At 72.6% G+C, this 115343-nt stretch carries 97 protein-coding genes and 1 pseudogene (1 of these 98 running past the window's edge); 39 read left to right on the forward strand and 59 right to left on the reverse strand.

What is annotated here, in order from left to right; all coding sequences use genetic code 11:
- The coding region (locus ACFY0I_RS17820; RefSeq protein ID WP_388896246.1) for a hypothetical protein at positions 1-203 on the reverse strand (203 nt) is incomplete at its 3' end.
- Positions 204-477: 274 nt separating this feature from the next.
- On the opposite strand from ACFY0I_RS17820, the gene ACFY0I_RS17825 reads away from it, so the two are divergent.
- Together ACFY0I_RS17825 and ACFY0I_RS17830 are read left to right on the forward strand one after the other, a co-directional pair.
- Positions 478-1410: a PPK2 family polyphosphate kinase gene (locus tag ACFY0I_RS17825; protein WP_388896249.1), complete on the forward strand. Its 933-nt coding sequence runs from the start codon at positions 478-480 to the stop codon at positions 1408-1410.
- Positions 1411-1427: 17 nt separating this feature from the next.
- Positions 1428-2336, forward strand: a complete 909-nt coding sequence (locus ACFY0I_RS17830; RefSeq protein ID WP_388896252.1) for a polysaccharide deacetylase family protein — start codon at positions 1428-1430, stop codon at positions 2334-2336.
- Between the two features lie 21 nt (positions 2337-2357).
- Here the strand turns inward: ACFY0I_RS17830 and ACFY0I_RS17835 are convergent, their stop codons facing one another.
- The gene (locus tag ACFY0I_RS17835) at positions 2358-2552 is read right to left on the reverse strand and encodes a hypothetical protein (RefSeq protein ID WP_388896255.1); all 195 of its coding nucleotides are present in this window, start codon (positions 2550-2552) and stop codon (positions 2358-2360) included.
- A gap of 45 nt (positions 2553-2597) precedes the next feature.
- The gene (locus tag ACFY0I_RS17840) at positions 2598-3272 is read right to left on the reverse strand and encodes an AIM24 family protein (protein ID WP_388896258.1); all 675 of its coding nucleotides are present in this window, start codon (positions 3270-3272) and stop codon (positions 2598-2600) included.
- 71 nt (positions 3273-3343) lie between these two features.
- On the opposite strand from ACFY0I_RS17840, the gene ACFY0I_RS17845 reads away from it, so the two are divergent.
- From ACFY0I_RS17845 to ACFY0I_RS17865, 5 genes are all read left to right on the forward strand, one after another.
- On the forward strand, positions 3344-4153 hold the full coding sequence (locus ACFY0I_RS17845; RefSeq protein ID WP_388896260.1) for a peptidyl-tRNA hydrolase: 810 nt from the start codon (positions 3344-3346) through the stop codon (positions 4151-4153).
- A 122-nt stretch (positions 4154-4275) separates the two neighbouring features.
- Positions 4276-5658 (forward strand): DUF692 family multinuclear iron-containing protein, encoded by a 1383-nt coding sequence (locus tag ACFY0I_RS17850; protein WP_388896263.1) that lies wholly within the window; start codon positions 4276-4278, stop codon positions 5656-5658.
- The gene (locus tag ACFY0I_RS17855) at positions 5655-6698 is read left to right on the forward strand and encodes a TIGR04222 domain-containing membrane protein (RefSeq protein WP_388896266.1); all 1044 of its coding nucleotides are present in this window, start codon (positions 5655-5657) and stop codon (positions 6696-6698) included. The genes ACFY0I_RS17850 and ACFY0I_RS17855 overlap by 4 nt, the downstream gene beginning before the upstream one ends.
- Before the next feature lie 82 nt (positions 6699-6780).
- Positions 6781-7521 carry a TIGR04222 domain-containing membrane protein gene (locus tag ACFY0I_RS17860; protein WP_388896269.1) on the forward strand — a complete coding sequence of 247 codons (741 nt, stop codon included), beginning with the start codon at positions 6781-6783 and terminating at the stop codon, positions 7519-7521.
- A gap of 198 nt (positions 7522-7719) precedes the next feature.
- Entirely contained in the window at positions 7720-9459 is a 1740-nt protein-coding gene (locus ACFY0I_RS17865; RefSeq protein ID WP_388896272.1) for an alpha/beta hydrolase, read from the forward strand.
- A 98-nt stretch (positions 9460-9557) separates the two neighbouring features.
- Here the strand turns inward: ACFY0I_RS17865 and hemQ are convergent, their stop codons facing one another.
- Together hemQ and hemG are read right to left on the reverse strand one after the other, a co-directional pair.
- Positions 9558-10271, reverse strand: a complete 714-nt coding sequence (gene hemQ, locus ACFY0I_RS17870) for a hydrogen peroxide-dependent heme synthase (protein WP_281211066.1) — start codon at positions 10269-10271, stop codon at positions 9558-9560.
- A gap of 23 nt (positions 10272-10294) precedes the next feature.
- Positions 10295-11743 (reverse strand): protoporphyrinogen oxidase, encoded by a 1449-nt coding sequence (gene hemG, locus ACFY0I_RS17875; protein WP_388896275.1) that lies wholly within the window; start codon positions 11741-11743, stop codon positions 10295-10297.
- Positions 11744-11882: 139 nt separating this feature from the next.
- Between hemG and ACFY0I_RS17880 the strand changes: the two genes are divergently transcribed.
- Both ACFY0I_RS17880 and ACFY0I_RS17885 read left to right on the forward strand, forming a co-directional pair.
- Entirely contained in the window at positions 11883-12962 is a 1080-nt protein-coding gene (locus ACFY0I_RS17880; protein WP_388896278.1) for a DUF4349 domain-containing protein, read from the forward strand.
- Positions 12963-13023: 61 nt separating this feature from the next.
- Entirely contained in the window at positions 13024-14403 is a 1380-nt protein-coding gene (locus ACFY0I_RS17885; RefSeq protein ID WP_388896281.1) for an FAD-dependent oxidoreductase, read from the forward strand.
- Positions 14404-14494: 91 nt separating this feature from the next.
- Here ACFY0I_RS17885 and hemE read toward each other — a convergent pair whose 3' ends face one another.
- A complete protein-coding gene (hemE, locus tag ACFY0I_RS17890; protein WP_388896283.1) occupies positions 14495-15559 on the reverse strand; it encodes a uroporphyrinogen decarboxylase in 1065 nt (354 codons plus the stop codon).
- Between the two features lie 91 nt (positions 15560-15650).
- Between hemE and ACFY0I_RS17895 the strand changes: the two genes are divergently transcribed.
- From ACFY0I_RS17895 to ACFY0I_RS17920, 6 genes are all read left to right on the forward strand, one after another.
- Positions 15651-16307 (forward strand): DUF3000 domain-containing protein, encoded by a 657-nt coding sequence (locus tag ACFY0I_RS17895; protein WP_388896286.1) that lies wholly within the window; start codon positions 15651-15653, stop codon positions 16305-16307.
- 276 nt (positions 16308-16583) lie between these two features.
- The gene (locus tag ACFY0I_RS17900) at positions 16584-17246 is read left to right on the forward strand and encodes a response regulator transcription factor (protein WP_007267191.1); all 663 of its coding nucleotides are present in this window, start codon (positions 16584-16586) and stop codon (positions 17244-17246) included.
- A gap of 90 nt (positions 17247-17336) precedes the next feature.
- Positions 17337-18617: an HRDC domain-containing protein gene (locus ACFY0I_RS17905; protein ID WP_388896289.1), complete on the forward strand. Its 1281-nt coding sequence runs from the start codon at positions 17337-17339 to the stop codon at positions 18615-18617.
- Between the two features lie 111 nt (positions 18618-18728).
- Positions 18729-19487 carry a ferritin-like domain-containing protein gene (locus ACFY0I_RS17910; protein ID WP_388896291.1) on the forward strand — a complete coding sequence of 253 codons (759 nt, stop codon included), beginning with the start codon at positions 18729-18731 and terminating at the stop codon, positions 19485-19487.
- A gap of 137 nt (positions 19488-19624) precedes the next feature.
- The gene (locus tag ACFY0I_RS17915) at positions 19625-20851 is read left to right on the forward strand and encodes a thiolase family protein (RefSeq protein ID WP_388896294.1); all 1227 of its coding nucleotides are present in this window, start codon (positions 19625-19627) and stop codon (positions 20849-20851) included.
- On the forward strand, positions 20848-22977 hold the full coding sequence (locus ACFY0I_RS17920) for a 3-hydroxyacyl-CoA dehydrogenase NAD-binding domain-containing protein (protein ID WP_388896297.1): 2130 nt from the start codon (positions 20848-20850) through the stop codon (positions 22975-22977). The genes ACFY0I_RS17915 and ACFY0I_RS17920 overlap by 4 nt, the downstream gene beginning before the upstream one ends.
- Before the next feature lie 70 nt (positions 22978-23047).
- Here ACFY0I_RS17920 and ACFY0I_RS17925 read toward each other — a convergent pair whose 3' ends face one another.
- Together ACFY0I_RS17925 and ACFY0I_RS17930 are read right to left on the reverse strand one after the other, a co-directional pair.
- A complete protein-coding gene (locus ACFY0I_RS17925; protein ID WP_388896299.1) occupies positions 23048-24787 on the reverse strand; it encodes a polysialyltransferase family glycosyltransferase in 1740 nt (579 codons plus the stop codon).
- A complete protein-coding gene (locus ACFY0I_RS17930) occupies positions 24784-25761 on the reverse strand; it encodes a glycosyltransferase family 2 protein (protein ID WP_388896302.1) in 978 nt (325 codons plus the stop codon). Before ACFY0I_RS17930 ends, ACFY0I_RS17925 begins: the two co-directional genes overlap by 4 nt.
- A gap of 309 nt (positions 25762-26070) precedes the next feature.
- Between ACFY0I_RS17930 and ACFY0I_RS17935 the strand changes: the two genes are divergently transcribed.
- The 4 genes from ACFY0I_RS17935 to ACFY0I_RS17950 all read left to right on the forward strand — a co-directional run bounded on the left by ACFY0I_RS17935 (position 26071) and on the right by ACFY0I_RS17950 (position 30234).
- Positions 26071-27345: a DUF6716 putative glycosyltransferase gene (locus ACFY0I_RS17935; protein ID WP_388896305.1), complete on the forward strand. Its 1275-nt coding sequence runs from the start codon at positions 26071-26073 to the stop codon at positions 27343-27345.
- A gap of 112 nt (positions 27346-27457) precedes the next feature.
- Positions 27458-28252, forward strand: a complete 795-nt coding sequence (locus ACFY0I_RS17940) for a cytidylyltransferase domain-containing protein (protein WP_388896307.1) — start codon at positions 27458-27460, stop codon at positions 28250-28252.
- Between the two features lie 3 nt (positions 28253-28255).
- Positions 28256-29176, forward strand: a complete 921-nt coding sequence (locus ACFY0I_RS17945; protein WP_388896310.1) for an N-acetylneuraminate synthase family protein — start codon at positions 28256-28258, stop codon at positions 29174-29176.
- Positions 29173-30234, forward strand: coding sequence for a hypothetical protein (locus tag ACFY0I_RS17950; RefSeq protein ID WP_388896312.1), 1062 nt, complete (start codon positions 29173-29175; stop codon positions 30232-30234). The genes ACFY0I_RS17945 and ACFY0I_RS17950 overlap by 4 nt, the downstream gene beginning before the upstream one ends.
- Here ACFY0I_RS17950 and ACFY0I_RS17955 read toward each other — a convergent pair.
- Entirely contained in the window at positions 30208-31365 is a 1158-nt protein-coding gene (locus tag ACFY0I_RS17955) for a hypothetical protein (RefSeq protein WP_388896315.1), read from the reverse strand. The two genes, ACFY0I_RS17950 and ACFY0I_RS17955, sit on opposite strands and share 27 nt — an antisense overlap.
- Before the next feature lie 157 nt (positions 31366-31522).
- On the opposite strand from ACFY0I_RS17955, the gene ACFY0I_RS17960 reads away from it, so the two are divergent.
- Entirely contained in the window at positions 31523-32665 is a 1143-nt protein-coding gene (locus ACFY0I_RS17960; protein WP_388896318.1) for an LCP family protein, read from the forward strand.
- A gap of 40 nt (positions 32666-32705) precedes the next feature.
- Here ACFY0I_RS17960 and ACFY0I_RS17965 read toward each other — a convergent pair whose 3' ends face one another.
- From ACFY0I_RS17965 to ACFY0I_RS17990, 6 genes are all read right to left on the reverse strand, one after another.
- On the reverse strand, positions 32706-34208 hold the full coding sequence (locus ACFY0I_RS17965) for an amino acid permease (RefSeq protein ID WP_388896320.1): 1503 nt from the start codon (positions 34206-34208) through the stop codon (positions 32706-32708).
- Between the two features lie 130 nt (positions 34209-34338).
- Positions 34339-36255, reverse strand: coding sequence for a 1-deoxy-D-xylulose-5-phosphate synthase (gene dxs / locus ACFY0I_RS17970; protein WP_388896322.1), 1917 nt, complete (start codon positions 36253-36255; stop codon positions 34339-34341).
- A gap of 252 nt (positions 36256-36507) precedes the next feature.
- Positions 36508-37788, reverse strand: a complete 1281-nt coding sequence (locus ACFY0I_RS17975) for a sugar ABC transporter permease (RefSeq protein ID WP_388896876.1) — start codon at positions 37786-37788, stop codon at positions 36508-36510.
- A gap of 26 nt (positions 37789-37814) precedes the next feature.
- Positions 37815-38603 carry an ATP-binding cassette domain-containing protein gene (locus ACFY0I_RS17980; RefSeq protein ID WP_388896325.1) on the reverse strand — a complete coding sequence of 263 codons (789 nt, stop codon included), beginning with the start codon at positions 38601-38603 and terminating at the stop codon, positions 37815-37817.
- A gap of 222 nt (positions 38604-38825) precedes the next feature.
- Entirely contained in the window at positions 38826-39935 is a 1110-nt protein-coding gene (locus tag ACFY0I_RS17985) for a sugar ABC transporter substrate-binding protein (RefSeq protein WP_281206070.1), read from the reverse strand.
- Positions 39936-40053: 118 nt separating this feature from the next.
- A complete protein-coding gene (locus ACFY0I_RS17990) occupies positions 40054-41268 on the reverse strand; it encodes an ROK family protein (protein WP_388896328.1) in 1215 nt (404 codons plus the stop codon).
- 591 nt (positions 41269-41859) lie between these two features.
- Here ACFY0I_RS17990 and mgtA point away from each other — a divergent pair.
- A complete protein-coding gene (mgtA, locus tag ACFY0I_RS17995) occupies positions 41860-44580 on the forward strand; it encodes a magnesium-translocating P-type ATPase (RefSeq protein ID WP_388896331.1) in 2721 nt (906 codons plus the stop codon).
- A gap of 48 nt (positions 44581-44628) precedes the next feature.
- Entirely contained in the window at positions 44629-45360 is a 732-nt protein-coding gene (locus ACFY0I_RS18000; protein WP_388896334.1) for an MgtC/SapB family protein, read from the forward strand.
- 25 nt (positions 45361-45385) lie between these two features.
- On the opposite strand, the gene ACFY0I_RS18005 is transcribed toward ACFY0I_RS18000, so the two are convergent.
- From ACFY0I_RS18005 to ACFY0I_RS18025, 5 genes are all read right to left on the reverse strand, one after another.
- Entirely contained in the window at positions 45386-46312 is a 927-nt protein-coding gene (locus ACFY0I_RS18005) for a carbohydrate ABC transporter permease (protein WP_388896336.1), read from the reverse strand.
- A gap of 12 nt (positions 46313-46324) precedes the next feature.
- Positions 46325-47269, reverse strand: coding sequence for a carbohydrate ABC transporter permease (locus ACFY0I_RS18010; protein ID WP_388896339.1), 945 nt, complete (start codon positions 47267-47269; stop codon positions 46325-46327).
- Positions 47270-47312: 43 nt separating this feature from the next.
- A complete protein-coding gene (gene ngcE, locus ACFY0I_RS18015) occupies positions 47313-48764 on the reverse strand; it encodes an N-acetylglucosamine/diacetylchitobiose ABC transporter substrate-binding protein (protein ID WP_388896341.1) in 1452 nt (483 codons plus the stop codon).
- A 331-nt stretch (positions 48765-49095) separates the two neighbouring features.
- Entirely contained in the window at positions 49096-51810 is a 2715-nt protein-coding gene (gene acnA, locus ACFY0I_RS18020; protein WP_388896344.1) for an aconitate hydratase AcnA, read from the reverse strand.
- A 154-nt stretch (positions 51811-51964) separates the two neighbouring features.
- Positions 51965-52966: a LacI family DNA-binding transcriptional regulator gene (locus ACFY0I_RS18025; protein WP_388896346.1), complete on the reverse strand. Its 1002-nt coding sequence runs from the start codon at positions 52964-52966 to the stop codon at positions 51965-51967.
- Between the two features lie 191 nt (positions 52967-53157).
- Here ACFY0I_RS18025 and ACFY0I_RS18030 point away from each other — a divergent pair, with 191 nt between their 5' ends.
- From ACFY0I_RS18030 to ACFY0I_RS18055, 6 genes are all read left to right on the forward strand, one after another.
- Positions 53158-55170 carry an amidohydrolase gene (locus ACFY0I_RS18030; RefSeq protein ID WP_388896349.1) on the forward strand — a complete coding sequence of 671 codons (2013 nt, stop codon included), beginning with the start codon at positions 53158-53160 and terminating at the stop codon, positions 55168-55170.
- A 264-nt stretch (positions 55171-55434) separates the two neighbouring features.
- Positions 55435-56964: a helix-turn-helix domain-containing protein gene (locus ACFY0I_RS18035; protein WP_388896352.1), complete on the forward strand. Its 1530-nt coding sequence runs from the start codon at positions 55435-55437 to the stop codon at positions 56962-56964.
- A gap of 477 nt (positions 56965-57441) precedes the next feature.
- On the forward strand, positions 57442-58563 hold the full coding sequence (locus ACFY0I_RS18040) for an excalibur calcium-binding domain-containing protein (protein WP_388896355.1): 1122 nt from the start codon (positions 57442-57444) through the stop codon (positions 58561-58563).
- Between the two features lie 168 nt (positions 58564-58731).
- On the forward strand, positions 58732-59223 hold the full coding sequence (locus tag ACFY0I_RS18045) for an NUDIX domain-containing protein (RefSeq protein WP_388896358.1): 492 nt from the start codon (positions 58732-58734) through the stop codon (positions 59221-59223).
- Positions 59224-59368: 145 nt separating this feature from the next.
- The gene (locus ACFY0I_RS18050) at positions 59369-60043 is read left to right on the forward strand and encodes an excalibur calcium-binding domain-containing protein (protein ID WP_388896361.1); all 675 of its coding nucleotides are present in this window, start codon (positions 59369-59371) and stop codon (positions 60041-60043) included.
- Positions 60044-60243: 200 nt separating this feature from the next.
- On the forward strand, positions 60244-61623 hold the full coding sequence (locus ACFY0I_RS18055) for a cytochrome P450 (protein ID WP_388896364.1): 1380 nt from the start codon (positions 60244-60246) through the stop codon (positions 61621-61623).
- Between the two features lie 132 nt (positions 61624-61755).
- Here ACFY0I_RS18055 and ACFY0I_RS18060 read toward each other — a convergent pair whose 3' ends face one another.
- Together ACFY0I_RS18060 and ACFY0I_RS18065 are read right to left on the reverse strand one after the other, a co-directional pair.
- On the reverse strand, positions 61756-62292 hold the full coding sequence (locus ACFY0I_RS18060) for a hypothetical protein (protein WP_388896367.1): 537 nt from the start codon (positions 62290-62292) through the stop codon (positions 61756-61758).
- A 75-nt stretch (positions 62293-62367) separates the two neighbouring features.
- A complete protein-coding gene (locus tag ACFY0I_RS18065) occupies positions 62368-63834 on the reverse strand; it encodes an MFS transporter (protein WP_388896878.1) in 1467 nt (488 codons plus the stop codon).
- A 197-nt stretch (positions 63835-64031) separates the two neighbouring features.
- Between ACFY0I_RS18065 and ACFY0I_RS18070 the strand changes: the two genes are divergently transcribed.
- Positions 64032-66080, forward strand: a complete 2049-nt coding sequence (locus tag ACFY0I_RS18070) for a prolyl oligopeptidase family serine peptidase (RefSeq protein ID WP_388896370.1) — start codon at positions 64032-64034, stop codon at positions 66078-66080.
- An 89-nt stretch (positions 66081-66169) separates the two neighbouring features.
- Here the strand turns inward: ACFY0I_RS18070 and ACFY0I_RS18075 are convergent, their stop codons facing one another.
- The 15 genes from ACFY0I_RS18075 to ACFY0I_RS18145 form a co-directional block, all read right to left on the reverse strand.
- Positions 66170-67171, reverse strand: coding sequence for an ABC transporter ATP-binding protein (locus ACFY0I_RS18075; protein WP_388896373.1), 1002 nt, complete (start codon positions 67169-67171; stop codon positions 66170-66172).
- Positions 67168-68184, reverse strand: coding sequence for an ABC transporter ATP-binding protein (locus ACFY0I_RS18080; protein WP_388896376.1), 1017 nt, complete (start codon positions 68182-68184; stop codon positions 67168-67170). Before ACFY0I_RS18080 ends, ACFY0I_RS18075 begins: the two co-directional genes overlap by 4 nt.
- Positions 68184-69170, reverse strand: coding sequence for an ABC transporter permease (locus ACFY0I_RS18085; protein WP_388896378.1), 987 nt, complete (start codon positions 69168-69170; stop codon positions 68184-68186). The genes ACFY0I_RS18080 and ACFY0I_RS18085 overlap by 1 nt, the downstream gene beginning before the upstream one ends.
- On the reverse strand, positions 69167-70177 hold the full coding sequence (locus tag ACFY0I_RS18090; protein ID WP_388896381.1) for an ABC transporter permease: 1011 nt from the start codon (positions 70175-70177) through the stop codon (positions 69167-69169). Before ACFY0I_RS18090 ends, ACFY0I_RS18085 begins: the two co-directional genes overlap by 4 nt.
- A gap of 22 nt (positions 70178-70199) precedes the next feature.
- Positions 70200-71945: an ABC transporter substrate-binding protein gene (locus ACFY0I_RS18095; RefSeq protein ID WP_388896384.1), complete on the reverse strand. Its 1746-nt coding sequence runs from the start codon at positions 71943-71945 to the stop codon at positions 70200-70202.
- A gap of 286 nt (positions 71946-72231) precedes the next feature.
- Positions 72232-72840 carry a hypothetical protein gene (locus ACFY0I_RS18100; protein ID WP_388896386.1) on the reverse strand — a complete coding sequence of 203 codons (609 nt, stop codon included), beginning with the start codon at positions 72838-72840 and terminating at the stop codon, positions 72232-72234.
- A 136-nt stretch (positions 72841-72976) separates the two neighbouring features.
- Positions 72977-73699, reverse strand: coding sequence for a GntR family transcriptional regulator (locus ACFY0I_RS18105; protein ID WP_388896389.1), 723 nt, complete (start codon positions 73697-73699; stop codon positions 72977-72979).
- Between the two features lie 65 nt (positions 73700-73764).
- Positions 73765-74685 (reverse strand): ornithine cyclodeaminase family protein, encoded by a 921-nt coding sequence (locus ACFY0I_RS18110; protein WP_388896881.1) that lies wholly within the window; start codon positions 74683-74685, stop codon positions 73765-73767.
- A gap of 143 nt (positions 74686-74828) precedes the next feature.
- Positions 74829-75848 (reverse strand): proline racemase family protein, encoded by a 1020-nt coding sequence (locus tag ACFY0I_RS18115; protein ID WP_388896392.1) that lies wholly within the window; start codon positions 75846-75848, stop codon positions 74829-74831.
- Complete coding sequence (locus ACFY0I_RS18120; protein WP_388896395.1) at positions 75845-76849, reverse strand: proline racemase family protein; 1005 nt, start codon at positions 76847-76849, stop codon at positions 75845-75847. The genes ACFY0I_RS18115 and ACFY0I_RS18120 overlap by 4 nt, the downstream gene beginning before the upstream one ends.
- A gap of 100 nt (positions 76850-76949) precedes the next feature.
- Positions 76950-77876: a dihydrodipicolinate synthase family protein gene (locus tag ACFY0I_RS18125; RefSeq protein WP_388896398.1), complete on the reverse strand. Its 927-nt coding sequence runs from the start codon at positions 77874-77876 to the stop codon at positions 76950-76952.
- A gap of 90 nt (positions 77877-77966) precedes the next feature.
- Positions 77967-79508, reverse strand: coding sequence for an NAD(P)/FAD-dependent oxidoreductase (locus tag ACFY0I_RS18130; RefSeq protein ID WP_388896401.1), 1542 nt, complete (start codon positions 79506-79508; stop codon positions 77967-77969).
- A complete protein-coding gene (locus tag ACFY0I_RS18135; RefSeq protein WP_388896883.1) occupies positions 79489-79803 on the reverse strand; it encodes a (2Fe-2S)-binding protein in 315 nt (104 codons plus the stop codon). The genes ACFY0I_RS18130 and ACFY0I_RS18135 overlap by 20 nt, the downstream gene beginning before the upstream one ends.
- 288 nt (positions 79804-80091) lie before the next feature.
- On the reverse strand, positions 80092-81228 hold the full coding sequence (locus tag ACFY0I_RS18140; RefSeq protein WP_388896404.1) for an NAD(P)/FAD-dependent oxidoreductase: 1137 nt from the start codon (positions 81226-81228) through the stop codon (positions 80092-80094).
- A gap of 91 nt (positions 81229-81319) precedes the next feature.
- On the reverse strand, positions 81320-83737 hold the full coding sequence (locus tag ACFY0I_RS18145; protein WP_388896406.1) for a collagenase: 2418 nt from the start codon (positions 83735-83737) through the stop codon (positions 81320-81322).
- Positions 83738-83909: 172 nt separating this feature from the next.
- On the opposite strand from ACFY0I_RS18145, the gene ACFY0I_RS18150 reads away from it, so the two are divergent.
- Positions 83910-85280, forward strand: coding sequence for an aminopeptidase P family protein (locus tag ACFY0I_RS18150; protein WP_388896409.1), 1371 nt, complete (start codon positions 83910-83912; stop codon positions 85278-85280).
- Between the two features lie 24 nt (positions 85281-85304).
- On the opposite strand, the gene ACFY0I_RS18155 is transcribed toward ACFY0I_RS18150, so the two are convergent.
- Positions 85305-85703: a RidA family protein gene (locus ACFY0I_RS18155; RefSeq protein ID WP_388896413.1), complete on the reverse strand. Its 399-nt coding sequence runs from the start codon at positions 85701-85703 to the stop codon at positions 85305-85307.
- Entirely contained in the window at positions 85700-86824 is a 1125-nt protein-coding gene (locus ACFY0I_RS18160; protein ID WP_388896416.1) for an acyl-CoA dehydrogenase family protein, read from the reverse strand. The genes ACFY0I_RS18155 and ACFY0I_RS18160 overlap by 4 nt, the downstream gene beginning before the upstream one ends.
- Positions 86825-86951: 127 nt before the next feature.
- On the opposite strand from ACFY0I_RS18160, the gene ACFY0I_RS18165 reads away from it, so the two are divergent.
- The 3 genes from ACFY0I_RS18165 to ACFY0I_RS18175 all read left to right on the forward strand — a co-directional run bounded on the left by ACFY0I_RS18165 (position 86952) and on the right by ACFY0I_RS18175 (position 90344).
- Positions 86952-88562 (forward strand): AMP-binding protein, encoded by a 1611-nt coding sequence (locus tag ACFY0I_RS18165; RefSeq protein ID WP_388896419.1) that lies wholly within the window; start codon positions 86952-86954, stop codon positions 88560-88562.
- 4 nt (positions 88563-88566) lie between these two features.
- On the forward strand, positions 88567-89367 hold the full coding sequence (locus tag ACFY0I_RS18170) for a PaaX family transcriptional regulator C-terminal domain-containing protein (RefSeq protein ID WP_388896422.1): 801 nt from the start codon (positions 88567-88569) through the stop codon (positions 89365-89367).
- Between the two features lie 137 nt (positions 89368-89504).
- The gene (locus tag ACFY0I_RS18175; RefSeq protein ID WP_388896425.1) at positions 89505-90344 is read left to right on the forward strand and encodes a GNAT family N-acetyltransferase; all 840 of its coding nucleotides are present in this window, start codon (positions 89505-89507) and stop codon (positions 90342-90344) included.
- 70 nt (positions 90345-90414) lie between these two features.
- On the opposite strand, the gene ACFY0I_RS18180 is transcribed toward ACFY0I_RS18175, so the two are convergent.
- Together ACFY0I_RS18180 and ACFY0I_RS18185 are read right to left on the reverse strand one after the other, a co-directional pair.
- Positions 90415-92766 (reverse strand): bifunctional salicylyl-CoA 5-hydroxylase/oxidoreductase, encoded by a 2352-nt coding sequence (locus ACFY0I_RS18180; RefSeq protein ID WP_388896428.1) that lies wholly within the window; start codon positions 92764-92766, stop codon positions 90415-90417.
- Between the two features lie 4 nt (positions 92767-92770).
- A complete protein-coding gene (locus tag ACFY0I_RS18185; RefSeq protein WP_388896431.1) occupies positions 92771-93598 on the reverse strand; it encodes an enoyl-CoA hydratase family protein in 828 nt (275 codons plus the stop codon).
- A gap of 312 nt (positions 93599-93910) precedes the next feature.
- On the opposite strand from ACFY0I_RS18185, the gene ACFY0I_RS18190 reads away from it, so the two are divergent.
- Complete coding sequence (locus tag ACFY0I_RS18190; RefSeq protein ID WP_388896433.1) at positions 93911-94360, forward strand: ATP-binding protein; 450 nt, start codon at positions 93911-93913, stop codon at positions 94358-94360.
- Here ACFY0I_RS18190 and argF read toward each other — a convergent pair whose 3' ends face one another.
- The 6 genes and pseudogenes from argF to ACFY0I_RS18220 all read right to left on the reverse strand — a co-directional run bounded on the left by argF (position 94361) and on the right by ACFY0I_RS18220 (position 99639).
- Complete coding sequence (gene argF, locus ACFY0I_RS18195) at positions 94361-95371, reverse strand: ornithine carbamoyltransferase (RefSeq protein ID WP_388896436.1); 1011 nt, start codon at positions 95369-95371, stop codon at positions 94361-94363.
- A gap of 104 nt (positions 95372-95475) precedes the next feature.
- Complete coding sequence (locus ACFY0I_RS18200) at positions 95476-96702, reverse strand: arginine deiminase (RefSeq protein ID WP_388896439.1); 1227 nt, start codon at positions 96700-96702, stop codon at positions 95476-95478.
- A 55-nt stretch (positions 96703-96757) separates the two neighbouring features.
- Positions 96758-97255 carry a hypothetical protein gene (locus tag ACFY0I_RS18205; RefSeq protein ID WP_388896442.1) on the reverse strand — a complete coding sequence of 166 codons (498 nt, stop codon included), beginning with the start codon at positions 97253-97255 and terminating at the stop codon, positions 96758-96760.
- Positions 97256-97465: 210 nt separating this feature from the next.
- Positions 97466-97740, reverse strand: a pseudogene (locus ACFY0I_RS18210) (polynucleotide kinase-phosphatase); the annotation flags it as partial.
- Positions 97741-97753: 13 nt separating this feature from the next.
- Positions 97754-98695 (reverse strand): homocysteine S-methyltransferase, encoded by a 942-nt coding sequence (gene mmuM / locus ACFY0I_RS18215; RefSeq protein ID WP_388896445.1) that lies wholly within the window; start codon positions 98693-98695, stop codon positions 97754-97756.
- Between the two features lie 20 nt (positions 98696-98715).
- A complete protein-coding gene (locus ACFY0I_RS18220; RefSeq protein ID WP_388896447.1) occupies positions 98716-99639 on the reverse strand; it encodes an LLM class F420-dependent oxidoreductase in 924 nt (307 codons plus the stop codon).
- 207 nt (positions 99640-99846) lie between these two features.
- On the opposite strand from ACFY0I_RS18220, the gene ACFY0I_RS18225 reads away from it, so the two are divergent.
- Entirely contained in the window at positions 99847-100092 is a 246-nt protein-coding gene (locus tag ACFY0I_RS18225; RefSeq protein ID WP_388896449.1) for a hypothetical protein, read from the forward strand.
- Between the two features lie 76 nt (positions 100093-100168).
- Here the strand turns inward: ACFY0I_RS18225 and ACFY0I_RS18230 are convergent, their stop codons facing one another.
- The 4 genes from ACFY0I_RS18230 to ACFY0I_RS18245 all read right to left on the reverse strand — a co-directional run bounded on the left by ACFY0I_RS18230 (position 100169) and on the right by ACFY0I_RS18245 (position 103223).
- Positions 100169-100654, reverse strand: coding sequence for a DUF6099 family protein (locus tag ACFY0I_RS18230; RefSeq protein ID WP_281209119.1), 486 nt, complete (start codon positions 100652-100654; stop codon positions 100169-100171).
- Between the two features lie 122 nt (positions 100655-100776).
- Entirely contained in the window at positions 100777-101265 is a 489-nt protein-coding gene (locus ACFY0I_RS18235; RefSeq protein ID WP_388896452.1) for a nucleotide pyrophosphohydrolase, read from the reverse strand.
- Entirely contained in the window at positions 101262-102761 is a 1500-nt protein-coding gene (locus tag ACFY0I_RS18240) for an ATP-binding protein (RefSeq protein ID WP_388896455.1), read from the reverse strand. Before ACFY0I_RS18240 ends, ACFY0I_RS18235 begins: the two co-directional genes overlap by 4 nt.
- A gap of 66 nt (positions 102762-102827) precedes the next feature.
- A complete protein-coding gene (locus ACFY0I_RS18245; protein ID WP_362878053.1) occupies positions 102828-103223 on the reverse strand; it encodes a cell division protein SepF in 396 nt (131 codons plus the stop codon).
- A gap of 98 nt (positions 103224-103321) precedes the next feature.
- Between ACFY0I_RS18245 and ACFY0I_RS18250 the strand changes: the two genes are divergently transcribed.
- The 3 genes from ACFY0I_RS18250 to ACFY0I_RS18260 all read left to right on the forward strand — a co-directional run bounded on the left by ACFY0I_RS18250 (position 103322) and on the right by ACFY0I_RS18260 (position 105762).
- Positions 103322-103993: a TetR/AcrR family transcriptional regulator gene (locus ACFY0I_RS18250; protein WP_388896458.1), complete on the forward strand. Its 672-nt coding sequence runs from the start codon at positions 103322-103324 to the stop codon at positions 103991-103993.
- Positions 103994-104033: 40 nt separating this feature from the next.
- On the forward strand, positions 104034-104771 hold the full coding sequence (locus tag ACFY0I_RS18255) for a DUF2470 domain-containing protein (RefSeq protein WP_388896460.1): 738 nt from the start codon (positions 104034-104036) through the stop codon (positions 104769-104771).
- Positions 104772-104841: 70 nt separating this feature from the next.
- Positions 104842-105762: an NADP-dependent oxidoreductase gene (locus ACFY0I_RS18260; RefSeq protein WP_388896463.1), complete on the forward strand. Its 921-nt coding sequence runs from the start codon at positions 104842-104844 to the stop codon at positions 105760-105762.
- Positions 105763-105844: 82 nt separating this feature from the next.
- Here ACFY0I_RS18260 and ACFY0I_RS18265 read toward each other — a convergent pair whose 3' ends face one another.
- The 8 genes from ACFY0I_RS18265 to ACFY0I_RS18300 all read right to left on the reverse strand — a co-directional run bounded on the left by ACFY0I_RS18265 (position 105845) and on the right by ACFY0I_RS18300 (position 113928).
- A complete protein-coding gene (locus tag ACFY0I_RS18265; protein WP_388896465.1) occupies positions 105845-106198 on the reverse strand; it encodes a 4Fe-4S binding protein in 354 nt (117 codons plus the stop codon).
- Positions 106195-107784, reverse strand: a complete 1590-nt coding sequence (locus tag ACFY0I_RS18270) for an FAD-dependent oxidoreductase (RefSeq protein WP_388896468.1) — start codon at positions 107782-107784, stop codon at positions 106195-106197. Before ACFY0I_RS18270 ends, ACFY0I_RS18265 begins: the two co-directional genes overlap by 4 nt.
- The gene (locus ACFY0I_RS18275; protein WP_388896471.1) at positions 107781-109112 is read right to left on the reverse strand and encodes an LLM class flavin-dependent oxidoreductase; all 1332 of its coding nucleotides are present in this window, start codon (positions 109110-109112) and stop codon (positions 107781-107783) included. The genes ACFY0I_RS18270 and ACFY0I_RS18275 overlap by 4 nt, the downstream gene beginning before the upstream one ends.
- 251 nt (positions 109113-109363) lie before the next feature.
- On the reverse strand, positions 109364-110419 hold the full coding sequence (locus tag ACFY0I_RS18280; RefSeq protein WP_388896474.1) for an ABC transporter permease: 1056 nt from the start codon (positions 110417-110419) through the stop codon (positions 109364-109366).
- The gene (locus ACFY0I_RS18285) at positions 110416-111237 is read right to left on the reverse strand and encodes an ABC transporter ATP-binding protein (RefSeq protein ID WP_388896477.1); all 822 of its coding nucleotides are present in this window, start codon (positions 111235-111237) and stop codon (positions 110416-110418) included. Before ACFY0I_RS18285 ends, ACFY0I_RS18280 begins: the two co-directional genes overlap by 4 nt.
- 10 nt (positions 111238-111247) lie before the next feature.
- Positions 111248-112285 (reverse strand): ABC transporter substrate-binding protein, encoded by a 1038-nt coding sequence (locus tag ACFY0I_RS18290; RefSeq protein WP_388896480.1) that lies wholly within the window; start codon positions 112283-112285, stop codon positions 111248-111250.
- Between the two features lie 41 nt (positions 112286-112326).
- Positions 112327-112884, reverse strand: coding sequence for an NADPH-dependent FMN reductase (ssuE, locus tag ACFY0I_RS18295; protein WP_388896483.1), 558 nt, complete (start codon positions 112882-112884; stop codon positions 112327-112329).
- A gap of 48 nt (positions 112885-112932) precedes the next feature.
- Entirely contained in the window at positions 112933-113928 is a 996-nt protein-coding gene (locus ACFY0I_RS18300) for a TauD/TfdA dioxygenase family protein (RefSeq protein WP_388896486.1), read from the reverse strand.
- 966 nt (positions 113929-114894) lie between these two features.
- On the opposite strand from ACFY0I_RS18300, the gene ACFY0I_RS18305 reads away from it, so the two are divergent.
- A protein-coding gene (locus tag ACFY0I_RS18305; protein WP_388896488.1) for an ROK family protein crosses the window boundary here: on the forward strand, positions 114895-115343 show its 5' end (the start). It continues 748 nt past the right edge of the window; the window shows 449 of its 1197 coding nt (coding positions 1-449); it begins with the start codon at positions 114895-114897; its stop codon lies off the right edge, out of view.

Raw genomic sequence — 115343 nt, forward strand, 5'->3', positions numbered from 1 at the left:
GGCTTCGTCGTCGCGAACAACTGCGCCGCCTCCGGCGCCGTGTAGAACGCCGACAGACCCTGGAACTCGGCATCCACGTTCGACCCGGCATCACGAAACGTCCCCGCCGCCGAATCCAACTTCGCCCGGTCCGACTCCAACGCGGCCAGGTCACCCGTGAACTGCGGGATCGTGCACGGATTGATCGGTACGTGATCCGTCACTTCTGACCCGCCCCCGGGGAGTTCGTGTTCGGCCGCCACTGCTTCGCAGGTGCATCGTGCAATGACCCACCTGTCTACCCAATCAGAGTTTCGATTTCAAACCCGGCGTCCCCGCAACGGCGTTGTGGCGCGTTCCAGGGCTCGGGCGCCCGCACGGGAGGGCCGTGCCGGTCCGGGAACCGGCGGGAGTGGTTCAGCATCGGCCCCTTCCATGTCGCGAACCTGTTCGACCTGCCGGAAGATCGGACGGAACCGATCGAATGGGGTGTTGGCAGTGGCCAAGAAGGACAAGGAAGCCGGCGGGAACAGGAAGCGAAAGGAAGACGAACCAAAGAGCCGAGGGCGCGAGAGCGGCGGCCGCCCCGGCGGGCCGGCGCTCGGGCCGGTGCTCCGGGTTCCCGTCGGGGAGCGGGTGGATCTGGCCGCCCTGGACCCGGCGGGGAAGCCCGCGGGTCCCGCGGACAAGGCGTCCGGGTTGGCCGCGACGGCCCTGATGGCCGAACGGCTCGCCTCCCTCCAGGACCGGCTGTACGCGGCGAGCACCGCGGGCGACCGCCGCCGGGTCCTGCTGGTCCTCCAGGGCATGGACACCAGCGGCAAGGGCGGCACGGTCAAGCACGTGATCGGGCTGTTCAACCCGTCCGGCTGCCGGATCAGGTCCTTCAAGGCGCCCACGCCCGAGGAACTGGACCACCCGTTCCTGTGGCGCGTCACGAACGCCCTCCCGCTGCCGGGGGAGATCGGCATCTTCGACCGTTCGCACTACGAGGACGTCCTCGTCGCCCGGGTGCGCGAGCTGGTGTCGCGCAGCGTGCTGAAACGCCGATACGCCGAGATCAACCGGTTCGAGAAGGACCTCGCGGACGACGGGGTGACCGTCGTCAAGGTCTTCCTGCACCTCGGCTACGAGGAGCAGCGCCGGCGTCTGCTGGCGCGGCTGGACGATCCGGACAAGCACTGGAAGTTCAGTCCGGACGACATCGAGGCGCGGGCCGCGTGGCCCGCCTACCAGCGGGCGTACGAGCTGGCGCTGGAGCGCTGCTCGACACCGGAGGCGCCTTGGTACGTCGTGCCCGCGGACCGGAAGTGGTACCGGAACTGGGCGGTCGGCCGGCTCCTGCTGGAGCACCTGGAGGAGCTGGCTCCGGCGTACCCGCCGGGTGACTTCGACGTGGAGGAGTGCCGCACCCGCCTGATTGCCACATAGTCATATATTTTGCCTACGTGACCACTTCTGTGCGCAAAGCGGCCGTCGTGGCCGTCCTCGGTGCTGCCCTGGGTGCCGCCCTCGCGGGATGCGGGGGCGGCACCGCTCCGTCCCGGGGCGACGGCCAGGCCCGTATGGGGAGCCCCGCGGCCTCCGCCCCGGGTGCCCCGCAGTCCGTCTCCCCCGCCCCCTCCGGCGCCTCCCCGCAGGCCGGCCCGCCGGGCCGGGCACCGACCATGGCCCCCGGCCCGAACGGCCTGACCCCGGTCTTCGAGCGGGCGCGCCAGCGCAGCGACAAGACCGTCGCCCTGACGTTCGACGCCGACATGACCTCCGACCAGGGGCCGCGCGCCGCCTCGGGGGAACGTTTCGACAACCCCGAGCTGATCTCCACCCTGCGCCGGCTCCAGGTGCCCTCGACGATCTTCATGACCGGTCGATGGGCCGAGGAGTACCCGGACCAGGCCAAGTCCATCGGCACCGATCCGAACTTCGAGATCGCGAACCACTCGTACAGCCACCACGCCTTCAAGGCGCCCTGCTACGGGCTCCCCACCCTCGACGACGAGGCCGCGCGGGCCGACGTCGACCGGGCCTTCGCGGCGTTCCGGACGGCCGGCGCCGTCAACACCGTGCCGTACTTCCGCTTCCCCGGAGGCTGCTACGACGACCGGGCGCTGCACTCCCTCCGCGAGGCGAAGGTCACCGCCGTGCAGTGGGACGTGGTCAGCGGGGACGCCTTCGCGCAGGACCCCGACGCGGTGGCCGAGCAGGTGCTCGCCGGGGTGAAGCCCGGCTCGGTGGTGGTCATGCACTGCACGCGCAGCGCGGCCCCGGTCACCGAGGAGGCCATCCGGAAGATCGTCCCGGAACTCCGGGCGCGCGGGTACCGCTTCGTGAAGGTGTCCGACCTGATCGGCAAGTAACCCGGGCGGCGCGCCGCCCGGTCAGCCGGAGCAGGCGGTGCGCTGCGCCTCCTGCCACTCGCAGACCGGGCACAGCACGATGCCCGGGGTCGCGACCCCGTACTCGGTGGGTTTGCCGCACTCCAGGCAGTCGGCGTACGGCGGCCCGGGCACCCGCCCGGCGGGTGCGGCCGGGGCGGGGCAGTACGACGCGTCGTTCTCCTGCGGTCGGTCCATGCGTACGAGCCTACCCACCCCGGCCCCCGGCCGGCCGGGGGCCGTTCAGTGCGAGGCCGCCGCCTCGGTGACCTCGCTGGGGCGGACGATGACGAAGCCCTCGCCGCTCAGCTTCAGCTGGACGGCCTCCCCGGACCCGCCCCGGATCATGGAGCCGACGGACTGCGAGCGGTGCAGGCCGGTCTCCAGCCGGGCGCTCCAGCCCACGACCGCGTCGGTGTCGACGAAGACCGGCTCCTGCGGGGTGACGGGGATGATGATGGGGCTGCCGTCGCACACGACGGCGAGCTTGCCGGTGCCGGTGAAGTGGCTGTTGAAGAGGCCGCCGCCGGTCATGCCGGCGCCCTTGACCATCTTGATCTCGTAGGAGAGCGTCGGGTCGAAGCACAGGACGTTGCGGCCGTTGACGGTCAGCGCGTCGCCGGGTTCGAAGTCGACGATGAAGCAGTTGCCGCCCTGGTGCGCGAACCAGGCCTCGCCCTGGCCGCGTACGGACATCAGCGCGAGCCCCTCGCCGGTCACGGCACGCTTGAGCATGCCGCCTATGCCCTGCCCCTTCCGCTCGAACTGCAGGTTCCCCCGGAAGGCGACCATCGCGCCCTGCCGGGCGAGCACCTCTCCGTTGACGGTGTACTTGACGGACTTGGCGTTCTGCAGGGTCATGCCGGGCGCGGCGGCCGGCTGGGCCAAGTTCTCGGACGCGAAAAGGTCGCTCTTCATGGCTCCGATCCTCGCGCGGGGAGGGGACCCGGAGCATCCTCCTCAGGTCGGAGGCCGGCATCCTTGGCAGGATGAGCAGCCGGCACACGAACGAGACCACAGACGTACCCGCGGGCGGACGCGCGCCGGTATCCGCGGGCGGCCCCGCCGACGCCCCCGCCGTCGTTCCCGCCGTCGGGGCGGACAGCCCCTTCCGCCTGGAACGCGTACCGCGCGACGAGGCCCCGCAGTTCGTCCTGCCGCTGGTCGTACGGATCGAGAAGGCCGAGCCGCCCGCCCGGACGGACGCCCTGGAGACGGCGGCCCGCGCGGTGCTGGTCCTGCTGACGGACGAGCGCGCGCACGGCGAGGGCGAGTGGGCGGAGGCCGTCCGCGACTGGCAGGACGCCCGGATCCGCAAGGTGGTCCGGCGGGCGCGCGGGGCGGAGTGGCGCAAGGCGGAGACCCTGCCGGGCATCACCGTCAGCGGCGCCGCGTCCCGGGTACGGGTCTTCCCGCCGGTGCCGCTGGACGGCTGGCCCAAGGAACTGGCGAAGCTCCAGGTCTCCGGCACCGACCTGGACGACCCCGAACCGGTCCCCCCGGCCGCCGCCGGCCTCCCGGTGCTGTGGCTCAACCCGGACCTCGGCATGTCGGCCGGCAAGGCGATGGCGCAGGTCGGGCACGCGGCGCAGCTGGCCTGGTGGGAGCTGTCCCCGGCCGAGCGGACGGCGTGGCGGGACTCCGGTTTCCGACTGGCCGTGCGCACGGCCCCGCGCGAGCGGTGGTCCGAGCTCGGCGGGAGCGGGCTCCCGGTGGTGCGGGACGCCGGTTTCACGGAGATCGCCCCGGGGTCCTGCACGGTCGTCGCGGACCATCCGGCCCTGCGGGCACGACTTTGAGGCTCCGGCGGGAACCTCAAATCATGCTCTGAACGTCCCCCCACGCGGGTTGGCCGGGCTCCGACAGGGTCATCACACCGGCACACGGTCCGACGGACCGAAGACAAGAGGGGGGCGGCGACATGAAGCCCATGACGCGCCTGGGGGTGGGCATCGGCTGGCGGCCGGAGATCGCGGACGCGGTCGAACGGCTGCCGGGCCTGGACTGGGTCGAGGTGGTGGCGGAGAACGCCTGCCCCGGCCACCTGCACCCCGGACTGCTGAGGTTGCGCGAGCGCGGCGTCCACGTCGTCCCGCACGGGGTTTCGCTGGGCCTCGGCGGAGCCGACCGGCCCGACGCCGGGAAGCTGGCCGCGCTCGCGGAGCGGGCGGTGGCGCTGGGGGCGCCGCTGGTCACCGAGCACATCGCCTTCGTACGGACCACCTCGCCCGCGCTGGAGGCCGGCCACCTGCTGCCCGTGCCCCGCACCCGCGACGCGCTGGCCGTGCTGTGCGAGAACGTCCGGATCGCGCAGGACGCGCTGCCCGTGCCGCTGGCCCTGGAGAACATCGCCGCGCTGCTCGCCTGGCCCGGGGAGGAGCTGACGGAGGGGCAGTTCCTGACGGAGCTGGTCGAGCGGACCGGCGTACGGCTCCTCATCGACGTCGCCAACCTGCACACCAACCGGGTCAACCGCGGCGAGGACCCGGCGACCGTCCTCGACGGAATCCCGCTGGAGGCGCTCGCGTACGTGCACGTCGCCGGTGGCGTGGAGCGCGACGGCGTCTGGCACGACACGCACGCGCACCCGGTGCCGCCGGTGGTGCTCGACGTCCTCGCGCAGCTGCGCGAGCGGGTGGACCCGCCGGGGGTGCTGCTGGAGCGGGACGACGACTTCCCGCCGGAGGCCGAGCTGGCCGGGGAACTGGAGCGGATCCGGGCCGTGGTCGGCGCCGCCCCCGGCGCCCGACGACCGGACCGGACGGGGCCGGCCGCCCTGCCGGACGCGGCGCCCGGTGAAGGCACCGCCCGGGACACCCGCGCCACGGCGCCCGACGGGCGCGCCGCCCCGGCCGCCCGCGCCGCCGCGCCCGACGACGACGCCCCCGACACCGGGGCGGCCCGCACCCGGCTCGGGCTCGGGCAGGCCGCCCTGTTGTCGGCGCTGGTCGCCGGAACCCCGGTGCCCGAGGGCTTCGACCGGCAGCGGATCCGCGTCCAGGCCCGGGCGCTGGCCGCCAAGCGGGCCTCCGTCGTGGCCAAGGTCGCGCCCGAGCTGCCCGACCTGCTCGGCGGCCCCGCCGCCTACCGCACCGCCTTCCTCGCCTACGCCCGCCAACGCCCCATGACGGCCGGCTACCGCCGCGACGCCCTGGACTTCGCCGAGCACCTGCTCATCCAGGACCTGCCCGCCGACCCGGCCGCCCGGCGCCGCCTCACCACCTGGTGGCGGGACCGGGCCGGCGCCCGACCGCCCCGCCGGATCGTCCGTTGGGCCCGCGCCCTGGTGGGGAGAGCCGCGTGAGCATCCTGATCGCCCTCGTGTGGATCGCCGTCGTCACCTCCACCACCCTGCTCCTGATCTCCCTGCGCCGCGCCCGGCCCCCGGTGGCCGGACCCGCGCCGCGGCTGCACGACCTGTCCGAGGCCGCCTTCATGGCGGGCGGCCCCGGGGCCGTCGTCGATGCCGCGCTCGTCTCCCTCCTGGGCGACGGCCGCCTGGCGATCGGCGGGCCGGGCATCATCCACGTACGGTCCGGGGCCCGGGCCGGCGACCCCGCCGAGCGGGCCGTGCTGCTGGCCGGCCGGGAGGCGCCGTCCGGTTGGCTCTACCGGATCCGCTACGCCGCCATGCTCGACCCGGCGGTGCAGGAGATCGGTGACGCGCTGGCCGCCCGCGGCCTCGTCGCCGCACCCGGGTCCGGGCGCGGCCGGCGGCGCTGGGGCATGCTCCAGGCCCTGCTGTGCGCGCTCCTGGCCTTCGCCTCGATCCCGATCACCATCGTCACCCTCGCGCTGGCCGCCGGTCCCCGGGTCCCGTTCGCCCTCGCGGTGCTGCCCGCCCTCATCGGCGGCCTCGTGATGGGCATCGTCTGCGCGAAGCGCGCCGGTCGGCGGATCACCGCGGCCGGGCAGGCCGCGCTCCGGGAGATCCGGGCGCAGCACCTGGGAAACCCGGCACCGCACGTGCAGACCGCCCTGTTCGGGCTGCGCGGTCTTCAGGACCCGTACCTGCGCTCGCACCTGGTGCCGGCGGCCCGCGAGGCCCGGCTCGCCGCCGCCCAGGCCCGGGCGGCCGGGCACCGGCCGCACCGGATGCACTCCTCGTCCGGGTCGTCCGGTTCCGACGAGTTCATGGTCCCGGTCGTCTGGTGCGCGTCCTCCGACGGCGGGGGCGGTGGCGCAGGCGGGTCCGGCTGCGGTTCGGGGCCGGGATGCGGATCGTCGGGCGGCAGCTGCGGTGGGGGCGGAGGCTCCAGTTGCTCGTCGTCCGGTTCCAGTTGCGGTTCCTCAAGTTCCAGTTGCGGGAGCAGCAGCTCCAGCTGTGGCAGCAGCAGTTCCTGAACGTCCGTCATCACAGGTCACGAGGTGCTCACATGTGCGCGGCGCCCTGACCACCGGCTCCGACAACGGGTAGGAATCAGGCATGTTCTGGGTCCTGTTCCTCCTGCTGGCGTGGGCCGGCGTGCTGCTGGCCTGCGTCCGGCTCCTGCGCGCCACGACCGAGGCCGCCGGCTCCGCCGAGAGCTTCACCATCGAACACCGGCTGAGCCTGTACGAGGCCGCGTACCTGGCCGGCGGCCCGGACCGGGTCGCCGTGGTGACGCTGCTGTCCATGGAGCGCGGCCGGCGGCTGCTCCTCGCCCACACCGGCTGGGCCACCGTCGTCGACCCCGTCGGGCGGGACCCTCACGAGCGGGCCCTGCTGGAGGCGTTCGACCCGCAGGGGCAGTCCCCGGTCCGGGACCTGCGGACCGCGACCGCCGCTCACCCGGCCGTACGGGAACTCGCGGACCGGCTGGGAGCGGCCGGACTCACCGTCCCCGAGGCGGTACGGGGTGATCTCGCGGAGGGCCTGCGCGCGGTCCGCCGGGCCACCTGGCTGGTGCTCGCCATGGCGGCGGCCTCGCTGGCGGCGGCCCCCTCCGACAGGGGCATCACGGTGACCGTGCTGTGGTGGTTCTCGCTGCCGCTGCTGCTCACCCTGAGCTGCCAGGCCGTCGCCCGCTTCGAGGGCCACCGCCACTCCCCCTGGGCGTCCCCCTCGGGCCGGCGGCTGTTGCTGGAGCTGCAACGCGAGGGCGGCACCCCGGACCCCCTCACCGCGGTGGCCGTGCACGGGGTGCGGGCCGTGGCCGATCCGGAGCTGCGGGCGGCGCTCGCCTGACGGCCCCTCACGGCGGCGGACCCCCGTCACCCCGCCGGGACTTCGACGCGGCGCAGGCCGTGCGGGGGCCGTCCGCAGGCCGTCCGGGGGCCGATCGGGCGGTAACGGCGGCCGGGCCCGGGGCCTGCGGCGATGCGCCTGTACAGGGCGGCGGACCTGGCATCTCATCGGACCAGCCGATGAGACGAAGGAGCCGCCATGCGGATGCCGACGCCCGCCCGCCGCCGCACGACGCCCACCCGCCGCGCCGCCGCCCTGGCGGCACTGTCGCTCGCCCTGTGCCTACCCTCCCCGGCCGCCGCCGAGGACACCGGGAGCGCCGGAACCGCCGCCGACGCCGGAACCGCCACTGCCGACGCCCGGACCGCCGCCGAGGACGCCGGGGCCGTCCGCGTCGCCCTTCGCGCCGCCCTCGCGGCCCGAGGCGGAGCCGGCGGTGGGGCCGGCGGTGGGGCCGGCGGTGGGCTCGTCTTCGGCCGCTGCCCCGTCGTCGAGGCGCTGCCCGACCCGGTGCGGTGCGCCGCCCTGCGCGTCCCGCTCGACTACGCCCGCCCCGACGGCCCGCAGATCTCGCTGACCGTCAGCCGGGTCCCGGCCACCGGCCGCGGGGGCGCCGCACGGCAGGGCGCGCTGGTCCACAACCCGGGCGGTCCGGGCGCCTCCGGCATGTACTTCCCGCTGTTCGCCGGGCTCCCCGCCTGGCGCGGCGTCGCCGCCGCCTACGACCTCGTCGGCTACGCCCCGCGCGGCGTCGGCCGCTCCGCCCCGCTCTCCTGCCGGGACCCGGCCGCGCCGCCGCAGGCCGGCCCGACCCGGGTCCCCGCCGAGCCTTCCGCCGCGTACAAGCGGGAGCGGATCGAGGCGGCCCGGACGTACGCCCTCGGCTGTGCGCGGCACGCCGGCGAGGCCCTGGCGCACCACACGACCCTGGACAACGTCCGCGACCTGCACGTGCTCCGCGCCGCGCTCGGCGAGGACCGGCTGACCTTCATGGGGGCCTCGTACGGCACGTACCTGGGGGCGGTGTACGCCACCCGGTACCCGGGGCACGTACGGCGCATGGTGTTCGACTCGGCCGTGGACCCGGACCCGCGCCGCATCTGGTACCGCAACAACCTCGACCAGGCCCCCGGCTTCGAGCGGCGCTGGTCCGACTTCCGGACCTGGGCGGCCCGCCACCACGCCACGTACGGGCTCGGCACCACCGCGCGGGCCGTACAGGCGAGTTACGAGCGGGTCCGGGAGGCCGTGTCCCGGGATCCGGCGGACGGGGTCGTCGGGACGGGCGAACTGCACGCGGCGTTCCTCCAGACCGCCTACTACGACGACGTCTGGCCGGAGCGGGCCGCGGCGCTGGCGGCGTTCCTGCGGGGCGATCCGGGGCCGCTGGTCGAACAGGCGGGACCGCGACCGGGGGACGCGGCCGAGGCGGCGAACGCGACGGCCGTCTACACGGCGGTGCTGTGCAACGACGCCCCTTGGCCGACCGACTGGGAGACCTGGGACCGGGACAACACCGAGTTGGCGCGCCGGGCGCCCTTCGAGACCTGGGCGAACGCGTTCCTGAACCTGCCCTGCGCGTTCTGGCCGGTGGAGCGGCGGCAACGGCCGGTGGCCGTGGGGGCGGGCCCGACGCGCCTGCCCCCGACGCTGATCGTGGCGGCGGAACGGGACGGGGCGACGCCCCATCGGGGTGCGCTGGAGCTGCAACGGCGGCTCGGCCCGCTGGCGGCACTGGTCACCGAGGAGGGGGCGGGCAACCACGGGGTGGCCGGCGGACGCAACGCGTGCGTGGACCGGCGGGTGGAGCGGTACTTGCTGACGGGCGCCACTCCGGGGTGGCGCACCGCGTGTGCGCCGCATCCGGAGCCCGCACCGGTGTCGCTGGACGACCGGGCAGTGGGCGCTCCCAGGGCGCTGCTGCCGCCAGTCGTCTGAACTTCCGGGCGGGGTCTCCGGCTGCGTCGATTCGGGGGCAGGGCCTCCCGATCCCCGGAGGAGGTCGAGTCCTCCGGTCCTTCCCCCCAGGGGAGGTATCAGGCGAGTCCGGCCACCAGATCGGCGACGGACTTGCGGCGCCCGGTGTAGAAGGGCACCTCTTCACGGACGTGCATGCGGGCCTCGGAGGCGCGCAGGTGACGCATGAGGTCGACGATGCGGTACAGCTCGTCGGCCTCGAAGGCCAGCATCCACTCGTAGTCGCCGAGCGAGAAGGAGGCGACGGTGTTGGCGCGGACGTCCGGGTAGCCGCGAGCCATCATGCCGTGGTCCTTGAGCATGCGGCGACGGTCCTCGTCGGGCAGCAGGTACCAGTCGTAGCTGCGCACGAAGGGGTAGACGCTGACGTACTCGCGGGCGACCTCGTCGGCGAGGAAGGCCGGGATGTGCGACTTGTTGAACTCGGCGGGGCGGTGCAGCGCCATGTTCGACCAGACCGGCTCCAGGGCGCGGCCCAGCTTGGTGCGGCGGAACAGGTTGTAGGCGCTCTGCAGCTCGTCCGCGGTCTCGGCGTGCCACCAGATCATGACGTCCGCGTCGGCGCGCAGGCCGGAGACGTCGTAGGCGCCGCGGACGGTGATGTCCTTGGCGGCCAGCTGGTCGAACAGCTCCTGGACCTCGTCGGCGAAGCCGGTACGGTCCTCGGGCAGGACGTCCTTCAGCTTGAAGACGGACCACAGGGTGTAGCGGATGACCTCGTTGAGGTCCTTCGCCTTCTTCCCCGCGTTGGGAATCTTCTCCGGTGCAGTCATGTGTCCATTGTCCCGTGTGCTGATCAGTGGTCTGCGCCAGGGGTGGCCAACGAGGCGATGACCACATCGGCGGCCTTCCCCGCGCTCGCGACGCAGGCCGGGATGCCGACGCCGTCGTAGAGGGCGCCGCACACGGCGAGGCCGGGCAGGGCCGCGACGGCGTCGCGGATCCGGGCGACCCGGGCGAGGTGGCCGACGGGGTACTGGGGCAGGCCGCGGTCCCAGCGGGTGACCGTGGAGGCCACGGGTCGGGCGGCGAGGCCGACGGCCTCGGCGAGGTCGGCGAGCGAGACGTCGACGAGTTCCGCGTCCTCCCGCTCGAGGTCCTGTTCGTCGCCGTGCCGGCCGACGGAGGTGCGCAGCAGGAAGAGGTCCGGATCGACCCCGGACCAGGCCCACTTGTTGCTGGAGAAGGTGGAGGCCTTGATCGTGCGGCCGTCGACGGGCGGTACGAGGAACCCGCTGGCGCCGCCGTCGGCGATCGAGTGCGGCAGGTCGGAGCGTCGGAAGGCCATGGTGACCAGGGCCATGGAGGCGTACTCGGCCGCGCGCAGTTCGGCGGCGGCCGCGGGGGCGGGGCCGGCCAGCAGGTCGGCGGCGGGGCCCGCCGGGGTGGCCAGCACCACGGCGTCGGCGTCGATGACCTCGGAGCCGGTGACGACGCGCCAGCCGCTCGCGGTCCGCAGGACCTCGCGGACGGGGGCTGCGGTGCGCAGGTCGGCGCCCGCGGCCCGGCAGGCCTCGGCGACGGCCAGGGGCAGCCGGCCGATGCCGCCGTCGATGCCGGCGAAGACGGGTCCGGTGGCCTGCGGCTGTCGGGCGGCGCGGTCCTGGAGGTCCCGTACGGCCTCGCCGAGCATCGGGTGGGAGCGGGCCGCGTCGAAGAGCTGGGGCACGGCGGCGCGCATCGAGATGCGGTAGGCGTTGCCCGCGTACACCCCGCCGAGGAGGGGTTCGACGAGCCGGTCGACGACCTCGTGGCCGAGGCGGGCGGCGACGTACTCGCCGACGGCGACGTCCTCGCCGATCTCGACGGGCGGCAGGTCTCGTTCGGCCTCGATGCGGGCCAGTCCCTCGGCGGAGAGCACGCCCGAGGCGGCGAGCGGGCCGGGTTCGGCCGGGACGCCCATGACGTGGCCGCGCGGCATGGGGCGCAGGGCGCCGCGGGTCCACAGGTGGGCGGTGGCGGTGGCGGGCGGCTGGAGGGCGTCGGCGAGGCCGACGGCGCGGGCCAGGTCGACCCCCTCGGGGCGGCGGGCGAGCACGGATTCGGCGCCCAGGTCCACGGGGAGGCCCGCGAGTTCGCCCGCGTGCAGTTTGCCGCCGAGGCGCGGTCCGGCCTCCAGCAGGGTGACGCGGACGCCGGCGGCCAGCAGCCGGTGGGCCGCGGCGAGACCCGCGATGCCGCCGCCGATGACGACGGCGTGCCCCGGGGTTCCCGGGCGGTCCGTACGGGTGTCCGCTTCATCCATGGACACATCGTCTCAGACCGCCCGCCGAGGCCGGACCGTGACCTCATCGCTACCGGTCCGGGACCGGGCGTGCGAAACCGGGGCAGGGGCGCCGCACGTCGAACGGGCGACATTCGACGGATCCTCGGGGGTACTCACGATGCGCACGCTCCACAGACACCGCACGGCGGCCGCCGTCGCGGCCCTCTCCCTGGCCGGGGCCCTCGCGCTGACCGGCTGCGGGGCCGACGGCTCCGACTCCTCGGCCGACCGGGGCGCGGTCGCCGCCCCGAGGGGCCCGGAGGCGGGCAGGGCCGGGGCGGAGGCGGTCGCCCCGCCGGCCGCGGCCGACGCCAAGGCCCCGAACGCCTCTCAGGCCCCCACCGTGGTCCGCCCGCACGTGATCCGCACCGGGGCGCTCGGCATCGAGACGGCCGAGCCGCAGAAGGTCCTGGCGGCGGCCCGTACGGCGGCGGAGGGCGCGGGCGGGTACGTCGGCAACGAGTCCACCCAGCGCGGCAAGGACGGTCGGATGACCTCGACGCTGACCCTGCGGGTGCCCGGCGAACGCTTCGACGCGGTGATCGGCGCCCTGGAGGGCAGCGGCAAGCTCCTGAACCGCAAGGTGGAGGCGCAGGACGTCACCGAGAAGGTCGCCGACGTCGACAGCCGGGTCAAGTCCCAGCAGGCCAGCGTGGCCCGGGTGCGGGAGATGATGGACAAGGCCACGGCGCTGGGTGACGTGGTCATGTTGGAGGGCGAACTGAGTCGGCGCCAGTCCGACCTGGAGTCGCTGCTGGCGCAGCAGACCGCGCTGAAGGACCGGACCTCCCTGGGCACCGTCACGCTGTCCGTCTCGGAGCCCTCACCGGCGACGACGGAGGAGAAGGAGGAGGAGACGGGCTTCGGTGACGCGCTGGCCGCCGGCTGGTCGGTGTTCACCACGGTGGTCCGCTACCTCCTCCTCGCCCTCGCGGCGGTCCTGCCGTTCGCGGTGGCCGCGGCCCTGTTCGCGCTCGGGTTCCGGGCCTACCGCAAGCTCCGGCCGGCGAAGCCGAAGCCCGCCGCCGAACCCACCTGGGTCCCGCGCCAGGAGCGGGTGGCCCAGGCGCCCGCCGCGCCCGGCCCCGACGCGCCCGGTCCCGACGCTCAGGCACCTGCCGCCCCGGCCTCCGGTACCGCCTCCGGCCCGGCCCCCGGCCGGGGCGCCGGTGGACCGGGAGCGGACCGGGAGGGCTGAGCGCGCGGGACGCCCGTACGGTGGCCCCGTAGGACGACGGCGGCACGGAACGGGGCGGACGATGGCGACGGAACGACTGGTGGTGGTCGGAGGTGACGCGGCGGGGATGTCCGCGGCGTCACAGGCCCGGCGGATGAAGGGCCCCGCGGAGCTGGAGATCGTCGCCTTCGAGCGCGGCCACTTCACCTCGTACTCCGCGTGCGGGATCCCGTACTGGATCGGCGGCCTGGTGGCCGAGCGGGACGACCTGATCGCCCGGACCCCGCAGGAGCACCGGGAGCGGGACATCGACCTGCGCACGCGCACGGAGGTCGTCGAGCTGGACCTGGCCGGGCGCCGGGTCCGCGCCCGCGACCTGGACTCCGGGGCCGAATCGTGGACCGCGTACGACAAGTTGGTCCTGGCGACGGGCGCCCGCCCGGTGCGCCCCCGACTGCCCGGCATCGGCGCGCACGGTGTGCACGGCGTCCAGTCCCTGGACGACGGTCAGCGCCTGATGACGTCCCTGGAACGCGCGCGTGGCCGCCGGGCGGTCGTCGTCGGCGCGGGGTACATCGGCGTGGAGATGGCCGAGGCGCTGGTCGGTCGGGGCTTCGAGGTCACCGTCCTGCACCGCGGCGAGCAGCCCATGGCCACGCTCGACCCCGACATGGGCGGCCTGGTGCACAGCGCGATGAACCGGATGGGCATCCGTACGGTGTCCCGCGCGGAGGTGACGGCCGTCCTCACCGACGAGGAGGGCCGGGCCCGCGCCGTGACGACGGCGACCGGCGAGGAGTACCCGGCGGACGTGGTGGTGCTCGGCATGGGCGTCGAACCGCGCACGGCCCTGGCCCGCGCGGCGGGACTGCCGCTGGGCACCTCGGGCGGCATCCTGACGGACCTCTCGATGCGGGTGCGCGGTCACGAGGACGTGTGGGCGGGCGGTGACTGCGTGGAGGTCCTGGACCTGGTGGCGGGCCGCACCCGGCACATCCCGCTGGGCACGCACGCCAACAAGCACGGCCAGGTCATCGGCGCCGGCGCGGGGGGCGGCTACGCCACCTTCCCCGGGGTGGTGGGCACCGCGGTGAGCAAGGTGTGCGACCTGGAGATCGCCCGCACCGGACTGCGCGAGCGGGACGCGCTGGAGGCGGGCCTGCGCTTCGTGACGGCCACCATCACCTCCACCAACACGGCGGGTTACTACCCGGGCGCCACGGAGATGACGGTCAAGATGCTGGCCGAGCGCCGCACGGGCCGCCTGCTGGGCGTGCAGATCGTCGGCGGCGCGGGCTCCGCGAAGCGGGTCGACGTCGCCGCCGTCGCCCTGACGGCGGGCATGACGGTGGAGCAGGTCGTCGCCCTGGACCTGGGCTACGCCCCGCCCTTCTCCCCGGTGTGGGACCCCGTCCTGGTGGCGGCCCGCAAGGCCGTCTCGGCGGTCCGGGCGGCCGTGTAGGTCCCGCCCCGCCGGCCCCGGAAACGCCGACGCGCCGCAGGCGGTGTCCTGCGGCGCGTCGCTGCCGCTCCGGCGGGGAGCGGCGGGGGGATCAGCGGGCGGTGCGGGTGTGGACGTGTTCCACGAGGCGGGTCAGCGCGTCCGGGTTCGTGGTGGGCAGCACGCCGTGACCGAGGTTGAAGATGTGGCCCTCCAGGCCGGCGGCGGCGGCGAGGACCTCGTCGGTCTTGGCCTCCACGGCCTCCGTGGTGGAGAAGAGCACGGCCGGGTCCAGGTTGCCCTGGAGCGCCTTGCCGGGGCCGACGCGCCGGACGGCCTCGTCGAGCGGGACCCGGTAGTCGACGCCCATGACGTCCGCGCCGGCCTCGCCCATCAGGTCGAGCAGCTCGCCGGTGCCCACGCCGAAGTGGATGCGCGGGACCCCGTACGAGGCCACGGACTCCAGGACCTTCGCCGACGCCGGCATCACCGAGCGGCGGTAGTCCGCGGGGGCGAGCGCGCCGACCCAGGAGTCGAAGAGCTGGACCGCCGAGGCGCCGGCCTCGATCTGCACCTTGAGGAAGGCCGAGGTGATCTCCGCGAGCCGGTCCAGCAGCTCCGCCCACAGCTGCGGGTCCCCGTACATCAGGGCCTTGGTGTGCTCGTGGTTCTTGGACGGCCCGCCCTCGACGAGGTAGCTCGCGAGGGTGAAGGGCGCGCCTGCGAAACCGATCAACGGCGTGGAGCCCAGTTCACTCGTGAGCATGCCGATCGCCTCGGTGACGTACGAGACGTCCTCCGGGGTGAGGTCGCGCAGCTGTGCGAGGTCCTCGCGGCGGCGGATCGGCTGGGCGACGACGGGGCCGACGCCCGGCTTGATGTCGAGGTCGATGCCGATGGCCTTCAGCGGGACGACGATGTCGGAGAAGAAGATCGCCGCGTCCACTCGGTGGCGCCGCACCGGCTGCATCGTGATCTCGGTGACCAGGTCGGGGCGCATGCAGGACTCCAGCATGGCCGTGCCCTCGCGCACCTTGCGGTATTCCGGGAGCGAGCGCCCCGCCTGCCGCATGAACCACACCGGGGTGTGCGGAACCGGCTCCCGCCGGCACGCCTTCAGGAAGGCGGAATCGTACGTCTGGCTCGGCTGGCCCGTGGGGCGTTCGTTGGCACTCACGACCCAAATCCTCGCACGTATGAAGAAGTGCCCGGCCCGGTGCGGGTGTCCCTGCGCCGCAGGGGCGCTCGTTCCGCCTAGTCTTCCCGGCATGGCTGCGGCTCAGGGACGATTTTCAGATGGCGCTGACGGTGTGGACAGCGCGAAGGAGAGCTCGGTCCCGCTCCCGTTCCGGCGGGCGGTCGACGGCTTGAGGATGGCGCGGCTGCGCCCCGGGATCGAGATCGACCCGACGAAGCCGCCGCAGAGATTGGCGCCGTACGCCTACGCGCTGGAGGCGGCGGTCGTCGACGGCGAGGACGACCTGGCCGACGGCCGGCTGATCCTGCTCCACGACCCGTCCGGGCACGACGCCTGGCACGGGACCTTCCGTCTGGTGACGCTCGTACGGGCGGAACTGGAGCCGGAGATGGCCGCGGACCCGCTCCTCCCGGAGGTGTGCTGGTCCTGGCTGACCGGGGCGCTGGACGCGCGCGGGCTCACGTACGGGGAGCCGAGCGGCACCGTGACGATGGCGAGCTCCCATTACTTCGGGGGACTCGCGGAGCGGCGTCCCGCGACGCAGATCGAGATCCGGGCCTCCTGGACGCCGCGGGAGGGGGCGGGAGGGGTGCCGGAGACATCGGCGCACCTCGCCGCCTGGTGCGAGTTGCTGTGCCAGATCGCCGGGCTGCCCCCGGCGGGGCCGACGGACACCGCCACCGGCGTGGTGTCCCTGCCACAGCGACGCGGTCCGCACCACCCGTAGCCGAGGGGCCCCGCGGGGCCGTCCGGTCGCACGTGCGCGGCGCGAACGACCGATCGGGTCCGTCACGGAGTGTCAGAACAGCGCATCCGTTGCGGGCTTCTGATCATCCCCTGATCGATCGTGCGTCCGAATTGCCCGAATTGTTACTCACTAAATCGTGATCATTCCCTAAAGCCGGGCGGGTGACGTGCCGAAGGAGTCAGTGACCATCCGCACGGTTCGCACCGGCTTCCTTCCCCCCGCCGGCTCGTCCCGCCACTCCCCCAGGAGGCCTAGGTGTCCGTTCTTCTCGAGCAGCCCGCAAGCCTGGTCGCCTACCGCCCGAACAAGCCGACCGCCATGGTCGTCGTGGCCGACCCGCGCGTCCGCTCCACCGTGACCCGTCACCTGTGGGCGCTCGGAGTCCGTGACGTCATCGAGGCGTCGTCCATCGCGGAGGCCCGCCCCCGCGTCGGCAGCCCGCGCGACATCTGCGTGGCCGACGTACACCTGCCCGACGGTTCCGGTCTCACCCTGCTCTCCGAGACCCGGGCCGCCGGTTGGCCGAACGGCCTGGCCCTGTCCGCCGCCGACGACATCGGCGCCGTGCGCAACGCCCTCGCGGGCGGCGTGAAGGGCTACGTCGTCACCGGTACGCGTACCAACATCGGGCTCCCCACCAGGCCCGGCGCCGCCCCCATCGGTGCCGCCGCCGCCCGTATGCACCGCCGCCCCCCGGGTGCCCCGAGCCACCCGGGCGGCTACCGCGAGCTCTCCGGCCGCGAGGTCGAGGTCCTGCGCCTCGTCGCGGAGGGCCAGTCCAACAAGGCCATCGGCGTCTCGATGGGCCTGTCCGCCCTGACCGTCAAGTCCCACCTCGCCCGGATCGCCCGCAAGCTGGGCACCGGCGACCGGGCCGGGATGGTCGCCGTCGCCCTGCGGACCGGGATCATCCACTAGGACCCGGAGATCGTCCGCCTTTTCCCCCTCGCGCCCGTCGACGGAACGTTCCGGCGACGGGCGCGTCACATCCACGGATACCCTTGACCGGTGACCGACGCCCAAGAGACCGCAGCAGACCTGCGCACCACCACCGGGGGCGGCCCCCCGGACGACACGGTTTCGTCCGATGGGCCGCCGATCCCCTTGCTGGAGCCCCGCGAGGGCATCCCGCCGGTCGTGGCCGACGCCGACGCCCTCGCCCGGGTGGTCGCGGCCTTCGCGGCCGGGACCGGACCCGTCGCGGTCGACGCCGAACGGGCCTCCGGATACCGCTACGGCCAGCGCGCCTACCTGGTGCAACTGCGTCGCGAGGGGGCCGGCTCCGCGCTGATCGACCCGGTGGGCTGCCCCGACCTCTCCGCCCTCGGCGAGGCCCTGAACGGCACCGAGTGGATCCTGCACGCCGCCACCCAGGACCTGCCGTGCCTGCGCGAAATAGGCATGACACCCACCTCCCTGTTCGACACCGAGCTCGCGGGGCGGCTCGCCGGTTTCCCCCGGGTCGGACTCGGTGCCATGGTCGAGAGCGTGCTCGGCTACGTACTGGAGAAGGGCCACTCCGCCGTCGACTGGTCCACCCGACCGCTCCCCGAGCCCTGGCTGCGCTACGCCGCCCTGGACGTGGAGCTGCTGGTGGACCTGCGGGACGCGCTGGAGAAGGAGCTGGACCGGCAGGGCAAGCTGGAGTGGGCCCACCAGGAGTTCGACGCCATCGCCTCCGCCCCGCCCGCGCCGCCGCGCAAGGACCCGTGGCGCCGCACCTCGGGCATGCACAAGGTGCGCCGCCGCCGGCAGATGGCCGTCGTACGGGAGCTGTGGGAGTCCCGCGACAAGATCGCCCAGCGTCGGGACGTGTCGCCCGGCAAGGTGCTGGGCGACGCCGCGATCGTCGAGGCCGCCCTGGCCCTGCCGGCGAACGCGCACGCGCTGTCGGCCCTGCCCGGATACGGGCAGCGGATGGGTCGGCGTCAGCTGGACCAGTGGATGGCCGCCGTGGACCGGGCGAAGGCCCTGCCCGAGAACGAGCTGCCGCAGCCCGGTGCCAGTACGGCGGGCCCGCCGCCGCCGCGTTCCTGGGCGGACAAGGACCCGGCCGCCGCGGCCCGGCTGTCGGCCGCCCGCACGGCCGTCTCCGCGCTCGCCGAGGGGCTGAACCTGCCCCAGGAGAACCTGATCACCCCGGACACCGTCCGCCGGCTGTGCTGGGAGCCGCCGCAACGGCTGGACGCCGGCACGGTGACCGAGGCCCTCGCGGCCCACGGCGCCCGCCCCTGGCAGATCGAGCAGGTCACCGCGGCCCTCGTCACCGCCCTCGCGGCGACCGACTGAGTCCGTTCCTCCACCACGAAAGCCCCCGGCCGACGGCCGGGGGCTTTTTGTTACGCGGCCATGACACCCCGCACCTTTTGAACACGCTCAACAATCGCTAGTTTCTTGAACATGATCAAAACGGGGAACGCGAACGACACCACTTATGCGGCATGGGTCGAGGAGTTCGAGGCCGAACGCCGACGCCGCGCGGCTCTGGGGGACCCCGATTGGGGGCTCGGGGCCCGACTGCCCGTCGAGATCGTCCGCAGCGTCCAGAAGTTCCAGGTGGGCGAGGACGGCGACGGCTCCGCCCTGACCGGCAAGGCGGACCGCGCGGGCGACGACGCGTACGCCGCGGCGGTGCGGCTGTTCGTCGCCGAGGAGCAGAACCACGCGAGGATGCTGGCCCTGCTGCTGACGGCCGGCGGTGCGGGAACGCTGGAGGGGCACTGGAGCGACGCCGCGTTCGTACGCCTGCGCCGCCTGATGGGGCTCAAGCTGGAGCTGCTCGTGCTGATGGTCGCCGAGGTGGTGTCGCTGCGTTACTACCGGGCCCTGCGCGACGGCAGCCCGGATCCGCTGGCCTCGGAGGTCGCGCGCCGGCTGCTGGCGGACGAGGAGCGACACGTCCCCTTCCACTGCCGGCGGCTGAACGAGGGCCTGGCGCCGCTCCCCCGGCCCGCGCGGCGGGCGGTGACCGCGGGCTGGCGGGTGCTGCTCGCGGGGGCGGCCGTCGTGGTGGCCGTCGACCACGGTCCGGCGCTGCGCGCCCTGGGCGTGGGGCGCCGCGCCTTCGTCGTGGACGTGCTGCGCTCCTCGGCGGTCATGGCCTCGGCGATGGCGGACGGCCCCGTGACGGAGCCGGTGGCGGGACGCCTGACGGTGTGACCTTCGCCGCTCCTCGGGGAGGGGGTGTGCACATTGGTTACCCACAAGTAGCATGGGCCGGGTGAGCGGGCGCTCAGGACCACGTCCCGGGACGCCCCCGCGCAGCAGTGCACACCCGCACCTGGAGGAGAGCCAACGTGCCTCGTACCGTCAGGGACGTCGTCTTCGTCGACGGCGTCCGCACCCCGTTCGGCAAGGCGGGCCCGAAGGGCATCTACCACGAGACCCGCGCCGACGACCTCGTCGTGAAGGCGATCCGGGAGCTGCTGCGCCGCAACCCGGACCTGGACCCCAAGAAGATCGACGAGGTCGCCATCGCCGCGACCACGCAGATCGGTGACCAGGGCCTCACGCTGGGCCGTACGGCCGGCATCCTCGCGGGCCTCCCGCAGTCCGTACCGGGCTACTCCATCGACCGCATGTGCGCCGGCGCGCTGACCGCCGTGACCGCCGTCGCGGGCGGTGTCGCCTTCGGTGCCTACGACGTCGCCCTCGCCGGCGGTGTCGAGCACATGGGCCGTCACCCCATGGGCGAGGGCGTGGACCCGAACCCGCGCTTCGTCTCCGAGAAGCTGGTCGACGAGTCCGCCCTGTTCATGGGCATGACCGCCGAGAACCTGCACGACCGGTACCCGACGATCACCAAGCTCCGCGCCGACGAGTACGCCGTGCGCTCGCAGGAGAAGGCCGCGAAGGCGTACGCCGACGGCAAGATCCAGCAGGACCTGGTCCCGATCTCGGTGCGCAACACCAACGAGGCGGTCGGTGAGACGGGCTGGGGCCTGGTCACCACCGACGAGCCGATGCGCCCGGGCACCACGCTGGAGAACCTGGCCGGCCTGAAGACCCCGTTCCGCGTGCACGGCAACGTGACCGCGGGCAACGCCGCCGGTCTCAACGACGGTGCCACCGCCGCGATCATCGCGTCCGAGGACTTCGCCCGGGAGAACAACCTCCCGGTCAAGATGCGCCTGGTCTCGTACTCCTTCGCGGGTGTCGAGCCGGAGGTCATGGGCTACGGCCCGATCCCGGCCACCGAGAAGGCCCTGGCCCAGGCCGGTCTGACCATCGAGGACATCGGCCTGTTCGAGGTCAACGAGGCGTTCGCCGTGCAGGTGCTGGCCTTCCTGGAGCACTACGGCATCGCCGATGACGACGCCCGCGTGAACCAGTACGGCGGCGCCATCGCGTTCGGCCACCCGCTGGCCTCCTCCGGCGTCCGCCTGATGAACCAGCTGGCCCGCCAGTTCGAGGAGCAGCCGCACGTCCGCTACGGCCTGACCACCATGTGCGTCGGCTTCGGCATGGGCGCGACGGTCATCTGGGAGAACCCGAACTTCAACGCCGAGGGAGACTCCAAGTGAGCACCACCGCTGAGCTCCTGAAGGGCGCGGCCGAGCTGTTCCCGGACGAGGTCGTCACGTCCGCGCACGTCCGTCACCTGGACCTGCCGTTCGGCGCCGGGCGCTTCGCGCTCGTCACGCTGGACAACGGCTTCGACCACACCAAGCCGACCACCTTCGGCCCGCAGTCCCTCGCCAACCTGAACGCGGCGATCGACCAGGTCGAGCAGGAGGCCCTCGCGGGCTCCATCGTCGGCGCGGGCATCACCGGCAAGCCGTTCATCTTCGCGGTCGGCGCCGACCTCAAGGGCGTCGAGCTGCTGAAGAAGCACGACGAGGCGCTCGCCATCGGCAAGGGCGGCCACGACGTCTTCAAGCGTCTGGCGGCCCTCGCGGTCCCGACCTTCGCCTACTACAACGGCGCGGCGATGGGCGGCGGTGTCGAGGTCGGTCTGCACTGCACCTACCGCACCGTCTCGAAGGCCATCCCGGCGTTCTCGCTGCCCGAGGTCTTCCTCGGTCTGGTTCCGGGCTGGGGCGGCTGCGCCCTGCTGCCGAACCTGATCGGCGCCGAGCGCGCGGTCTCGGTCATCATCGAGAACTCCCTCAACCAGAACCGTCAGCTCAAGGGCAAGCAGGTCTTCGAGCTCGGCATCGCCGACGCGCTCTTCGAGGGCGCGGACTTCCTGGAGCAGTCGCTCCTGTGGACCGCGAACGTCCTGAACGGCACCACCGAGGTCGTCCGCGCGGACATCGACCGCGGCGAGGCCTGGGACGCGGCCGTCGCCAAGGGCCGCTTCATCGCGGACTCCAAGGTGCACGGCGCCGCTCCGGCCGCCTACCGCGCGCTGGACATCATCGCCGCGGCCAAGGACGGCGACCTCCAGGCCGGCTTCGACGCCGAGGACACCGCGCTCGCGGACCTCATCATGGGCGGCGAGCTGCGCTCGGGCATCTACGCCTTCAACCTGGTCCAGAAGCGCGCCAAGCGCCCGGCCGGCGCCCCGGACAAGTCCCTGGCCCGTCCGGTCACCAAGGTCGGCGTCGTCGGCGCGGGTCTGATGGCCTCGCAGCTGGCGCTGCTGTTCCTGCGCCGCCTGGAGGTGCCGGTGGTCCTCACCGACATCGACCAGGAGCGCGTGGACAAGGGCGTGGGCTACGTCCGCGCCGAGATCGAGAAGCTGCTCGGCAAGGGCCGCATCAACCAGGACAAGGCGAACCGCCTGACCGCCCTGGTCAGCGGTGTCCTGGACAAGGCCGAGGGCTTCGCGGACGCGGACTTCATCATCGAGGCCGTGTTCGAGGAGATGTCCGTCAAGCAGAAGGTGTTCGCGGAGGTCGAGGCGGTCGCCCCGGCGCACGCGATCCTCGCCACCAACACCTCCTCGCTGTCGGTCTCCGAGATGGCCTCCAAGCTCCAGCACCCGGAGCGCGTGGTCGGCTTCCACTTCTTCAACCCGGTCGCGATCCTCCCGCTGCTGGAGATCGTCCGCGGTGAGCAGACCGACGACGCCTCGCTGGCCACGGCCTTCGGTGTCGCCCGGAAGCTGAAGAAGACCGCGGTCCTGACGAAGGACGCCCCGGCGTTCGTCGTGAACCGCATCCTGACCCGCTTCATGGGCGAGATCCAGAACGTCATCGACGAGGGCACCCCGGTGGTCACCGCCGAGAAGGCCATCGAGCCGCTCGGTCTGCCGATGTCCCCGCTGGTGCTGCTGGAGCTCGTGGGCCCGGCGATCGGTCTGCACGTCTCCGAGACCCTGAACCGCGCCTTCCCGGAGCGCTTCACCGTCTCCCCGAACCTGGCGGCCGTGGTCAAGGCCGGCAAGCGCGGCTTCTACGTCTACGATTCCGGCAAGCCGGAGCTGGACCCCGAGGTCGCCGCGCTCCTCGTGCAGGGCGACTCCGTCCTGACGGAGGAGCAGGTCCGCGACCGCGTCCTGGACGCGGTGGCGCAGGAGATCGGTCTGATGCTGGAAGAGGGTGTCGTGGCCGAGGCCCAGGACATCGACCTCTGCCTCATCACCGGTGCGGGCTGGCCCTTCCACCTGGGCGGCATCACTCCGTACCTGGACCGTGAGGGCGTCTCGGAGCGGGTGAACGGCAAGAAGTTCCTCGCCCCGGGCGTGGCGAGCGTTCCCGCGTAACACCCGTAGGCAGCAGGAAGGGCCCGTCCGCACCCCGTGCGGACGGGCCCTTTCGCGTGCGGCGCCCGCCCTACTTGCGGCCGGGGCGGCCGTTCTTGACGAGGCGCCGGGCGGCCGGCGAATCGGGGTTGATGCCGAGTGCCTTGCGGGCGGCCTCGCGGCGCAGCTCGTCACCGGGCTTGCCGAGTTTCGCGGCGGTCTCGGAGATCCGCAGCCACACCAGGGCGCGCCCGCTGCCGGCCGAGATCTCCACGGCCCGTTTCAGGCGCCGCAGGGCCTGGTCGGTCTCCTTGCGGCGGACGTGGGCCTGGGCCATGCCGATGAGCAGGTCGAGGTTCTCGTGCTCGGCGAGCAGGCGCGCGCCGACCTCCAGGACGCCCCGGTCGTCCTTCGCCTCGACGAGCGAGGCGAAGCCGCTGAGGGTGATGTCGGTGAAGGGCACGTCGTCCGGCTGGTTGCGGTCCCGGCCGCCGCGGAGCGTCCAGCCCTTGCCCTTGCGCCACTTCCAGGTGCGGGGGCCGGGCAGGTCCAGCCGGGTCCGGGTGCGTTCGTTGAAGTGCATGGACAGCTCGGGGCGGCCCTCCCATTGGTCGACGGCCGCGGCGACGTACTCCTCGGCCACCGGGCGCAGGAAGGCGTACCGCTTGGGTTGCATGCAGTAGCCCACGGCCTGGACGTACGAGGTGACCTCCGCCCGGATGTGCCCGACGTCCAGCACCCGGTCGGCCGGATGGCCGGTGGGCGCCTCCAGGTCGGGCAGCAGGGCGTGGGTGAGGGTGGCGGGGATGCGGTTGCTGTTGGCGTACGGACGCATCCTGCGGATGACCTCCAGCGCGCCGATCTGCGCGACGGGGATCCCGTAGAGGGCGCGGGCGGTGAACAGGCCGGTGGAGAAGCAGCCGATGACCTGGCGGGGGGCGAGGTACTCGAAGACCGTCTCGGCGAGGACGGGCACGTCCAGGACGAGGAAGGCGACCCCGGCGTCCCGGGCGGCGAGGCCGAGGGTGTCGGCGAGGCTGGAGGGGGCGCTGGGGTGCGGCTTGAAGACGACCGAGGTGAAACCGAGCCGGAGCGCGTTCGTGAACATCCGTAGGTGCAGGTCCTCCTCTTCCTCCTCGGTGAGGATGCCGAGGGGGGAGAGGTACTGGCCGAGGAGGACCGCGGTGTCGGGGCCGTTGCGGGCGAGCCGTGGTGGGATCACCCGGTCGAGGATGGCCCGGCACGCGTCGGTGACCTCCGCCATCAGCTCGAGGACGGCCGCGGTGTGCACGGGTTGGGAGGGGATGCCGTACTCGGTGAGGAGCATCGGCAGCAGGGTGGGGACCAGGTCCAGGTAGAGGACCTGGGTGATCCGGCCGTGGATCGCGCGGGGGAGGTCGTTGCGGGTGGGGCCGTAACTCATGACGCCGTCGGCGTACACGGCGAGCGTGGCGTCCGAGAAGATCCTGCAGAGCGTCTGGGCGGGTTTGACCTGGATCGATTCGACGACGAGTTCCAGGGGGCCGGGGCGGATGCCCATCTTCTCCGCCATGACGGTGCGCCAGAGCGGGGCGTCCTCGTCGCGCGGGGCCCACAGCGCCGGGTGGAAGGGGTAGATCAGGTCGTTCCAGTAGACGACGCGGTGGAAGCGCGCGAGGACGGCGGCGGCGCCCGGCATGTGGTGCAGGGGCGTCGCGACCTCGGGGATCTCGACGTTGTTGCAGACCAGCAGGACGCGTTCGCGGTCGTCCTGGCCGAGCTGGCCGGCGTCGATGGCGGCGGCCACCGTCATCGCGCCGTAGAGGGTGGAGGCGGCGAAGATGCGGGTCATCGGGCGGCGGCGCCCTGGTGTCGGGCCATCAGCGCCCTGAGCTTGTTCACGCGTCCGGAGTCCATTCCCGCGAGCGTTCCCTCGACCACGTCCTGGGGCAGCTCCCACAGGATCCCGGCTCCGCGCTCCCTCAGCAGTTCGCGGGTCGCTTCCTCGTACGACTCGGCGCGGTCCAGGTGAATGACGATGAGCGCGCACAGGGTGCGCATCGCCTTGAACGACAGTTCATATCCGCGCGGATGGTGCGACAGCTCCTGGAAAATCAGCCGGAAGGCCGGGAGGAAGTCGAGCTGGCGTTCGTCCGGGGCCTTGGTGAGGGACGTCGACACGTCGCGGCGGTAGAAGATGCCGTGGAGGTCGACGACGCCGAATGAGCCGGTCCGCAGGTGCAGCTTGTAGAACCAGGGCCGGTCCTCAGCGGTCCGCAGGCTCTCGTCGAAGTGGAGCGCGTCGACCTCCAGGAGGCGCCGGCGGTCGTAGATGCCCGCCCAGGACTGGGGATAGTCCATGAAGGTGGAGGCGTCCACGGGACCTATCCAGTCCACGGGATTCAGCGGAAGGGCCCGGGGCGCGAGCGGCGCCATGACTATCCTGCGCTTCCGCCCGTACACCCGGACGTGGCCGGTGCGCAGGAAGTCGACTCCCGACTGGCTCATCCAGCCGACCAGTTGGGCGAGATAACCGGGGGCGTACCAGTCGTCACCGTCGAGAAAGGTGAAGAACCGGCCGCGGGCGGCCGCGAGGCCGATGTTCCGGGTGGCCGATATTCCCAGGTTCCGCTGATTGCTGATCAGTACGGCACCGGGAATGCCCGGCACCATCTCGCGCAGGATCTCCGATGTCCCGTCGGTGGAACCGTCGTCCACGACGATGAATTCGAAATCCTCCCGGGCATTCAACACCAAGGACTTGAGCGCCGTCCGGCAATAGTCTCGGACGTCACACATCGCGACGATTACCGAAAGGGTCACCATCGGAGGCACTCACCTTCTCCCCATTTTCCACACACGACTCCGGGAGGCTCCCCGCGCGGGCCGTCCGCACGACCCTCCACTCTACGTTCGACTAACAGGTCGCCATCATGACAGAACCACTCGGAAGCCCCGTACGGGTACCTCGGTGTGACGTACAACTCCCTTGGCCGCCGAAGCCTATTCGTGACATGTAGGGCTCGGATCAGCATGTAAGGTCTAACGGACCGCTCGGCAATCCGCCCCGTGTCCGCGCCCAGCTGCGGCTATCCCGACGGCAGTTGGGCCCGACCGACCGACCAGGAATCACCAGTGCGCATCCACGTGCTCGCAGACTCCGACACCCGTTGGAAATGGGGAGCGGGTCTGGCGGTGGGACTGGCTCCCGGCAGCGCGGTCCACGCCCACATGTTGAGGGGCCGCAGCACACCGACGGCGCGACAGCTCGCGGAAGTCGGCATCTCGCCCGCCTCCCTCACCGAAGTCACCCTCGCGAGCTTCGCCGCGGCCCCGGAACTCGACGAGGCGGATCTGGTCATCCTGGGCACCGTCGGCGGCGCCACGCACGCGGCCCTGCACGCGCTGGCCCGCCGCTTCCGCACCGCCCGACGCCGGCCGATCCTGATGACCGGTTACGTCGGTGTCGTCTACGAGAAAATGGCCGACGGGCTGCTCCTGCGCGCGGGGGCCGACATCGTCCTCGCCAACAGTCCTTTCGACCGGCGTCGGTTCACGGAAACGTACGAGCCCCTGGGAATTCCCTCGTCCTGCATCGTCCAGACCGCGCTCCCCTTTCTCGACCAGCGGCCCTACGACGCGAACCGGACGCACGCCCGTCACCCCTATACGGTCTGCTTCGCCGTGCAGCCCTCGGTACCCGCCGACCGAAAGGGACGCCTCTATCTGCTGCGTCGGGCGATATCCCACGCACGACTACGTCCGGGACGCGACGTGCTCGTCAAACTCCGCAGCAAACCGGGCGAGGCGACCACCCATGTGGAAGCCCACCACTACCAGGTCCTCGCGGAACAACTCGAAGAGCCGCTGCCGCCCAATCTGCATTTCGTGTACGGCAACATGTCGGAAACCCTGGACCGTACCGACCTGTTGGTCACCATCAGTTCCACCGCCGCCCTCGAATCCATGCACCGGGGCATGCCGACCGCCATATTGAGCGATCTCGGCGTGCGCGAAATACACGGCAACCACTATTTCGTCGCTTCCGGCTGCGTCACCGACTGGACGGCCATAGACGAGGGCGCGGCCCCGCTCGCCCACGAATCCTGGACGATCGACCAGGGAATACGGGCCGTCGATCCGTACGGGGAACTCCGCACCCGGATCGATGAATTGTGGGGCCTGGCCCTGCCGCCCATCACCCCGTACTACACGGCCGCGGGCGCTCCCGAATACGTCGGTGGGCTGCTGCGCCGCAGGGGCCTCGACCTGGACGGCTCCCCCGGCGCGGGAGCCCTGACGCGCAGCGCCGGCCCGATGCGGCGCACCTCCCGCCGGATGCTGAAGGGCGCCTACCGGTTCGGGGTCCAACGCGTGGCGCCGAAGATCCAGCAGTGGGGCGGCGTATGAGCGGGCCCCGCCCGGACGCGACGGCCGTACCGTCCGAGCCGGCGGCCGTACCGACGCCCGTACCGTCCGAGCCGGCGGCCGATCCGATCGCCGTACAGCAGGGGGAGAACCCGTGAACGTCACCGCCGTCATACCCGCCCGGGGCGGCTCCAAGGGCATCCCCGGCAAGAACGTCGCCGAGGTCGGCGGCGTTCCCCTGGTCGCCCGGGCCGTGTCGGCCTGCCGCGGCGCCGCGCACGTGACCCGGGTCGTGGTCTCCACCGACGACGCGGCCATCGCCGCCGCGGCCCGCGAGGCCGGCGCCGAGGTCGTCGAGCGCCCCGCCGAGCTGGGTTCCGACCGGGCCTCCAGCGAGTCCGCGCTGCTGCACGCCCTGGACCGGCTGGAGGAGCGGTACGCGGAGCCCGTCGGCGTCCTGGTGTTCGTCCAGTGCACCAGCCCGTTCGTCACCGCCGAGGAGGTCGACGCGACCGTCCTGGCCGTGCTGCGGGACGGGGCCGACTCCGCCTTCACCGCCGTCCCCTTCCACGGGTTCCTGTGGGGCGCCGAAGCCCCCGGCGAGCCGACCGCCGAGCCCATCGCCGGCTCCCCCACCGCCCCCGGCCACCGCGCGCACGGCGTGAACCACGACAGTTCCGTACGCCTGCGGCGCCAGGACCGCACCCCCGAATACCTGGAGTCGGGCGCCGTGTACGCCATGCGCGCCGACGGCTTCCGCCGGCACGGCCACCGCTTCTTCGGCCGGACCCAGCTCGTCCCCACGGCCCCGGAGCGGGCCATCGAGATCGACGAACCGGGCGACCTCGCCCGGGCCCGGGCCCTCGCCCCCCTGCTCGACGCGCCACGGGGCGCACCCCGGGTACCGGCCCCGCCGGTACCCGCCCAGCACATCGGAAAGGAACTCTGAACAGTGGTACACAGCAGCCGCATCCGCCGGATCGGAAACAAGGAGGTCGGCGCGGGCCGGCCCACCTACGTGATCGGCGAGATCGGGATCAACCACAACGGCGAGCTCGCCAACGCCCTGGCGCTCGTCGACGCGGCCGCCGACGCGGGCTGTGACGCGGTGAAGTTCCAAAAGCGCACCCCCGAGATATGCACCCCCCGCGACCAGTGGGACATCGAACGGGACACGCCCTGGGGCCGGATGACGTACATCGACTACCGCCACCGCGTGGAGTTCGGCGAGGACGAGTACCGCGCCATCGACGCGCACTGCGCCGAGCGCGGCATCGACTGGTTCGCCTCCCCGTGGGACACCGAGGCCGTCGCCTTCCTGGAGAAGTTCGACGTCCCCGCCCACAAGGTGGCCTCCGCGTCCCTGACCGACGACGAGCTGCTCCTCGCCCTGCGCGCCACGGGCAGGACGATCATCCTGTCCACCGGCATGTCCACGCCCCGCCAGATCCGGCACGCCGTGGAGGTGCTGGGCAGCGACAACATCGTCCTGCTGCACGCCACCTCGACGTACCCGGCCCGGGCCGAGGAGTTGAACCTGCGGGTCATCCAGAGCCTGGAGGCGGCGTACCCGAACGTCCCCGTCGGCTACTCCGGGCACGAGACCGGGCTCCAGACCACCGTCGCCGCCGTCGCCATGGGTGCCTGCGCCGTCGAGCGGCACATCACCCTGGACCGCGCGATGTGGGGCTCCGACCAGGCCGCCTCCGTCGAACCCGGCGGCCTCACCCGCCTCGTCCGTGACATCCGCACCATCGAGACCGCCCTCGGCGACGGCGTCAAGCGGGTCTACGACTCCGAACTCGCGCCGATGAAGAAGCTCCGCCGCGTCCAGGGCGTCCTCGCCGCCGAGGGCGTGACGGCCTCGGCATGAGAGGCACCCTCGCCCTGGTGGAGAGCCCGGCTCAACTACTGAACGTCCTGGAGTGGGCCCACGTCCACCCGGGCGAGGCAGCGTCCCTCACCGTCGCCGTCCTCCAGCCGACGGATCCGCGCTCGCGCGCGCAGGTCCGGCTGCTGTGCCGGCACGCCTCGCGGGCGGGGGTGGTGTGGCGGCGCTACGAGGTGCGCGCCGGGTACCTGGAGCGGGCCCAGGAGTTGGTGCGCCTGGGGCGGGCGGTCGCCGCCGCCGAACGCCTGGTGATCGGCGACCTGTTCTCCCGTACGATCCAGCTCCTCCTGCCGCGCTCCAAGGCCCGCGAGGTGGTCGTGGTGGACGACGGCACGGCCACCACGGAGCTGGTCAGCCTGCTGACCTCCGGGCAGCAGCTGACGCGCTGGCACCAGGGCGAGGTCAGGTCGTCCGCCAAGGCGGGCCCGGTGAACCGTTGGTTGGCCCGCGCGGGCCTGGTCCGCGCCACCTTCTTCACCTGCATGCCGGTGGTGGCTCCGCCGGGCACCGAGGTCCGGGCCAACACGTACGCGTGGAGCCGGGAGACCTTCGGACCGGCGCGGGTGCGCCCCGGGGCGGACCTGGCGGGCAGCTCCCTCGTGGAGACCGGTGTCATCGACGAGGACCGGTACGTCGAGGCGGTCGGCTGGATCGCGGAGAGCCGCCGCGCGGCCCGGTACCTGGCGCACCGCAGGGAGAGCCCGCCGAAACTGGACCGGATCGCCGATGCCACCGGCATGGAGATCGTCCATCCCGAACTCCCGCTGGAGTTGCACGCGTTGACCGAATCCATCGGGCTGTCCGTGCTGACCTTCGCGTCCACCGTCGCCTACACCCTGCCCCTGGTGCTCGCCGGTTCGCCGGTGCGGGTGCAGCTGTGCGAACTCGACGACGCCTGGATCACCCCGGACACCCCGGCGCGTTCGGTGGACTTCCTGCGCAGGATCTCCGCCCAGGCCGTGCTCCGCCACGGGCTGACGAGGATCCCGCCGCGGGGGCGCGCCCGGCGGACGTCAGAACCGCTGCCAGCGTCCCAGTGAGAGCGCGGAGCGGTCCTTCTGCCGGTTGACGAGCAATTCGCCGCGGACACTGATCGAGGCGACGACGACCCTGCCGTGGGCGTCGACGGCGAGGGCCGGGGACTCCAGCCCCTCCTCCCCGATCTCCGTCCACCAGAGCCCGGCGGCCTCCTGCTCGGTGGGGTACGCGGCCAGGGCCGTACGGCCGTCCACGGTCCGCAGGGCCAGCACCGTGCAGTCGTGCCCGTCGACCAGGCCGCGCGTCGCGGCGACGGCGCCGGAGGCGGGAGCTCCGCCGAGGCCGTGCGCGCCGGCGCCCTCCCGGTGGGCGAACACGCCGCTGCCGTCGGCGGCGTGCCAGAAGTGGGTGACGCGCCCGGGGGCGGTCTCCAGGGCGACCGGCGATCCGTCCCGGGCCAGGAACGGAAGGTCCTCGCCCCTGTCCATGGGGGCGCCAGGGTCGCTCCGGGTCCAGCGGGAGATGCCCTTCTCCCCGGGGGCGGCGAGAACGACCCGGCCGTCCGCGGTGGAGCCGGCGCTGATCCCCTCGAAGGTCTTGCTGCCGCGCAGGTCCTGCCAGTCGCCCCAGTCGCCCTTCGCGTCCTGGCACTTCAGGTGGATCCCGCGGCCCGCGTTGCGCACGAAGACGTGGGCAGCGCCCCGGGCGTCGACGGCCGCGACCGGCGGTCCGCCCCGGTGGGACATCTCCGGCTTCCGGTAGAGGGTGCCGAGGTCCTGCCACGGCGCGAGCGGCCGGCCGGTCTGGTACTGCACCGCGTGGTGGTAGGTGACGGTGACGGCCCCGCCGTCCGGTGACCGGCGCCGGCCGACGAAGTGGGCGTACCCGTCGGGGCCCTGGCCCACCGCGAGGTCGGTCAGGTCGGGTACGGGGAACAGGTCGGGCCCGCTCCAGTCGGGGCCGCCGGGCGTCCGCTCGGTCCAGCGCAGCAGTCCGCCCTCGGTGCGCGCATAGGCGGTGAGGCGTCCGTCCCCGCCCGCGAGCAGCCACCGCCCGGTCAGGGGGCCCAGGGCCACGGAGTCCCGGTCGCCGGCGGCGTTCCTCGCGGCTCCGGAGGCGGGTGTACGGGCGGCGTCCGGTCGGGGGGCGTCGGGAGCGGATGTGCGCGCTGTGCGCGTGGATCGCGTCACCATGGCCCGCCAGCAACCCTTCCCCATCACCATTCGAACAAATTCAGGATACCCCGGGGCCCTTGCGGCCCGTTCGTGCGCTTATCTTGTAGCCCGCTGCATCCCGCTCCTGTAGCCGCTGCATCCCCCCGCATCCCGTTCGGAAGGCCGGTCCCCGGGCATGACTTCAGACAGCACCGCCACGACGACGCTCCAGGAGGGCTCGCCGGCGCCCGGGCGCGCGTCCCGCCCGCCCCGTTCGCGCGGCCGCCGGGTCCGGCGGGTGCTGGCCTGGAGCGCGGCCGTGGTGGTCCTCGGCGCGGCCGGCACCGGCTGGTGGGTGTACAGCCACCTGAACGGGAACATCGACAGCGTCGACCTCAACCAGGCGATCGGCGCCGACAACCGGCCGCCGAAGGTGGTCAAGAACGCGCAGAACGTCCTCGTGCTCGGCTCCGACTCGCGGGCCGGCGCCAACGGCGACCTCGACCACGGTGACGTCAGCGGCGCCCGCTCCGACACCGCGATGCTGGTGCACATACCCGAGGGCCGGGCCAGGGCGACCGCGGTGAGCATTCCCCGCGACACCCTGATCTCCCGGCCCGAGTGCAAGGACAAGGACGGCGAGACCGTCTCCGCCGCCAACCGGGTCATGTTCAACTCCATCTACACGCTGGCCGGTCCGGCCTGCGTGGTCAAGACCGTCGAGCAGATGTCCGGGATCCGCGTGGACCACTTCGTGGAGGTGGACTTCGCCGGTTTCAAGGGCCTGGTGGACGCCCTCGGCGGGGTCACCGTCACCCTCGACCAGCCGATGACCGGCACGAAGGGCGGGCTCAAGCTGGACGCGGGCACGCACCGACTGGACGGCGCGGCCTCCCTGAAGTTCGTCCGGACCCGCTACGGCTACGGCGACGGCAGCGACCTCGGACGCATCGGCCTCCAGCAGCAGTTCATGCTCGCGATGCTGTCCGAGATCAAGAAGCAGGACGCCCTCGGCAACCCGGCCCGCCTCTACAAGCTCGCGGACGCCGGCACCAAGTCGCTGACCACCGACTCCGACCTGGCCTCGCTCACCGCGCTGTCCGACTTCGCGCAGAGCATGAAGGGCGTGGACCCGGCGACGATGGAGACCATCATGCTGCCCGTGGCCTACGACAAGGTGGACCGCAACCGGGTGGTCGTCGCCCAGCCGCAGGCCTCCCAACTGTGGGACGCGCTGCGCGGCGACCAGAAGGTGCCCGCGGCGGCGAAGGACTCCCCCGCGAAGGGCGGCGGCCCGGCCGGCAAGTCACCGGCGCCCAAGCCGTCGCCCTCCTCGTAGCCGCGGGGCCTCCCCGCCGCGGCGGTCGTGCATGCCGTCCCTAGCGGTCCGTGCGCGGGCCGACCTCGCCGCGACCGAGGCGGCTGTGGGCCCGTCCGTACAGGAAGTAGACGACGACGCCGATGACCATCCAGATCCCGAACCGGATCCAGGTCTCGGCCGGCAGGTTGAGCATCAGCCACAGCGACGCCGCGATCGACACGATCGGGACGAACGGCACCCACGGGGTGCGGAAGGCCCGGTGCAGGTCGGGTCGGGTCCGGCGCAGGATGATCACGCCGAGGGCGACGATCACGAAGGCGAACAGGGTGCCGATGTTCACGAGTTCCGCGAGCTTCTCCAGGCTGGTGAAGCCGGCGACGACCGCGATGATCAGGCCGAGCAGGATGGTCGCGCGGTAGGGCGTGCGGTACTTCGGGTGGGTGACGGAGAAGACGCGGGGCAGCAGTCCGTCACGGCTCATCGCGAAGAAGACGCGGGTCTGTCCGAGGAGCAGGATCATGCAGACGGTGATCAACCCGACGGACGCCCCGAGGCTGATGGCGCCGGCGAAGAAGGGTTGGTTCACCGATTTGAACGCCTCGGCCAGTGGCGCGGTCGGCGACATCTCCGAGTACTTCTGCATGCCGGTGACCACCAGCGTCACGGCGACGTAGAGCACCGTGCAGACGATCAGCGAGCCGAGAATGCCGCGCGGCATGTCCCGTTGGGGGTTCTTGGTCTCCTCTGCCGCGGTCGCCACGACGTCGAAGCCGATGAAGGCGAAGAAGATCAGCGAGGCGGCGGTGAAGATGCCCATGACGCCGAAGTTGGTGGGCGCGTACCCGAAGAGCAGCTGGACCAGCGGCGCGTGGATGCCACCGCCCGCCTCCTGCGGCTGGGCCGGCGGGATGAACGGGGAGTAGTTGTCGGCCTTGATGAAGAAGAGGCCGGCGATGATGACCAGCAGCACCACGGTCACCTTGATGGCGACGACGATCGCGGTGATCCGGGCCGACAGCTTCGTCCCGATGACCAGGACCGCGGTCAGCGCCAGGATCAGCAGGAACGCCAGCAGGTCGAAGGTGCCGCCGGCGTCCGGCCCGGCCAGCGCGGTCGGCAGTTCCCAGCCGAGGTTGGTCTCCAGGAGGTGGCGTACGTACCCGGACCAACCGACCGCCACCACCGCGGTGCCGAGCGCGAACTCCAGCACCAGGTCCCAGCCGATGATCCAGGCGGGCAGCTCGCCGATGGAGGCGTACGCGAAGGTGTAGGCCGAGCCGGCCACCGGCACGGTCGAGGCGAACTCCGCGTAGCACAGGGCCGCGAGGGCGCAGACGATGCCCGCCGCCACGAAGGCGAGGGCGGTGGCGGGTCCGGCGTTGTTCCGGGCGGCGATGCCCGTGAGGACGAAGATGCCGGTGCCGATGATGACGCCGACGCCGAAGACCGTCAGGTCCCAGGCCGAGAGCGATTTGCGGAGCGCGTGTTCCGGCTCCTCCGTGTCACGGATCGACTGCTCGACCGACTTGGTGCGGAAAGGACTGTTCAGATCCGTACTCACCGACGCACCTCCGAAAGGTGGCGTACGCAGCACGCGGACGCGAACGGGCCGGGAGGCCCACCCTCCCAGGGTGATCTCCCGGCCCGTGACGTGCAACCGCGCGTGATCCGGGCGGGTGGCCCGGCGTCGACTAGTCGACGGTGGCGGCCTGCTCGCTGTCGTAACGGCCGTCCAGCTTGGCCACGAGACCCGTGACCTGCCGCGCGATGTCCGGAGCGGTCAGGCCGATTTCGGCCATGATCTCCTTGCGCATCGCGTGGTCGAGGAAGCGCTGCGGGATGCCGAAGTCGCGCAGCGGGACGTCCACCCCGGCGTCGCGCAGGGCCTGCGAGACGGCGGCGCCGACACCACCGGTGCGGCCGTTGTCCTCGACGGTGACGACGACTCGGTGGCCGTCGGCGAGCGGGGCCAGGGCCTCGTCCACCGGCTTGACCCAGCGGGGGTCGACGACGGTCGAGGTGATGCCCTGCTTGTCGAGCAGGTCGGCGATCTCCAGGCACATCGGGGCGAGCGCGCCGACCGAGACGATGAGTACGTCCGGACGGGTGACGTCGGCGGCCGGGGTGCGCAGCACGTCCATGCCGCCGATCCGGCCGACGGCCGGTACGGCCGGGCCGACGACGCCCTTGGAGTACCGCACGACCGTCGGCGCGTCCTTGACGTCGACGGCCTCGCGGAGCTGGGCGCGCAGCTGCTCGGCGTCGCGGGGTGCGGCCAGGCGCAGCCCGGGGACCACCTGGAGGATGGACATGTCCCACATGCCGTTGTGGGAGGCGCCGTCGTCGCCGGTGACGCCGGCCCGGTCCAGGACGAAGGTGACCCCGCACTTGTGCAGGGCGACGTCCATCAGGACCTGGTCGAAGGCACGGTTCAGGAACGTCGCGTAGACGGCGAAGACCGGGTGGACGCCGCCGGTGGCGAGGCCGGCCGCCGAGGTGGCGCCGTGCTGCTCGGCGATGCCCACGTCGTAGATCCGGTTCGGGAAGGCCTCGGCGAACTTGTTGAGGCCGACCGGGTGGAGCATCGCGGCGGTGATGCCGACGACGTCGGGCCGGTCGTGGCCGAGCTTGACCATCTCGTCGGCGAAGACGGACGTCCAGCTGGCGGCGGCGGTCTTCACCGGCAGGCCGGTGTCCGGGTGGATGACGCCGACCGCGTGGAAACGGTCCGCCTCGTGTTCCAGGGCCGGGGTGTAGCCGCGGCCCTTCTGGGTGAGGCAGTGCACGATGACCGGGCCGCTGAAGCGCTTGGCGCGCGTGAGGGCGGACTCCAGGGCCTCGATGTCGTGGCCGTCGATGGGCCCGATGTACTTCAGGCCCAGGTCCTCGAACATGCCCTGCGGGGCGATGAAGTCCTTGAGGCCCTTCTTGGCTCCGTGCAGGGTCTCGTAGAGGGGCTTCCCGACGACCGGGGTGCGCTCCAGGAGGTCCTTGCCGCGGGCCAGGAAGCGCTCGTAGCCGTCCGTGGTGCGCAGGGTCGCGAGGTGGTTCGCGAGGCCGCCGATGGTGGGGCCGTACGACCGCTCGTTGTCGTTGACGACGATGACCAGCGGGCGGTCCTTGGCGGCGGCGATGTTGTTCAGCGCCTCCCAGGCCATGCCGCCCGTCAGCGCGCCGTCGCCGATGACCGCGGCGACGTGGTGGTCCTCGCGGCCGAGGACCTCGTTGGCCTTGGCGAGACCGTCGGCCCAGCCCAGCACCGTGGAGGCGTGGGAGTTCTCGATGATGTCGTGGTCGGACTCGGCGCGCGAGGGGTAGCCGGAGAGGCCGCCCTTGGAGCGCAGGTTGGAGAAGTCCTGGCGGCCGGTGAGCAACTTGTGCACGTAGGCCTGGTGCCCGGTGTCGAAGAGGACCTTGTCCTTCGGGGACTCGAAGACCCGGTGCAGGGCGATCGTCAGTTCGACCACCCCCAGGTTGGGGCCGAGGTGCCCGCCGGTCTTGGAGACGGCGTCGACGAGGAAGGACCTGATCTCGGCGGCGAGCTGGTCGAGCTCCTCCTGGCTGAGCCGGTCCAGATCGCGCGGTCCCTTGATGCGGGTCAGCAGCACCCGTGCCTCCTTGCAGTTGCTTGCTGGTCTGTCGAGTCTAATGTTCCGCTCGCGGGGGCGGTCATCGGGCGGTACCCGTAGGGTCACGCCTTTGTCATACCTGTACACCCCACCGCGGAATCACACATCCCAAACGGGCCCATACCCGCACACCTGTACGCACACATGTACGCACAGGTGCCCGGTGCCACACGAAGTGGCACCGGGCACTGTGACGGGTCTTACCGCCTGGGGACGCCCGAGGGCGCGCGATCAGGCGCGTCCGGCCGTCTTCTGGGTCTTGCGGGTCACCGAGTCGATGACCACCGTGGCGAGCAGGACCGCTCCGGTGATCATGTACTGGATCGGCGTCGCGATCCCCTCCAGGGCCAGACCGTACTGGATCGAGGTGATGACCATGACGCCGAGGAGGGCGTTCCAGGTCCGGCCCCGGCCGCCGAAGAGGCTGGTGCCGCCGATGACGGCCGCCGCGATCACGTTCATCAGCAGGTCACCGGCGCCGGCGCTCTGGTTGGCCGCCGCGATCTTGGAGGCCCAGAAGAGCCCGCCGATGGCGGCGAAGGTGCCGGCGATCGCGAAGACCGCGATGCGGATCCCGTTGACGTTGATGCCCGCGCGGCGGGACGCCTCGACGCTGCCGCCGAGCGCGAAGACGTTTCGGCCGAAGGAGGTGCGGCGCAGCAGGAAGTCCGTACCGACCAGGGCCAGGACGAAGAGCACGACCGCGAGCGGCAGGCCCTTGTACTGGTTGAACACCACGGCGGGGCCGAAGGTGAAGACGGCGAGCACGCCGGTGCGCAGCAGGATCTCGGTGAGCGGCCGCGAGGGGACCCCGGCGGCCTCCCTGCGGCGGTTGTCGAAGAAGGTGGCCAGGAAGTACCCGACCACGGCGAGCGCCGCGAGGCCGTAGCCGGCGGCCACGTCCGAGAAGAAGTACGTCGTGAGCTTGCCGACCACGCCGTCGGAATCGAGGTTGATCGTGCCGTTGCTGCCGAGGATCTGCAGCATCGCGCCGGACCAGAACAGCAGGCCCGACAGGGTGACGGCGAAGGCGGGGGCGCCGATCCGGGCGAAGAAGAAGCCGTGGATCGCCCCGATGAGGGCGCCGCCGACGACGGCCGCGAGGATCGCGAGCCACTCGTTGACCCCGTGGGTGACGGACAGGACGGCGACGATCGCGCCCGAGACGCCGCTGACGGAGCCGACCGAGAGGTCGATCTCGCCGAGCAGCAGCACGAAGATGATGCCGACGGCCATCATGCCCGTCGCGACCATGGTGATCGCGATGTTGGTGAGGTTCTCCGGGGAGAGGAAGTTCGAGTTCAGCCCCTGGAAGATGCTCCAGATGATGATCAGGCCGAGGACGACCGGGATGGAGCCCAGGTCACCGGCCTTCATCTTGCGGCCGAACTCGCTCAGGTATCCGGACAGGCCCTGCTCGCGCACCAGCAGTCGGGGGTCCACCGCGGGGATGGCGTCCGCCGCGGCGGAGGCGTTGACCGGGTCGACGTGCCCGGCCGGCCCCTTGCCCAGGGGATCGGCGGCGGGATTCTTGGTGCTCACTTGCGGGCCTCCCCGGTGCGGGCCGCCCGGCGGGTCACGGCGTTGTCCGTGGCTCCGGTGATGGCGGAGATGATCTCTTCCTGCGAGGTGTCGGCGACGCTGAAGACACCGTTGTTGCGACCCAGCCGCAGGACCGCCACCTTGTCGGCGACGGCCTTCACATCGGCCATGTTGTGGCTGATGAGGATGACGGCGTGGCCGCGCTCGCGCAGCCGCTCCACCAGGTCGAGCACCTGTGCGGTCTGCTCGACGCCGAGGGCGGCGGTGGGCTCGTCGAGGATGACGAGCTGGGGCTCGCCCAGCATCGAGCGGGCGATCGCCACGGTCTGGCGCTGGCCGCCCGAGAGCGAGGCGATGGGGATCCGGACACTGGGGATCCGGATGGACAGGGTGGTGAGGAGCTCGCGGGCGCGGCGCTCCATCTCCACCTCGTCGAGGACGCCGAAGCGCTTGAGTTCGCGCCCCAGGAAGAGGTTGCCGACGACGTCGATGTTGTCGCACAGCGCGAGGTCCTGGTAGACCGTCGCGATGCCCAGGCTCTGGGCGTCGTGGGGCTTGTTGATGGAGACCGGGCGGCCCTGCCACTCGATGACGCCGTCATCGATGGGGTGCACGCCGGCGATCGTCTTGACCAGCGTGGACTTGCCGGCGCCGTTGTCGCCGACGAGGGCGACCACCTCACCGGAGTGGATCTCGAGTTCTACGTCGGTCAGGGCCTGGACGGCGCCGAACCTCTTCGAGACCCCTCGCAACGCCAGCACGGGCGCAGCGGACACATGAACCATCTCCTTCGCCGCCTGACCGGCGGGGATGTCGTGCAAAAGAGCAGGAGCGGGGCGGATGGGGGGTGCGACACGAAGTCGGGTGGAGCGGTGGAGCGGTGGAGCAGCGAAAGCGGGGAAGTGCAAGAAACGTTTCTGCCCGGCGCCCCGCGGGTGGCGGGAAGTTGGGGCGGGGCGCCGGGCAGGCGCGGGGGCCGCCGCGGCCGCGGCCGCGGGCGACGGGGCCTACTTGAGGCCGAGGGTGGCGCAGGCGGCCGCGTACTTGTCGGCGCAGATCTCTTCGACCGTGTAGACGCCGTCCTTGACGACGGTGTCCTTGATGTTGTCCTTGGTCAGCGAGACGACCGGGATCAGGACGGACGGAACACCCTTGGAGGTCGGGCTGTCGACCTTCTGGTTGATGATCCCGTCGATCTTCTCGCCCTTGGCGAGGGCGACGGCCATCTCGGCGGCGGCCGCGGCCTCCGGGGCGTACGGCTTGTAGACGCTCATGAACTGCTCGCCCGACACGATCCGCTGCACACCGGCGAGTTCGGCGTCCTGGCCGGTGACCGGGGGCAGCGGGGACAGGCCGGCCGCCTTGAGGGCGGTGATGATGCCGCCGGCCATGCCGTCGTTGGCGGAGTAGACGCCGACGACCTTGTCCTTGCCGAGGGCCGAGAGCGCGCCCGCCATGTTGGTGTTGGCGTTCTCCGGCTTCCACTCCTTGGTGTCGTACTCCTTGCCGATGTTCACCTTGCCGTCGAGGACGGAGTGGGCGCCCTTCTTGAACAGCGCGGCGTTCGGGTCGGTGACGGAGCCGTTCATCATGACGATCTGGCCGTCCTTGGCCTTGTCGCCCAGCGCCTCCAGCAGGGCCTTGCCCTGGACCTTGCCGACCTCTTCGTTGTCGAAGGAGGTGTAGGCGTCGATCGGGCCCTCGGCGAGGCGGTCGTAGGCGACGACCGGAATGCCGGCGTCCTTGGCCTTCTTGACCGAACCCGCGATGGCCTTGGCGTCGACGGCGTCGATGATCAGCGCGTTCACCTTGTTGGTGATCATCGTTTCGACCTGGGAGTTCTGCGTGGTCGCGTCCTGCTTGGCGTTGGCGTAGACGACCTCGGCCTTGCCGCCGGTGAGATCGGCGATCTTCTTCTCGATCAGCGGCTTGTCGAACTTCTCGTAGCGAGCGGTCTGGTTCTCCGGCAGGAGCAGACCGATCTTGATCGCGTCACCGGCGGCGGCGGAGTCCTTCGGAGCGTCACCGGCCTCCTTGGCGCTTCCACAGGCGGCCAGCGAAACGGCCATGGCACCGGCGGCGACGGCTACGGCGGCTCTACGCATACGCGTGTTCATTACTTGAACCTCCCTGACGAGGCCGCAACACTGCGGCCGAGGTGGATGTGAGTCAACCCCGGCCGCAACTTTGCCGTCAAGGAGTGAATCCTTAACGAGATGACAACGGTGCCATCCGTTATCTAACTGAAGACATGACGGCGGGCGCTCGCACCCCTATGCCATTTTCCGCCAAAAGCGTCGAATCGCCCATCTCGCTGAGGACGAGGGCCAGGGCGCCGAGCACCTCCGCGCGGCCCCCCAGCGACCCCGTGAGAACCGACAACTGCCGGGCCGCGCTGGGGATCGCGTACCGTCCGACGGACTCCCGGATGGGCGTCAGGACCAGTTCCCCGGCCTCCGCGAGCGAGCCGCCGAGGACCACCCGGCTCGGGTTCAGGAGGTTGCAGAGGCTGGCCACGCCGCTGCCGATGTGCCGGCCGACGTCGGTGATGACCCGACGGCAGCCGGGGTCCCCGTCTCGGGCCAGTTCGACCACCCGCTCCATCGTCAGGTCCGGTCCGTGGCTGCTCTCCAGGAGCGGCAGCACGTAGCGGGCCGCGGCGAAGGTCTCCAGGCAACCGCGGTTGCCGCAACGGCAGACGGGGCCGGACTCGTCGAGGGTGATGTGCCCGATCTCGCCGGCCGTGCCGCCCGGCCCGCGGTAGATCTGACCGTTGATCACCAGGCCCGCGCCGACACCGCTGGCCACCTTGATGTAGGCCAGGTCCTTGACGCCGCGACCGCTCCCCCAGACCAACTCGCCGAGCGCGCCGAGGTTCGCGTCGTTGTCCACGTAGACCGGCACGCCCAGGCGCTGCGAGAGCTCCTGGCGCGGGTTGATCCCGGCCCAGCCCGGCAGGATCGCGGTGGAGCCCAGGGTCCCGGACTCCACGTCGATGGGCCCGGGCACGCCGAGGCCGACTCCGATGACCTTGTCCCGGCCCACCCCGACGCCCTCGATCAGCCGTCCGACCAGCGCTTCGGCCCGGTCGAAGCCCTCCACCCAGGACGCGTCCACGTCGAGCGGCTCGGACTCCTCGGCCAGCACTTGGTGCGCGAGGTTGCCGACGGCCACCCGCAGGTGGGTGTGGCCGAAGTCCACGCCGATCACGATCCCCGCGTCCCCGCTGAGCGAGACGCTGCGGGCCCGGCGACCGCCGGCCGAGGTGTCGATGACCTCGACGGTCCCGGCCTCCTTGAGCTCACGGACGATGTTGGAGACCGTGGCCGCCGACAGTCCGGTGGCGCGGGCGATCTCCGCCTGGGTCAGCGAACCGGCGAGCCGCACGGCCCGCACGACCCGTTCCAGATTCGCGCGATGCAGCGAGGACTGCGATCCGGGAGTCTGCACGACTCATCCACTCCTGCCCATAAGCGACGGCGGACCGTCGCCCCCCTTGGCCGGCGTCGCGGCTAGGCGCTCCGAGACTCCGGCGTCTCTCCAACTTGTGAACCTTAAGTCGAGCCTTTGGGCCTCCACACGTCAAGAGGCTGACGCAGCACGAAAAGGACACCGGTAACCAAAAGTATGATCAGGGACCTCCCGGATCGTGTTACGGTCGCTGAGGCGCCGGTCCTCTGCGGCCTTTCCGGCCGGACCGGGCGCCCGAAATGACGGCACTACGCGAGGAGGTGTTCGGGATGAGTCCCGATCGAAGTCCTCGCAGTGCCCTGCTCGGCTGACCCTTCCGATCGACTGACCCCTCGATCGGACGGCCGACCCTCCACCGGATGAGCACGGCGGCGCCCGCGCCGTTCCCGTGCCCCTTCCATTGAGGCACCGCACCACTCCTTCCGCATGCCCTGCACACGCCGTGCCGGGCCCGCGTCATCCATGCCCACCGGCGCTCCGGCCCCATGGCCGGCCCGCGCCGACCCATGATCACTCCACGTGACCGCTCGGCTTCGCGCTGCCCGGACACCGTGGAGGGAGGTATTCGTCATGACCATGCTCACCCCTCGTACCCCCACGAAGCTCGCACCGCCGGGCCGGACCCGCCGCGAGCACAAGGCCGCCGAGCTGGAGGCCGGAACCCGCCTCGTCGGCGAGCGCCTCACCACGATCGGCGCCCGCACCGGCGTCCAGGTGCTCCAGGACCTCGACACCTCGCGCGCCGGACTCACCCACGCCGAGGCGGCCCTTCGCCTGGAGCGGCACGGCGCCAACGTCGTGGCCCGCGAGCGCGCCCCCCGCTGGCCGCTCCAGCTCGCGAAGGCGTACTGGAACCCCTTCATCGGGGTCCTGGTCCTCCTCGCCGCCGTCATGTTCTGGCAGGACCCGGCGGACCCGGGCGTCGTCATCCTCTCCGTGATGGTGGGGATCAGCGGACTGCTGCGCTTTTGGCAGGAGTTCCGCTCCGGGCGCGCCGCCGACGCCCTGAAGCAGCTCGTCACCACCACCTGCGCGGTGCAGCGCCGGGCCGGCAGCGGTTCCGCGCCGACCACCTTCGAGGTGCCGATGGACCAGGTGGTCCCGGGCGACCTCGTGAAGCTGGCCGCGGGTGACCTGATCCCGGCCGATCTGCGGCTCGTCGCCGCCAAGGACCTGATGGTCTCGCAGGCCGCCCTGTCCGGGGAGTCGCTGCCGGTCGCCAAGGCCGACATCCGGTCGGACGACCCGGGCACGGTCGGCGCCACCGACCCCGTCGAGGCCGACAACCTCTGTTTGATGGGGACCTCGGTCACCTCCGGGACCGCGACCGGCGTGGTCGTGGCCACCGGCGCGGACACCTGGTTCGGCTCCATGGCCGGCTCGCTCGTCGGCGAGCGTCCGCAGACCAACTTCGACACCGGGGTGCGCAAGGTCAGCTTCCTGCTGATCCGCTTCATGCTGGTGATGGTCCCGGTCGTCTTCGTGATCAACGGCGTGACCAAGGGCGACTGGAACGAGGCCTTCCTCTTCGGCATCGCCGTCGCGGTGGGCCTGACCCCCGAGATGCTGCCGATGGTCGTCTCCGCCAACCTGGCCCGCGGCGCGGTGGCGATGTCCCGCCGCAAGGTGGTCGTCAAGCGGCTCAACGCGATCCAGAACCTGGGCGCGATGGACGTCCTGTGCACGGACAAGACCGGCACCCTCACCGAGGACCGGATCGTCCTGGACCGCTACCTCGACGTCCACGGCGACGAGGACACCGAGGTCCTGGAGTACGGCTACCTCAACGCCCACTTCCAGACCGGCCTGCGCAACCTCATGGACCGGGCCGTCATCGACCGCGTGGACGAGGCCGAGGAGGTTGTCGTCGACGCACGGTTCTCGATGGTCGACGAGATCCCCTTCGACTTCGCCCGACGCCGGATGACCGTGGTCCTCAACCGCAACGGCCTGACGGCCGGCCCCGGCCGCGCCGAACACGTCATGATCACCAAGGGTGCCGTCGAGGAGGTCCTCGGTCTGTGCACCCACCTGACGGACCGCGGCGAGCGGACCGAGCTGACCGACCGGCTGCGCCGGCGCGTGGCCCGGATCGCCGAGGACAACAACCGGCGGGGCCTTCGGGTCCTCGCCGTCGCCACCCGCACGGTCGCCGTGCCGCGCGACACCTACACCGTCGCGGACGAGGACGGGCTGACCCTGGTCGGCTTCCTCGCCTTCCTCGACCCGCCGAAGGCCTCCGCCGCCGCGGCCCTGCAGGGCCTGGCCGACAAGGGCGTCGCGGTCAAGGTCGTCACCGGGGACAACGAGCTCGTCGCGGCCCGGGTCTGCGCCGAGGTCGGCATCGAGGTGGGACACGTGGTCTCGGGCGCCGAGGTCGACGCCCTCGACGACACGGCCCTGCGCGCGCTGGCCGCCCGTACGACCGTCTTCGCCAAGGCCAACCCGGTCCAGAAGGCCCGCATCGTGCGGGCGTTGCAGGCCGAGGGGCACACCGTCGGCTTCCTCGGGGACGGGATCAACGACGCGGCCGCCCTGCGGGACGCCGACGTCGGCATCTCGGTGGACACCGCCGTGGACATCGCCAAGGAGTCGGCGGACATCATCCTGCTGGAGAAGGACCTGACCGTCCTGGAACAGGGCGTCGTCCAGGGCCGGACCACCTTCGGCAACACGATCAAATACATCAAGATGACCGCGTCGTCGAACTTCGGCAACGTCTTCTCGGTGCTGGTGGCGAGCGCGTTCATCCCCTTCCAGCCGATGCTCGCGATCATGCTGCTGGTGCAGAACCTGGTCTACGACATCTCCCAGCTGGCCACGCCCTGGGACCGGATGGACGCGGATTACCTGCGCAAGCCCCGCAACTGGGACGCCAAGGGCATCTTCCGCTTCATGGTCACCATCGGTCCCATCAGCTCGATCTTCGACATCGCCATGTTCGTGATCATGTGGAACGTGTTCGCCGCGAACAGCGAGGCGCACCAGGCGCTCTTCCAGTCCGGCTGGTTCGTCGAGGGCCTGCTCTCGCAGACCCTGGTCGTCCACATGATCCGTACCCGCCGGATCCCCTTCGTCCAGTCGCGCGCCTCGTGGCCGGTGATGGTGATGACGGCCCTCGCGGTGCTCACCGGCCTGTGGCTGCCGTTCTCGCCGCTGGCCGCCCCGCTGGGCTTCGTGGCCCTGCCGGCCGGCTACTTCCCCTGGCTGATCGGCGTGCTGCTCGCGTACTGCACGCTCACCCAGCTCGTGAAGACCTGGTACATCCGCCGCTTCGGCACCTGGCTGTAGGAACACCCGGCTGTAGAAACACCTGACGGTGGGAAGGAGGGCGGGCCGATGACGCTGCTCAGCGAAGGGGAAATGGCCGGGCACCTCGGGGCCGCGCTCGGCTTCGGCGCGCTGATCGGCCTGGAACGGCAATGGCGGGCCCGGTTGGCGGGACTGCGTACGAACGCCCTGGTCGCGGGCGGGGCCGCGCTGTTCGTGCTGCTCTCGCAGTACGGGTTCCTCGGGACCGTCTCCGAGGTCAACTACGACGGCTCCCGCGTCGCGGCCCAGGTCGTCTCCGGGATCGGCTTCCTCGGCGCCGGAGTGATCATGCGGGACGGGCTCGGCGTACGGGGGCTGAACACGGCCGCCACCCTGTGGTGCTCGGCGGCCGTGGGCTGTCTGGCGGGGGTCGGCCTCTTCGTCCTGGCGGCCTTCGGTACGGCGGGCGTGGTGGGGACCAACCTCCTGCTGCGCCCGCTGGGCCGGCGTCTGGACCGCGAGCCGCGCGGCGGGGCGGAGGTGGCGGCCGACTACCACTTCGAGGCGGTGTGCCTCGAGGCGGAGGAGGCCCACATCCGCCACCGGGTGGTGGACGCCCTGGGCCGGCCCGGGTACCAGCTGCGGGAGATCCGCAGCCAGGACGGGCCGACCGCCGGGCTGGTCACCGTATCGGCGCTGCTGACCGCCGAGGGGACGCAGGGCCGGACGCTGGAGGAGGCCGTCAGCAACCTCTCGCTCGATCCGGCGGTCTCGGCGGTCGGCTGGTCGGTGCTGCCGGAGCGGGCGGAGCGGGCGTGATCCCGCTCCGCCCGGGGATCGGGCCCTACTTGAGGGTCGCGGAGGTCAGTCCCGCCTGGATCTGGCGCTGGAAGGACAGGTAGACCACCAGCATCGGGATCATCGCGATGGTCACGCCGGCGAACAGCACCGGCAGGTCCGTCTCGTACCCCATCTGGTACTGGAGTTGGATCAGGCCCTGGGTGAGCATGTACCGCTCGGGGTCCGATCCGCTCTGGGGCTGCATCAGCACGGAGGGCAGGATGTACTGGTTCCACTGGCCCAGGACATTGAATATCCCCACGCTGATCAGGCCGGGCTTGGCCATCGGCAGCATCACCTGGAAGAAGATCCGGGTGTCGGAGGCCCCGTCGATCACCGCCGCCTCGTGCACCGCCGTCGGCAGGGTGCGGAAGAAGGAGTGCATGAAGAAGACGGTGAACGGCATCGAGTAGGCGACGTAGACCAGGATCAGGCCCTGGTAACTGTTCAACATGTCCAGGCGCTTGACCATGAAGAACAGCGGTACGAGCGCCAGGAACACGGGGAACATGGCCCCGCTGACGAAGAAGTAGTAGATGACCCGGTTGCCCTTGAAGGGGTACCGGGCCAGTACGTACGCCGCCATGGAACCCAGCAGCATGGTGAGCGGGACGGAGAACACCATCACGATGAGCGTGTTGGCGAAGTAGTCCCCGATGCCCTTGTCCCAGGCCCGGCCGAAGGCGTCGAAGTTCCAGTTGGAGGGCCAGCTGAGGGCCGATCCGCCGATCTGGGAGTCGGTCTTGAAGGAGCCGAGCGTCAGCCAGAACAGCGGCAGGACGATCAGTATCGCCCAGACGGCCAGGAAGCCGTGGGAGAAGACGTTGAGCACCATGCCGTCGGAGGTGCGCTTCGCGCCCCCCTTCGGGCGGCCGTCGGCGCCGGACTTCTCGGCCGCGGCCTCACCGGGGGCCTTGATCACTGTGGTCATCGTGTCTCCCGCTCAGAACTCGATGCGCTCGCGGCGGGTGGCGCGCAGCGTGACAAGGGAAAGGATCAGGGTCAGGATCAGCATGACCACGCCCATGGCGCAGGCGTATCCGCTCTTGCCGAAGTAGAGGAAGTTGCGCATCAGGACCGTGGCCATGACCTCGCTGTGGTGGTCGGGTCCGCCACCGAACTGCCCGGAGGTCATGGTCGACACGAGGACGAACATGTCCATCGCGGCGATGCCCAGGTAGACCGCCGAGGTCTGTACGGAGTCCCAGAGCAGCGGCAGCGTGACCTTGACGAAGGTCTGGGCGCGGCCGGCGCCGTCCAGCAGGGCGGCTTCGTAGATGTCCCTCGGCACGGACTGCATGGCCGCCGAGAAGAGCACCAGGTAGAAGCCGACGCCGTGCCAGACCACCACGAGCAGCAGGCACCAGAGCACCAGGTCGGGCTCGTTGAGCCATTCGATGGGGTGGGCCGGGTCGACGACGCCGATCCTGGTGAGGAAGCCGTTCAGCAGGCCGCCCTCGTCACTGCGGTACACGGCGCCGAACAGCACCGCGAGGATGGCGAGGGAGAGGACCTGCGGGAAGAAGTAGATGATCTTGTAGAAGGCCGATCCGCGCACGCCCCGGACACCGCCGGCCCCGCTGCGCCCTCCCGCGTTCACCATGAAGGCGAAGAAGAGGGCGAGCAGGATGGTGACCGTGGGGACGAACACCAGGAGCAGCAGGTTGTGCCACAGGGCCCCGAGGAAGACCTCGTCCTTCATCAGCGCCGCGTAGTTGTCCAGCCCGACGAGCTCGAACGTCGGTGACTGGCCCGACCAGTTGGTGAAGGAATAGCCGAACGTCTGGATGTACGGCCAGATGACGAAGGTCAGGTACAGCGCGAGGGGCAGGACGAGGAATCCGGCGATGAAGCCGCCCCGTCCTCTGCTCGTGGCTACTTGGCTCATGGTGTCCGTCCCTGATGGTTCCGGGTGCCCGGTGGACGCGGGGTCAGCTGCGCTTGTTGTTCTTCGCGTTCGGGTCCTTGGCCGCCTTGTCCACCGCGGCCTGGGCCCGCTTGATCCATTCCTTGGGCTGGATGCGCTGGGCCATCAGCTCGTTGGACGCGTTCTCGAGCTCGGTGCCCATCTCGCTGTACCACTCGGTGTACAGGTAGTTGAAGGTGTTGTCCCCGGCGGCCTTGAGGGCCTCGACCGCGGACTGGGTGCCGGGCCGCAGCTTGACGTTGGGGTCGACGCCGTCCTTGACGACGGTGAGCGAGTTCGCCTGCTGGGCGAAGATCGTCGACCATTCGCGGGACAGCATCGAGCGCAGGAACTCCAGGCCCCCAGCCTTGTTGGCGGCCTTCTCGGGGACGATGAAGGGCTCGCCGGCGCCGGCCCGGATGGCATCGAAGGGGAGCTTGCTGTCGGCCAGTACGGGCATCGGCAGGAACTTCATGTCGAAGTCCTCCGGGGTCTGCTTCAGCTGCTCGTTCTCCAGCCAGGACCCGGAGGGGATGAAGGCGGCCTTGTACTGGTTCCAGGCCGTCTGGGACTCCGTGTGGGTGAGGCCGTTGGTGCCCGGCATCAGGAGGCCCTTCTCGACGACCTCGTACACCGCCTCGACCGCGGCCAGGGCCGCCGGGTTGCCCTCGAAGGCGTTCGGCTCCAGGTTGTCGATGGCCTTCATGGCCTCCAGACCGCCCTTCTTGGCGATCAGGTCCATGATGACGACGTTGATGTAGTACGGGAACTTGCCCTGGTGGGCGAGGCCGCCGATGCCGGCCTCCTTGGCCTTGGTGCAGACCGCGAGGAACTCGTCCCAGGTCTTCGGCGCCGCCCAGCCCTTCTCCTTGAAGAGCTTGCCGGAGTACCAGAAGCCGAAGACGGTGTAGACGTAGTTCAGGGCGACGAACTTGCCGCCCTGGGTGCCCTGTTCGATCGTGCCCTTGATGAGGGTGTCGCGCACCTTCTTGGCGGGGTCGTCGAGCGAGGGGGCGTCGAGCACCTGCGTGAGGTCGGCGAGTTGGCCGCCCTTGAAGAGCACGTCCAGCTTGATCTGCTGGGCGCCGGCGTCGTCGACGACGTCCGGCGGGTTGCCGCCGTTGAAGCGCGGCTGAAGCTTGGCGGTGATCTCCTGGGTGCCGAGGTGGGAGCTGGTGGTGCCCCACTTCTTGTCGAAGGCGGCTTCCCAGGCCTTGGCGTAGTCGTCACCGAATCCGCCCTTGAAGACGACCACCTCCAGCTTGCCGCCCTTGGCGACGCCGAACGGGTTCTCGGGGGAGGTGGCCGCCTTGGACTCGTTGCCCTTCGGGGCCGCCTCGCCGCCGGAGGCGCACGCGGACAGGAAGCTCATCGTCGGGACGGCGATCAGGCCGAGTGCCGCGGAGCGCTTGATCAGGTCCCGGCGGCCGAGGCCCTCACCGGTGCTGTTCTCGCCGTGGGCGGAGGTGGATCCCATGCTCAAGTCCTCGCCTTCGTCAGGGGTGTGAAGGAGGCGGGAAAACACGGCAGTTCCCGTGCATGCGGCATCACCGCAGGTCCCCGCCGTCCCCCGGTCCGGGGCCGCTCATTTCGCGGTGGTCCGGACGGGCACAGGTATAGTCCACTTCCGCTCGGCTGAGCAAGATCGTGCACAAGGATCGTCCCCGGCTTTTCCGAGTTGAGACCTCACCGTCACCTGGCCTGCTCCCCCAGGAGCGCGCCGAGCAAACGGAAGGGCCGTATCCCCTTGTACGGGGATACGGCCCTATGGTGCCGATCGCGGGCGGATCACTCCGCCCGGCGCGCCCTTAGCCTCGGATGAGGTTGCGGAGCACGTACTGCATGATGCCGCCGTTGCGGTAGTAGTCCGCCTCGCCCGGCGTGTCGATGCGCACGACCGCGTCGAACTCCACACCGGTGTCGGTGGTCACCTTGACGGTGCGCGGGGTGGTGCCGTTGTTCAGCTCCTCCACACCGGTGAAGGAGAAGGTCTCCTCGCCGGTGAGGCCCAGGGAGGCGGCGGTGGCGCCCTCCGGGAACTGCAGGGGCAGGACGCCCATGCCGATCAGGTTGGAGCGGTGGATGCGCTCGTAGGACTCGGCGATGACGGCCTTGACGCCGAGCAGCGCGGTGCCCTTGGCGGCCCAGTCGCGGGACGAACCCGAGCCGTACTCCTTGCCCGCCAGGATGACCAGCGGGATGCCGGCGGCCTGGTAGTTCTGGGAGGCGTCGTAGATGAAGGAGACCGGCGCGCCCTCGACGGTGAAGTCGCGGGTGAAGCCGCCCTCGGTGCCCGCCGCGATCTGGTTGCGCAGGCGGATGTTGGCGAAGGTACCGCGGATCATGACCTCGTGGTTGCCGCGGCGGGAACCGTACGAGTTGAAGTCGCGGCGCTCGACGCCGTGCTCCGTGAGGTACTTTCCGGCCGGCGTGTCGGCCTTGATCGCACCGGCGGGCGAGATGTGGTCGGTGGTGACCGAGTCGCCCAGCTTCGCCAGCACGCGCGCGCCGGCGATGTCGGAGACCGGGGTGGTCTCCATCGTCATGCCCTCGAAGTACGGGGGCTTGCGCACGTAGGTGGACTGCGGGTCCCACTCGAAGGTGTTGCCGGTCGGGATCTCCAGCGCCTGCCACTGGGCGTCGCCCGCGAAGACGTCCTGGTAGGACTTGTTGAACATGTCCTCGCCGATGGCGTTCGCCACGACGTCGTTGACCTCGGCCTCCGACGGCCAGATGTCGGCCAGGAAGACCGGCTTGCCGTCGAGGTCGGTGCCCAGCGCGTCCTTGGTGATGTCCACCTTCATGGAGCCCGCGATGGCGTACGCGACGACCAGCGGCGGGGAGGCCAGGTAGTTCATCTTGACGTCGGGGTTGATGCGGCCCTCGAAGTTGCGGTTGCCCGAGAGGACCGAGGTGACCGCGAGGTCGGCCTCGTTGATCGCCTTCGAGATCTCCTCGTCCAGCGGTCCGGAGTTGCCGATGCAGGTGGTGCAGCCGTACCCGACGAGGTTGAAGCCCATCTTGTCGAGGTACGGGGTCAGACCGGCCTTGTCGAAGTAGTCGGTGACGACCTTCGAACCCGGGGCGAGGGTGGTCTTGACCCACGGCTTGCGGGTCAGGCCCTTCTCGGACGCCTTCTTGGCCACGAGCGCCGCGGCGACCATGACGTAGGGGTTCGAGGTGTTGGTGCAGGAGGTGATCGCGGCGACGGTGACGGCGCCGTGGTCGATCTCGAACGAGGTGCCGTCGGCCAGGGTCACCAGGGTGGGCTTGGTGGGCACACCGTTGGAGGACGCCGGGGCGTCGGACGCCGGGAAGGACTCCTTGCCGGCCTCCTCGTCGTCGCTGACGTAGTTGCGTACGTCCACGGCGAACTGCTCGGCGGCGTTCGCGAGGACGATGCGGTCCTGCGGGCGCTTCGGGCCGGCGATGGAGGGGACGACCGTGGAGAGGTCGAGCTCCAGCTTCTCGGAGAAGTCGGGCTCGGCGGCCGGGTCCAGCCACAGCCCCTGCTCCTTGGCGTACGCCTCGACCAGGGCGACCTGCTGGGCGTCGCGGCCCGTCAGGCGCAGGTACTTCAGCGTCTCGTCGTCGATCGGGAACATCGCGGCGGTGGAGCCGAACTCCGGCGACATGTTGCCGATGGTGGCGCGGTTCGCGAGGGAGGTGGCGGCGACGCCCTCACCGTAGAACTCGACGAACTTGCCGACGACGCCGTGCTTGCGGAGCATCTCGGTGATGGTCAGCACGAGGTCGGTGGCGGTGGTGCCGGCCGGCAGCTCGCCGGTCAGCTTGAAGCCGACGACGCGCGGGATCAGCATGGAGACCGGCTGGCCGAGCATCGCGGCCTCGGCCTCGATGCCGCCGACGCCCCAGCCCAGCACGCCCAGGCCGTTGACCATGGTGGTGTGCGAGTCGGTGCCGACGAGGGTGTCGGGGTACGCCTGGCCGTTTCGGACCATGACCGTGCGGGCCAGGTGCTCGATGTTGACCTGGTGGACGATGCCGGTGCCCGGGGGGACGACCTTGAACTCGTCGAAGGCGGTCTGGCCCCAGCGCAGGAACTGGTAGCGCTCCTTGTTGCGGCCGTACTCCAGCTCGACGTTCTGGGCGAACGCCTCGCGGGTGCCGAACTTGTCGGCGATGACCGAGTGGTCGATGACCAGCTCGGCCGGGGCCAGCGGGTTGATCTTGGAGGCGTCGCCGCCCAGGGCCTTCACGGCCTCGCGCATGGTGGCGAGGTCCACGACGCAGGGGACGCCGGTGAAGTCCTGCATGATCACGCGAGCCGGCGTGAACTGGATCTCCTCGCTGGGCTGGGCCTGCGAGTCCCAGTTGCCGAGCGACCGGATGTGGTCGGCGGTGATGTTCGCGCCGTCCTCGGTGCGGAGCAGGTTCTCCAGCAGGACCTTCAGGCTGTAGGGAAGGCGGGCGGAGCCCTCGACCTTGTCCAGCTTGAAGATCTCGTACGACTCGTCGCCCACCTGCAGCGTGCTGCGGGCGTCGAAGCTGTTCGCCGACACGACAGTCTCCTTCATGCATGATTTCGCGCGTATTACCGCAATCCTGCCGTGTGGCGCTCTGGCCAATCCGCTAAGGTGAGGCTAAGTTAGGTAACCCTTACCGGCGGGACGGCTGCGGTACGCCTTGGGCAGTTATCTCGATGTCGAGATAACTCTAGTACATGTCCGGGGGGAGGGACGAGGCACGCACCCTCAGTCCTGCCGCCACGGTGCGCTGGCCGGGGGATTCCGCATGCCCTGATTCGATCAGTGTGACCAGCGCGGACACCGCCGTCACGGCAATCCGCTCAGGTCCCAGCGTGACGGTCGTCACGGACGGCTCGCACGTCCCGTACGCCGGATCCTCGCTCGCGCAGACCAGGAGCAGGTCCCTGGGCGTACGGATTCCGTGGCGCGCGGCGGCGGCGAGCACCTGCCGGCCACCCGGGTCGTACACGCTGTAGACGGCGTCGGGATGGTCCGGCGCGGCGAACGCGGCGTCGAAGGCGCGGCCCGCCGCGTCCTCCGGGTCGAAGACGACGATCCGTGGGCTCCGGCCGCGCTCCGCGCACCACTGTTCGTAGGCCGAGGTGACGGCTGCGGTGTAGTGCTCGCGGCCGTAGCCGGAATGCAGCGCGATCCGGCGGGCGCCGGAGGCGGCGAGGTGGTCGAGCACCTCGCGGGTGGTCGCGGCGTGGTCGTTGTCGACCCACACGTCATCGGGTCGCGGATCGGTGGGCCGGCCGTCGAAGACCACCGGCAGCCCGCGCGCCCGCAGGGCCCGCAGCACCCGGTCGCCGTCCGGGCTGTCGAGCAGCAGCATCCCGTCGACGGCGAGGGTGTGCCACAGGGGCTCGGCGCCGCGGTCGGCGGGCAGGGTGGTCAGCGCGTAGCCGTGGGCGTGGGCGGCGGAGGTGGCGGCGGTGAGCAGGCGGGAGAAGTAGGCGACCCCCGCGAAGTCCCACGCCGAGCCGGCGTAGGTGGTGACGGCCACGCCGAGGGTGCGGGTACGGGGGCCGCGGTGGGCTCCGTACCCGAGGGCGGCGGCGGTCTCGCGGACCCGGCGGCGGGTGCCCTCGCCGAGCCGGCCGGTGCCGTTGAGGGCGTGCGAGACGGTCGCGGTGGAGACCTCGGCGGCGCGCGCGATGTCGGCGATGGTCGGTCCCGGTCCTGGCACGCGGTCATCGTACGGACGGACGGCCCGGATGGGGGACGGCCGCCGAGGATTCCGTGGCCGACTCCGCGGATGTTCCGCAGGCGTTGATCCCTGCGGATTCCGTGGGGCGGGACGGGTTCTGGTTACGGGCTTAATCAATGAGTGTCCTGTCCTCGCCACATCCACTGATCCCTGTTGCGTTCGGAGCGGTCATGACGACACCTCTGCCCCTGCCCCGCCACGGTTCCCCCGTCCCTTCCGGATCGGCCGCGTCCGCGTCCGGGTCGGCCTCCGGCGCCCTGTCGCGGCGGGGGTTGCTCGCGGCGGCCGGCGCAGCCGGAGCGGCGGGGCTGCTCGGCGCCACCGCGTCGCCCGCGGCGGCTGCTGCCGCCGGCCCCTCGGGGCGGGCTTCGGCGGCGCTCGTCATCCACAACGCCCGGGTGTTCACCGGGGTGGAGCGGGGCGGTCCGGACGCGACGGGCGGTCCGGGCCGGTCGGTGGCGGTCGGTCGGGACGGCCGGATCCTGGCCGTGGGCCCGGACGCCGCGCTGCGCCGGTACGTCGGTCGGGACACCGAGACGGTGGACGCGCGCGGGAACACCGTGATGAGCGGCATCCACGACGGTCACGTGCACCCGCTGGGCGCCGGGGACCGGTCGTTGCGGCCCTCGCTGGAAGGGGCGGAGACCACGGAGGCCGAGCTGCGGGCGATCCTCAGCGGCTTCCTCGCGGAAACCGGGGGCGCGGGGGCGGAGCCGGACCGCTGGTTGGTGGTGGAGGACTGGAATCCGGTCGGGCTGCTGCCGATCGGGACGGCGCCGCACCACAGCGTGTTGGACGCGCTGGCGACCCGCTGGCCCGTGGTCCTGGTCGGCGGCGACGGGCACAACCTGTGGGCGAACCGGCGGGCCCTGGACATCGCCGGGATCACGGCCGCCACCCCCGACCCGGTGGGCGGCCGGATCGTGCGGGGTGCGGACGGGCTGCCGACGGGCGTGCTCAAGGACGACGCCCAGGACCTGGTGAAGCGGCACGTGCCGGAGCCCTCGCGGGCGGAACTCGTCGCGGCGTGCGCCGGCGTGCTCGAGCTGGCGGCGGCCTCCGGGGTCACGACGATGATGGACGCCCTGGTCGGCCGGCACGAGCTGAGCCTCTACCAGGAGCTGGCGGGGGCCGGCCGGCTGCCCCAGCGGATCGTTCCGGCGATCCGGCTCGACGCCGCGCAGGCGAAGGACCCGACGGCCGCCCTGACGTACGCGCGGGCGCTGCGGCGGGAGTTCGAGGGGGTTGCGGGCCTGCGGTTCGGGATGGTGAAGGTGTTCCTGGACGGGGTGATCGAGCACCCGGCGCAGACGGCCGCGCTGCTGGAGCCGTACCTGGACGGCGCGGGCAGGCCGACGGGGAACCGGGGTGAGCTCTACACCTCGGCGACGGACTACGGCCGGCTCACCGCCGCCTTCAACGCGGCCGGCTGGCAGATGCACGCCCACGGGCTGGGCGACCGGGCGGTCCGCACCGCCCTGGACGGGTACGCGTACGCCCGTCGGGTGACCGGGGCGCGCGATCCGCGCAACGCGGTGGCGCACCTCCAGCTGGTGGACCCGGCCGACCTGCGGCGCTTCGCGCAACTCGGGGTGGCGGCCTGCATGCAGCTCCAGTGGGCGGCGCGGGACACCTGGACGATGGAGGCGCTGCTGCCGTACATCGGCCCGCGGCGCCACCGCTGGATGTACCCGGCGCGCAGCCTGGAGCGGGCCGGGGCGCGCCTGGCCGGCGGCTCCGACTGGCCCGTGGACGCCCTGCAGGTGTGGAACCAGTTGCGGACGGCGATCGACCGGCAGGGCGAGCACGGCTCGGGGCCGCTGTACCGGGAGCTGGAGGGGCTGGGGCGGAGCAGCGTACTGCGGATGCACACCGCGGGGACGGCGTGGCAGCTGCGTCAGGAGGGGCTGACGGGGACCGTGGAGCAGGGCAGGGCGGCGGACCTGGTGGTCCTGGACCGCGACGTGACGCGCTGCCCGGTGGCGGACATCAGCGGTACGGAGGTACGGCTGACCCTGGTCGGCGGCCGGGTCGTCCACGACGCGGATTCGACGACGGGGAGGGCGGCTTCGGCCCGGGCGGCGCAGCGTGCGACGTACCGGCCGGCGTCGGGTCCGCGTCCGGTCTCCGCCACGGCGGTGCACGGCGGCCGCCACCGCGCCTGCGGCTGCACGGCGGGCTGAGCGGGGGCGGGGGCGGGGGACGGAGGGGTGCGGGGCGAGGGCCGGCTGGGTGCGGGGCGGGGCTTGGCCCCATCGACTTCGGGATGGTCTGCACAACACTGCCCTGTATGCGGCATATCGGACCTCAGGCCGCCCGGAGTCGCCCCTCTCCCCCACCGGACCCACCCGTCACACGGCGGACCGGGGAACGGATCTGACGGTCGGTGACACCCGTCTGCCACACCCAGCGCGATCTCCATCTCATATCTGAGATACCGTGCACCCATGGCAGACGACTACCTCGTACGCATCGGCAAGCTCATCCGTGACGCCCGGCAGCACCGTGGCTGGACGCAGAGTCAACTCGCGGACGCCCTGGGCACCAGCCAGAGCGCCGTGAACCGGATCGAGCGCGGCAACCAGAACATCAGCCTTGAGATGATCGCCCGAATCGGCGAAGCGCTCGACAGCGAGATCGTCTCTCTGGGCTACGCCGGTCCGATGCACCTGCGCGTCGTCGGTGGACGGCGCCTGTCCGGCGCCATCGACGTCAAGACGAGCAAGAACGCGTGCGTGGCCCTGCTGTGCGCCTCGCTCCTCAACAAGGGCCGCACGGTGCTCCGTCGCGTGGCCCGCATCGAGGAGGTGTACCGCCTCCTGGAGGTCCTGAACTCCATCGGCGTGCGCACCCGCTGGATCAACGACGGCGTCGACCTGGAACTCATCCCGCCGGCGCGCCTGGACATGGACGCCATGGACGCGGACGCCGCCCGCCGCACCCGCAGCATCATCATGTTCCTCGGCCCGCTGCTGCACCGCATGGACCACTTCCGGCTGCCCTACGCCGGCGGCTGCGACCTCGGCACCCGCACCATCGAGCCGCACATGATCGCCCTGCGCCGCTTCGGGCTGGACATCACCGCGACCGAGGGCATCTACCACGCGCAGGTGGAGGCCGGTGTCTCCCCGGACCGCCCGATCGTGCTGACCGAGCGCGGGGACACCGTCACCGAGAACGCGCTGCTGGCCGCGGCCCGCCACGACGGCGCCACCGTCATCCGCAACGCCTCGTCCAACTACATGGTCCAGGACCTGTGCTTCTTCCTGGAGGCGCTGGGCGTCAAGGTCGAGGGCATCGGCACCACCACCCTCACCGTCCACGGCGTACCGAACATCGACGTCGACGTGGACTACTCCCCCTCCGAGGACCCGGTCGAGGCGATGAGCCTGCTGGCCGCCGCGGTCGTCACCGAGTCGGAGCTGACGATCCGCCGGGTTCCGATCGAGTTCATGGAGATCGAGCTCGCGGTCCTGGAGGAGATGGGCCTGGACCACGACCGTTCGGCCGAGTACGTCGCCGACAACGGCCGCACCCGCCTGGTCGACCTCACGGTCCGCCCGTCGAAGCTCGAAGCCCCCATCGACAAGATCCACCCGATGCCGTTCCCCGGGCTGAACATCGACAACGTCCCGTTCTTCGCCGCCATCGCCGCCGTCGCCCAGGGCCAGACCCTGATCCACGACTGGGTGTACGACAACCGGGCCATCTACCTGACCGACCTCAACCGCCTCGGCGGCCGCCTCCAACTCCTGGACCCCCACCGTGTCCTGGTCGAGGGCCCGACCCGCTGGCGCGCGGCGGAGATGATGTGCCCGCCGGCCCTGCGCCCGGCCGTCGTCGTCCTCCTGGCCATGATGGCCGCCGAGGGCACCTCGGTCCTGCGCAACGTCTACGTCATCAACCGCGGCTACGAGGAACTCGCCGAACGCCTCAACTCGGTGGGCGCCCAGATCGAAATCTTCCGCGACATCTGACCAGCCGGCCACACCGGGCCGGGCCACCTGTGGTGGCGGCCCAAAACGCCCGTCACCGAAGCCCCGTCACGCTCTTTCAGGAGCATGGCGGGGCTTCGGTTCTTGGTCCCGGCACCTGACGTCCCTCCGCCGACGCACTCGGCGGTTCCGGAATGCGGAGCGATGACCCGAGCCCACGGCGGGGCCGTCCGTGGACCGGCCGGTCGATCCGCCGCGCATGCCGTCACGCCCCGACCGGCGTCGTCCCGCGCCTCGCCCGCCGCGCGGTGGCGACGCGGTGCGGGGCACGGCTTCGACCCGACTTCGCGAAGGAGCGGGTGCGGCAGCCCTGAACGCGATAGCTTCCGAATCCCCCGTTCCGGCTGATTTTCGCCGAGGCGGGCGGCCTCGTCCCACATGCCGTACTCCCCCGTCCACGAATCCGCATGGTGTGTAGTCTCCGCGCGTTCATGACACGTATTGCCAGAAGGGCATCTTGTGACCTACCCGCCTCCGTACGCCTACCCGCCCCCGCACGCTCCGGACAGGCGGCGCTGGTGGCAGCACCCCGGCCTGATCATCCCCCTCCTGGTGGTGCTGCCCCCCATCGGCATCGTGCTCATCTGGACGAGTCGCTGGAAGACGGCCCCGAAAGTCATCGTCACCATCGTGGCCGGAGCGTGGATGATCTCGCCCTTCCTGGCCGATCCGCCGCCCAAGAAGGTCGAGGCCGACGCCAAGCCGAAGGCGCCCGTGGCGGCGTCGGCGGCACCGTCCTCCTCGCCGACCCCCGCTCCGTCCGGCCCGCCGAACCTGGTGGGCCAGACCCTCAAGGACGCCCAGGCCGCCGCCCTGGCGGCCGGCTTCAACCCGGTCTCGCACGACGCCGGTCCCGAAGACGCGGCCCAGGTGGCCGACGGCAACTGGAAAATATGCTTCCAGACCCTGCGGGACCAGCCGGCCGGCAAGCAGCCCACCCTCGATTTCGGCGTGACGCGGACAGAGTGGCCGTGCCCCGTCAAGGATGGCGACCCGATTCCCCACCCCAGGATGCCGAAGGTGGTCGGTCAGGCCTTCGCCGGGGCGAAGACGACCCTGAACCCGTTGGGCCTCCAAGGCGTCGAGGCGCGGAGCGCGTACACGGACGTCACCGTTCCCGGGAACCCGGACAGTTGGACGGTCTGCTTCCAGGAACCGGAGGAGGGCAAGGAACTCCCGTACCCGAGGACCACCACCGCTCAGCTGTCCCTGACGGCGCCCGGCACCTCCTGCCCGGCCGGCAGGAACACGGCACTGCACCCGGTTCCGACTCCGCAGCCGGCCCGCGACGATGACGACTCGAGTGGCTCATCGTCCAACGGCGGATCGACTTCGAGTTCCGGCGGTTCGTCCTCGTCGGGCGGGTCCTCGACCGGCGGCGGCGGCACGTCCTCGTCGGGAGGCTCCTCGACCGGCGGCGGCGCATCCTCGTCGGGCAGTACCTCGACCGGTGGCGGCGGCGCCGTTTCCTACAAGAACTGCACGGCCGTCCGCGCGGCCGGGGCCGCTCCCATCCGACGTGGGGATCCCGGCTACGGCCGCCACCTGGACCGTGACGGCGACGGCGTCGCCTGCGAGTAGCCCGACCCGCACGAAGCGGAGCAGGCCCCGCCACCACCCCGGCACCGACCGGGGCTCGGCCGGGCCCTCCGTCAGGGTGGGGACGCCGCGCGACAGACGCCTGCCGCGCGGGGGCGGCGGGCAGACTGGGGGTGGGCGCGACTCGGCGCCCCCGGTCGAGGGAGTCGCATGGCCAACGGGTGGCTGCCGCCTGCGGAGTACGTTCGGACCATTGCTCGGGCGACCAGTTACGCCTGCCTGTACTTCACCGATGTCGCCGGGCGGCCGGTGCAGTTGCGGGCGGTGCACGCGTACGAGGAGTGGCAGTGCCCGGGCGGGAACATGGATCCCGGGGAGACCCCGTGGCAGTGCGCGGTACGGGAGTGCCTGGAGGAGACCGGGATCGTCTTCGACGGGCCGCCGCGGCTGCTCGGGTCGCACTTCATCGGGCATCAGGGCGAGGCGTGGCCGGCGAACCACATCGGGTTCGTCTTCGACGGGGGCACCCTCACGGACGGGCAGATCGCCGGGATCGTCCTGGATCCGACGGAGCACCGGGAGGTCGGGGTCCGCTCCGTCGAGGCGTGGGAGGGGCTCATGACCCCGGTGAACTTCAGGCGGCTCAAGGCGATCGACGCGGCCCGCAGGGAGGGGCGCGTGGCGTACATGGAGACTCCCTGACCGCGGGTTGCAATGTCAGTGGAATATGACTCCAAGGGCCTGACCCGGTGGGACTGACACGAGTAGACTGCGGCGCTTTTCGTTTCCGCATCATCGACATCGTTGACCGGGGGGTCTCACCATGTTCGACCGTAGAAGCATTGCCATGATCGGCGCCGTGGGGGTCGTCGTCCTGTCGCTCGCCGGGTGCGAGGACAGCGCGCCGAAGAAGGGGACGGACGCCAAGCCGGCCGCCGCGCCGTCGTCCAGTGCCCCGGCCTCGGCCGGCGCGTCCGCGGCGCCGGTCATGCCGGCCGTCGTCGGGCTGAAGTTCGCCGCGGCCGAGGCGGACGTGAAGAAGGTCATCACCCAGAAGGTCGAGGCCCGCGCCGCGTACGCCGACGTCACCCTGCCCGCCGACCGTTCGCAGTGGGACGTCTGCTTCCAGACTCCGGCCGGCGGCACCGAGGTGGCGGCCGGCAGTACCGCCGAGCTGTCGATCGTCGCGCCCGGCACCGCGTGCCCGGACAAGGCCGGCGCCACCCTGCGCCCCTCGAAGGCCCCGACGACGGCCGCACCCAGGCCGACGCCCACGCCGGCCAAGCCGAAGGCCACCGCCGGCACCGGCGGGACCACGGGCGGATCCGGCACGGGCGGATCCGGCACGGGCGGATCCGCCGGGACCACCGGCGGCACGACCGGCGGTGGCGGCGGAGGCAGCGCCTACTACAAGAACTGCGACGCCGCGAAGGCCGCCGGAGCGGCGCCCATCCGGCGCGGACAGCCCGGGTACCGCGAGGCCCTCGACCGGGACAAGGACGGCATCGCCTGCGACAAGTAGGCCAAGCAGGCAACCGGGCGGGCCGGACGGGGCCCGGGCGGTCAGTGGCGACCGGGGCCCGGGCGGTCAGGGGCGGCCGGGGTCAGCCCCTGACGGCGACGGTCGCCGTCGGTATTCGGCCGGCCGTCCGGCGCCCTCTCGCCCGGCCCGCCGAGGGGGCGGCAGAATCGGCCCTCCGGTACGGCGTCGAGGGGGCGGCCATGGCAGTGGAAACGAGTGCGGGCACCGAAGTTCCGGGTCTGGAAGGGGTCCCGCTGCTCGGGTCGCTCCTCGACCTGACCTCGGACTCGCTCGGCACCTACCGACGGGCCCGGGAGCGACACGGCGACGTCGTACGGATCACCGCCGGCCCGCCGGGGCTGCGCGCCGAGTTGTACTGCGTGTTCTCCGCCGAGGGCGCGCAGCAGGTGCTGGCCACGGAATCGGCCAACTTCCGCAAGGACAACGCGTTCTACCAGGAGATCCGCGACTCCTTCGGCAACGGCCTGCTGACCAGCCAGGACGAGGACTACCTGCGCCAGCGGCGGCTGGTGCAACCCCTCTTCACCCGCAAGCGGGTCGACGGGTACGCCGGGGCGGTCGTGGCCGAGACCGAGGCGACCGTCGCCTCCTGGGCCGGGTCCCGGGACGGGATCGTCGACGTCCGCGACGAGATGACGCACCTGGCCCTGCGGGCGGTGTCCCGGATCCTGTTCGGCACGGACGCGGACGTCACCGTCGACGTCGTCGACCGGTGTTTTCCGGTCATCACGCAGTACGTGCTGCGCCGCGGCTACTCCCCGGTGAAGACCCCGCGGACCTGGCCCACCCCGGGCAACCGACGGGCGGCCGCCGCGCTGGAGGAGCTGTACGCGGTCTGCGACCGGATCGTCTCCGAGCGGCGCGGGGCGGCGGCGAGCGACGACCGGGGCGAGGACCTGCTGACCCTCCTGGCCGAGGCCCGCAGCGCGGACGACGGCGCCTTCGACGCCGCCGAGCTGCGCGACCAGGTACTGATCTTCCTGCTGGCCGGCCACGAGACGACCGCCACCTCGCTGGCGTTCGCCCTGCACCTGCTCGGCCGCCACCCGCAGGAGCAGGCGCGGGCCCGCGAGGAGGTCGTCCGGGTCCTGGGCGACCGTCCGCCGCAGGCCGCCGACCTCGATCGACTGCCTTACCTCACACAGGTGTTGAAGGAGGCGATGCGGCTGTACCCGGCGGCGCCGGTGATCGGCCGCAAGTCGGTCGCGGCCACCGAGGTCTCCGGGCACACCATCCCCGCGGGATCCGACGTCATCCTCGCGCCGTGGGTGACGCACCGCCACCCGCGCTACTGGCCCGATCCGGAGCGTTTCGACCCCGAACGGTTCGCGCCGGGGGCGGAGGCCGAGCGACCGCGCTACGCCTGGTTCCCCTTCGGCGGCGGCCCGCGCGCCTGCATCGGACAGCACTTCTCGATGCTGGAGTCCGTGCTGGCGCTGGCGGTGATCCTGCGCGCCTACGCGTTCGAGTCCGTGGACACCGAGGTTCCGGTGAGTGCCGGGATCACCCTGGAGACGCGGGGCCCCGTGCGTTGCCGGATCCGCCGCGTGACCGGGTGATCCCGCGGCGGCGCCCCGTACGCGTGCGTCCGGAGACGCTCGTGCGTCCGACGCTGCCCGGGCGTCCTGCGACGTACGGGCGTCCGGCGACGCACGGGCGGGCGGAAACGCGCGGGCGTCCGGCCGTGGGCGTCAGCGGTAGTCGTCCGGGTGGCCCTGCATCCAGGTGTTGACCTTGTCGCGGGTGGCGATCAGCGTCGTCTGGTTCTTCTTCAGGTTCTCGAAGGTCCGGTCGCCGCCGAGCTGCTTGTCCAGCTTCGCGATCAGGTTGATCGGCTCGGGGAAGTGGCCCGGACCCTTGGGGTCGGCCTTCATGGCGCGGTCCATGCGGTGCAGCTCGTCGTGGACCCGGCCGAGGAAGTACGCGCAGTTGCCGGGCGTGCAGGAGTCGTTCAGCGTGGCCTGGAGGCCGGCGAAGGCGTCGCGTACGAGGGACACGGGCTCCTCGCCCGGAGCGCCGCTCGGGGAGCCCGCGGCGGGGGCCGAGGGCCGGGCGGCCGTCGGGGAAGCCGTCGAGGCGCCGCCGGCGGACGCGGAGGCCGAGGGCGACGCCGGCGCGGACGCGACGGCGGACGGCGCCGCGGAGGTGGCCGCCGATGCGGAGGCCGACGCCTTCGCGTCGTCGCCGCCCCCGCAGGAGACGGTGAGCGCCGCCAAGGTCAAGGTCATGAGCGTGGCCGCGGCACCCCGCGCGGTCGAACCGAACATCGTTTTCCCCCAGTGTGTGTGGTCAGCAGACGGACCCTACCCACCGGGCTCCTCCCGGACGGCGGCCGGGGTGTGGTTGCCCTGGAGCCGGGCCAGGTCGGAGGGCCTGACCTGGATCACGAACAGCGCGATGACCGCGCCGACCAGGGTGAACAGCGCCGCCACGACGAAGGCGGCGCTGACGCCGGAGGTGAGGACCTGGTCGCCCCACGGGTCGGGGAGCCGGCCCGTGCGCAGGAAGGCGGCCTTCTGCCCGGGATCGGCGGCGCTCATGAAGGCCGGGACCTGGCTGCGGGCCTCGTTGCGGCTGGCCGTACCGAAGACGGTGACCAGGATCGACAGGCCGAGCGAGCCGCCCACCTGCTGCATCGCGTTGAGCAGCCCGGAGGCGGCGCCCGACTCCCGGTCGGCCACGTTGGACAGGGCCATCAGCGTCAGGGAGACGAACTGCAGTCCCATGCCGGTGGCGAAGATCAGCATCGGGCCGAGGACGCTGCCCAGGTACGTGGAGTGGATGTCGGTCTGCGTGAGCCAGGCCAGCCCGACCGCGCAGCACAGGGCGCCGGTGACCATGAAGGGTTTGGGCCCGAACTTGGGCAGCAACTGGGACGCGGTGCCCGCCGCCAGCGCGATCATGACGCTGACGGGGAGGAAGGCGAGGCCGGCGCGCAGGGGGCTGAAGCCGAGGACGTTCTGCACGAACAGGGTCAGGAAGAAGAACATGCCGAAGATCGCGCAGGCGAGGAAGAGCATGATCCCGTAGGTGCCGGCCCGGTTGCGGTCGGCGAACATGTGCAGCGGCGTGATGGGTTGCGGCGAGCGGCTCTCGTTGAGGACGAACAGGAGCAGCAGCACCACGGCCGCCCCGAAGGACCCGAGGGTGATCGGGTCGCGCCAGCCGTCCTGGGACGCGCGGATGAACCCGTAGACGAGGGCGACCATGCCGAGGGTGGACAGCAGGGCGCCGGCGATGTCGAAGTGTCCGGGATGGCGGGCGGATTCGCGGATGACCTTCGGGGTGGCGAGGGCGATCAGCAGGGCGATCGGGACGTTCACGAAGAGGACCCAGCGCCAGTCGAGCCATTCGACGAGTATGCCGCCCGCGAGCAGGCCGATGGCTCCGCCGCCGGCCGACACGGCGGCGAACACGCCGAAGGCGCGGTTGCGTTCGGGGCCCTCGCGGAAGGTGGTGGTGATCAGGGCGAGGGCGGTGGGTGAGGCGATGGCGCCTCCGACGCCCTGGAGGGCCCGGGCCGCCATCAGCTGTCCGGCGTTCTGGGCGAACCCGCCGAGCAGTGAGGCGAGGCCGAAGAGGATCACGCCGAAGATGAAGACGCGCCGCCGGCCGAGGATGTCGCCGACCCGGCCGCCGAGCAGGAGCAGCCCGCCGAAGGTGAGGGTGTAGGCGTTGACGACCCACGAGAGGCTCTCGGTGGAGAAGTCGAGCGCCGTCTGGATGTGCGGCAGCGCGATGTTCACGATGGTGATGTCGAGAACGACCATGAGCTGGCAGGAGGCGATGACGAGCAGCGCCGGCCCGTGTCCGCTCCCCCGGACCGTGCCGGCGGTCCCGTTGCTGGTCGGCAGTGCGTTCGGGTCCACCTAGCCGACGCTATGCCCGGCGCGCAAGGGTCACCACTCGAATGGCCTAGGCTGCGTCACCTATCCCATGTGATATTTCACATGACACACTGCCTCGCATGGACGATTTCCTCAGGCTCTCCGCCGACACGGCCCGCTTCGGCCACGGCGCCCCGCACGCCTTCTCGTTCGGCGACGACGGTCGCCTCCTCTGGTTCCTCCGCTCGGGCGGCCCCACCGACCCGCTCGCCGGCCTGTGGGTCCTCGACACCACCACCGGCGCCGAGGCCCTCCTCGCCGACCCTCGCGTCCTGTCCCCCGAGCCCGGCGAACTCCCTGTCGCCGAAGCCCGGTTGCGCGAGCGGACCCGCCTCGTGGCCGCCGGCATCGGCTCGTACGCCCTGTCCGGCGACGGCCGCCGCGCCGTGTTCCCGCTGTACGGGCGGCTGTACGCGGTCGCCTGCGACGGCGACGGACCCGAAGAGCTCCCGGTCGCCGGGCCCGCCCTGGACCCGCGCCCCGACGCCGACGGCTCGCGCACCGCGTACGTCGCCGACGACGCCCTCCACCTGGTCCCGGGCGGCCGGATCAGCCCGGACGACGGAGCCCGCTGGGGCCTGGCCGAGTTCGCCGCCGCCGAGGAACTCGGGCGCGCCCGCGGGCACTGGTGGGCCCCCGACGGGGTGCGCCTGCTCGCCGCCCGGGTCGACGAGAGCGCCCTGCCGCGGCGGTGGTTCGCCGACCCGGCCAGGCCGCAGCTCCCGGCCGAGGACTTCGCCTACCCCGAGGCGGGCGGACCCAACGCCGGGGTCGAGCTGTGGGTCCTCGGGCCCGGGCGACCCCTACGACTCGCCTGGGACGCGCGGGCCTTCCCGTACCTGTCCGACGCGGCCTGGGAATCGGACACCGAGATCCTGCTGACCGTCCAGGACCGGCTCCAGCGGACCGTGCTGCTGCTCGGCGCCGACCCGGCCACCGGCCTGACCCGGGAGCTGTCGCGCACCACGCACCCCCGGTGGGTGGACCCGCTGCCCGGCACCCCCGCCCGGCTCCCCGACGGGCGGATGCTGACCGCCGCCGACACCCCCGCAGGGGCCGCGCGCGGCCTCGCCGTCGACGGCAAGCCGCTGACCGGCGACGGGATCCAGGTCCGCCGCGTGGCCGGCATCCACCAGGGCCGGCTACTGATCGAGGCGGGCCTGCGCGACCCCTCCGAACAGCAGGTGCTCCTCCTGGACCCCGACACCGGGGAGACGACCGCGCTCGCCGACGGACCCGGCGTGCACGGCGCGCTCGCCGGCGCCGGCGCCCTGCTGCTGACCTCCGCCGACGCCGACGGGATCCGCCGCGGCCTGCGCACCGCCGACGGGCGCCGGCTCACCCCCGTCGACCTGTCCGCGCCGCTGCCGTACCGGGTGGCGCCCGTACTGGAACGGGTCACCGAGCACGGGATCCCCACCGCGCTGGTCCTGCCGCGCGACCACGTCCCGGGCCGCCGGCTGCCCGTACTGGTCGACGCGTACGGCGGCCCCGGCTACCAGGACATCAGCGCCGAGCCGATCCGCTGGCAGGCCAAGCAGTGGTGGGCCGACCAGGGATTCGCCGTCGTCACCGTCGACAACCGGGGCACCCCGTACGTCTCGCCCGCCTTCACGCACGCCGTGTACCGGGGCTTCTCCGACGTCACCCTGGAGGACCAGGCCGCGGCCCTGCTGGCCCTCGGCGAGCGGCACCCGGACCTGGACCTGGACCGGGTCGGCGTGCGCGGCTGGTCCTACGGCGGCTACCTGGCCGCCCTCGCGGTGCTGCGCCGCCCCGACCTCTACCACGCGGCCGCCGCCGGGGCCGCCCCGACGGACTTCCGGCACTACGACACCGCCTACACCGAGCGGTACCTGGGCCTGCCCGCCGAGCACCCCGAGGTGTACGAGCGGGACGCGCTGATCGCGGACGCCCCGGGGCTGAGCCGGCCGCTCCACCTGACCACCGGGCTGGCCGACGACAACGTCCACCCCTCCCACACCCTGCGCCTGTCGCGCGCCCTCACCGACGCGGGCCGCCCCCACCAGCTCCTGGCACTGCCCGGTGTCACCCACATGACGCCGGGTGGCACCCGGGAGAAGGTGATGGCGCAGCAACTGGCCTTCTTCCGCCGCGAACTGGCCTAGCGGCCGACCCCTGCGCACCGTTCGGCGGCACGACAGGGGCCCCGGGGACGTCATCGTCCCCGGGGCCCCGCGTCCTCCCGTGATCCCCGTCAGTCACCCGGGAAGTGACAGGCCACCTCGCGCGAGGCGGCGGGCCGCAACAACGGCCGCTCGGTACGGCACAGTTCGCGCGCCTTGGGGCAGCGCGGGTGGAAGGTGCAGCCGGGCGGCGGGGCGGCGGGGCTCGGCGGGTCACCGAGCAGCACGATCCGCTCGCGCCGCCGCTCCGCCGCCGGGTCGGGCAGCGGCACGGCAGACAACAGGGCTCGGGTGTAGGGGTGTTGGGGGTCCTCGTACAGGGACTTCTTGTCGCCGATCTCGACGATCCGGCCGAGGTACATGACGGCCACCCGGTCGCTGACCCGTTTGACCACGGACAGGTCGTGCGCGATGAACACGTAGGCAAGGCCCAGCTCGGTGCGCAGTCGCTCCATCAGGTTGACGATCTGCGCCTGCACGGAGACGTCGAGGGCCGAGACCGGCTCGTCCGCGATGAGCAGGCGCGGGCTGGTCGCCAACGAGCGCGCGATGCCGATGCGTTGGGCCTGACCACCGGAGAACTCGTGCGGGTAACGGTCGATGTGCTCCGGGATGAGTCCGACGAGCTCCATCAGTTCGGCCGCCCGGCGGCGGGCGTCCGCCGCGCTGCGGCCCTGCACCAGCAGCGGGTCGGAGATGATCCGGGCCACGGTCTGGCGGGGGTTGAGGGAGGAGTGCGGGTCCTGGAACACCATCTGGATGTTCCTGCGGACGGGCCGCAGGGCGCCCTGGGACATCCGGCTGATGTCCCGACCGTCGAAGGTGACGGTGCCGGAGGTGGGTTCGAGCAGGCGGACCAGCATCCGGCCGGTGGTGGACTTCCCGCAGCCCGACTCCCCGACGAGACCCAGGGTGCGACCGGCCTCCAGGTCGAAGGAGACCCCGTCGACGGCCCGTACGGGCGCCCCGCGGCGGCCGGTCACCGACCGTTTGCCGGGGAAGGTCATCGTCAGGTCGCGTACGGAGAGCAGCGGGCCGGCCGGCCCGGCGGAACGCGTGGCGTCGGGGCTCATCGGACGACCTCCGGGACGGCGGCGGGACCGCTGTGATGGCAGGCGCTCGCCCGCGCCGGGCCGGCGTACGGGCCGAGTTCGGGGCGGCGCGTCGCGCACAGGGCGCGTTCGGCGTCGGTGCCGGCGGCGGCGCGCGGGCAGCGCGGGGCGAACGCGCAGCCCGGGGTCCGCACCAGCAGGGAGGGCGGGGAGCCGGGGATGGCACGCAGCGGTGCGTCGTCGGCGTCGTCGAGGCGGGGCAGCGAGTCGAGCAGCCCGCGCGTGTAGGGGTGGGCCGGGTCGGCGAACAGGGCGTCGACCGGGGCCTGTTCGACGGCCCGGCCGCCGTACATGACCAGTACCTCGTGGGCGACGCGGGCGACGACGCCCAGGTCATGGGTGATCATCACGACGCCGAGGCCGTGTTCCTGCTGGAGCCGGGCGATCAGCTCCAGGATCTGGGCCTGCACGGTGACGTCGAGTGCGGTGGTCGGCTCGTCGGCGATCAGCAGCTCGGGCTCGCAGGCCAGCGCCATCGCGATCATCGCGCGCTGGCGCATGCCGCCGGAGAACTGGTGCGGGTACTCCCCCGCCCGGCGGGCGGGTTCGGGAATGCCGACCTCGCCGAGCATGTCGACGGCCCGTTTGCGCGCGGCGGCGCGGCCGGCCCGGAAGTGCACCCGGAAGTGCTCGGCGATCTGCTCGCCGACCGTGTAGTAGGGGTGCAGGCTGGACAGCGGGTCCTGGAAGATCATGGCCATTCGGCGGCCGCGCAGCTTCGACAGCCGCTTCTCCGCCAGGCCCGTCAGTTCCTGCCCGGCCAGGGCGATGGAGCCGGTGACCTCGGCGCCCCGGTGCAGGCCCATGACGGCGAGCGAGGTGACGGACTTGCCGGAGCCGGACTCGCCGACGATGCCGAGGGTGCGCCCGGCCTCGACGGTGAAGCCGAGCGAGTCGACGGCCCGTACGGTGCCGCGCGGGGTGGTGAACGTGACGCTGAGGTCGCGCACTTCGAGGAGCGGAGCTGCGGTCATCAGTACCTCACCCTCGGATCGATGACGGCGTACAGGAGGTCGACGGCGAGGTTGGCGACGACGATGAAGAAGGCGGCCAGCAGGGTGACGCCGAGGACGACCGGCTGGTCGGAGCTGACGAGCGCGCCGTAGAACAGCCGCCCGATGCCGGGCAGTCCGAAGATGGACTCGGTGATCACGGCTCCGGCGAGGAGACCGCCGAGGTCCATGCCGAAGATGGTCAGGATCGGGGTCATGCCGGAGCGCAGCCCGTGTTTGACGACGACGGTCCGTTCGGGCATGCCCTTGGCGCGGGCGGTGCGGATGTACGGCTCGGCCATCGCCTCGATCATCGAGCCGCGGCTCTGGCGGGCGTACATGGCGGCGTAGAGGAGGGCGAGGGCCGTCCAGGGCAGCAGCAGGTTGGACGCCCAGCCGAGCGGGTCGTCGGTGAGGGCCTGGTAGGTGGGGTAGGGCAGGAGCCCGCCGATGCGGATGACTCCGTAGATGAGCAGGACGGAGGTGAAGTAGACGGGCAGGGAGGCGGCGGCGACCGCGCCGACCATCAGGGCCTTGTCGGTCGCCGTGTCCTTGCGCAGGGCCGCGGTGACGCCGGCGCCGAGGCCGAGGACGAGCCACAGGACGGCGGCGCCGAGGGCGAGGGAGGCGGAGACGGGCAGCCGGTCCATCAGCAGGTCCCACACGGGCAGCGAGCTCTCGTACGAGTAGCCGAGGCAGGGGAAGTCGCAGGCGACGGCGTACTGGCCGGTGCCGAGGGTGCGGCCGGTGAAGATCCCGGTGAGGAAGTCGGCGAACTGCTTCCACAGGGGCTGGTCGAGGCCCAGGTGGATCCGTACGTCGGCCAGCCGTTCGGCGCTGCACGTCTTGCCGCAGGCCGCGGCGGCCGGGTCCGAAGGCAGCACGTAGAAGATGAGGAAGGTGACGGCGGCGATGGCGAGCAGGACACCGGTCAGGGCGAGCAGCCGGCGGGCGAGGTGGAGGATCACGTACGGCCTCCCCTCGGGTCGAGGATGTCGCGCAGGGCGTCACCGAGCAGGGTGAAGGCGAGCACCGCGAGGAAGAGGAAGACGCTGGGGATGACGAAGTACATGGGGTCGGTCTCGTAGAAGGCGACGGATTCGGCGATCATCTGGCCCCAGGAGGGGGTCGGCGGACGCACGCCGACGCCGAGGTAGCTGAGCGCGGCCTCGGTGCTGATCATGCCGGGGATGAGCAGGGTGGTGTAGGCGATGACCGGGCCGGCGACGCCGGGGAGGACGTCGCGGGTCAGGATCCGCCAGGAGCTCGCGCCGCCGACGCGGGCGGCGTCGACGTACTCGCGGTGTTTGAGGGAGAGGGTCTGGCCGCGGACGACGCGGGCGATGCCGGGCCAGCCGAAGACGCCGATGACGGCGGTCATGAGGACGATCCGGTTGACGTCCTTGGCCACGGACAGCAGCGCGATCATGAAGATGAGGGACGGGAAGGACATCGTCAGGTCCATGAGGCGGGACAGGACGGCGTCGGTGCGGCCGCCGAAGTAGCCGGCGGCGATGCCCGCGGCGGTTCCGGTGACGACGACGATGGCGGTGGCGGCGAAGGCGATGAGGAGGGAGACCTGGGCGCCGTGGACGACGCGGGCGAACAGGTCGCGGCCGGTGACGGGTTCGACGCCGAGCCAGTGCTCGGGGCTGATCCCGCCGAAGGAGCCCAGCGGTAGTCCGCCGAGGTAGGGGTCGACGGCGGACTTGTCGAACTCCTCGGGCGACCAGCCGCCGAGCGCGGCCAGCCAGGGCGCGGTGACAGCCATCAGGACGAAGAGCAGGACGACGCCGAGGCTGACGCGGACGGCGGGGCGACGGCGCAGTTCCCGCCGGGCGAGCTGCCAGGGGCTGCTGCCCGGGGGGACGTCCTTGGCGGGTGCGCCGTCCGGGGGCGGGGCGCCGTCCGGAGCTGGGGCGCCGTCCTGGCCGGCGGGTCCCTGGCCGGCGGTGCCCGGTGCGGTGGTGGTCATGGTGTCGGAGGCCTCGGGGCCCTCAGCCCTGGCTCTTCGACGGGTCCTTGAGCCCGACGGTCGCGTAGTCGATGGTGCCGGTCCACACCGGGTGGCCGTAGGCACCGGCGACGTTCGGGCCGACCAGGAGCGGCTTGCGCTCCAGCAGGACCGGGACGGCCGGGGACTTCTTCATGATCTCGGCGTCGAGGTCGATCCAGGCCTGGTTGGCCTGCTTGGCGTCGGCCATGGCGTTGATCTCGTCGATCCGCTTGATGGTGGCCTCGTCGCGGAACTGGCTGTTGTTGCCCTGGTTGCCCTTGTCCTTGATGGTGCGTCCGTCGAAGACGAACGGGATCCAGGTGGAGCCGGAGGGGTAGTCGGGGCACCAGCCGCTGAGGGACATGTCGGGGGTGGTGGAGAGGTCCCCGATGACGTCGTAGTAGGCGCCCGGGTCGATGGTGTCGATGACGACCTCGATGCCGGCGCGGGACAGGCCCTGCTGGATGGCCTCCGCCTTGCCCTTGTCGCCGGTGGAGACCGCGAGGGAGACCTTCAGGCGCTCCTTGCCGGCGGCCTTCAGGAGTTCCTTCGCCCGGGCAGGGTCACCCGCGGCGGGGATCTTCAGGGTGTCGGCCTGCTTGCCGCCGGAGAGGGCCGGGGGCAGGTAGGCGGTGGCGACCTCGTTGAGGGCCGGCCCGCCGCCCGCGGTGACCACGGCCTCCTTGTCGACGGCGTACTGCATGGCCTCGCGGACCTTGGGATCGTCGAACGGGGCGCGCGAGTTGTTCAGGTGGAGCATCTCGGTGCAGCCCTGGGACTCGGCGAGCAGGCGCGCCTTGACCTCGGGTTTGGGCAGCACCTTGGGGGCGCTCTCGGGACGCATGTCGGAGTACTGGACGGCGGAGGCGTCGGCTCCGTCGCCGGCGATGATGCGGTCGTCGATCTGGCCGCCCTTGAGTCCCATGACGACGACGAACTTGTCGGGGTAGGCCTTGCGGACGGTGTCCGTCTTCGGGTCCCAGTGCTCGTTGCGGACGAGCACGAGCTTCTTGTCCCGGTCGTACGTGTCGATCCGGTACGGGCCGGAGGAGAACGGGCGGGCGTCGTACTGGGTGCCCTTCTCCTGGGACTGCGGGACCGGGGCGAAGGTGGGCAGGGTGGCGGTCGCGGAGAACTCCGCCACGGGGCGCTTGAGTTCGAAGACGATCGTGCGGTCGTCCGGGGTCTTCACCGAGTCGAGGTGCTCGCCCTGGAGGGGGCCCTTGTAGCCCTCGGTGCCGGCCAGGTACTGGGCGGCGTAGTCGGGGCCGCCGGTGAGGTCGGGGGCGAAGGAGCGCTCGACGTTGTACTTGATGTCCTGGGCCTTGATCGGTGAGCCGTCCTCGTACTTGACGCCTTCCTTGAGGGTGAAGGTCCAGGTGCGCCCGCCGTTGGACGCGGTGCCGAGGTCGGTGGCGAGGTCGGGGACCAACTCGCTGCCCGCCTTGCCGGGCTCGGCCTTGAAGGTGACGAGCGTGCGGTAGAGGAGGCGGGTGCCGAAGTCCATGGTCGGCATGACCCAGTTGCGGGCGGGGTCGAGGTGGGCGAAGTCCTGGTTCGACAGGACGGTGAGGGTGCCTCCCCTCACCGGGGTGCCGCCGAGGGTCTTGCCGTCGTTGGCGGCGGCGGGGTTCGCGGCGGAGGGTGCGGCCCCGGCGTCCTTCTTGGGGTCGGAGCAGCCCGAGACGCCGAGTGCGAGAGCGGCCACCACGGAGGTGGCGAGGGCGAGTTGGGTGCGCTTGGTCATGGGTCACTCCAGTGAAGGGCCGCGCTTTAGGATGTGACCGGTAACATAGTAATGTGAAATTGTACTGACAAGGGGTCTGCGGCCCCGTTATCCAGCCGTGTCCACATCCCGTCCCTCGGAAGGGGGTTGGGTGGTACCGCACCGGCGGCCGTTCCGCGTTCCACCAGGGGGCCCTCGACGGGTTCGGGCTGCACGGCGTGGTGCACCTGGCGCAGGCCGCCGCGGTCCGGGGCCACCCGCCGGTTCCGTCACCTCACCTGCGGATGCTTCGGCGTGCTGCTCCGGGTTACGCGGCGCCCGAGGTGAAGCGCCATACGGCGTGCTCCATGCCGGCGGGTTCGTGTCCGAGGAGCGCGGCGGCCTCCTCGTACGCGGTGCGCAGTTGCTCGTAGGGGAGGTTCGGGACACCGGCGTTCGCGGCGAAGGTCCGCAGGTGCACGTCCACGGCCACCTGGGAGCGGCCGACGAGGTTGCCGATGTAGTCGACCGTCTTCGGCCCGACACCCTTCACCGCGCGCAGGGCGGTGCGGTGGGCGCGGTGGTCGAGCCAGGCGTGGAGGTCCTGCCGGGTGTCCACGCCCCGTGCGACCAGCAGGTCCGTGATGGCGTGGGCGGTGGCCACCCTGCGGGGGCTGTTGAAGTCCATGGCGGTGGCGAGGTCGTGGCCGGCCAGCCGTGCCCGGAATCCGCGGACGGTCACGGCGTCGGGCCAGTCCGCCTCCAGCCGGCGCAGGCGGGGCAGGACGGTCGAGCGGTACTTCCGGCGGGCGTGGAAGCTCGCGTCGCAGATGACGGCCCCCATGTGCGTCCAGCCGCCGGGGGCGGCGAACGGTCCGTCGCCGAGGGCGTTTCGGACGTGGCCGGCGAGCAGTCGGGCGGGGTCGGGAGCGGTCATGGGGCCCATGATGCCGCCCCCTCAGGGCGCCCGGAGGGGAAGCGCGGAATCCGTCGCCCCCCGTCGGAGGGCGGCCCGGTGGGGAGGTGCTCGTCCGGCACGGTCGGTCCCCTGCCCGACGGGGTCCGGGGTGTCGTCAGGGCGAACCCTGGAGGCCGGAGCCGAGGCCGCCCGGGGTGCGGCCGACCGGTTCGTCCCGGCCCTGGGCCCAGAGGGAGCGGACGTGACCGAGGTGGCGCTGCATGCACTCCATGGCAGCCTCGGCGTCGCCCGTGAGCATCAGGTCGAGCAGTTCGATGTGCTCCTCGGCGGAGGAGACCAGCTTGCCCGCCTCGTCGAGGCCGGTCAGCCCGTAGAGCCGCGAGCGCTTGCGCAGGTCACCGACGGTTTCCACGAGGCGGTCGTTGCCCGCGAGGGCCAGCAGGCCGAGGTGGAAGCGCCGGTCGGCCTCCAGGTAGCCGATGAGGTTGTGCTCCCGCGCGTTGGTGACGATCTCCTCGGCGACGGGCCGCAGGGCCTCCAACTGCTCGGCCGTGGCGATCTTCGCGATCCGGCCGATGGTGGGGACCTCGATCATCGTGCGCAGTTCGGTGTACTGGTCCAGATCGCGTTCGCTGACCTCGGTGATCCGGAAGCCCTTGTTGCGGACCGGCTCGACCAGGCCCTCGCGCGCCAGGTCGAGCATCGCCTCGCGGACGGGCGTTGCGGAGACGCCGAGTTCGGCGGCGAGACCGGGGGCCGAGTAGACGCTGCCGGGACGCAGCTCACCCGCTATCAGTGCTGCTCGGAGGGCGTGGCCGACCTGGTCCCGGAGTCGTTCCTGAGCCTTGATGAGACTGTGCTGCTTCAGGTCACCCATTGCATTTCCTCCGAGACCCCCGACACCATCACCACCACCGATGAGCAGAGGCACAGCGTACAATGTCACGTTTCGCTGGGTGCCCCGCCGGCGGCCTCGAACAACGCGACCGCCACGGCAAGATCCTCCCAGGCCATGCCCACGCTCTTGAAGAGCTGTGGACAACCCACCCTCCCTCCGGCCGCGATCCGGCCCGTGACCAGGTCAGCGAGGGTGCCGTTGATATGACCGGGACCGATCGCCCCCTCCGCCTCCGGCACCAGCAGATCGCCCGCCTCGCGCAGGGCCGCCGCACGGGCCTCCACGTACACGGCCGCCCGGCGCACGAGCGCGGTGTCGGTCTCGCGGGCGTCCGGCTCGTGCGAGCCGACGGCGACGACCACCGCACCCGGCGCCACCAGCCGTCCGTCGAAGAGGGGTTCGCGGGACGTGGTGCAGCACAGGACCAGGTCCGCGCCCGCCACGTCCCCGGGTACGCCGCCACGGGCCGGCACGCCGAGGCCGCCGGCGTGCGCCACCAGGCGCGCGGTCCGAGCCGGGTCCCGGGCCACGACCACCGCGTCGGCGAGCTCCCGCACCCCGAGCACCGCTTCGAGGTGGCCGTACGCCTGCGGTCCCGTGCCGAAGAGCACCAGTCGCAGCGGGCGCCCCGACGGGGCGAGGTGACGCAGGGCCAGGGCGGAGACGGCCGGGGTGCGCAGGGTGGTGAGGGCCGCGCCGTCGAGGAGGGCCAGCGGGCGCAGGGTGGGCCCGTCCAGGAGCAGGTAGCTGCCGGTGATGCGGGGCAGGCCGCGGCCGGGGTTGCCCGGCGCGACCCCGGCGATCTTCACCCCGGCGTACGCCCCGGACGCGGCCGGCATCAGGAGCAGCTCCCCACCGGGTACGTCGACGGCGGTGCGCCCCGGGCAGGTCTCCGGGTCGAGGCCCCCGAGCAACACCGCGGCCAGGGCGTCGGCCGCCCGGGCGGGGGTGAGGAGCCGGGCCATCTCCTCGGCCCCGATCCGGAGGAGCTCGGCCTGGTCGGGCGAGGGCTGGGCGGGCGAGGGTTGCGCCGGGCCCGGTTGCGTCCGCCCCGGTTGCGCCCGCCCGGGCCGGGCGACGCCCCCGGCCCTGCCCGGCCCGACGCCGGTCACAGGGTGAATCCCGCGCCGAGGGCGTCGTACGGGTCGACGGTGAAGGTGTGCTCGCCGGTGCGGTACGCCGTGCCGGTGACCTCGGTGACCCCGCCGTCCAGGACGCGCCCGGTGAACACGGAGCCGACGACCGACTCGTGCAGCAGGTCCTGCCCCGCGCCGAGCCGGCCGTCCTCCGCGAGCAGCACGAGCCGGGCCGAGGTGCCGGAGCCGCAGGGCGAGCGGTCGATCTGGCCGTCGGCGAAGACGGTGACGTTGCGCTGGTGCGGGCCGAACGGAGTGTCGGGCAGCTCCTCGTGGAGGATCACCCCGTACACCCCGGAGAGGAGCGGCCCGTCGGGGTGCCAGGTGGCGGGGTGGCCGGCCAGCGCCGCCCGGATCTCCTGCCCGGCCCGGGTGAGCTCGGGCAGGGCGGCGCGGGTGACCTCCAGCCCGAGGTCCCGGGCCCGGACCGAGGCGTAGCAGGCCCCGGCGTACGCGATGTCCACCTCGGCGACGCCGAGGGTGGTCGCGACCGGCACCTTGCGGGCGCCCACCCGGGCGGGGACGTTGCGGAAGGTGACGCCGGTGGTGCGGCCGTCGGCGCGGTGGACGGTGGCGCGGACCCGGCCGGAGGGCACGTCGACGCGCACCTCGACGTCGCCGTCGGCCGGCGCCGGGACCCGGCCGGTGTCCACGGCCCAGGCGCCGAGGGCCATCGTGCCGTGGCCGCACGCGGTGGAGTAGCCGTCCTTGTGCCAGAACAGCACCCCGAAGTGGGCTCCGTCGTCGTCCGGCGGCACGACGAACCCCCCGTACATCCCGGCGTGTCCGCGCGGCTCGCGCACGAGCAGGCGTCGCACGTCGTCCAGCGGACCGGGGCGCGGCGCGGACCCGCGGCCTCCGGTCCCGATGGCGGTGGCGCAGCGCTCGGCGACGGTGTCGCCGGGGACGGCTGCGCTGCCGGGGTCCGCGGTGTCGACGATCCGGAAGGGTTCGCCGGCGGCGTGGTAGTCGGTGGTCCGTACGGATCTCACAGCAGGAACCCTCCGGGGAAGGGGTCGGACGGGTCGAGGAAGTACTGGGCGGTGCCGGTGATCCAGGCCCGGCCGGTGATCGTGGGGATGACGGCGGGGACGCCGGCGACGGTGGTCCGCGCGGTCAGCCGGCCGGTGAACTCGGTACCGATGAAGGACTCGTTGACGAAGTCGGTGTCGAGCGGCAGCAGACCGCGGGCGTGCAGCTGGGCCATGCGCGCGCTGGTTCCGGTGCCGCAGGGCGAGCGGTCGAACCAGCCGGGGTGGATGGCCATGGCGTGGCGGGAGCGGCGGGCGTCGGAGCCGGGGGCGGCGAGGTAGACGTGCTTGAGGCCGGCGATCGCCGGGTCCTCGGGGTGGACGGGCCGGTCGGGCGAGGCGTTGACGGCGTCCATGACGGCGAGGCCCGCGGCGAGCAGGTCGTCCTTGCGGGTCCGGTCGAAGGGCAGTCCGAGGGAGTCCAGTTCGACGAAGGCGTAGAAGTTGCCGCCGTAGGCGAGGTCGTAGGTGACCGTGCCGAAGCCGGGGACCTCGACCTTCAGGTCGAGGCCGACGCTGAAGGAGGGCACGTTGGTGAGGGTGACGGCGGCGGCGGCGCCGTCCTCGACCCGGACGTCCACCCGGACCGGACCGGCCGGGGTGTCGAGCCGGACGGTGGTGATCGGTTCGACGACCGGGACCATGCCGGTCTCGACGAGGACGGTGGCCACCCCGATGGTGCCGTGGCCGCACATGGGCAGCAGGCCCGACACCTCGATGTAGAGGACGCCGAAGTCGGCGTCGGGCCGGGTCGGGGGTTGGAGGATCGCGCCGCTCATCGCCGCGTGTCCGCGCGGTTCGTACATCAGGAGGGTGCGGACGTGGTCCGAGTGCGCCATGAAGTGGAGCCGTTTCTCGGCCATGGTGGCGCCGGGGATCACGCCGACTCCCCCGGTGATGACCCGGGTCGGCATCCCTTCCGTGTGCGAGTCCACCGCGTGGTAGACGTGGCGCGTGCGCATGGGTTCCCCTCGGGACTGGGCCGGCCCGTCCGGGCGGGCGGGCAGGGCGGTGGCTGAGGTGGGGCCGGTTCCGGACGGGGCCCTGGTACTGCTGCGGACTCTAGGAGAGGCCTTCCGCGAGCGCCTTCTCGGTGGCGGCGCGGACGGCGGCCTCCACGTCGCCGGTGAGCGGGAAGCGGGGCGGGCGGGTGGCTCCGCCGGGGCGGCCGGCAAGGTCCATGGAGAGCTTGATGGCCTGGACGAACTCGGTCTTGGAGTCCCAGCGGAGCAGGGAGTGGAGGGACTTGTAGAGCGGCAGCGCGGTGGTGAGGTCACCGGCGACGGCTGCTCGGTAGAGCGTGGAGCAGGCGGCCGGCAGGGCGTTGGGGTAGCCGGCGATCCAGCCGACGGCTCCGGCGAGGGCGAGTTCGAGGAGTACGTCGTCGGCGCCGATGAGCAGGTCGAGGCCCGGGGCGAGTTCGGCGATCTCGTAGGCGCGTCGGACGTCCCCGCTGAACTCCTTGACGGCGACGACGGAGCCGTCCGCGTGGAGCCGGGCGAGGAGGGCCGGGACGAGGTCCACCTTGGTGTCGATGGGGTTGTTGTACGCGACGACGGGCAGGCCGGCGCGGGCCACCTCGGCGTAGTGGGCGCGTACGGCGGCCTCGTCGGCGCGGTAGGCGTTGGGGGGCAGGAGCAGGACGGAGCCCGCTCCGGCCTCGGCGGCCTGGTCGGCCCAACGCCGGGCCTCGGCGCTGCCGTAGGCGGCGACGCCGGGCATGACGCGGCTGCCGTCACCCGCGGCCTCGACGGCGGTGCGCACGACGCGGGCCCGCTCCTCGTCGGTGAGGGTCTGGTACTCCCCGAGGGAGCCGTTGGGGACCACGCCGTCGCAACCGTTGGCGATCAGCCACTGGACGTGTTCGGCGTAGGCGTCGTAGTCGACGCCGAGGTCCTCGCGCAGGGGCAGGGTGGTGGCCACCATGATTCCGTGCCAGGGGCGGGTGCGGGTGTCGGTGCGGGGCGCGGGGGTGGGCGCGTGGTTCATGAGGTGACTCCCTAGTGTGGTGTGTGACATTTTACTAGTGCGTGTGGCGCGGTCACAAGGGGCCGGCGGTGCCGGGTCGGGGCGGCTGCGTCAGGATCCGCCGGCCGAGGACCGCGATCCGGACGTCGGGCCGCCGCACGAGCCGTTGGTCCCGGTGGATTCCCGCACCGGTAGCGCGGCCAGCTGCCCCAGCGGCACCGGGCAGGAGAGCGGCCTGCGGTCCGGGGCCGGCTCCTCGCCCGCCAGGGCGGCCACGGCCGGGCCGCACATCCGGCCCTGGCACCAGCCCATGCCGGCCCGGGTGAGGAGCTTGACCGTACGGGCGTCGCGCGCGCCGAGCTCGTCGACCGCCTCACGGATCCGGCCCGCCGGGACCTCCTCGCAGCGGCACACGTCGGTCCCGTCGGCCAGCCAGTCGGTCCAGCCCGAACCGGGGCGGTGCGCGGCCGCCATCGCCCCGGCGAAGGTCCGCAGCCGGGCGCGGCGACGGCCGAGTGCGGCCGGGGCGGGCCGACCGGCGATCGCGTGGGCGGCGATCTCCCCTTCGGTCAGGGCGAGTTCGGCGCCGCCGATGCCGCCCGTCTCGCCGGCGGACCAGATGCCGGGGACGGACGTGCGCTGCTCCTCGTCCAGGTCGAGGGCGACGGTGCCGTCCGGGGAGCGGCGGGTGGCGCAGCCGAGGCCGGTCGCGAGCTCCAGTTGGGGCACCAGCCCATGGCCGACGGCGACGGCGTCGCAGCGGATCCGGCGCGAAGTGCCGGGCAGCGGGCGCCAGTCACGGTCCAGGCGCGTGACGGTGACGGCCTCGACCCGGTCGCTCCCATGCGCCTCGGTCACGGCGTGCCGGGTCCGCAGCCGGACGCCGTGGCGCAGCAGGGCGCCGCCGTACGTGGCGCCTTCGGCGAGTTTGCCGGGGTTGCGCAGCAGGGCGCCGGTGTGGGCGGCGTACGAGGTGTACGCGCCGGCCTCGACGACCGCGGGCACGGTGGCCCCGGCCGCGGCGAGGGAGCCGGCCACCGCGAGCAGCAGGGGCCCGCTCCCGGCGACGACGACGCGCCGGCCGGGCAGGACGAGGCCGCCCTTGAGCATGGCCTGGGCCCCGCCGGCGCCGATGACTCCGGGCAGCGTCCAGCCCGGGAAGGGCAGTTGGCGCTCGTGGGCGCCGGTGGCCAGGAGCACGGACCGGGCGTGGACGACGGCGGGCTCCTCCCCCGGACCGGCCACCGCGTGCAGGGTCCAGCCCTCGGCGTCCGGGACCACCGTCCAGACGTGGTGGAAGGAGAGGTACGCGACGCGGCCGGCCGATTCGTGGGCGCGCAGGGCGGCTTCGCGGGTGGCGAAGGCCCGCCAGCCGTGGTGCAGGGCCTCGGGGCGGGTGGCTCCGAGGCCGGGGGCGGGGTGGCGGTAGAACTGGCCGCCGGGGCGCTCGCCGGCGTCGAGGACGGTGACGCGCAGGCCGAGGTTCGCTGCCGTCACGGCGGCGGCCAGGCCGGCGGGGCCGGCGCCGACGACGGCGAGGTCGGCGGGGACCCGGCCGGCCGTGGTCCGGCCGGCGGACGTGGGGGTCGCGGCCGGGGTGGTCGGGCCGCCGGCGCGGGGCGACGGGGCGTCTTCAGACGGCGAGGTCGGCACGGCCGGTTCCTTCCTGGGTCGTGACGGTGTCGCCCGGGCGGGCGGGGACGAGGCAGGCGCGCTGGTTGGGGCGCCCGTTGACGGTGACGAGGCAGTCGTAGCAGCTGCCGATGCCGCAGAACGCCCCCCGGGGCGCGCCGCCTTCGCGGGTGGTGCGCCAGGCGAGGATGCCGGCGGACCAGAGGACGGCCGCGACGCTCTGGCCTGCCTGCGCGGTCAGCTCGCGGCCGTCGAAGCGGAGGACGTACGTCGCCGTGGGGCTGCCGCCCACCAGTGAGCGGGGGGTGCGCATCAGGGGGCTCCTCGGGTGGGCTTGGCCGCGCGGGATGGGGTGGGGGGCGGGGGTTGGGGCGGGGGTTGGGGCGGGGGTTGGGGCGGGACGCCGGAGGCGCGGCCGGGCTGCGGGGCCGGGGCCCGGGGCGGGGGGCGTCCGGGGCGGGCACGATGTGTGGCGCCCTGTGCCGAGCTGCGTCGGTGGGGCGGTAACGCGCGCCAACACATCACGTTTCAGCCCCGGTCGGCCCCCGCCCCGACCCGGACCCCGGCCGGTTCGCCGCCCGCCCGCACCGGCTCTCGTCGGTGGTCATGGGAAGCGGTGGGGGCGGAAGGGGTGGGGGTTCAGGGGTGGGGGGGTGTGCGTGAGGGTGGCGGTGATCAGGGCGGCGGTGGCGGGAGCCAGGCCGATGCCGGCGCCCTCGTGGCCGCAGGCGTGGAGCAGGCCGGGTACGCGGGGGTCGGGGCCGATCGCGGGGAGGTGGTCGGGGAGGTAGGGGCGGAAGCCGTGGTAGGCGCGCAGGACGCGGACGTCGGTCAGGACCGGGAAGAGGGCCGCGGCCTGGCGGGCCAGTCGGCGCAGGGCTTCGGTGGACGGGCTCCGGTCGAAGCCGACGCGTTCGCGGGTCGCGCCGATGAGGACGGGGCCGGCCGGGGTGCCCTCCACGACGGCCGAGGACTGCAGGGCGGCGGACCCGCTGGCGACGTCGGCGATGTAGTCGGCGGCGTAGACCTTGTGCCGGACCACGCGGGGCAGGGGTTCGGTGACGAGGACGAAGCCGCGGCGGGGCAGGACCGGGAGGCCGGCGCCGGCGAGGGCGGCCACGTGGCCGCCCCAGGTGCCCGCCGCGTTGACCACCGCCGGGGCGTGCAGGGTGCGGCGGGGGGTGCGGACCCCGCGCACGGCGCCGTCGGTCAGGAGGATTTCGGTGACCTCCTCGCCCAGGTGGAGGGTCGCTCCCGAGGCGGCCAGGAGGTGGGCGGCGGCCCTGGCCGGTTGGACCTGGGCGTCCTGCGGGTAGTGGAAGCCGCCCGCGAGGCCCGGGGCCAGGTGGGGTTCCAGGTCGTGCAGGGCGTCCGGCCCGATCTCGGTGGAGACGACTCCGGAGGCGCGCTGGCCGTCGGCGAAGCCGCGCAGGGCCTTGAGGGTGGTCTCGTCGGGGGCGACGACCAGGCCGCCCTTGGCCTCGTACTCCGTCTCCGACGGGAGGACGGCCGCGAGTTCGCGCCACAGGGTGGTCGAGAGCAGCGCCAGGTCGAGTTCGGGGCCGGCTTCCTTGTCGGAGACCAGCAGGTTGCCCTCCCCGGCGCCGGTCGTGCCGCCCGCGACGGAACCGCGGTCGACGACCGCCACGGAGAGCCCGGAGCGCGCCGCGTAGTAGGCGCACGCGGCTCCGACGACACCGGCGCCGATGATGACGACGTCCGGGGAGTGGGTCTGGGACACGGCAGTAATATGTCACATTCTTTTGAGGGTGCCTAGGATCCCCGGGCCGGTCCCTCCCCCCGTTCGGATGAGGGACCGGCCCGGGCGCTGATCAGCTGCGGAGCGGACCCTCACAGCTGTAGGAGGAGGTCCCCGCCGTCCTGTTGGTCCAGATCTCCACCGGGCCGAAGGAGCAGTTCATGTCGGCCAGGTTGTTGGAGGCCGCGCCGGCCCGGTCGAGGATGAAGTAGTCGACCGTCTCGGACATGTCCTTGAAGTTCTGGTCGTCGCTGCGCCAGTTCTTCAGGTTCGCGCTGATCCGACCCGTACACGTGAACCGGCGCTTGCCGGGGTCGCCGTTCTCCACGCAGTCCGGGGTGTTGTAGGTGGCCGTCGCGAACGTCGACTTCACCGAGGCGAGCGCGGAGTCGCGCAGCCGGTCGTTGGGCGTGAAGGTGGTGTTCGGTACGTGCAGTTGGTCGACCTTGGCGATCTGGGCGTCCAGGAAGCGGGTGTAGTCGCGCTGGAGGTAGGTGTCCGCGCCCGTCCGGTGGCGCCAGGAGTCGTACGCCGCGACGTCGTTGGCGCGCAGGTGGGTGTACATCTCGCGCAGCAGCGCGGGCTTCTCGGTCCACAGGAACTCGAAGAAGGTCCCGGCGTAGCTGTAGAAGCGGAAGCCGTCGCCGTCGTAGGTGGCGTTGAGCAGTTGCTCGACGGTCATGCGCGGGCCGCCGTTCGCCGTGTCGGCGATGATGCTCTTGACGAGGGACTTGCGGACGGCGATGCCGTTGTCGCGGGTGGCCCCGTCGAAGAACTCGGCCGTGCCCTCGTCCATGGCGGTCGTACGGTCGCTCTCGTACCAGGGGCCTTCGCCGAAGAAGCCGGGTACGGCGTAGCGGCCGTTGAGGTAGTGCGTGTACTCGTGGCGGAAGAGCTCTTCCAGGGTGAGCGAGGAGTCCTGGGGGACGCGGCGCTGGTAGGTGTAGAACGTGGCGCCGTTCTCGATGTAGATGCCGCCGTTGTTGGTGTCGTAGCCCGTCAGGATCGGGTGGTAGTTCTCGTAGTCGGCGCGGGAGCCGTACAGCACGATGTTCAGCGTGGAGTTGGGGTCGCCGGCGAGCGGCTGGTCGGTGCCGAGCACCCGGTGGTACTGGGCCTTGACCTGCTTGCTCGCGTAGTACAGCTGGTCGACGGTGGCCCGGTCGAGGCCGGTGCGGACCTTGATGGCGCCGTTGTCGTAGGTGTAGGTGTACGGGAAGATCTGCTTCTCGATGTCCTCCTTGCACACGCCGTACGGCTTGCAGGCGTCGTAGTAGTTGAGCCAGGAGACGAGCTTGGCCCACTGCTCGCTGCCGTTGCCGAAGTCACGCTTGACCTGCTCCAGCATCCCGCCGAGGTCGGCGGCTATGCCGGCGCGCAGGCCGGCTATCTCGCCGAAGCGGGCGTACTCGCTGAGCGCGTCGCGCACCACCCAGGCGTTGCCGGTTCCCTTGAGGTGGGTGTGGGTCGCGAAGGCCTTGAACGCGGCGCGGTACGAGGGGTCGCCCGCCGCCGCCGCGTGGAAGGCGGCGTCCTGGTTGCCGGGGTAGACGCCCAGGTAGTTGACGGAGAGCGCGGCCAGCGCGGCGCCCGCCCAGGCGGAGTCGAGGTGGGTGGCCGGGTGGGCCGGGTCCATCGTCGCCAGGACCTTCTTGATCAGGCCGAGCTGGTGGTGGCGCAGGCCCGGCGCGCTGGCCGCGTAGAGGGCCTCGCGCAGGGTGTTGGCGTTGGTCCGGGTGGCGTCGAAGGTGCGGGCGGCGGCGCCGAAGTCGGCGATGGCCTGCCGCATGGCGTTCACCGTCGGGGCGTCGGTGACGTCGATCTCGGAACGTGCGTAGTCGTGGTAGGCGACGGCGTGCAGGTAGGTGAACATCTCCTCCAGGTGTGAGGAGTTGCGGCCGTCGTGGGCCGCGGAGAGGGTCGAGATCCGGCGGGAGACCGCCTGGACGTGGGCGTCGGACATGACGGGCGTCAGGCGGGCGTCCCACGTCCAGATGAGGCCCCGCAGGCAGCCGTCGGCGAGGACGGCCTGGTCGCCGAGGAAGTCGGCGAACTGCTCCGGGGTGAGGTTGGTGATCCCGTCAAGGGTGCAGGGGACGCCCGCCGCGACGCTCCGCGCCACGGGCGCCGCCGCGGCGGAGGCCGACGTGCGGCTCTTCTCCGAGCGTTCGGAGGCGGCGGCGGACACCGGCGCCGAGGCGACCGGTGCGGCGCCGGGCACCTGACCGCCGGCCGCGGCCTTGCCGCCGGGGGCCAGGGCGGGCGCCTCGACGGGCTCCTTGGCGTTGGCGAGGCGGTCGACCTCGTCAAAGGGGTTCGGCGTGCCGGCCGGGGCCGCCGGACCGAAGGTGGCGGGCGCAAAGGCGCCGCTCGCGGCGGCGGGGGTGCCCCGCTCGGACGCCTGGGTCACGGCCTGGCCGGCGGTGGCGAGGAGGGTGACCGCCACGGCGGCGGAGAGGAGGGACGTACGCACAGCTCTGTGCTGGGACACCGGTAACTCCTGGTTGGGAGGGAGGTGGGGGAAGTGGTGCGTGAACTGCCCTGCGTCACACGGCGTTTGACGGGGATTAACGTGCCGAGGTGTGAGCTGTAACATAGTAATGTGAAATTGCACTGACAAGACCTGTGCGCCCACCAGTTCGGTACTTCTTGAGGGAGCCTCCGTGACCGACCACCCCTCCGGCCTCCACATCGGCAGTCACGACCTGCCGGTATCAGCCGAGTTGTCCCGCTTCATGGCGGCGGACTGGGCGGCCTCCCCGCTGCCCGACACGGCCCGCGTCCCCGCCCACTCCGTGACCCCCGCACGCCGGGCCCGCCTCTCGGCGCTCTTCCCGGGCGAGCGGCTCGTCGTACCGGCCGGCGAACTGAAGGTCCGCTCCAACGACTGCGACCACCGCTTCCGCCCGCACAGCGCGTACGCCTGGCTCACCGGCCTGACCGGCGAGGACCAGGTGGGGCACGTCCTGGTGCTGGAGCCCGCCGGGCCGAGCGGCCACGAGGCGGTGCTCCACCTACGGCCGCGCTCGCCCCGGGCCGGCGGCAACGAGGAGTTCTACCGCGACCGCCGCTACGGCGAGTTCTGGGTCGGCCGGCGCCCCGACCTGGCGGAGGCCGAACGGCTGACCGGCATCCGCTGCGCCCACCTGGACACCCTCGGCGCCCCGCCCGCCCGCGACGCCTCCACCGACCCCGAGCTGGCCCGCGCCCTGTCGGAGCTGCGGCTGGTCAAGGACGCGTGGGAGGTCGACCAGCTCCAACGGGCCGTCGACCACACCACCGCCGGGTTCGAGGACGTCGTACGGGCCCTGCCGCGCGCCCTCGCCCACCCGCGCGGCGAGCGCTGGATCGAGGGCGTCTTCGGCCTGCGCGCCCGGGCCGAGGGCAACGGCACCGGCTACGACACGATCGCCGCCTCCGGCGCCCACGCCTGCGTGCTGCACTGGATCCGCAACGACGGCCGACTGAACGGCGACGACCTGCTGCTGCTCGACGCGGGCGTCGAGACGGACACCCTGTACACCGCCGACATCACCCGCACGCTCCCCCTGTCGGGACGCTTCTCCCCGGTCCAACGGCAGGTGTACGAACTGGTGCTCGCCGCCCAGGACGCCGGCATGGCGGCGTTGCGCCCGGGCGCAAGCTTCCGCGACTTCCACCGGGCCGGGATGCGCGTCATCGCCGAGGGGCTGGCCGAATGGGGCGTCCTGAAGGACGCGCGGGGCGACCTGCACCGGCGGTACACCCTGTGCAGCAGCGGCCACATGCTCGGGCTCGACGTCCACGACTGCGCGCGGGCGCGGGCCGACGCCTACCTGGACGGGGTCCTGGAGGAGGGCCAGGTCCTCACCGTGGAACCCGGCCTCTACCTCCAGCCCGACGACGAGACCCTCCCGGTCGAGCTGCGCGGCATCGGCGTGCGCATCGAGGACGACCTGGTCATCACCTCGGACGGCGCCCGCCTGATGTCCGCGGCCCTGCCCCGCACGGTCGCGGGCATCGAGGAGTGGATGGGCACCCTCCTGGAGGGATAGCTCGCGTGCGCGCCGGGGCCCCGGTCAGGGCAGCACGGCGATGCCGTCGAGTTCGACCAGGGCCTCGGTGTCCCACAGCCGTACGACGCCGATCACGGCCATCGCCGGATAGTCCCGGCCCGCCAACCGCCGCCATACGCGGCCCAGTTCGCCCGCGTGCTCCCGGTAGGCGGCCACGTCCGCCGCGTACACGGTGACCCGGGCCAGGTCGGCCGGGGCGCCGCCCGCGGCGGCGAGGGCGGCCAGCAGGTTGGTCAGGGCCTGCTCGAACTGCTCGGGCAGGGTCCGCCCCACCACCTTCCCGGCGCCGTCGAGGGCGGTCTGGCCCGCCAGGAACACGAGCCGACCACCGCCGGCGACGACCGCGTGCGAGAAGCCGGTCGCCGGGGACAGCTCCTGCGGGTTGACGCGTTCCAGGCTCATCGGGCCGCCACCTCCCGGTAGAGCTCCTTCGCGATGATCGTGCGCTGCACCTCGCTGGCGCCCTCGTAGATCCGGGGTGCCCGCACCTCCCGGTAGAGGTGCTCCAGGAGGTGGCCCCTGCGCAGGGCGGCCGCCCCGTGCAGCTGGACCGCGTGGTCGACGACGTACTGGGCGGTCTCGGTGGCGAGGAGCTTGGCCATCGCCACCCGGCGGGGGACGTCGGGCGCGCCCCGGTCGTGGGCTCCGGCGGCGGCGTAGACCAGCAGCCGGGCGGCCTCCGTGCGGGTGGCCATCTCGGCGACCCGGTGGGCCACGGCCTGGAGGTCGGCCAGGACCCCGCCGAACGCGGTCCGACCGGCGGTGTGCGCGAGGGTGGCGTCCAGGGCCGCCCGGGCCATGCCGACGGCGAACGCGCCGACGCTCGGCCGGAACAGGTTCAGCGTGCTCATCGCGACGCGGAAGCCCTGCCCGGGTTCCCCGAGGACGTCCTCGGGTCCGACGGGCACGCCGTCGAAGGCGAGGGAGCCGATCGGGTGCGGCGACAGCATGTCGAGGGCCTCGCCGGTCAGCCCTTCCCGGTCCCCCGGGACCAGGAAGGCGGTGATGCCCTTGACGCCCGGCGCCTCACCCGTCCGGGCGAACACGGTGTAGAAGTCCGCTTCGGGGGCGTTGGAGATCCAGCACTTGGCGCCGGTCAGCCGCCAGCCCGGCCCGTCCGGTTCGGCCGCCAGGGCCAGGGCCGCCGCGTCCGAGCCGGCCCCCGGCTCGCTGAGCGCGAAGGCCGCGACCGTCCTGCCCTCCCGTACGCCCGGCAGCCAGCGATCCCGCTGTTCCGCGGTGCCGGCGCCGAGGACCGGGTGGGCGCCGAGGCCCTGGAGGGCCAGCGCGGTCTCCGCCTCCGTGCATCCGTAGGCCAAGGACTCCCGCAGCAGGCACAGCTCCAGCGCACCGGCGGTGAACACCTTGTCCAGCAGGCCCAGTTCACCGAGGGCCGCGAGCAGCGGCCGGTTGACCCGGCCGGGTTCGCCCTTCTCGGCGAGCGGCCTGAGCCGCTCCCCCGCCAGGGTGCGCAGCCCGGCGCACCATTGTTCTTCTTCCGCCCCGAGCGCGAATCCGGTCATCCGAATGCCCCAGTTCTATCGCGTCCTGTTGACTGCCGTCACCATCACGATACGCTCGTGACGCGACCGCACGGCCGGCTCCACCTCAATCCGGACGTTGCAAGGGGGCGAACCCGCCTTGGAGCTCATGCCTTCCGCTCACGCCGACACTTTTGCCCGGGACCACCTGCCGCCGGCACACGCCTGGCCGCAGTTGCTGTTCGAACTGCCCGAACTGGCCTACCCCGACCGGCTGAACTGCGGGGCCGAGCTGCTCGACGCCACGATCGCCCGGTTCGGGCCGGACCGGCCGGCGTTCCGCAGCGGTTCGGGCGAGGTGTGGTCGTACGGGGAACTGCGCGAGCGCGTGGACCGCCTCGCCCACGTCCTCACCGTCGACCTGGGGGTGGTCCCCGGCAACCGGGTGCTGCTGCGCGGCCCCACCGGGCCCTGGCTCGCCGCGTGCTGGCTGGCGGTCATGAAGGCGGGCGCGGTGGCCGTCACCGTACTGGCCCAGCAGCGGGCGCAAGAGCTGGCCACGGTGTGCGCCATGGCCAGGGTGCGGCACGCCGTGTGCCACGTGAGCGCCCTCGACGACCTGGCCAAGGCCGAGGTCCCGGGCCTGCGGATCACCGCGTACGGCGGTGATGCCCCGGACGACCTGCTGCGGCTGGCCGAGGCCCACCCGGCGCCGTACGAGGCGGTGGAGACCTCCGCCGACGACGTGGCGCTGATCGCGTTCACCTCCGGGACCACCGGCCGCCCCAAGGGCTGCATGCACTTCCACCGGGACCTGCTCGCCGTCGCCGACACCTTCTCGGCCGGCGTGCTGCGTCCCCGCCCCGACGACGTGTTCGCGGGCAGTCCCCCGCTCGGCTTCACCTTCGGGCTCGGCGGGCTGGTGGTGTTCCCACTGCGCGCCGGTGCCTGCGCGCTGCTGCTGGAGCAGGCCGCGCCCCGGGTGCTGCTGCCGGCGCTCGCGGAACACCGGGTGACCGTGCTGTTCACCGCGCCCACCGCCTACCGGTCGATGCTGGACACGCTCGGCCCGTACGACACGGGCGCGTACGACCTGTCCGCGCTGCGCCGCTGCGTGTCGGCGGGCGAGAACCTGCCCGAGGCGACCTGGCGGGCCTGGTACGAGCGCACCGGCCTGCGCATCATCAACGGCATCGGGGCGACCGAGCTGCTGCACATCTTCATCTCGGCGGCGGACGAGGACATCCGGCCCGGTACGACCGGCCGGGTGGTGCCGGGTTGGCAGGCCCGGGTCGTGGACCCCTCGGGGCGGCCGGTGGCGGACAACGAGCCGGGGTTGCTGGCGGTGCGCGGGCCGGTGGGGTGCCGCTACCTGGCCGACCCCCGGCAGGGCGAGTACGTACGGGACGGCTGGAACCTGACCGGCGACACCTACGTCCGCGACGCGGAGGGCTACTTCCGGTACGTCGCCCGGGCCGACGACATGATCATCTCCTCGGGGTACAACATCGCGGGTCCCGAGGTCGAGGAGGCGATGCTGCGCCACCCGGACGTGGTGGAGGCGGCGGTGGTCGGCCGGCCCGACGAGCGGCGCGGGCAGGTGGTGGTGGCGTACACGGTGCTGCGCGAGGGCGCGGTGCTGAGCGAGGAGGCGCTGCGGACCTTCGTGCGCGGTGAGCTGGCCCCGCACAAGTGCCCGCGTTCCTTCGTCTTCCTGCCGGCGCTGCCGCGGACCGCGACCGGCAAACTTCAACGGTTCCGGCTGCGCGATCTAGAGTGAACCCGTGGCCGAGCAGCACACTCCGCGATCCTTGATCGTCACCTTCTACGGCGCCTACGGACGGTCCTTCGAGGGTCCCGTACCGGTGTCCGCCCTGGTCCGCCTGCTGGGCGCGGCCGGGGTCGACGCGCCCTCCGTCCGTTCGTCGGTGTCCCGTCTGAAGCGGCGTGGCTTCCTGGAGCCCGCGCGGGCCGCGGACGGAGCGGCCGCATACGCCCTGTCCGAGGAGGCCCGCCAGCTGCTGGAGGACGGCGACCGGCGGATCTACGGCGACGTGCCCGTATCGGAGGAGTGGCTCGTCGCGGTCTTCTCCGTCCCGGAGCAGGAGCGCCACAAGCGGCACCTGCTGCGCTCGCGGCTGGCCCGGCTGGGTTTCGGGGCCGTCGCCCCGGGCGTGTGGATCGCCCCGGCGCACCTGGCCGGGGAGACCGGCCACACGCTGGAGCGGCTGCACCTGACGGCGTACGTGGAGCTGTTCCGCGGCGGCCACCTCGGTTTCGCCCCGACGGCCGAGGCCGTGGCCCGCTGGTGGGACCTGGCGGCGCTGGCCAAGCAGCACGAGGAGTTCCTCGACCTGCACGAGCCGGCCCTGCGGGCCCTGCAATCGGGCTCCGAGCCGACGCCCGAGGAGGCGTACCGGACGTACCTGCCGGCCCTGGACACCTGGCGGCGCCTGCCGTACGCGGACCCGGGGCTGCCGCGCGAGCTGCTGCCCGCGGACTGGCCGGGCGACCGTGCGGCGGCCGTCTTCGCCGAGCTCCACGCCCGGCTGCGGGAGACGGGCGCACTGTTCGTGCGGGAGTAGGGCGCTCGGGGCGCGGGCGCGGGCCGTGTCCCGCGCGGGCCGCCCCGCCGCGAACGCCTGCCGGGGCCGGGCGGGGCCGGGTGGGGCCGGGTGGAAACTCCGGTGCGCGGGGCCCCACGGGCCGGGCACGATGGGTCATGACCTGGACCTTCAGCAATGATCTGACGGCCTTCCTGGCCGTCGCGCGCCCGGCCGTGGCCGCGCAGCCCGTCGTCAACACCATCCTGCTGACCGTCGCCGACTCGCTGGAGCGGCGCGGCCCCCACGCCCACGGCCCCACCGACCCCGTCTTCGGCTGGTGGACCGGCTCCGACGGGGTCGTCGCCGGCGGCCTGCTGCGCACTCCGCCGTTCCCCCTGCTGCTCGGCGCACTGCCCCCGGAAGCCTTACCGGCACTGGGGGCCGCCCTCACCTCGGAGCCGCTGCTCGCGGGGGTCGCCGGCTTCGACGCCCGCAGCGCGGACGCGCGGATCCTGGCCGGGGCGTGGGGGGCGCCGGTCCGGGTCGTGGAGGAGACCCGGCTGTACCGGCTGGGCACCCTGGCCGCCCCGCGCCCGCTGCCGCCGGGGCGGGCCCGGCCCGCGCGGGAGGCCGACCTGCCGCTGCTGCTGGAGTGGGTCACGGAGTTCAACCGGGAGGTCGACAGCCCCGGCACGGCCTCCCCGGCGGCCCTGCGCGACCGGATCTCGTACGGCGGCTTCCTGCTGTGGGAGCACGCGGGCACCCCGGTGTCCGTGGCCGGATTCTCCCGCCCGATCGGCTCCGCCTCCCGGATCGGCCCGGTGTACACCCCGCCCGGGGAGCGCGGGCGGGGCTACGCGGCCGGGGTGACGCACGCCGCGACCGAGGGGGCGCACGCGGCCGGCGCGCGCGAGGTGCTGCTCTTCACCGACCTGGCCAACCCGACCAGCAACGGCGTCTACCAGCGCCTCGGCTACGTCCCGTTCGACGACCGGCTCCACCTGGAAGCGGTGTGAATCCTCCCCTCCCTGACGGGAAGGGATTCCTCACCCTCCAGGGCTGATCGGGGATTTCTGGCTCACACCGTCAGCCCCGGCCCGTCGGAGGTTTGCGGCTGCCCGCGCGGTACGGGTCCGGCCAGGGGGCGGCCGGGCCCGCGTAGTCCTGGTCGGCAGCCGCGTGCAGGGTCCAGTTCGGGTCGTAGAGGTGGGGGCGGCCGACCGCGCACAGGTCGGCGCGGCCCGCCAGGAGCAGGGAGTTGACGTCGTCCCAGGAGGAGATGGCGCCGACCGCGATGACGGGGATGCCCAGGGCGTTGCGGATCCGGTCGGCGTGCGGGGTCTGGTAGGAGCGCCCGTACTCGGGCTGTTCGTCGGCCACCACCTGGCCCGTGGACACGTCGACGGCGTCGGCTCCGTGGGCGGCGAACGCGGCGGCGATCCGCTCGGCCTCCTCGGGCGTGGTACCGCCGGGGGCCCAGTCGGTCGCGGAGAGGCGGACGGTCGTCGGGCGGTCCTGCGGCCAGACCTCGCGGACCGCGTCGAAGACCTCCAGCGGGAACCGCAGCCGGTTCTCCAGGGGGCCGCCGTAGGCGTCGTCGCGGTGGTTGGTGAGCGGGGACAGGAAGCCGGACAGCAGGTAGCCGTGGGCGCAGTGCAGTTCCAGCAGGTCGAAGCCGCAGTCCGCGGCGCGTACGGCGGCTGCCGCGAACTCGGAGCGGATCGCGCCGAGGTCGTCGGTGGCCAGGGCGCGCGGGACGGCGGACAGGCCCGGTTTCCAGGGCAGGGCGGAGGCAGCGACGAGCGGCCAGTTGTCCTGCGGGAGGGGTTCGTCCATGCCCTCCCACATGACGCGCGTCGAGCCCTTGCGGCCGGAGTGGCCGAGCTGGACGCCGAGGGCCGCGCCGGGGGCGGAGGTGTGCACGAAGTCCACGATCCGCTTCCAGGCGGTGGCCTGGTCGGCCGTCCACAGGCCGGCGCAGGCGGGCGTGATGCGGCCCTCGGGGCTCACGCAGACCATCTCGGTCATGACGAGACCGGCTCCGCCCAGGGCCCGCGCGCCCAGGTGGACCAGGTGGAAGTCCCCGGGCACCCCGTCCCGTGCGGAGTACATGTCCATGGGCGAGACGACGACGCGGTTGCGCAGGGTCAGCCCGCGCAGGGTGAACGGGGTGAACATCGGCGGCGTTCCCGGGCCGGTCGCGTCCCGCCTGTCCTGCACGTCCTGCACGTCCCGCGCTTCCCCCCGCGCGACCCGCGCGTCCCGCGGATCCGGCGCGTCCTGTTGCGGGCAGCCGAAGTCCCGTTCCACCGCGCGGGTGAAGCGGGGGTCGCGCAGCCGGAGGTTGTCGTGGGTGACGCGGCGGCTGCGGGTGAGCAGGTTGAAGGCGAACTGCCGGGCCGGTTGGCCGACGTACGAGTCGATCCCCTCGAACCAACGCATGCTGGCGGCGGCCGCCCGCTGGGTGCTGGCCACCGCCGGGCGCCGGTCCTGCTCGTACGCCGCGAGGGCCTCGGGTACGCCGTGCCCGGCGGCCCGCGCCGCTTCCAGCGCGTCGGTGAGCGCGAGGGCGTCCTCGACGGCGAGTTTCGTGCCGGAGCCGATGGAGAAGTGGGCGGTGTGCGCGGCGTCGCCGACCAGGGCGACGTTCGCGTGCGACCACTGCCCGCACGTCACGGTCGGGAAGCGGGTCCAGGCCGAGCGGTTGCCGCGCAGGGGCCGGCCCCGCAGGGCGTCGGCGAAGGTCTTGGCGCAGCGGGCCGCCGACTCGTCCTCGTCGCAGAGGTCGAACCCGGCCGCCCGCCACACCTCCTCGCGCATCTCGACGATCACGGTGGAGGCGTCGGCGGCGTAGGGGTAGGCGTGCAGTTGCATCACGCCGTGCTCGGTCTCGGCGATCTCGAAGCGGAACGCTTCGAAGGCGAAGTCGGCGGCGAGCCAGATGTAGCGGCAGCGTCCTTCGGTGACCGTGGGCCGGAAGTGCGCGGCGCCGGCCGTACGGGTGGCGCTGTGCACCCCGTCGGCGGCGACGACCAGGTCGTGGCCGGCGGCGAGGGCGAAGGCGTCGGGGGCGTCGGCGCGGAAGCGCAGCCGGACCCCGAGGCCGGCGCAGCGCTCGTGCAGGATCTCCAGCAGCCGGCGCCGGCCGAGTGCCGCGAAGCCGTGGCCACCGGAGGTGAGCAGTCGACCGCGGTGGACGACGTCCACGTCGTCCCAGCGGACGAACTCGGCGCCGAGCGCGGCGTGGACGACGGTGTCGGCGCGCTCGATGCCGCCGAGGGTCTCGTCGGAGAGGACGACACCGAAGCCGAAGGTGTCGTCGGGGGCCCGGCGTTCCCAGACCTCGACGAGGTGGCCCTGCCGGGCCAGGAGTGCGGCGGTGTACAGACCGCCGGGCCCCCCGCCGACGACGGCCACCCGCAGGGCGCTCGCGGTCATCCGGCTACCTGCCCTTCCACTGCGGCGGACGCTTCCCGGTGAAGGCCGCGTGGAACTCCGCGTAGTCCTGGCCGTGCATGAGGAGGGCCTGGGTGTTGGCGTCCAGCTCGACCGACGCGGCCAGCGGCATGTCGAGTTCCGCGGTCAGCAGGGCCTTGGTCTGGGCGTGGGCGAGGGCGGGTCCGGCGGCGAGGCGGGCGGCCAGTTCGGCCGCCCGGGCGTCCGCCTTGCCCTCGTCGACCAGTTCGCTCAGCAGCCCGATCCGCTCCGCCTCGGCGGCGCGTACGGGCTCTCCGAGCATGAGGAGCCGGGTGGCGTGGCCGAGGCCGACGACCCGGGGCAGCAGGTAGGCCGCGCCCATGTCGCCGCCGGAGAGTCCGACCCGGGTGAAGAGGAACGCGAAGCGGGCGGTGGGGTCGGCGATCCGGAAGTCGGCGGCGAGGGCGAGGACGGCGCCCGCGCCGGCGGCCACGCCGTGCACGGCGGCGATCACCGGGAAGGGGCATTCGCGGATCGCTCGGACCACCTGGCCGGTCATCCGGTTGAAGTCGAGGAGTTCGGCGGTGTCCATGGCGAGGGTGGCGCCGATGATCTCGTCCACGTCTCCGCCGGAGCAGAAGCCGCGTCCCCCGCCGGCCAGGACGAGGGCGCGCACGGAGCGTTCGCGGGACAGTTCGGCGAGCAGGTCGCGCAGGTCGGCGTAGGCGCCGAAGGTGAGCGCGTTCAGCTTCTCGGGGCGGTCGAGGGTGACGGTGGCCACGCCGTCCTGCCGGGTCACCCGCAGGTGGCGCCACCGTTCGGTCGCTGGTGTGGAACCGGTGAAGGGGCTCACGGAACCGACGGTATCACCGACTCTTGACCACCGTCACAGAAACGCGACAGAAGGGTTCTCCGGCCGAGCACATGCGGGCGCGGACCCTGGGCACACGCGGGGCGAGGCACGGTCGGGGGGTGGGGGCGACGAAGGTCCCGCGCGATCGATGACCGTCGCCCCTCGGCATTCGGACGGGGCGCCCTACGAGGCGGCGCCGAAGGTTCGTATGGTTGAAACCGGGAGTTCCCTTTCCCGCAACCGGACAGTCCCCCCTGCGCCGGGACGATCCGCCCCGCGCGTCATCGCACACCCACGGAACGGAGGCCTGTCGTGCCCGATCCCGCCGCCTGGCGGATCGCCCTCCCGCACACGGCCGCCGCCGTGCCCCTCGCCCGGGCGCTGGTGCGGACCGCGCTCACGGAGGCCGAGCCGGCCGCCGACAGCGACACCGCGGAACTGCTGACGGCCGAGCTGGTCGCCAACGCCGTGGAGCACACCGTCGCGGGCGCGGGGATCGAGCTGTTCGTGGAGCTGCTGGCGAGCGGCTGCCGGGTCGAGGTCCACGACGGGGACCCCTACCCCCCGGGCGACCTGACCGCCCGACCGGACGACACGCACCCGGACCCGTGGCAGGAGCACGGCCGCGGTCTCCTGCTGATCCGGACGCTGAGTTCCGCCTGCGGCCACCGTCCCACCGCGCACGGCAAGGCCGTGTGGTTCACCCTCGTGGCGCGCGCCGCGGCCGGCGCGGACGCCTGCGTTCCGGGCCCCCGCGCATGACTATGCGAGCGGCCTCGCGAGCGTGGCCACCAGTACGGCCTTGATCGTGTGGAGCCGGTTCTCGGCCTGGTCGAAGACGACGGAGTGCGCCGATTCGAACACCTCGTCCGTGACCTCCAGCGAGTCCAGGCCGTACCGCGCGTGGATGTCCCGCGCGACCTCGGTCCCGAGGTCGTGGTAGGCGGGCAGGCAGTGCAGGAACTTCACGTCCGGATTGCCCGTCGCCCGCAGCACGTCCATGGTGACGGCGTACGGGGCCAGCGCCTCGATCCGCTCGGCCCAGACCTCCTTGGGCTCGCCCATCGACACCCACACGTCGGTGGCCACGAAGTCGGCCTGCGCGACGCCCTCGGCGACGTCCTCGGTGAGGGTGATCCGGGCCCCGGAGGCCGCGGCCAGCTCGCGGGCCCGGGCCACGACGGCCTCGGCCGGCCAGTACTCCTTCGGCGCGACGATCCGCACGTCCATGCCGAGCAGCGCGCCGGTCACCAGGTAGGAGTTGCCCATGTTGAAACGGGCGTCGCCGAGGTAGGCGAAGGCGGTCCGCTCCAGGGGCTTGCCGCCGTGCTCGATGACGGTGAGCACGTCGGCGAGCATCTGCGTGGGATGCCAGTCGTTCGTCAGGCCGTTGAAGACGGGCACGCCGGCGTGGGCGGCGAGCTCCTCGACGGCGGGCTGGCTGTCACCCCGGTACTCGATCCCGTCGAACATCCGGCCGAGGACGCGCGCGGTGTCGCGGACGGACTCCTTGTGCCCCATCTGGGAGCCGGACGGGTCCAGGTACACGGTGCCGGCGCCCTGGTCCGCGGCGGCCACCTCGAAGGCGCAGCGGGTGCGCGTGGAGGTCTTCTCGAAGATCAGCGCGATGTTCCTGCCCACCAGGCGCCGCTCCTCGGTCCCGGCCTTCTTCGCCGCCTTGAGCTCGGCCGCCAGCTCGACCAGGCCGCGGAACTCGGCGGCGGTGAAGTCGAGCTCCTTGAGGAAACTGCGGCCGAAGAGGTCGGTGGCCATGGGGACTCTCCAGTGTGACGCTGACGGGGAATGCTGGAAGTCTATACGACGCCCTGTATTGATATACATACCCCCGCGGCGGCCCGCCCTCCGGACGGTGGAGTTCAGATGGCGTCCCGCTCGACCGGGCAGCTCATGCACCGCGGCCCGCCGCGGCCGCGGCCCAGTTCGCTGCCGGGGATCTCGATCACCTCGATGCCCTCCCGGCGCAGGTGCGTGTTGGTGGTCACGTTCCGCTCGTACGCGACGACCACCCCCGGCTCGACGGCCAGCACGTTGCAGCCGTCGTCCCACTGCTCGCGCTCCGCCGAGTGCACGTCCTGCGTGGCCGTGAGGACGCGGATCTTGCCGAGCCCGAGGGCGTCCGCGATCGCCTTGTGCATGTGCTCCGGCGCGTGGTCGCTCACCTGGAGCTCACGGCCCGCCTCCCCCGGCCGGATCGTGTAGGAACGGAGCATGCCGAGCCCGGCGTACTGGGTGAAGGTGTCCGCGTCGACCATCGTCATCACCGTGTCCAGGTGCATGAAGGCCCGCCGCTTGGGCATGTCGAGGGCGACGATGACGGTCGCCGACCCGGCGGCGAACAGTCCCCGCGCGAGCATCTCCACCGCCTGCGGGGTCGTGCGCTCGCTCATCCCGATCAACACGGCGCCGTTCCCGATGACCAGGACGTCCCCGCCCTCGATCGTCGACGGGTAGTCGGACTGCCCCTGCGACCAGTAGTGGAAGGCACCGGAACCGGTGAACAGCGGGTGGTGCCGGTAGATCGCCTCGAAGTGCACGGTCTCGCGCTGCCGGGCCGGCCAGCGCATCGCGTTGATCGACACCCCGTCGTAGATCCAGGCGGAGGTGTCCCGGGTGAAGAGGTGGTTGGGCAACGGCCCCAGCAGGAAGTCGTCGAGGTCCAGCGCGTGGAAGCGCACCGACACCGGTTCGGGGTGCCGCTCCAGGAACTCCCGCTTGGTCATGCCGCCGACGAGCGCCTCGGCGAGGTCGCCCGGGGAGAGCCCGTCGAACGCCGCCCTCAGGTGGTCGGTGGCGAGCGGCCCGTACTCCTTCTCGTCGAAGACCCGGTCCAGTACGAGGTGTCGCGCCTCGGTGATGCCGAGGGACTCCCGCAGCAGGTCACCGAACAGGTGCACGGCGACGCCCCGGTCGCGCAGCACGTCGGCGAAGCCGTCGTGCTCCTGACGGGCCCTGCGCACCCACAGCACGTCGTCGAAGAGCAGGGCGTCCTTGTTGCTTGGTGTGAGCCGCTTCAGCTCCAGGTCGGGCCGGTGGAGGATGACGCGGCGAAGCCGCCCGGTCTCGGAGTCGACATGGAATCCCATGCCCTACACGTTCCCAGACCGGGCTGCTTTTCGAACGCGCTACGGCCCAGCGGTCTCAGCGCAGTCCGAGGAGGGCGGTCGGGGCGCCGATCAGCTCCGGGGTGGTCAGGCCCAGCTTGGGCGTCGTCAGGTTCGGGATCCCGTAGTTGCTGCCGTCGGGCATCGACAGCGGGGCGCCGACGATCGCACCGGGGCTCCGGGCCAACAGGGTTGTCGCCGGGGACTCCAGGGAACCCTCTCCGTCCGTCTCCGGAGCGCCCGCCAGGTTCGGCACGGGCGAGGTGACGTTGGTTCCGCCGAGGTCGGTGCCGATGGGCACCACCGGGATCAGCGGGGTCGGGAGGAGGTCGCCGGTGTGGTGGCGGGGCGCCTCGGGGGCGCCGACGACCGGAACGGGCACCGAGGTGGCCACACGCGGGGTGGCCACGCCCAGCGTGGTCTCCACCGCGTCCAGCGGGACGCCCACCGGAACCGACTGGGCGACGGCCGGTGAGGCCGCACCGGCCGCGGCCATACAGGTCATGAGTGCCGCCAGGCTTCCGCGCGCGGTCATCTTCATAAGTGACGTTCCGTCCTTCCAGGGTCGCGGACATTCCGCTGCCCTGGATGAACGATCCCGCCGGGCGTTTCCCCGGCGTTCTCCCCGCAAGTTCCCCCATACGGCCTACTTGGCGGGCATCGCGTGTACGGGGCCGGGCGCGACCGCGTAGGGGCCGCCGCGCAGATCCGGGCCGCGCGGGTCACCGTACGGCGACCCGCGCCCTCACAGCCGGGGGTCGGCCGGCTCCGACTCCGGGGCGAGCACCGCGAAGACGGCCTCGTGGACGCGCCACAGCGGCTCCCCGGCCGCCGGCCGGTCCAGCGATTCCAGCCCCAGCGCTACTCGCGCAGGGCCAAGGAGCGCTTGTGCCCGAGGAACCGGCAGCGCAGGCGCTCCAGGTGATCGGGACGCGTGTACTCCGGACCGTAGATGATCCGCAGGTACTCACGGCCGCGGACCTCGACGCCGGGCTGGACCAGCCGGCCCTTGCCGTCCCGGGAGCCCACTGCTTTACCCCGGTCGGGGGTGGTCGCGCCGGGTGCCGTCCGGACCGGCCGGCGGCGCCTGTCCGAGGGCGTCGCGCAGCCGCGCGATGTGGTCCGGGGTGATCCGGCAGCAGCCGCCGACGAGTCGGGCTCCGGCCCGCCGCCAGGCCGTGGTGGGCCAGGCGTCGCCGGTGGGCGGGGCGTGCCAGGTGCGGGTGGACGCGTCCCAGACGGAGCCGTCGTTGGGGTAGGCCAGCAGGGGTTTGTCCGTCACGGCGGCGGCCGCTTCGAGCGCGGGCAGCACCTCGGCCGGATCGCAGCAGTTGACGCCGACCGCGATCACCTGCGGGGACTCGGCGGCGAGCGCGAAGGCTTCGGCGAGGGGCTGGCCCGCCCGGGTACGGCCGGCGGCGACGGTGTAGCTCAGCCAGGCGTGGGCCCCGGTCCCGGCCAGTACGTCCACCAGGGCCAGGGCCTCGTCCGTGTCCGGGACGGTTTCCAGGGCCAGTACGTCCGCCGCCCCCGTTCCGGGCGCGGCGAGCGCCTCGATGCGGGGCCGGTGGAAGGCGGCCAGTTGGCGCACGGTGAGCCCGTACCGGCCCCGGTACTCGGAGCCGTCCGCGAGGACGGCCCCGTACGGGCCGACCGAGGCGGCCACCCAGACCTCGTGGTCCGCGGCCCGCGCCGCGGCGTCGGCCAGGGCGACGCCCCGGCGCAGCAGGGCGGCTCCGTCCGGGTGGTGGGGGCCGATCTGGTAGCCGGCCGTGGTCAGCACCTCGGCGCCGGCCCGCGCGTACGCCGCGTGGGCGGCCCCGACCTGATCCGGGTGTTCGGCGAGGACGCGGCCCGTCCAGAGGTCGCCGGACAGGTCGCAGCCCTGGTCGGCGAGCTGGTTGCTCAGTCCGCCGTCCAGGAGCACGGTGCGGTGGGCCAGGGCCGTGGCGAGCGGGCCGGTCGCGCGGGGCATGTCGGTGGCTCCTGGTGGTATCAGCCGAGCTGGGACAGGACCCGGTCGGAGATCAGCTCCAGGTGGTCCAGGTCGTCGAGGTCGAGGAGTTGGAGGTAGGCGCGGGAGGAGCCGATGCCGGCGTAGGTGCCGAGCTTCTCGACGACCTCGTCCGGCGAGCCGGCCAGGCCGTTGGCCTTCAGCTCGTCCACCTCGCGGCCGATGGCGGCGGCCCGGCGGGCCACCTCGGCGTCGTCCTTGCCGACGCACACGACGAGGGCGTTGGAGTAGACGAGTTCGTCGGCCTTGCGGCCCGCTTCGGCGGCGGCGTCCCTGACCCGGGCGAACTGGCGGCGGCTGTCCTCGATCGAGGCGAACGGCATGTTGAACTCGTCCGCGTAGCGGGCGGCGAGGCGCGGGGTGCGCTTCGCGCCGTGCCCACCGACGAGGACGGGCACCTTGGCCTGGGCGGGCTTGGGCAGGGCCGGCGAGTTCTCCACCTGGTAGTACGTGCCCCGGTAGTCGAACGTGGCGCCGGGGGCGGTGGCCCACAGGCCGGTGACGATGGCCAGTTGCTCCTCCAGCCGGGACATCCGCTCCGCGGGGAAGGGGATCCCGTACGCCTTGTGCTCCTCCTCGAACCAGCCGGCGCCCAGGCCCAGCTCGATCCGGCCGCCGGACATCCGGTCGACCTGCGCCACCTGGATCGCGAGCACGCCGGGCAGCCGGAAGGTGCCGGCCGTCATCAGCGTGCCGAGCCGGATCCGGCGGGTCTCGCGGGCCAGGCCCGCGAGGGTGATCCAAGCGTCCGTGGGGCCGGGCAGGCCGTCGGCGGAGCCCATCCGCAGGTAGTGGTCCGAGCGGAAGAACGCGTCGAAGCCCAGGTCCTCGGTGGCCTTGGCGACGGTCAGGAGGGTCTCGTAGTCGGCGCCCTGCTGGGGTTCGGTGAAAATGCGAAGATCCATGCCCCCCATCCTGCCCGTCCCCCACCCCTGCCGGGTGAATCTGCGTCAACCCGACGCGGCGCCCTCCGGCCCGCCAGTGACCAGCACCGATGGGGATCGTTGGCTCGGACGGAGCCGGACCGCCGGCCCGCGCGCCGGCGGCTCACCGTCCGGTGCGTCCACCGCCCCCTTCCCCCCCGGGAGGGGCCCAGGGCCGAGGAGGCCGCCATGTCCCACGAGGCCGTGCCGGAAACCCGCCACCAGACCGCACCGACCGGACGGGCGGCACACGACGACGCACGCCAGGAGTCCGCGGTACCCGCCCCGGGCGGCGCGCCGAAGGGCCTGCTCCAGCAGATGGAGGAGCTGATGGCGGCGCTGAACGCCGACCTGTCCCAGCTCGACGCCGACCTCCAGCACTCCGCGGACCGCACCGAGCCGGCCGCCGCGCCGGTTCCGGGCCACCACGCGTAGGAGGACGAACACCACCGGGGCCGGTCCTGCTGACCGTGCGGGGGTCCCGTCGCGCGCGACGGGACCGGCCAAGGCCTCAGGCGACGCCCGAGGCCGATCCGCGTTCCCGGACGGTCATCCGGCGCAGCAGTGCCCGTACCCGGTCGCTCGACTCGTCCGCCGCGTCGATGGACTCCATGGACTGCCAGTACAGGCTTTCGTCGTCCGTCCCGCAGGCCACTCCGACGAGTGCTATGCCGACCTCGCCGAGCAGCGCCTGGAGCCCCAGGAGCGCCGGACGTATGTCCGCCACGCCGGTCAATTGCGCTGCCCTCGGCGGCTGCTGCGGTGCCGTGCCCTCGCCCCGCAGCGCGGCCCGGTCGATCACCCCGCAGCCTCTGCCTCCCGCTTCTCCCAGGCCTCGTGCCTCCGCTCTGAGCTCCGGCGGTCCGGTGACCGCCAGCCAGCTACCCACTCCTTGGGCGAGCGCCTGGGCCTGCCAGGCCTCGCTCACGATGTCCCACGCAGCCCCGCTCTGTGCCAGCGCGTGCCGCCCGGCCGCGATGAGCCGTACCGCATCCATATGCCGTCCCCCGTCCGCACGACATCCGCCGTTCTCCACTACCCAGAGTGAAGGCAACGAGCCAGTAAAGCCAGGGGTATTCGGAAATCTGTGGACACAAAACGTGGTTGTGGACGACGCCATCACTCCGAAGAGTGACGATCAGTGGTCGAGGTTCCGGTCACCGGGAAACGGACTTCGTTCCTCTCGATCTTCGCGGCGAGCGCATCCAGCACGTCCACCCCCAGGACCTCACAGAATTGCAGCAGATAGGCCAACACGTCGGCCACCTCGTCGGCCACCTTGTGCGCGGTTTCGGGCTTTTCCATCACCGCGGCCGACTGTTCCGGTGTCAGCCACTGGAAGATCTCGACCAGTTCCGACGCCTCCACGCTCAGGGCCACGGCCAGGTTCTTGGGCGTGTGGTACGGACCCCAACCCCGGGCTTCCGCGAACGCGGCGAGCCGCCGCTGGAGCCGGTCGAGCCTCTCCTCCCCTTCCGGCGCCCGCGGCGCGTCCTCGGAGGAGTCCCCCCGGGAGGACCCGTGGGAGCCCTCGCGGGAACCCGCGGTGAAGTCCTCCGAGCAGTCGGCGGGGAAGTCCTGACTGTCGTCCATGGGTACGGCGTTCATGGGGACAGGTCTACCACCGAGACGCCCGGCAGGTCCCGGGCCGTTCCCGCGGTGTCCTCGCCCACGGCGGCGACCAGCCGGATGTGGCCGCGCGCGCCGGACAGGAGGGCCAGTCGCAGCAGTTCGGCGCTCTGGCGCCGGTCGAGCCCGCGGTCGAGGTCGTCGGCGAGGACGGTCAGTGCCTGCCGGGCGGACAGCAGTTCCGCCGCCGGGTCCACGGCCAGCACGCCGGGGCCGGTGAGCAGGACCAGGGCCAGGGCGAGGAAGCGGAGTTCGCCCGCGGCGAGCCGGCCGAGTTCGGTGGCCGGGCGCCCCGGGCCGCGGTCCAGCAGGCCGGTGACGAGACCCGTCCGCGCCGCCTGGAACGCGCCGAAGGCGCCGTCGCCGCCGCCCGGTTCGCCCTCGCAGACCCGTACGTCGAGCGCGGCCACCGGGCCCGCGCAGCCGGTGCGCGCCGCCGCGGCGAGCAGGGCGTGCCGGGTACCGCATTCGTGGCGGGTCCGGCGCAGGACGTCGGCCAGGTTGGCGCAGTCGCCACGCAGCCGGCCCTCGCCGGGGGTGACCGGTCCGCGCATCCGCTCGGGGCGGGGGTCGCAGGGGAACACCGAGCGCAGCGCGACCACCACCTGCTCGGCCGCGGCCAGGACGCGCCGCTGCCCGGCGGTGGATCCGGCGACGCGCAGGGGCAGCAGGGCGGTGCCGAGCCGGTCGTCCGGCAGCGGGGCGCGGGTGACCCCGACGGCTCCGCCGGTGAACCACCCGGCCTGGACGGAGCGCCGGCGGGGGTCGCGCAGGGCGGTGCTGAGCAGGATCTGTCCGTCCTGGGAGAGCCGTTCGCCGACGACGCGCAGTTCGGGTTCGGCCTGTACGGCGAGGTCGAGGCGGACGGGTCCGACGGGACCGTCGACGGTGCAGCCGATCCGGAACCCGCGCCGCCCGTCGGCGTCGGGGACGGCCGTCTCGGGGACCCGGGCCATCGGGTCCGGGAACACGTCGTCGAGCGGGCTTCCGCAGCCGAGGGCGGCGAGGGCCTGGTAGGCGGCCAGCGCCTGGGACTTGCCGCTGCCGCTCGGTCCGGCGAAGAGGGTCACGGGCCCGAGCGGGAACACCGCGGCCCGGTGCGAGGCGAAGGCGGAGAGCCGTAATGCGGTGACGGTGGGCCGCAGGTGCGCGGGTCCCGCCGAGGCGGGGCGCGCGCGGTCGGCGGGAGCGGCGGCGCCGCGCACCGGGCCCCCGGGCGCGACAGCGGTACGCGCGGTGGTCTCCGTCGCGCCGGCCGACCTCGCGGGGCCGTCGGTGGCGACAGTCGAACGTGTCGGGCCGTCGGTCGTACCAACCGACCGCGCGCCGGCGTCCGTCGGGGCGCCGGCCGTACGTGTGGGGGTTTCCGTCGCGCCGGCCGGGCGCGCGGGGGCGGCGGTGGGGGCAGAGGTCGGGCGTGTGGGGGTTTCGGTCGCGGCGGCCGGGGGGCGGCGCGCGTCCAGGGTGACGTCCATGGCGGGACGGTACGGGCCGCCGGACCACCCGGGGGCGCGGCGAACCGTTCCGGCGCCGCGACCTTCCTACGATCGGGGGACGGCCGCGGCCGCGATTCCCTCGACCTCGGTGCCGACCGGGGCCAACAGGAAGACGTTCCGGTCGACCCGGTGCATCCCGCTGCCCAGTCCGAAGACCACGCCGCTGCTGAAGTCCAGGATCCGCTTGGCCACTTCGCCGTCCGCGCCCGTGAGGTCCAGCAGGACGGGGATCTGCGCGATCAGGTACTCCGCGACCTCGCGGGCGTCGGCGAAGATCTGGACCCGGATCACCACGAAGCGCCGCTGTTCCGCCGCCGCGGCCCCGGGACCCTTGGGGATGGTGCGGTGGTCCACCCGGGAGGGCCATTCGTTGCGACTGCGCAGGGGCACCACCTGCGCGAGTCCCTCCCACTGTTCGTCCGTGACGTCGTACCTGCTCACCGGGCCGCCTCGGCCGTGCGCTTCATGTGCATCCGCCCATCCTCTCGCGTTTCACCCGTTCAGCCCAACACCGACACGAAGCACGTAGGGTCGCCGTCATGACCAATGGCGACGAGGTCCGTACGGTACGCGACATCGCGGACGCCGGGGACGCCCGGCCGGCCGCCTCCCCACCTGGTCCCCGGGCGCCGATCGCGCTGCCCGGCCGGCGGGCCGACGCGGTGCGCAACCGGGCGCAGATCCTGGCCGCCGCCGAGCAGTTGTTCACGGAACGCGAACCCCGCAGCGTGACGATGGATCAGATCGCCAAGGCCGCCGGGGTGGGGCGGGCGACCCTCTACCGGCGCTTCCCGGACCCCGCGGCCATCGCCGCGACGCTCCTCGACGAGGACGAACGGATCCTCCAGGAGCGCCTCGCCTACGGTCCGCCCCCGCTGGGCCCGGGCGCGCCGCCGGACCAGCGGCTGGCCGCCTTCTACGCCGCCGCGGTCGAACATCTGGAGCGGCACCTTCCGCTGACCCTGGGCATCCTGCCGGGGCCCGGCCGGTTCGCGGCGGCGACGTACGGACAGTGGCGCGCCCACGTGCGGGGGCTGCTCGGGGCGGCGGGGGCCGCGGATCCCGAGGTCAGCGTGGACGTGCTGCTGAGCCCGCTGGCCCCGGAGGTGTACCAGTTCCAGCGGCACACCCTCGGCTTCCCGCCCGAACGGATCGCCGAGACGCTCGGGCGGCTCGCCCGCGGGGTACTCCCGGAGAACCGAATAGGTTAGGTTAGGCATACCTAACTCGCTCCGAGAGGGAGAGATCCGCATGCGCCTGCCCGGTGCCCCCGCCGCCACGCCCGCCGCCCGGCCGACCGAAGCCGAGCGGGTCCGGTCCATCCTGGCCGCCGCCCACTCGATGACGGTGGTCGTCGACGGGGTGCGCAGCGAGGTGCGCCAACTCGACGGCGGCGACGTGCTCGGCCGGCTCCACCTGCACCCGGCTGCGCCGGCCGCCGGGCACTCCTCCTCCCCCGCTGCCGACGACCGTCCCTCGATCCGTCTGGAGTTCACCGACATCGCGCCCACCCCGGTGCGCGACCGGGTCCGGGCCCGCGTCACCGTGCTGGGCCATCTGCTCACCCCCTACACCGACGAGAACTCGGCCCCCGGGGAGAGCACCTGCGTGGAGTACGGCCGGGCGATCCTGGAGACCTCGGAGGGGACCTCGTACATCGGGCTGACGGAGCTGGACGAGGCCTGGCCCGACCCGCTCGCCCCCTACGAGGCGGGGATGCTCACCCACCTCCTCGACGACCACCCCGAACTGGTCACCCTGCTGCTGCGACTGGTCGGCCCGCCGCCCTCGGCCGCGGTGGTGCGCGCCCTGCCGCTGGCCCTGGACCGGTACGGAATCACCCTGCGGCTGGAGGAGCGGCGCGGCCACCGCGACGTCCGGCTGGCGTTCCCCTCGCCCCTGGACGACGTGGAACAGTCGGGCGCCCAGATCCAGGCCCTGCTCAGCGCCGCCCGCCGGCGCTCCCACCGCAATACGCTGCCCGCCTGAAGGGCGTTCGCACGGCGGCGCGCCCGACGGAAAGCGGAATAGCCTCCGTGGCACCCGGGTTGGGATGACCATGAAGGCAATCACTTACAACGCGTACGGAACCCCCACCCAATTAGAGCTGGTTGACGCACCGGAACCGAAGGTCGGCCCCAGCGAGGTGCTGATCCGGGTCAAGGCGGCCGGGGTGAACCCCGTCGACTGGAAGCTCGCCGCGGGATTCCTCGGGCACGTCCTCGAAGTGCGCCACCCCGTCATCCCCGGCTGGGACGTGGCCGGCGTCGTCGAGGCAGTGGGCCCGGACACCGACGACTACGCCGTCGGCGACGAGGTCTTCGGCTACGTCCGCAAGGAATGGGTGCAGCTCGGCACCTACGCCGAGTTCGTCGCCGCGCCCGTCCGCACCCTCGCCCGCAAGCCGCGCGGGCTGACCTTCGAGCAGGCCGCGGGCCTGCCGCTCGCCGGTCTCACCTCGTACCAGGCCATCACCCGCGCCGGCGTCAAGGCCGGCCAGACCGTCGTCATCCACTCCGCGGCGGGCGGCACCGGATCACTGGGCGTGCAGATCGCGGTCGCCCTCGGCGCCCGGGTCATCGGCACGGCCGGCGCCCACAACCACGCGTACCTGCGCGACCTCGGCGCCGAGCCGGTGCTGTACGGGGACGGCGTCGCCGACCGGATCCGCGCGCTGGCCCCCGAGGGCGTGGACGCCGGGCTCGACTTCTACGGCGAGGGCGGCGTCGAGCTCCTCCAGTCGGTGGTCCGCACGGGTGGCCCCGTGATCTCCATCGCCGACAACGACGCGGACTCCAAGGGCGCCAAGCACATCTGGGCGCGGGCCGACACGGCCGACCTGACCACCCTCGCGGAACTCGCCGAATCGGGCCGCCTCACCGTCAACGTCGAGCACGCCCTGCCGCTCGCGGAGGCCGCCGGGGCCTGGGAACTGAGCGCCAAGGGCCGGACCCGGGGAAAGATCGTCCTCACCGTCTGAGCCGAGGGCCCGACCGCGCCCGGACGGCGCCCCGACGGTCCGCCGGAACGCCACCGCGCTCCGGCGGACCGCGCGCCGTCCGTCAAGAGGTGATCGGCCGCCCGGGGCCGCCCAACGAGGGTCCGACCGCCCGCAGCGCCCCGGGGGTACGACCGTGCCCCCAGCCGATCTCCCTCCGGTAGCTGCCGAGCAGGCCGCTGTCCGCCAGGGCGCCCTCGTCCCGGACGGCCGGCTCCTCGGGCTGCGGTCGGGTGAGCGGGGACACGAACAGGGCGTCGACCGGGCAGTTGGCCTCGCACAGGAAACAGGTCTGGCAGTCCTCGTGGCGGGCCAGGACCGGGATCCCGTCCGGGCCCCGCTCGAAGACGTCCGTGGGGCAGACCTCCACGCACTTGTCGCAGGCGATGCAGCGCTCGGCGGAGACCAACTCGATCACACCGCCACCCCCGTCCCGCGCCCGGCCGCCGGGCGGGCCCACACCCGGTCGAGCCCGCCCGCCAGGATCCGGTGGTGTTGCGCCGGGTCCTGCCCCGGGTGGTCCAGGCGCCGGGCCATGCCGCGGGACTCGGTACGGGCGAGTGCGGAGGCGTACATCCACCGCGCGTGCGCCGTCATCGCCGCCGCCTGCCGGGCCTTGACCAGCGCGGCCCCCTCGCCGTGCAGCCGGGCGCGCAGCTGTGCCCAGCCCGCGTCGAGGGACCGCAGCGCCGCGGTGAGCCCGTCCCCGTGGCGGAGGTAGTTCTTGTCGTAGGGGAGCACCTCCCGCTGTACGAGTTCCACGGCCTCGCGGTGGTCGAGGGGCGCGGCGGCGCTCCCCGTCGGGCGGAGCCCCGCTCCACCGGCCCCGCCGACCCGCCGGGCGGCGGCGCTGCCCGAGCCGAGGGACCGCGCGTGCCGGGCGGCGCCCCGCCCGGCCCAGCTGCCGGAGGAGATCGCCCAGGCGGCGTTGTGGCTGCCGCCCCCGGTGAAGCCGCCGCAGATCTCCTCGCGGGTGGCCGCGTCGCCGGCGGCGTACAGGCCGGGGATCCCGGTGGCGCAGTCGTCGCCGGTGATCCGGATCCCGCCGGTGCCGCGGACGGTGCCCTCGGCCAGCAGGGTCACGGCGAACCTGTCGGTGAAGGGGTCGATGCCGAGGCGGTCGAAGGTGAGGAAGAAGTTGGGCTGTGCCCGCCGCATCGCGACCCGGGCGGCGTCGTCGGCCCGGTCCAGTCGGGCGAAGACCCGGGCGCCGGTGAGGAGTTCGCGGGCGATGACCGAGCGGCCGCCCTGGGAGGCGGCGCCCTCCAGGACCTCGCCGTCCTCGCGGTGGAAGGTGGCGAAGGAGTAGAAGGCCGTCTTGGTGACGGAGGTGCCCTCGGGGGCGATGCCGTAGGCGTTGGAGAACTCCATGCCGGACAGCTCCGCCCCGACCTCCGCCGCGAAGAGGGCGCCGTCACCGGTGTTGGTGTTGGTGCCGAGGGCCCCGCTGAGGAAGGCGCAGCCGCCGGTGGCGAGGACCACGGCGCCGGCCCGGACCCGGTAGTCCTCACCGGCCTGGCGCCGGTGGCCGGCGGCTCCGGCGACGGCTCCGTCCCGGTCGGTGAGCAGTTCGGTGACCGGGCTGTGGTCGAGGATCCGGACCCCGGCGCGGCGGACCCGGATCCGCATCCGCCGCATGTACTCGGGACCCTGGAGGCCGCCCCGCAGTGGTCGTCCGTCGGGGCCGGTGGGGAAGGGGTAGCCGCCCTCGACGGCCAGTTCGTTGATCCGGTCGTAGGTCTCGTCGAGGACCCGGGTCATCCAGCGCCGGTCGGCGAGGTGGCCGCCGAGGCCCTCCCGGGAGGCCATGGCGGCCTCCCGGGCGGCGGGTTCGGGCGGTACGTACCAGACGCCGGTGCCGCCCGCGGCCGTGGCGCCGCTGGTCCCGCACCAGCCCTTGTCGGCGAGGACGACGCGGGCTCCATCCTCGGCGGCCTTCAGTGCGGCCCAGGTGGCGGCCGGCCCGCCGCCGACGACGAGGACGTCGGCGAGGAGATCTATCACGCCGGCCCCTTCGCGTACCGGTTGGCGGGCCGCGGCAGGCCGTAGTTCTCGCGCAGGGTGGAGCCGGTGTACTCGGTGCGGAACAGTCCGCGCCGCTGGAGGATCGGCACGACGTGGTCGACGAAGTCGGTGAGTCCGGTGGGCAGTACGGGCGCCATGATGTTGAACCCGTCGGCGGCGCCCTGCGTGAACCACTCCTCCAGCTGGTCGGCGATCTGCTCGGGGGTGCCGGCGAACACGCGGTGGCCGCGGCCGGCGCCGAGGCGGGCGATCAGCTCGCGCAGGCTGAGCCCGTCGCGGCGGGCCAGTTCGGCGACGAGCGTGAAGCGGCTCTTGTTGCCGTTGATGTCCCGCTCCTCGGGCAGCTCGGGCAGCGGGCCGTCGAGGTCGGCGCCGCTCAGGTCGACGCCGAGCATCCCGGAGAGCTGGGCGAGACCGTACTCGGGCACCTGGAGGTCGGTGAGCTGCTGTTCCAGGGCCTTCGCCTCGGCCTCGGTGGAGCCGATGACGGGGGCGATGCCGGGCAGGACGAGGAGGTCGCCCTCCGCGCGGCCGTGGCGGGCCAGCCGGGACTTGAGGTCCTTGTAGAAGGTCTGGCCGTCGGCGAGGGTCTGCTGGGCGGTGAAGACGGCCTCCGCGTACTGGGCGGCGAACTCCTTGCCGGCCTCGGAGGAGCCGGCCTGGACGAGCAGCGGGTGGCCCTGCGGCGAACGCGGCACGTTGAGCGGGCCGGCGACGCCGAAGTGCTCGCCGCGGTGGGCGGCCGGGTGGAGCTTGTCGGTGTCGGCGTAGATGCCGCGCTCCTTGTCGAGGACGATCGCGTCGTCCTCCCAGCTGTCCCAGAGCTTGGTGGCGACGTCGAGGAACTCGCGGGCCCGCTCGTAGCGCAGGCCGTGCTCCAGGTGCTCGTCCCGGTTGAAGTTGCGGGCCTCGTCGACGGTGCCGGAGGTGACGATGTTCCAGCCGGCGCGGCCGTTGCTGATGTGGTCGAGGGAGGCGAACTTGCGGGCGGTGTGGAAGGGCTCGTTGAAGGTCGTCGAGACGGTCGCGATCAGCCCGATGTGCTCGGTGACGGCGGCGATCGCCGAGAGCAGGGTCAGCGGCTCGAAGCCGCCGAGGGCGTTGTAGCGGGCCTTGCCCCACAGGGCGAGGCCGTCGGCGAAGAAGATGGAGTCGAGCCGGCCGCGCTCGGCGGTGCGGGCCAGTTCCTGGAAGTAGCGCAGGTCGGTGACGCGCTCCGGGGCGCTGTCCGGGTGGCGCCAGGCGGCGTCGTGATGGCCGGCGTTCATCAGGAAGGCGTTGAGGTGGAGGGTGCGGGGTGCGGACATGTCTGTTCCCTGTGTTCGGTGGTGGGCGCGGGGCGGGGCGCCGGGCGGGGCGGGAGGACGGACCGGGACCCCGGCCTGCCGGGGCGGGGTCGGGGTCCGGGTGCGGTGCGGGCTCCGGGTGCGGGTGCGGTGTGCGGGCTCCGGGTTGAGGGTGCGGGCTCCGGGTTGAGGGGCCAGGTCCGGTGGAGGGGCCAGGTCCGGGGCCGGACCCCGGGGTGCGGGAGGTCCGGCCCCGGACCTGGAGCGGGGGGTCAGGCCGGGACGCGCCAGACGCTGAGGCGGCGTTCGATCGTCACCAGGACCTGGTTGAAGGCCACGCCGATGGCGGAGATCGTGATGATCCCCGCGTACATCTGCGGGATGGCGAAGTTGTACTGCGAGGCGTTGATCAGGTAGCCGAGGCCCGCCTTGGCGCCGATCATCTCGGCGGCCACCAGGACCAGGATCGAGACGGCGCCCGCGAGGCGGATGCCGGTGAAGATGGCCGGGACCGACGACGGCAGGATCACCTTCTGGAAGAGCCTCGGCGTGGAGAGGTCCATCGAGCGGGCCAGCCTGACCAGCGTGGGGTCGGCGTTGCCGACGGCGCTGATGGTGTTCAGGAGGATCGGCCACACGCAGGCGTAGACGACGATCGACACCTTCGAGGTCTCGCCGATGCCGAGCAGCAGCACGAAGACCGGCAGCAGCGCGAGCGCCGCCGTGTTGCGGAACAGCTCCAACAGCGGCCCGAGGAACGCCGCGACGGGCCGGTACCAGCCGATCAGCAGCCCGAGCGGGACCGCGACGACCACGGCGATGGCGAAGCCGCCGAACGATCGGGTGAGGCTGGCCCGGGCGTGCTCCCCGAGCTGTCCGTCGCCGAGCAACTCCCACCAGGCGACCGCCACTTCGGAGACCGGCGGCAGGAAGGTCGCGTCGACCAGGCCGAGTCGCGGCGCCGCCTCCCACACGGCGAGGAGTCCGAGGATCGCCGCCGACCGCAACAGCGCGGCCCGCAACCACCGGAACACGGCGGCCGGCCAGGACGACTTCCGGCCGGGCGCCGCGGCCTTGACGGGGGCAGCGGCCTCGTCGGAGGTCGCGCCCGAGTCGCGAGTGGCGCCCACGTCGGAGGTCGCGCCCACATCGATGGTCGCGCCCACATCGGTCGCGGCCGGCGCGGGGGCCGGTACCCGCGCCTGAGCGGCCGGTACGGGAGGCACGGGGGCCTGAGCGGCCGGCGCGGGCGCCTGCGCGACGGCCGACGCGTCAGGGGCGGCGGTCTGCGCGGACGCGGGTGCGGCGGCTTCGGTTCCGGTGCTCATACCGTGGCCTCTTCCTTCTCCAGTTGCTGGGCGCGCGCCACCTCGTCGTGGAGCAGGGTCCAGATCTCGTGGCGGTAGCGGGCGAACTCGGGGCTGGAGCGCAGGTCCTCGCCGGTGGCGCCGGCGGCTCGGCCCCCGAAGGAGACCGGAACGACCTCCTTGATCCGTCCGGGGCGCGAGGTGATGACGGCGACCCTCTGCCCGAGGTACACGGCCTCCTCGATGCCGTGGGTGATGAAGACGACCGTCTTGCCGGTGCTCTGCCAGATCCGACGCAGTTCGTCCTGGAGGGACTCGCGGGTCTGCGCGTCGAGCGCGGCGAAGGGTTCGTCCATCAGGAGGACGTCCGGGTCGTAGGCCAGTGAGCGGGCGATGGCGACGCGTTGGCGCATGCCGCCCGACAGCTCGTGCGGGTGTCGGTCCTCGAAGCCGGTGAGGCCCACCAGGTCCAGGAACTCCCGTGCCTTGGACGCCCGTTGGCGGCGCGGAACGCCGGTGGCCTCCAGACCGAACTCGACGTTGCCGAGCGCCGTGCGCCACGGCAGCAGCGCGTACTGCTGGAAGACGATGCCCCGGTCCAGGCCGGGTCCGGTGACGGGCTTGCCGTCCAACAGGATCCGTCCGGAGGTCGGCCTGGTCAGGCCGCCGAGGAGGTCGAGGAGGGTGGACTTGCCGCAGCCGCTGGGGCCCACGACGACCACGAACTCGCCCGCCTCGATCTCCAGGTCGATCCCGTCGAGGGCGGTGAACACCTCCTTGGCCTTCTTGTCCTTCGTCGGGAAGGTCTTGGTGACCGACTCGAAGACGATCTTCGCCATGGTGGGGTCCTCAGCCCTTTCCGTTGCCGTTGAACTCGTTGGTGAACAGGTCCGTCGCCTTCAGCCGGCCCTTCTTGACCTCGCCGCGGTCGCCGAGCCAGTCGATCCAGAGCTGGAACTCCTTCTCCTCGATGCGGCCGGCGGGCGCCGCGACGCCGTAGGAGCGCCAGTACTGGAGCGTCGAGGTGTCCTCGTTGCGGCCCCGCTTCTTGACGATCTCGGTCATCCGGGCGATGACCTGCTCGCGGGGGGTGGTGCGGGACCAGTCGATGGCCTTGCCGACCCCCGTCACGAAGGTCCGTGCGGTGTCCGGGTTCTCCTTGATGAAGCGCTGGGTCATCACGTACGTGCCGCCGCTGAAGGCGCCCAGCAGGTCGAAGTCGCTGAACAGCGGGCGGATGCCACCGGCCGCGAGGGCCTTGTCGCGCAGTACGCCGCTGAGCACGCCGACCTCGATCTGCTTCTGCCGCAGGGCCTGTTCGGTGTTGACCGGCGGTACGACCAGGGCCTCGACCTTGTCGGAGTCGGCCCGGGAGAGGCCGCCGCGCCCCAGGTAGATGTCGAGGAGGGCCTGGGCGTGGGCGCCCAGGGTGTTCATGCCGACCTTCTTGCCGATGAGGTCGCGGGCGGAGCGGATCGGGCTGTCCTCCAGGACGTAGTAGCCCAGGTTGGTGTCCTTGTCGGAGCCGTAGTACGAGATGACGGCCTTGACGGGGGCCTTCCCCGCGGCGAGCTTGACGACCGCCCCGTTGAAGGCCCCGCCGAAGTGGGTCTGGCCGGTCGCGGCGGACTGGATGTCCTGCGGGCCGCTGATGGTGTTGCCCACCCAGTCCAGGGTGAGGGCGCCCAGGAACCCGAGGTCCGCGGCGAGTTCGGGCAGGGTGACCGCCCCGACCGCGCCCTGGTACTTCAGGGCGGTGACCTGCTTGCCGGATCCGGACCCGCCGTTGGCGGTGGCCGTGCCGCAGCTCACCGCGGCCGCCGAGATGCCGAGCAGGGTGAGGAACTGGCGCCGGGAGGTGGTCTTCGAGGTGAAGGCTGCGGGCATGGCTGGTCCTTGTCGGTTCGTACGGGGTGCGGAGTACGGGGTTACGGGGCGGCGGTGAGGGCGGCGGCCCCGAGACCGCGCAGGGCGTCGGCGAACTCGTCGACGGCCTGGAAGAGGTCGAGTTCCGCCTCGGGGAGCAGCCGGTCGGGGCCGTTGCCCCGTTCGACGGAGGAGTCCAGGACGAACCGGCCCGCGGTGACGTGCCGGGCGCCGAGGGCGGCGAGGACCGGGCGCAGCGCGTAGTCGATGGTCAGGACGTGGGCGAGGCTGCCGCCGGTGGCGAGCGGCAGCACGGTCTTGCCGGCCAGTCCGTCCTGCGGGAGCAGGTCGAGGAAGGCCTTGAGCAGGCCTGTGTACGAGGCCTTGTAGACCGGGGTGGCGATCACCAGGCCGTCGGCCGCGGCGACGGCTTCGAGGGCGCGGCGTATGTCCGGCTCGTCGCGACGGGCGGCCAGCAGGTCGGCGGCCGGGAGGTCCCGCACCGCGAGGTGCGAGGCCTCGAACCCGGCGTGCGAGAGGCGGCGCAGCACGTGGTCGGCGACGACCGCGGTGCGGGAGTGGACGGAGGGGCTACCGGTGAGGGCGAGCAGTCTGGGCACGGGGGCTCCTTGGCGGCGGCGTACGGGGGCTTCGTCTTCGGCCTCGGATCAGGCGGAGGCGCCGGCCGGGACGCCGTTCGGGGCGTCGGAGGCGGCATCGGGGGCTGCGTCGGGCGCTGCGTCGTTCGAGGCGCCGGAGGCGATCCCGAAGGCGGGGTCCGGGACGGCCTCCGGGCGGAGCAGGCGGGAGGGCGCCCCGTCGGGGCCCACGGGGATGTCACCGTCGACCGTGACGCGGCGCAGGGTGCGCTCGTGGTCGTCGGAGTCGTCGACGCCGTAGTGCTGGGTGGCGCGGTTGTCCCAGATCGCGACGTCGCCGTCCTGCCACTGCCAGCGGACGGTGTTCTCGGGGCTTTCGATGTGGGCCTGGAACAGGTCCTGCAGGACGCGGGAGTCGCGGCCGGTCAGGCCCTGGATGCGCTGGACGAAGTTGCCGAGGAGCAGGGTGCGTTCGCCGGTCTCGGGGTGGACGCGGACCACCGGGTGCTCGGTGAGGAACTCGGTGGAGGTGAAGACCTCGCGGTACTGGGCCAGCGCCTCGGGCAGGGCGTCCGGCCGCAGGGCGGCGTAGTCGTAGGCGTTGGAGTGGACGGCGCGCAGGCCGTCCGCGAGGACGCGCAGCGGCTCGGGGAGGTGGGAGTAGGCGGTGGCCGTGTTGGCCCACAGGGTGTTGCCGCCGTACGGGGGGATGGTGACGGCGCGCAGGATGGAGAAGGCCGGGTAGGCCGGGACGAAGGTGACGTCGGTGTGCCACTGGTTGGCGCGGGCGCCGTGGTGGGAGTCGATGCCGAGCGCGTAGCGGCCGTCGGCGGAGGGCACCGTGGGGTGCGCGACGGGTGCGCCGAGGAGCTGGGCGAAGGCCTCGTGGCCGGCCTCGTCGAGGTGGTCCTGGCCGCGGAAGAAGACGACCTTGTGGGCCAGGAGCGCGGAGCGGATCTCGGCCACGGTCTCGGGGGCGAGGTCGCCGCCGAGGCGGACGCCGCCGATCTCGGCGCCGATGCGGCCACCGATCTTCGTCACGGTGGTACGGAGCGCAGTGGTCATGGGAACTCCCTGGTCAGTGGCGTGCGGGGATTATTTCCGCAGCGGAAGAAATGGCGTTACGGGAAGCGTCGGGTGCCGCGGAACGCGGCGGTCACAAGGCGGGGAGGGCGGCGGGGGTGGTTCTGCGGAGCGAGGCGCGGCAGGCTCCGGCACCGGTGGTCCGGCGACGGCGGTGGGCACTCCCCCGGCGGGTCGGCGCCCCGCGCGGCGCTGCGCGGGGTCGATCGCACCGGGGCCCGGACGGGCGCACCCGCCGCTCGGGGCGGACGGGCCCGTACGGGGTGGGCGGAGTCGGCGGGCCCCACGCAAACCACGGGCCGCCGGGTTGACGCCCGGCCGGGATCGGGCCGACCGGGATCACTCCGACCGGCTGACGCCCGACGGCACGGCCGGAACCGGACCGGACGGCATCCGACCGACCGGCACCCGACCGGATCGGACCCTGCCGGGTGCCCGACGGACGGGAGTCGGCCGGACCGGAGTCGGCCGGACCGGACCGGAGTCGGCCGGGCCGGAGTCGGGTCTCACCGGATCCGACCCGTACGCACCGGGTCGACCCCGGGCGGGGCGGACTCGGACCGGCCACGAGGGCCCGGGCGGCAGGCTCAGGCGCGGCGGTGGGCCGGACAGCGGCCCGGACACCCACCCGGCGCGGTACAGAGGCCGGAGGTGCGGAGCCGCGGGGCGAGGCGTTCGTTCGCGGACATGTCCCGGAGCCTGTCAGCGCCCCCGCCGCCGGTCAACCCCCGGCCGCGGTCGGCGAAACGGACCCCCGCCGGCCTCCGTAAACCGGCTCTGACCATGCCTTTCATCGGCCCCCCGGGGCCCTCGCGGCACCCCCCGACGGCTGGAAACGGTGGCCTGATTTCACGGTCCCGCAATGCGGCCGCCACGGACCGCCCGGTACCCGGTACCGGGTCCGGCATGATCAGGGGCCATCGAAGAGTCGCGCCCCGAGGAGGCCCCGTGACCGACAGGACCGGCGACAGGACCGGCGACCGGCGCGGGGCCGCCAACGCCGCCACCGTGCTGCGCACGGTGCTGGAGCACGGGCCCGTGGCGCGCAGCGGGATCTCCGAACTGTGCGGGCTGAGCCCCGCCGCCGTGTCCCGGCAGACCACGGGACTGCTGCGCGGCGGTCTGCTGCGCGAGCTCCCCGAATCCGCCGGCCCGATCGCCTCGGGGCGGCCGCGGATCCCGCTGGACCTGCACACCGGCGCCGTCGGCGGGCCGGTGGCGGCGGGGCTGCACATCGGGGTGCCGTCCTCCACCTTCAGCCTCGTCGACCTGCGCGGGCAGGTCCTCGCCCGGCGCGCCTTCCCCTATCAGGACCCCACCGATCCGCGGCTCCCGGCCCGCATCACCCACGAACTCGCCGGTTTCCTGGCGCGGTTCGACACCGGTCGGCCGTTGAT

This window comes from Streptomyces sp. NPDC001568 (assembly GCF_042893755.1).
GTDB lineage: Bacteria > Actinomycetota > Actinomycetes > Streptomycetales > Streptomycetaceae > Streptomyces.

What these genes read in the sequence shown, in the direction of transcription:
- ACFY0I_RS18090 (WP_388896381.1), bottom strand. Translation starts at nt 70,177, where the DNA reads ATGACCACCACCGCACCGGGCACCGCCGGCCAGGGACCCGCCGGCCAG.
- ACFY0I_RS17835 (WP_388896255.1), bottom strand. Translation starts at nt 2,552, where the DNA reads ATGGACCGACCGCAGGAGAACGACGCGTCGTACTGCCCCGCCCCGGCC.
- ACFY0I_RS18055 (WP_388896364.1), top strand. Translation starts at nt 60,244, where the DNA reads ATGGCAGTGGAAACGAGTGCGGGCACCGAAGTTCCGGGTCTGGAAGGG.
- ngcE (WP_388896341.1), bottom strand. Translation starts at nt 48,764, where the DNA reads ATGGGATCCACCTCCGCCCACGGCGAGAACAGCACCGGTGAGGGCCTC.
- ACFY0I_RS17930 (WP_388896302.1), bottom strand. Translation starts at nt 25,761, where the DNA reads ATGGTGACCCTTTCGGTAATCGTCGCGATGTGTGACGTCCGAGACTAT.
- ACFY0I_RS18225 (WP_388896449.1), top strand. Translation starts at nt 99,847, where the DNA reads ATGTCCCACGAGGCCGTGCCGGAAACCCGCCACCAGACCGCACCGACC.
- ACFY0I_RS17860 (WP_388896269.1), top strand. Translation starts at nt 6,781, where the DNA reads ATGTTCTGGGTCCTGTTCCTCCTGCTGGCGTGGGCCGGCGTGCTGCTG.
- mgtA (WP_388896331.1), top strand. Translation starts at nt 41,860, where the DNA reads ATGACCATGCTCACCCCTCGTACCCCCACGAAGCTCGCACCGCCGGGC.
- ACFY0I_RS17880 (WP_388896278.1), top strand. Translation starts at nt 11,883, where the DNA reads ATGCGCACGCTCCACAGACACCGCACGGCGGCCGCCGTCGCGGCCCTC.
- ACFY0I_RS18045 (WP_388896358.1), top strand. Translation starts at nt 58,732, where the DNA reads ATGGCCAACGGGTGGCTGCCGCCTGCGGAGTACGTTCGGACCATTGCT.
- ACFY0I_RS18165 (WP_388896419.1), top strand. Translation starts at nt 86,952, where the DNA reads ATGCCTTCCGCTCACGCCGACACTTTTGCCCGGGACCACCTGCCGCCG.
- ACFY0I_RS18100 (WP_388896386.1), bottom strand. Translation starts at nt 72,840, where the DNA reads ATGACCGCTCCCGACCCCGCCCGACTGCTCGCCGGCCACGTCCGAAAC.
- ACFY0I_RS18275 (WP_388896471.1), bottom strand. Translation starts at nt 109,112, where the DNA reads ATGTCCGCACCCCGCACCCTCCACCTCAACGCCTTCCTGATGAACGCC.
- mmuM (WP_388896445.1), bottom strand. Translation starts at nt 98,695, where the DNA reads ATGCCCCGCGCGACCGGCCCGCTCGCCACGGCCCTGGCCCACCGCACC.
- ACFY0I_RS17910 (WP_388896291.1), top strand. Translation starts at nt 18,729, where the DNA reads ATGATCAAAACGGGGAACGCGAACGACACCACTTATGCGGCATGGGTC.
- ACFY0I_RS18250 (WP_388896458.1), top strand. Translation starts at nt 103,322, where the DNA reads ATGACCAATGGCGACGAGGTCCGTACGGTACGCGACATCGCGGACGCC.
- ACFY0I_RS18075 (WP_388896373.1), bottom strand. Translation starts at nt 67,171, where the DNA reads ATGAGCCCCGACGCCACGCGTTCCGCCGGGCCGGCCGGCCCGCTGCTC.
- ACFY0I_RS17925 (WP_388896299.1), bottom strand. Translation starts at nt 24,787, where the DNA reads ATGACCCGCATCTTCGCCGCCTCCACCCTCTACGGCGCGATGACGGTG.
- argF (WP_388896436.1), bottom strand. Translation starts at nt 95,371, where the DNA reads ATGGCCACCGACCTCTTCGGCCGCAGTTTCCTCAAGGAGCTCGACTTC.
- ACFY0I_RS17885 (WP_388896281.1), top strand. Translation starts at nt 13,024, where the DNA reads ATGGCGACGGAACGACTGGTGGTGGTCGGAGGTGACGCGGCGGGGATG.
- ACFY0I_RS18105 (WP_388896389.1), bottom strand. Translation starts at nt 73,699, where the DNA reads ATGGGTGACCTGAAGCAGCACAGTCTCATCAAGGCTCAGGAACGACTC.
- ACFY0I_RS17950 (WP_388896312.1), top strand. Translation starts at nt 29,173, where the DNA reads ATGAGAGGCACCCTCGCCCTGGTGGAGAGCCCGGCTCAACTACTGAAC.
- ACFY0I_RS18290 (WP_388896480.1), bottom strand. Translation starts at nt 112,285, where the DNA reads ATGCCCGCAGCCTTCACCTCGAAGACCACCTCCCGGCGCCAGTTCCTC.
- ACFY0I_RS18300 (WP_388896486.1), bottom strand. Translation starts at nt 113,928, where the DNA reads ATGACCACTGCGCTCCGTACCACCGTGACGAAGATCGGTGGCCGCATC.
- ACFY0I_RS18260 (WP_388896463.1), top strand. Translation starts at nt 104,842, where the DNA reads ATGAAGGCAATCACTTACAACGCGTACGGAACCCCCACCCAATTAGAG.
- ACFY0I_RS17895 (WP_388896286.1), top strand. Translation starts at nt 15,651, where the DNA reads ATGGCTGCGGCTCAGGGACGATTTTCAGATGGCGCTGACGGTGTGGAC.
- ACFY0I_RS17960 (WP_388896318.1), top strand. Translation starts at nt 31,523, where the DNA reads ATGACTTCAGACAGCACCGCCACGACGACGCTCCAGGAGGGCTCGCCG.
- ACFY0I_RS18235 (WP_388896452.1), bottom strand. Translation starts at nt 101,265, where the DNA reads ATGAACGCCGTACCCATGGACGACAGTCAGGACTTCCCCGCCGACTGC.
- ACFY0I_RS17980 (WP_388896325.1), bottom strand. Translation starts at nt 38,603, where the DNA reads ATGGTTCATGTGTCCGCTGCGCCCGTGCTGGCGTTGCGAGGGGTCTCG.
- ACFY0I_RS18200 (WP_388896439.1), bottom strand. Translation starts at nt 96,702, where the DNA reads ATGGGATTCCATGTCGACTCCGAGACCGGGCGGCTTCGCCGCGTCATC.
- ACFY0I_RS18095 (WP_388896384.1), bottom strand. Translation starts at nt 71,945, where the DNA reads ATGACCAAGCGCACCCAACTCGCCCTCGCCACCTCCGTGGTGGCCGCT.
- ACFY0I_RS18180 (WP_388896428.1), bottom strand. Translation starts at nt 92,766, where the DNA reads ATGACCGCGAGCGCCCTGCGGGTGGCCGTCGTCGGCGGGGGGCCCGGC.
- ACFY0I_RS18120 (WP_388896395.1), bottom strand. Translation starts at nt 76,849, where the DNA reads ATGCGCACGCGCCACGTCTACCACGCGGTGGACTCGCACACGGAAGGG.
- ACFY0I_RS18065 (WP_388896878.1), bottom strand. Translation starts at nt 63,834, where the DNA reads ATGGTCGTTCTCGACATCACCATCGTGAACATCGCGCTGCCGCACATC.
- hemQ (WP_281211066.1), bottom strand. Translation starts at nt 10,271, where the DNA reads ATGACTGCACCGGAGAAGATTCCCAACGCGGGGAAGAAGGCGAAGGAC.
- ACFY0I_RS18110 (WP_388896881.1), bottom strand. Translation starts at nt 74,685, where the DNA reads ATGGCCCGGCTCCTCACCCCCGCCCGGGCGGCCGACGCCCTGGCCGCG.
- ACFY0I_RS17985 (WP_281206070.1), bottom strand. Translation starts at nt 39,935, where the DNA reads ATGAACACGCGTATGCGTAGAGCCGCCGTAGCCGTCGCCGCCGGTGCC.
- ACFY0I_RS18230 (WP_281209119.1), bottom strand. Translation starts at nt 100,654, where the DNA reads ATGGATGCGGTACGGCTCATCGCGGCCGGGCGGCACGCGCTGGCACAG.
- hemG (WP_388896275.1), bottom strand. Translation starts at nt 11,743, where the DNA reads ATGGATGAAGCGGACACCCGTACGGACCGCCCGGGAACCCCGGGGCAC.
- ACFY0I_RS17955 (WP_388896315.1), bottom strand. Translation starts at nt 31,365, where the DNA reads ATGGTGACGCGATCCACGCGCACAGCGCGCACATCCGCTCCCGACGCC.
- ACFY0I_RS17840 (WP_388896258.1), bottom strand. Translation starts at nt 3,272, where the DNA reads ATGAAGAGCGACCTTTTCGCGTCCGAGAACTTGGCCCAGCCGGCCGCC.
- ACFY0I_RS18005 (WP_388896336.1), bottom strand. Translation starts at nt 46,312, where the DNA reads ATGACCACAGTGATCAAGGCCCCCGGTGAGGCCGCGGCCGAGAAGTCC.
- ACFY0I_RS17865 (WP_388896272.1), top strand. Translation starts at nt 7,720, where the DNA reads ATGCGGATGCCGACGCCCGCCCGCCGCCGCACGACGCCCACCCGCCGC.
- ACFY0I_RS18010 (WP_388896339.1), bottom strand. Translation starts at nt 47,269, where the DNA reads ATGAGCCAAGTAGCCACGAGCAGAGGACGGGGCGGCTTCATCGCCGGA.
- ACFY0I_RS17850 (WP_388896263.1), top strand. Translation starts at nt 4,276, where the DNA reads ATGAAGCCCATGACGCGCCTGGGGGTGGGCATCGGCTGGCGGCCGGAG.
- ACFY0I_RS18220 (WP_388896447.1), bottom strand. Translation starts at nt 99,639, where the DNA reads ATGGATCTTCGCATTTTCACCGAACCCCAGCAGGGCGCCGACTACGAG.
- ACFY0I_RS18070 (WP_388896370.1), top strand. Translation starts at nt 64,032, where the DNA reads ATGGACGATTTCCTCAGGCTCTCCGCCGACACGGCCCGCTTCGGCCAC.
- ACFY0I_RS18280 (WP_388896474.1), bottom strand. Translation starts at nt 110,419, where the DNA reads ATGAGCACCGGAACCGAAGCCGCCGCACCCGCGTCCGCGCAGACCGCC.
- ACFY0I_RS18175 (WP_388896425.1), top strand. Translation starts at nt 89,505, where the DNA reads ATGACCTGGACCTTCAGCAATGATCTGACGGCCTTCCTGGCCGTCGCG.
- ACFY0I_RS18030 (WP_388896349.1), top strand. Translation starts at nt 53,158, where the DNA reads ATGACGACACCTCTGCCCCTGCCCCGCCACGGTTCCCCCGTCCCTTCC.
- ACFY0I_RS18125 (WP_388896398.1), bottom strand. Translation starts at nt 77,876, where the DNA reads ATGAACCACGCGCCCACCCCCGCGCCCCGCACCGACACCCGCACCCGC.
- ACFY0I_RS18050 (WP_388896361.1), top strand. Translation starts at nt 59,369, where the DNA reads ATGATCGGCGCCGTGGGGGTCGTCGTCCTGTCGCTCGCCGGGTGCGAG.
- ACFY0I_RS18000 (WP_388896334.1), top strand. Translation starts at nt 44,629, where the DNA reads ATGACGCTGCTCAGCGAAGGGGAAATGGCCGGGCACCTCGGGGCCGCG.
- ACFY0I_RS18080 (WP_388896376.1), bottom strand. Translation starts at nt 68,184, where the DNA reads ATGACCGCAGCTCCGCTCCTCGAAGTGCGCGACCTCAGCGTCACGTTC.
- ACFY0I_RS18035 (WP_388896352.1), top strand. Translation starts at nt 55,435, where the DNA reads ATGGCAGACGACTACCTCGTACGCATCGGCAAGCTCATCCGTGACGCC.
- ACFY0I_RS18255 (WP_388896460.1), top strand. Translation starts at nt 104,034, where the DNA reads ATGCGCCTGCCCGGTGCCCCCGCCGCCACGCCCGCCGCCCGGCCGACC.
- ACFY0I_RS18155 (WP_388896413.1), bottom strand. Translation starts at nt 85,703, where the DNA reads ATGAGCCTGGAACGCGTCAACCCGCAGGAGCTGTCCCCGGCGACCGGC.
- ACFY0I_RS18285 (WP_388896477.1), bottom strand. Translation starts at nt 111,237, where the DNA reads ATGGCGAAGATCGTCTTCGAGTCGGTCACCAAGACCTTCCCGACGAAG.
- ACFY0I_RS18160 (WP_388896416.1), bottom strand. Translation starts at nt 86,824, where the DNA reads ATGACCGGATTCGCGCTCGGGGCGGAAGAAGAACAATGGTGCGCCGGG.
- ACFY0I_RS18240 (WP_388896455.1), bottom strand. Translation starts at nt 102,761, where the DNA reads ATGGACGTCACCCTGGACGCGCGCCGCCCCCCGGCCGCCGCGACCGAA.
- ACFY0I_RS18060 (WP_388896367.1), bottom strand. Translation starts at nt 62,292, where the DNA reads ATGACCTTGACCTTGGCGGCGCTCACCGTCTCCTGCGGGGGCGGCGAC.
- ACFY0I_RS17845 (WP_388896260.1), top strand. Translation starts at nt 3,344, where the DNA reads ATGAGCAGCCGGCACACGAACGAGACCACAGACGTACCCGCGGGCGGA.
- ACFY0I_RS18205 (WP_388896442.1), bottom strand. Translation starts at nt 97,255, where the DNA reads ATGACCGCGCGCGGAAGCCTGGCGGCACTCATGACCTGTATGGCCGCG.